The organism is Lacrimispora sphenoides, assembly GCF_900105215.1.
Taxonomy (GTDB): Bacteria; Bacillota; Clostridia; order Lachnospirales; family Lachnospiraceae; genus Lacrimispora; species Lacrimispora sphenoides_A.
Window position 1 is genome coordinate 2,180,011 of record NZ_FOIP01000001.1, and the last position, 115,343, is coordinate 2,295,353.

Annotated in this window: 100 protein-coding genes, 12 tRNA genes, 3 rRNA genes and 1 pseudogene (1 of these 116 running past the window's edge); 92 read left to right on the top strand and 24 right to left on the bottom strand. The window is 45.3% G+C overall.

All coding sequences use genetic code 11. The features are described from left to right. The first annotated feature begins 151 nt into the window (after positions 1-151). The 6 genes from BMW45_RS09870 to BMW45_RS09895 all read left to right on the top strand — a co-directional run bounded on the left by BMW45_RS09870 (position 152) and on the right by BMW45_RS09895 (position 5,055). Positions 152-433 carry a DUF2325 domain-containing protein gene (locus BMW45_RS09870; protein WP_025229989.1) on the top strand — a complete coding sequence of 94 codons (282 nt, stop codon included), beginning with the start codon at positions 152-154 and terminating at the stop codon, positions 431-433. A gap of 11 nt (positions 434-444) precedes the next feature. After that, a complete protein-coding gene (locus BMW45_RS09875) occupies positions 445-996 on the top strand; it encodes a DUF3793 family protein (RefSeq protein WP_025229988.1) in 552 nt (183 codons plus the stop codon). 37 nt (positions 997-1,033) lie between these two features. Next, entirely contained in the window at positions 1,034-1,459 is a 426-nt protein-coding gene (locus BMW45_RS09880) for a flavodoxin (RefSeq protein ID WP_092242879.1), read from the top strand. Between the two features lie 228 nt (positions 1,460-1,687). Further along, positions 1,688-3,121 (top strand): ATP-dependent Clp protease ATP-binding subunit ClpX, encoded by a 1,434-nt coding sequence (clpX, locus tag BMW45_RS09885; protein WP_092242882.1) that lies wholly within the window; start codon positions 1,688-1,690, stop codon positions 3,119-3,121. Positions 3,122-3,196: 75 nt separating this feature from the next. Beyond that, positions 3,197-3,664: a signal peptidase II gene (locus BMW45_RS09890; RefSeq protein WP_025229985.1), complete on the top strand. Its 468-nt coding sequence runs from the start codon at positions 3,197-3,199 to the stop codon at positions 3,662-3,664. A gap of 140 nt (positions 3,665-3,804) precedes the next feature. Beyond that, complete coding sequence (locus BMW45_RS09895) at positions 3,805-5,055, top strand: HlyC/CorC family transporter (RefSeq protein ID WP_092242885.1); 1,251 nt, start codon at positions 3,805-3,807, stop codon at positions 5,053-5,055. 110 nt (positions 5,056-5,165) lie between these two features. Here the strand turns inward: BMW45_RS09895 and BMW45_RS09900 are convergent, their stop codons facing one another. Next, a complete protein-coding gene (locus tag BMW45_RS09900) occupies positions 5,166-5,525 on the bottom strand; it encodes a TIGR04086 family membrane protein (protein WP_092242888.1) in 360 nt (119 codons plus the stop codon). A gap of 185 nt (positions 5,526-5,710) precedes the next feature. Between BMW45_RS09900 and scfA the strand changes: the two genes are divergently transcribed. The 11 genes and pseudogenes from scfA to BMW45_RS28945 all read left to right on the top strand — a co-directional run. Next, positions 5,711-5,857, top strand: a complete 147-nt coding sequence (gene scfA / locus BMW45_RS09905; RefSeq protein ID WP_002601553.1) for a six-cysteine ranthipeptide SCIFF — start codon at positions 5,711-5,713, stop codon at positions 5,855-5,857. A gap of 134 nt (positions 5,858-5,991) precedes the next feature. Further along, positions 5,992-7,386 carry a thioether cross-link-forming SCIFF peptide maturase gene (scfB, locus tag BMW45_RS09910; RefSeq protein ID WP_092242890.1) on the top strand — a complete coding sequence of 465 codons (1,395 nt, stop codon included), beginning with the start codon at positions 5,992-5,994 and terminating at the stop codon, positions 7,384-7,386. A 51-nt stretch (positions 7,387-7,437) separates the two neighbouring features. Then, positions 7,438-8,577, top strand: coding sequence for a tRNA guanosine(34) transglycosylase Tgt (gene tgt / locus BMW45_RS09915; RefSeq protein WP_092242893.1), 1,140 nt, complete (start codon positions 7,438-7,440; stop codon positions 8,575-8,577). Between the two features lie 48 nt (positions 8,578-8,625). Next, positions 8,626-8,922: a preprotein translocase subunit YajC gene (gene yajC, locus BMW45_RS09920; protein ID WP_085961456.1), complete on the top strand. Its 297-nt coding sequence runs from the start codon at positions 8,626-8,628 to the stop codon at positions 8,920-8,922. 452 nt (positions 8,923-9,374) lie between these two features. Continuing rightward, positions 9,375-10,721: an ABC transporter substrate-binding protein gene (locus BMW45_RS09925; protein WP_092242895.1), complete on the top strand. Its 1,347-nt coding sequence runs from the start codon at positions 9,375-9,377 to the stop codon at positions 10,719-10,721. Between the two features lie 54 nt (positions 10,722-10,775). Continuing rightward, a complete protein-coding gene (locus tag BMW45_RS09930; RefSeq protein ID WP_242882974.1) occupies positions 10,776-11,711 on the top strand; it encodes a carbohydrate ABC transporter permease in 936 nt (311 codons plus the stop codon). 2 nt (positions 11,712-11,713) lie between these two features. Further along, on the top strand, positions 11,714-12,550 hold the full coding sequence (locus BMW45_RS09935) for a carbohydrate ABC transporter permease (RefSeq protein WP_092242898.1): 837 nt from the start codon (positions 11,714-11,716) through the stop codon (positions 12,548-12,550). A 53-nt stretch (positions 12,551-12,603) separates the two neighbouring features. Continuing rightward, a complete protein-coding gene (locus BMW45_RS09940) occupies positions 12,604-13,461 on the top strand; it encodes a ketose-bisphosphate aldolase (RefSeq protein WP_092242901.1) in 858 nt (285 codons plus the stop codon). A 104-nt stretch (positions 13,462-13,565) separates the two neighbouring features. Continuing rightward, positions 13,566-14,882: an ADP-dependent glucokinase/phosphofructokinase gene (locus tag BMW45_RS09945; RefSeq protein WP_092246332.1), complete on the top strand. Its 1,317-nt coding sequence runs from the start codon at positions 13,566-13,568 to the stop codon at positions 14,880-14,882. A gap of 55 nt (positions 14,883-14,937) precedes the next feature. Then, positions 14,938-15,777: a MurR/RpiR family transcriptional regulator gene (locus tag BMW45_RS09950; RefSeq protein WP_330390726.1), complete on the top strand. Its 840-nt coding sequence runs from the start codon at positions 14,938-14,940 to the stop codon at positions 15,775-15,777. Between the two features lie 110 nt (positions 15,778-15,887). Then, positions 15,888-15,959: pseudogene (locus tag BMW45_RS28945) on the top strand (D-lyxose/D-mannose family sugar isomerase); the annotation flags it as partial. Between the two features lie 218 nt (positions 15,960-16,177). On the opposite strand, the gene ymfI reads toward BMW45_RS28945, so the two are convergent. Further along, complete coding sequence (gene ymfI / locus BMW45_RS09955) at positions 16,178-16,909, bottom strand: elongation factor P 5-aminopentanone reductase (protein WP_092242906.1); 732 nt, start codon at positions 16,907-16,909, stop codon at positions 16,178-16,180. Between the two features lie 190 nt (positions 16,910-17,099). On the opposite strand from ymfI, the gene trxB reads away from it, so the two are divergent. Further along, positions 17,100-18,017, top strand: coding sequence for a thioredoxin-disulfide reductase (gene trxB / locus BMW45_RS09960; protein ID WP_092242908.1), 918 nt, complete (start codon positions 17,100-17,102; stop codon positions 18,015-18,017). A gap of 90 nt (positions 18,018-18,107) precedes the next feature. Here trxB and hpf read toward each other — a convergent pair whose 3' ends face one another. Beyond that, positions 18,108-18,635, bottom strand: coding sequence for a ribosome hibernation-promoting factor, HPF/YfiA family (gene hpf / locus BMW45_RS09965; protein ID WP_092242911.1), 528 nt, complete (start codon positions 18,633-18,635; stop codon positions 18,108-18,110). Positions 18,636-19,250: 615 nt separating this feature from the next. On the opposite strand from hpf, the gene secA reads away from it, so the two are divergent. The 6 genes from secA to BMW45_RS09995 all read left to right on the top strand — a co-directional run bounded on the left by secA (position 19,251) and on the right by BMW45_RS09995 (position 26,566). Beyond that, positions 19,251-21,821 carry a preprotein translocase subunit SecA gene (gene secA, locus BMW45_RS09970; RefSeq protein WP_092242914.1) on the top strand — a complete coding sequence of 857 codons (2,571 nt, stop codon included), beginning with the start codon at positions 19,251-19,253 and terminating at the stop codon, positions 21,819-21,821. Positions 21,822-21,913: 92 nt separating this feature from the next. Next, positions 21,914-23,048, top strand: a protein-coding gene (gene prfB, locus BMW45_RS09975; protein ID WP_143057023.1) for a peptide chain release factor 2 whose coding sequence is annotated in 2 segments (ribosomal slippage) — positions 21,914-21,988 and positions 21,990-23,048 — 1,134 coding nt in all. Because the reading frame shifts where the segments join, the coding sequence is not laid out codon by codon here. Between the two features lie 140 nt (positions 23,049-23,188). After that, positions 23,189-23,632 (top strand): ACT domain-containing protein, encoded by a 444-nt coding sequence (locus BMW45_RS09980; protein ID WP_025229974.1) that lies wholly within the window; start codon positions 23,189-23,191, stop codon positions 23,630-23,632. A gap of 78 nt (positions 23,633-23,710) precedes the next feature. Then, positions 23,711-24,934 (top strand): homoserine dehydrogenase, encoded by a 1,224-nt coding sequence (locus BMW45_RS09985; RefSeq protein ID WP_092242919.1) that lies wholly within the window; start codon positions 23,711-23,713, stop codon positions 24,932-24,934. A 64-nt stretch (positions 24,935-24,998) separates the two neighbouring features. Further along, positions 24,999-26,207 carry an aspartate kinase gene (locus BMW45_RS09990; RefSeq protein ID WP_092242921.1) on the top strand — a complete coding sequence of 403 codons (1,209 nt, stop codon included), beginning with the start codon at positions 24,999-25,001 and terminating at the stop codon, positions 26,205-26,207. Positions 26,208-26,221: 14 nt separating this feature from the next. Next, positions 26,222-26,566 (top strand): DUF2752 domain-containing protein, encoded by a 345-nt coding sequence (locus tag BMW45_RS09995; protein ID WP_025229971.1) that lies wholly within the window; start codon positions 26,222-26,224, stop codon positions 26,564-26,566. Positions 26,567-26,569: 3 nt separating this feature from the next. Here the strand turns inward: BMW45_RS09995 and BMW45_RS10000 are convergent, their stop codons facing one another. Next, complete coding sequence (locus BMW45_RS10000) at positions 26,570-26,962, bottom strand: hypothetical protein (RefSeq protein WP_025229970.1); 393 nt, start codon at positions 26,960-26,962, stop codon at positions 26,570-26,572. 198 nt (positions 26,963-27,160) lie between these two features. On the opposite strand from BMW45_RS10000, the gene BMW45_RS10005 reads away from it, so the two are divergent. From BMW45_RS10005 to ispD, 9 genes are all read left to right on the top strand, one after another. Further along, positions 27,161-29,302, top strand: a complete 2,142-nt coding sequence (locus BMW45_RS10005; RefSeq protein WP_092242924.1) for a Tex family protein — start codon at positions 27,161-27,163, stop codon at positions 29,300-29,302. Positions 29,303-29,328: 26 nt separating this feature from the next. Further along, entirely contained in the window at positions 29,329-29,835 is a 507-nt protein-coding gene (locus BMW45_RS10010) for a YcxB family protein (RefSeq protein ID WP_092242928.1), read from the top strand. Between the two features lie 3 nt (positions 29,836-29,838). Then, a complete protein-coding gene (tsaE, locus tag BMW45_RS10015) occupies positions 29,839-30,264 on the top strand; it encodes a tRNA (adenosine(37)-N6)-threonylcarbamoyltransferase complex ATPase subunit type 1 TsaE (RefSeq protein ID WP_092242931.1) in 426 nt (141 codons plus the stop codon). Beyond that, positions 30,265-30,963, top strand: a complete 699-nt coding sequence (tsaB, locus tag BMW45_RS10020) for a tRNA (adenosine(37)-N6)-threonylcarbamoyltransferase complex dimerization subunit type 1 TsaB (protein ID WP_092242934.1) — start codon at positions 30,265-30,267, stop codon at positions 30,961-30,963. It begins immediately after the preceding gene. Between the two features lie 93 nt (positions 30,964-31,056). Continuing rightward, positions 31,057-31,491 (top strand): ribosomal protein S18-alanine N-acetyltransferase, encoded by a 435-nt coding sequence (rimI, locus tag BMW45_RS10025; RefSeq protein ID WP_092242937.1) that lies wholly within the window; start codon positions 31,057-31,059, stop codon positions 31,489-31,491. Positions 31,492-31,737: 246 nt separating this feature from the next. Next, positions 31,738-31,980 carry a hypothetical protein gene (locus BMW45_RS10030; protein ID WP_092246334.1) on the top strand — a complete coding sequence of 81 codons (243 nt, stop codon included), beginning with the start codon at positions 31,738-31,740 and terminating at the stop codon, positions 31,978-31,980. Between the two features lie 87 nt (positions 31,981-32,067). Next, the gene (locus BMW45_RS10035) at positions 32,068-32,979 is read left to right on the top strand and encodes a ribonuclease Z (protein ID WP_092242939.1); all 912 of its coding nucleotides are present in this window, start codon (positions 32,068-32,070) and stop codon (positions 32,977-32,979) included. Between the two features lie 10 nt (positions 32,980-32,989). Further along, positions 32,990-34,027 (top strand): tRNA (adenosine(37)-N6)-threonylcarbamoyltransferase complex transferase subunit TsaD, encoded by a 1,038-nt coding sequence (tsaD, locus tag BMW45_RS10040; protein ID WP_092246337.1) that lies wholly within the window; start codon positions 32,990-32,992, stop codon positions 34,025-34,027. Between the two features lie 7 nt (positions 34,028-34,034). After that, entirely contained in the window at positions 34,035-34,751 is a 717-nt protein-coding gene (gene ispD / locus BMW45_RS10045; protein WP_092242942.1) for a 2-C-methyl-D-erythritol 4-phosphate cytidylyltransferase, read from the top strand. A gap of 27 nt (positions 34,752-34,778) precedes the next feature. On the opposite strand, the gene BMW45_RS10050 is transcribed toward ispD, so the two are convergent. Then, complete coding sequence (locus tag BMW45_RS10050; protein ID WP_025229960.1) at positions 34,779-35,105, bottom strand: helix-turn-helix domain-containing protein; 327 nt, start codon at positions 35,103-35,105, stop codon at positions 34,779-34,781. 279 nt (positions 35,106-35,384) lie between these two features. Between BMW45_RS10050 and BMW45_RS10055 the strand changes: the two genes are divergently transcribed. The 31 genes from BMW45_RS10055 to BMW45_RS10205 all read left to right on the top strand — a co-directional run bounded on the left by BMW45_RS10055 (position 35,385) and on the right by BMW45_RS10205 (position 60,667). Continuing rightward, positions 35,385-35,651, top strand: a complete 267-nt coding sequence (locus tag BMW45_RS10055) for a hypothetical protein (protein WP_092242944.1) — start codon at positions 35,385-35,387, stop codon at positions 35,649-35,651. Positions 35,652-35,839: 188 nt separating this feature from the next. After that, positions 35,840-35,925 (top strand) — tRNA-Ser (locus tag BMW45_RS10060). Positions 35,926-35,970: 45 nt separating this feature from the next. Next, positions 35,971-36,059, top strand: a tRNA-Ser gene (locus BMW45_RS10065). A 225-nt stretch (positions 36,060-36,284) separates the two neighbouring features. Then, a 16S ribosomal RNA gene (locus BMW45_RS10070) occupies positions 36,285-37,816 on the top strand. Positions 37,817-37,912: 96 nt separating this feature from the next. Continuing rightward, positions 37,913-38,030, top strand: a 5S ribosomal RNA gene (rrf, locus tag BMW45_RS10075). Between the two features lie 8 nt (positions 38,031-38,038). Next, positions 38,039-38,111 (top strand) — tRNA-Ala (locus BMW45_RS10080). Between the two features lie 278 nt (positions 38,112-38,389). After that, positions 38,390-41,281: ribosomal RNA gene (locus tag BMW45_RS10085) — 23S ribosomal RNA — on the top strand. The 16S, 23S and 5S rRNA genes sit together here with 12 tRNA genes alongside, the layout of an rRNA operon. An 80-nt stretch (positions 41,282-41,361) precedes the next feature. Beyond that, positions 41,362-41,434, top strand: a tRNA-Asn gene (locus BMW45_RS10090). Between the two features lie 4 nt (positions 41,435-41,438). Then, positions 41,439-41,510: transfer RNA gene (locus BMW45_RS10095), tRNA-Glu, on the top strand. A gap of 6 nt (positions 41,511-41,516) precedes the next feature. Continuing rightward, positions 41,517-41,589: transfer RNA gene (locus BMW45_RS10100), tRNA-Thr, on the top strand. Between the two features lie 37 nt (positions 41,590-41,626). Beyond that, a tRNA-Ile gene (locus BMW45_RS10105) sits at positions 41,627-41,700 on the top strand. 29 nt (positions 41,701-41,729) lie between these two features. Then, positions 41,730-41,803, top strand: a tRNA-Asp gene (locus BMW45_RS10110). A 69-nt stretch (positions 41,804-41,872) separates the two neighbouring features. Further along, positions 41,873-41,945 (top strand) — tRNA-Val (locus tag BMW45_RS10115). Positions 41,946-42,061: 116 nt separating this feature from the next. Next, positions 42,062-42,147 (top strand) — tRNA-Leu (locus BMW45_RS10120). A 29-nt stretch (positions 42,148-42,176) separates the two neighbouring features. Continuing rightward, a tRNA-Arg gene (locus tag BMW45_RS10125) sits at positions 42,177-42,250 on the top strand. Positions 42,251-42,380: 130 nt separating this feature from the next. Beyond that, positions 42,381-42,454 (top strand) — tRNA-Arg (locus tag BMW45_RS10130). A gap of 245 nt (positions 42,455-42,699) precedes the next feature. Then, positions 42,700-43,479, top strand: coding sequence for a serine hydrolase (locus tag BMW45_RS10135; protein WP_092242947.1), 780 nt, complete (start codon positions 42,700-42,702; stop codon positions 43,477-43,479). 17 nt (positions 43,480-43,496) lie between these two features. Continuing rightward, complete coding sequence (locus BMW45_RS10140; RefSeq protein ID WP_092242949.1) at positions 43,497-44,582, top strand: dipeptide epimerase; 1,086 nt, start codon at positions 43,497-43,499, stop codon at positions 44,580-44,582. A 61-nt stretch (positions 44,583-44,643) separates the two neighbouring features. Next, positions 44,644-46,578: a peptide ABC transporter substrate-binding protein gene (locus BMW45_RS10145; protein ID WP_092242952.1), complete on the top strand. Its 1,935-nt coding sequence runs from the start codon at positions 44,644-44,646 to the stop codon at positions 46,576-46,578. Between the two features lie 139 nt (positions 46,579-46,717). Then, complete coding sequence (locus BMW45_RS10150) at positions 46,718-47,659, top strand: ABC transporter permease (RefSeq protein ID WP_025229955.1); 942 nt, start codon at positions 46,718-46,720, stop codon at positions 47,657-47,659. Beyond that, entirely contained in the window at positions 47,656-48,642 is a 987-nt protein-coding gene (locus BMW45_RS10155; RefSeq protein ID WP_207649065.1) for an ABC transporter permease, read from the top strand. Before BMW45_RS10150 ends, BMW45_RS10155 begins: the two co-directional genes overlap by 4 nt. A gap of 11 nt (positions 48,643-48,653) precedes the next feature. Beyond that, positions 48,654-49,706 carry an ABC transporter ATP-binding protein gene (locus BMW45_RS10160; RefSeq protein WP_092242955.1) on the top strand — a complete coding sequence of 351 codons (1,053 nt, stop codon included), beginning with the start codon at positions 48,654-48,656 and terminating at the stop codon, positions 49,704-49,706. Next, positions 49,706-50,638, top strand: coding sequence for an ATP-binding cassette domain-containing protein (locus tag BMW45_RS10165; protein WP_174715226.1), 933 nt, complete (start codon positions 49,706-49,708; stop codon positions 50,636-50,638). The genes BMW45_RS10160 and BMW45_RS10165 overlap by 1 nt, the downstream gene beginning before the upstream one ends. Before the next feature lie 284 nt (positions 50,639-50,922). Then, positions 50,923-51,831 carry a C40 family peptidase gene (locus tag BMW45_RS10170; RefSeq protein WP_242882976.1) on the top strand — a complete coding sequence of 303 codons (909 nt, stop codon included), beginning with the start codon at positions 50,923-50,925 and terminating at the stop codon, positions 51,829-51,831. A gap of 103 nt (positions 51,832-51,934) precedes the next feature. Next, on the top strand, positions 51,935-52,780 hold the full coding sequence (locus tag BMW45_RS10175; RefSeq protein WP_092242964.1) for a serine hydrolase: 846 nt from the start codon (positions 51,935-51,937) through the stop codon (positions 52,778-52,780). A 136-nt stretch (positions 52,781-52,916) separates the two neighbouring features. Continuing rightward, the gene (locus BMW45_RS10180; RefSeq protein ID WP_092246343.1) at positions 52,917-54,107 is read left to right on the top strand and encodes an ABC transporter substrate-binding protein; all 1,191 of its coding nucleotides are present in this window, start codon (positions 52,917-52,919) and stop codon (positions 54,105-54,107) included. Positions 54,108-54,240: 133 nt separating this feature from the next. Continuing rightward, positions 54,241-55,953, top strand: a complete 1,713-nt coding sequence (locus BMW45_RS10185) for an ABC transporter permease (RefSeq protein WP_092242966.1) — start codon at positions 54,241-54,243, stop codon at positions 55,951-55,953. Between the two features lie 73 nt (positions 55,954-56,026). Next, the gene (locus BMW45_RS10190) at positions 56,027-57,103 is read left to right on the top strand and encodes an ABC transporter ATP-binding protein (RefSeq protein WP_092242969.1); all 1,077 of its coding nucleotides are present in this window, start codon (positions 56,027-56,029) and stop codon (positions 57,101-57,103) included. 50 nt (positions 57,104-57,153) lie between these two features. Next, on the top strand, positions 57,154-58,182 hold the full coding sequence (locus BMW45_RS10195; protein ID WP_092242971.1) for an ABC transporter substrate-binding protein: 1,029 nt from the start codon (positions 57,154-57,156) through the stop codon (positions 58,180-58,182). Between the two features lie 14 nt (positions 58,183-58,196). Beyond that, positions 58,197-59,891 (top strand): sensor histidine kinase, encoded by a 1,695-nt coding sequence (locus tag BMW45_RS10200; protein ID WP_092242974.1) that lies wholly within the window; start codon positions 58,197-58,199, stop codon positions 59,889-59,891. Then, a complete protein-coding gene (locus BMW45_RS10205; protein ID WP_025229944.1) occupies positions 59,891-60,667 on the top strand; it encodes a response regulator transcription factor in 777 nt (258 codons plus the stop codon). Before BMW45_RS10200 ends, BMW45_RS10205 begins: the two co-directional genes overlap by 1 nt. 90 nt (positions 60,668-60,757) lie before the next feature. Here the strand turns inward: BMW45_RS10205 and BMW45_RS10210 are convergent, their stop codons facing one another. Then, a complete protein-coding gene (locus tag BMW45_RS10210) occupies positions 60,758-61,429 on the bottom strand; it encodes a YjjG family noncanonical pyrimidine nucleotidase (protein ID WP_092242977.1) in 672 nt (223 codons plus the stop codon). Further along, on the bottom strand, positions 61,407-62,072 hold the full coding sequence (locus tag BMW45_RS10215; RefSeq protein ID WP_092242980.1) for a YczE/YyaS/YitT family protein: 666 nt from the start codon (positions 62,070-62,072) through the stop codon (positions 61,407-61,409). The genes BMW45_RS10210 and BMW45_RS10215 overlap by 23 nt, the downstream gene beginning before the upstream one ends. A gap of 87 nt (positions 62,073-62,159) precedes the next feature. On the opposite strand from BMW45_RS10215, the gene BMW45_RS10220 reads away from it, so the two are divergent. From BMW45_RS10220 to BMW45_RS10250, 7 genes are all read left to right on the top strand, one after another. Further along, a complete protein-coding gene (locus BMW45_RS10220; protein ID WP_242882977.1) occupies positions 62,160-62,786 on the top strand; it encodes a cyclic nucleotide-binding domain-containing protein in 627 nt (208 codons plus the stop codon). Between the two features lie 167 nt (positions 62,787-62,953). Next, on the top strand, positions 62,954-63,739 hold the full coding sequence (locus BMW45_RS10225) for a M48 family metallopeptidase (RefSeq protein WP_242882979.1): 786 nt from the start codon (positions 62,954-62,956) through the stop codon (positions 63,737-63,739). Then, a complete protein-coding gene (locus BMW45_RS10230) occupies positions 63,711-64,781 on the top strand; it encodes an MCP four helix bundle domain-containing protein (protein WP_092242983.1) in 1,071 nt (356 codons plus the stop codon). Before BMW45_RS10225 ends, BMW45_RS10230 begins: the two co-directional genes overlap by 29 nt. Next, positions 64,741-66,459 (top strand): single-stranded-DNA-specific exonuclease RecJ, encoded by a 1,719-nt coding sequence (gene recJ, locus BMW45_RS10235; RefSeq protein ID WP_092242985.1) that lies wholly within the window; start codon positions 64,741-64,743, stop codon positions 66,457-66,459. Before BMW45_RS10230 ends, recJ begins: the two co-directional genes overlap by 41 nt. Positions 66,460-66,600: 141 nt before the next feature. Continuing rightward, on the top strand, positions 66,601-67,848 hold the full coding sequence (gene glyA / locus BMW45_RS10240; RefSeq protein ID WP_025229937.1) for a serine hydroxymethyltransferase: 1,248 nt from the start codon (positions 66,601-66,603) through the stop codon (positions 67,846-67,848). Positions 67,849-68,078: 230 nt separating this feature from the next. Continuing rightward, entirely contained in the window at positions 68,079-68,882 is an 804-nt protein-coding gene (gene motA / locus BMW45_RS10245; protein WP_025229936.1) for a flagellar motor stator protein MotA, read from the top strand. Positions 68,883-68,893: 11 nt separating this feature from the next. Further along, complete coding sequence (locus tag BMW45_RS10250) at positions 68,894-69,679, top strand: OmpA/MotB family protein (RefSeq protein ID WP_092242988.1); 786 nt, start codon at positions 68,894-68,896, stop codon at positions 69,677-69,679. An 85-nt stretch (positions 69,680-69,764) separates the two neighbouring features. Here BMW45_RS10250 and BMW45_RS10255 read toward each other — a convergent pair whose 3' ends face one another. Next, on the bottom strand, positions 69,765-69,935 hold the full coding sequence (locus tag BMW45_RS10255; protein ID WP_084719464.1) for a DUF1540 domain-containing protein: 171 nt from the start codon (positions 69,933-69,935) through the stop codon (positions 69,765-69,767). 204 nt (positions 69,936-70,139) lie between these two features. Between BMW45_RS10255 and BMW45_RS10260 the strand changes: the two genes are divergently transcribed. The 8 genes from BMW45_RS10260 to BMW45_RS10295 all read left to right on the top strand — a co-directional run bounded on the left by BMW45_RS10260 (position 70,140) and on the right by BMW45_RS10295 (position 80,879). Beyond that, positions 70,140-71,519 (top strand): uracil-xanthine permease family protein, encoded by a 1,380-nt coding sequence (locus BMW45_RS10260; protein WP_092242991.1) that lies wholly within the window; start codon positions 70,140-70,142, stop codon positions 71,517-71,519. 142 nt (positions 71,520-71,661) lie between these two features. Further along, the gene (locus tag BMW45_RS10265) at positions 71,662-72,564 is read left to right on the top strand and encodes an SDR family oxidoreductase (RefSeq protein WP_092242994.1); all 903 of its coding nucleotides are present in this window, start codon (positions 71,662-71,664) and stop codon (positions 72,562-72,564) included. A 192-nt stretch (positions 72,565-72,756) separates the two neighbouring features. Further along, on the top strand, positions 72,757-73,533 hold the full coding sequence (locus tag BMW45_RS10270) for an FAD binding domain-containing protein (RefSeq protein WP_092242997.1): 777 nt from the start codon (positions 72,757-72,759) through the stop codon (positions 73,531-73,533). Continuing rightward, on the top strand, positions 73,534-73,998 hold the full coding sequence (locus BMW45_RS10275; protein WP_092243000.1) for a (2Fe-2S)-binding protein: 465 nt from the start codon (positions 73,534-73,536) through the stop codon (positions 73,996-73,998). A 1-nt stretch (position 73,999) separates the two neighbouring features. Then, the gene (locus BMW45_RS10280) at positions 74,000-76,273 is read left to right on the top strand and encodes a xanthine dehydrogenase family protein molybdopterin-binding subunit (protein ID WP_092246353.1); all 2,274 of its coding nucleotides are present in this window, start codon (positions 74,000-74,002) and stop codon (positions 76,271-76,273) included. Positions 76,274-76,493: 220 nt separating this feature from the next. Next, a complete protein-coding gene (locus tag BMW45_RS10285; RefSeq protein WP_092243004.1) occupies positions 76,494-77,198 on the top strand; it encodes an ABC transporter ATP-binding protein in 705 nt (234 codons plus the stop codon). Beyond that, positions 77,198-79,543 carry an ABC transporter permease gene (locus BMW45_RS10290; protein ID WP_092243008.1) on the top strand — a complete coding sequence of 782 codons (2,346 nt, stop codon included), beginning with the start codon at positions 77,198-77,200 and terminating at the stop codon, positions 79,541-79,543. The genes BMW45_RS10285 and BMW45_RS10290 overlap by 1 nt, the downstream gene beginning before the upstream one ends. A gap of 4 nt (positions 79,544-79,547) precedes the next feature. Beyond that, positions 79,548-80,879: an efflux RND transporter periplasmic adaptor subunit gene (locus BMW45_RS10295; protein ID WP_092243010.1), complete on the top strand. Its 1,332-nt coding sequence runs from the start codon at positions 79,548-79,550 to the stop codon at positions 80,877-80,879. 63 nt (positions 80,880-80,942) lie between these two features. Here the strand turns inward: BMW45_RS10295 and BMW45_RS10300 are convergent, their stop codons facing one another. Further along, entirely contained in the window at positions 80,943-82,361 is a 1,419-nt protein-coding gene (locus BMW45_RS10300) for an N-acetylmuramoyl-L-alanine amidase family protein (RefSeq protein ID WP_092243013.1), read from the bottom strand. A 351-nt stretch (positions 82,362-82,712) separates the two neighbouring features. On the opposite strand from BMW45_RS10300, the gene BMW45_RS10305 reads away from it, so the two are divergent. Together BMW45_RS10305 and BMW45_RS10310 are read left to right on the top strand one after the other, a co-directional pair. Beyond that, the gene (locus BMW45_RS10305; RefSeq protein WP_092243016.1) at positions 82,713-83,171 is read left to right on the top strand and encodes a DUF6323 family protein; all 459 of its coding nucleotides are present in this window, start codon (positions 82,713-82,715) and stop codon (positions 83,169-83,171) included. Next, the gene (locus BMW45_RS10310) at positions 83,161-84,009 is read left to right on the top strand and encodes a DUF6179 domain-containing protein (protein WP_092243018.1); all 849 of its coding nucleotides are present in this window, start codon (positions 83,161-83,163) and stop codon (positions 84,007-84,009) included. Before BMW45_RS10305 ends, BMW45_RS10310 begins: the two co-directional genes overlap by 11 nt. A 155-nt stretch (positions 84,010-84,164) precedes the next feature. On the opposite strand, the gene BMW45_RS10315 is transcribed toward BMW45_RS10310, so the two are convergent. The 11 genes from BMW45_RS10315 to BMW45_RS10365 all read right to left on the bottom strand — a co-directional run bounded on the left by BMW45_RS10315 (position 84,165) and on the right by BMW45_RS10365 (position 96,382). Next, the gene (locus BMW45_RS10315; RefSeq protein WP_092243021.1) at positions 84,165-84,422 is read right to left on the bottom strand and encodes an HPr family phosphocarrier protein; all 258 of its coding nucleotides are present in this window, start codon (positions 84,420-84,422) and stop codon (positions 84,165-84,167) included. Between the two features lie 37 nt (positions 84,423-84,459). Then, a complete protein-coding gene (locus BMW45_RS10320) occupies positions 84,460-85,173 on the bottom strand; it encodes a KDGP aldolase (protein ID WP_092243023.1) in 714 nt (237 codons plus the stop codon). A 3-nt stretch (positions 85,174-85,176) separates the two neighbouring features. Continuing rightward, positions 85,177-86,277, bottom strand: a complete 1,101-nt coding sequence (locus tag BMW45_RS10325) for a DgaE family pyridoxal phosphate-dependent ammonia lyase (protein WP_092243026.1) — start codon at positions 86,275-86,277, stop codon at positions 85,177-85,179. Positions 86,278-86,297: 20 nt separating this feature from the next. Continuing rightward, entirely contained in the window at positions 86,298-86,984 is a 687-nt protein-coding gene (locus BMW45_RS10330; protein ID WP_092243031.1) for a DUF4310 family protein, read from the bottom strand. Positions 86,985-86,999: 15 nt separating this feature from the next. Further along, complete coding sequence (locus BMW45_RS10335; RefSeq protein WP_092243034.1) at positions 87,000-87,779, bottom strand: DUF4311 domain-containing protein; 780 nt, start codon at positions 87,777-87,779, stop codon at positions 87,000-87,002. 25 nt (positions 87,780-87,804) lie between these two features. Then, positions 87,805-88,122 carry a DUF4312 family protein gene (locus BMW45_RS10340; protein ID WP_092243037.1) on the bottom strand — a complete coding sequence of 106 codons (318 nt, stop codon included), beginning with the start codon at positions 88,120-88,122 and terminating at the stop codon, positions 87,805-87,807. 6 nt (positions 88,123-88,128) lie between these two features. Then, positions 88,129-88,488 carry a glycine-rich SFCGS family protein gene (locus BMW45_RS10345; RefSeq protein WP_092243041.1) on the bottom strand — a complete coding sequence of 120 codons (360 nt, stop codon included), beginning with the start codon at positions 88,486-88,488 and terminating at the stop codon, positions 88,129-88,131. Between the two features lie 22 nt (positions 88,489-88,510). After that, on the bottom strand, positions 88,511-88,855 hold the full coding sequence (locus tag BMW45_RS10350) for a hypothetical protein (RefSeq protein ID WP_092243044.1): 345 nt from the start codon (positions 88,853-88,855) through the stop codon (positions 88,511-88,513). Continuing rightward, on the bottom strand, positions 88,845-89,954 hold the full coding sequence (locus BMW45_RS10355; protein WP_092243048.1) for an amidohydrolase/deacetylase family metallohydrolase: 1,110 nt from the start codon (positions 89,952-89,954) through the stop codon (positions 88,845-88,847). Before BMW45_RS10355 ends, BMW45_RS10350 begins: the two co-directional genes overlap by 11 nt. Beyond that, positions 89,951-91,573: a BglG family transcription antiterminator gene (locus tag BMW45_RS10360; protein WP_166433313.1), complete on the bottom strand. Its 1,623-nt coding sequence runs from the start codon at positions 91,571-91,573 to the stop codon at positions 89,951-89,953. The genes BMW45_RS10355 and BMW45_RS10360 overlap by 4 nt, the downstream gene beginning before the upstream one ends. A 546-nt stretch (positions 91,574-92,119) precedes the next feature. After that, positions 92,120-96,382, bottom strand: coding sequence for a 2-hydroxyacyl-CoA dehydratase (locus tag BMW45_RS10365; protein ID WP_092243054.1), 4,263 nt, complete (start codon positions 96,380-96,382; stop codon positions 92,120-92,122). A gap of 253 nt (positions 96,383-96,635) precedes the next feature. Here BMW45_RS10365 and BMW45_RS10370 point away from each other — a divergent pair, with 253 nt between their 5' ends. The 5 genes from BMW45_RS10370 (at position 96,636) to BMW45_RS10390 (ending at position 102,409) form a co-directional block, all read left to right on the top strand. Next, positions 96,636-97,577 (top strand): magnesium transporter CorA family protein, encoded by a 942-nt coding sequence (locus BMW45_RS10370; protein ID WP_092243056.1) that lies wholly within the window; start codon positions 96,636-96,638, stop codon positions 97,575-97,577. A 74-nt stretch (positions 97,578-97,651) separates the two neighbouring features. Next, positions 97,652-98,497 carry a rhomboid family protein gene (locus BMW45_RS10375; protein WP_025229922.1) on the top strand — a complete coding sequence of 282 codons (846 nt, stop codon included), beginning with the start codon at positions 97,652-97,654 and terminating at the stop codon, positions 98,495-98,497. A gap of 15 nt (positions 98,498-98,512) precedes the next feature. After that, positions 98,513-99,949, top strand: a complete 1,437-nt coding sequence (gene pyk, locus BMW45_RS10380; protein ID WP_092243059.1) for a pyruvate kinase — start codon at positions 98,513-98,515, stop codon at positions 99,947-99,949. Positions 99,950-100,136: 187 nt separating this feature from the next. Next, complete coding sequence (locus BMW45_RS10385) at positions 100,137-101,408, top strand: diaminopimelate decarboxylase (RefSeq protein ID WP_092243062.1); 1,272 nt, start codon at positions 100,137-100,139, stop codon at positions 101,406-101,408. A 722-nt stretch (positions 101,409-102,130) separates the two neighbouring features. After that, positions 102,131-102,409: a hypothetical protein gene (locus tag BMW45_RS10390; RefSeq protein ID WP_025229919.1), complete on the top strand. Its 279-nt coding sequence runs from the start codon at positions 102,131-102,133 to the stop codon at positions 102,407-102,409. A gap of 164 nt (positions 102,410-102,573) precedes the next feature. On the opposite strand, the gene BMW45_RS10395 is transcribed toward BMW45_RS10390, so the two are convergent. Further along, positions 102,574-103,734 carry a M20 family metallopeptidase gene (locus BMW45_RS10395; RefSeq protein WP_092243066.1) on the bottom strand — a complete coding sequence of 387 codons (1,161 nt, stop codon included), beginning with the start codon at positions 103,732-103,734 and terminating at the stop codon, positions 102,574-102,576. A gap of 159 nt (positions 103,735-103,893) precedes the next feature. On the opposite strand from BMW45_RS10395, the gene BMW45_RS10400 reads away from it, so the two are divergent. After that, positions 103,894-104,784: a S8 family peptidase gene (locus BMW45_RS10400; RefSeq protein ID WP_025229917.1), complete on the top strand. Its 891-nt coding sequence runs from the start codon at positions 103,894-103,896 to the stop codon at positions 104,782-104,784. 222 nt (positions 104,785-105,006) lie between these two features. Here BMW45_RS10400 and BMW45_RS10405 read toward each other — a convergent pair whose 3' ends face one another. Beyond that, the gene (locus tag BMW45_RS10405) at positions 105,007-105,591 is read right to left on the bottom strand and encodes an LOG family protein (protein ID WP_092243069.1); all 585 of its coding nucleotides are present in this window, start codon (positions 105,589-105,591) and stop codon (positions 105,007-105,009) included. 225 nt (positions 105,592-105,816) lie between these two features. Between BMW45_RS10405 and BMW45_RS10410 the strand changes: the two genes are divergently transcribed. The 5 genes from BMW45_RS10410 (at position 105,817) to rny (ending at position 112,291) form a co-directional block, all read left to right on the top strand. Then, positions 105,817-106,740 carry a LysR family transcriptional regulator gene (locus BMW45_RS10410; protein ID WP_330390730.1) on the top strand — a complete coding sequence of 308 codons (924 nt, stop codon included), beginning with the start codon at positions 105,817-105,819 and terminating at the stop codon, positions 106,738-106,740. 134 nt (positions 106,741-106,874) lie between these two features. Continuing rightward, the gene (locus BMW45_RS10415; protein WP_242882981.1) at positions 106,875-108,260 is read left to right on the top strand and encodes an FAD-binding oxidoreductase; all 1,386 of its coding nucleotides are present in this window, start codon (positions 106,875-106,877) and stop codon (positions 108,258-108,260) included. Positions 108,261-108,837: 577 nt separating this feature from the next. Beyond that, positions 108,838-109,932 carry a recombinase RecA gene (recA, locus tag BMW45_RS10420; protein ID WP_025229912.1) on the top strand — a complete coding sequence of 365 codons (1,095 nt, stop codon included), beginning with the start codon at positions 108,838-108,840 and terminating at the stop codon, positions 109,930-109,932. A gap of 65 nt (positions 109,933-109,997) precedes the next feature. Further along, positions 109,998-110,606 (top strand): regulatory protein RecX, encoded by a 609-nt coding sequence (locus BMW45_RS10425; protein WP_092243078.1) that lies wholly within the window; start codon positions 109,998-110,000, stop codon positions 110,604-110,606. 143 nt (positions 110,607-110,749) lie between these two features. Further along, on the top strand, positions 110,750-112,291 hold the full coding sequence (rny, locus tag BMW45_RS10430; protein ID WP_207649089.1) for a ribonuclease Y: 1,542 nt from the start codon (positions 110,750-110,752) through the stop codon (positions 112,289-112,291). A gap of 106 nt (positions 112,292-112,397) precedes the next feature. Here rny and BMW45_RS10435 read toward each other — a convergent pair whose 3' ends face one another. Continuing rightward, positions 112,398-114,638 carry a glycosyl hydrolase family 95 catalytic domain-containing protein gene (locus BMW45_RS10435; RefSeq protein WP_092243084.1) on the bottom strand — a complete coding sequence of 747 codons (2,241 nt, stop codon included), beginning with the start codon at positions 114,636-114,638 and terminating at the stop codon, positions 112,398-112,400. A gap of 79 nt (positions 114,639-114,717) precedes the next feature. Next, positions 114,718-115,343: the 3' portion of a carbohydrate ABC transporter permease gene (locus BMW45_RS10440; protein ID WP_025229908.1), read on the bottom strand. Its footprint extends 265 nt past the window's final position; only the last 626 of its 891 coding nucleotides appear in the window; its start codon lies off the right edge, out of view; it ends in the stop codon at positions 114,718-114,720.

The following is a 115,343-nucleotide window of genomic DNA, read 5'->3' on the forward strand; positions in this document are numbered from 1 at the left end:
TCTTACCGGATATCATAAGAGAGGAAGGCTGTTTGCCCTTACAAGCGGGGGATATGGTGTTTGATTTCTTTTACTAATTCACAGCGTCTTCGGGCGCATATCTTTTCATACATAGTTAGCGTAGACTAACTAAGGGATTGGAGGTAATTGCATGAGCGTAGTTATCGTTGGAGGAAATGAGTGCATGGTACGCCAATATAAAGAACTATGCAAGGAATACAGCTGTTGCGCAAAGGTCTTTACAGAGTTAAAAGGCGGGATGAAAAATAAAATCGGCAAGCCTGATTTGCTGGTGCTTTTTACCAGTACCATGTCCCATAAAATGGTTCGCTGTGCATTAAGTGAGACAAAGGGACTGGATACCATAATCGCCCGTTCCCATTCCAGCTCCATGTCGGCGCTGAAAAATATTCTGGTAGAACACGTCGGATAGGAGGGAGCAATATGTCAGAAGAAATGCTGATCAGGCACTGTGCACCGACACTTGCCGGGATAAAAACGGGGAGTTTGTTTTCCTGCCCTTGCCGTTCCAAAGAAGAAATCCAAAATGAGGTGAGGCGGCTAAACCGTGTGCTTGCGCCAAAAGGGATCCGGGTTTTACCGCTGCGCTATTACAAACAGAGGGCTTTGATCTACCTCTATCGTCCCAGCCACTTAAAACGGGATCTGTCAGATGGGTATGCTTCTGCCTTGCTGAAGCAATATGGCTATTCCTTTGAAAACTCCCAGCGCTGTGTGGTTCAGCTTGTGAACAGGCTGCGCACCTGCTCTGGATTTCCTCATGAAATTGGCTTGTTTCTTGGCTATCCGCCGGAGGACGTTCAAGGCTTCATCGACAACAAGGCCTGTCACTGTAAATGCATCGGATGCTGGAAGGTATACGGCGACGAGGAAAAAGCGGTACAAACCTTTAATCGATATAAAAAATGTACGGAAACCTATTTTGCACAGTGGTCAAAAGGCACAGCTGTTGAACGGCTCGCAGTAGCCGTTTGATATAGAAGGATTAATTGAGAAAGGTTGGTTATACATCATGAGTAAAATTGCAGTAGTTTATTGGAGTGGAACCGGAAACACCGAAGCAATGGCAGATGCTGTATTGGAGGGAGTAAAAGAAAAGGGTGCAGACGGGGTCATACTCACCCCTTCCGAATTTGAAGCTTCCATGATTGATTCTCTGGATGCCATTGCATTTGGCTGCTCCGCCATGGGGGCGGAAGTTTTGGAGGAGAGTGAATTTGAACCTATGTTTTCTTCCTGCCTATCTAAGCTTCCAGGAAAAAAGATTGCCCTGTTCGGTTCCTATGGTTGGGGCGACGGCGAATGGATGCGCTCCTGGGAAAAGACCTGCGAAGACGCGGGTGTGGAGCTTGCTTACGATAGTGTGATCTGCAATGAAGCGCCTGACGGAGAGGCTGCAGCAGCTTGCAAAGCACTGGGGGCGGCTCTGGCGGAATAGGGAAATGTATTACATAGAACTGGCAATCATTCAATTAATTGCGCTGAGTACTTATTTTTAGAGTATTCAGCGCTATATTTTTGCATATTGGTTTGCTGTTTTACGATCATATGAATTTCAACTCATTAAAAAAATCTAAATTCCTGGCCCGCACTTGTAAGAGACTTTTAAATGCTTTATAATAATCTGGTATGCGGTGCATAATTACAGATAGAAGGAGATTACAATTTGGACGAGAAAGATTTTCCGGAAGAGAAAATGGAAGATACAGTTGCCCGCGGCACTGACAGCGGCAAAAAGAAAAAAGACGAAGATGAGTATGAAAAAGTCTGCTATGTCTGCCGCAGGCCAGAGAATGTGACAGGACCTATGGTTTCCATGCCCGGAGGCATGAATCTGTGTCATGATTGTATGCAGAAAGCATTTGATTCCGTAACACAGGGCGGATTTGATATAACTAAGATTCAGAATATGCCTTATATGAATTTGAATTTCAGCGATTTGGGAAGCTTAGACAAAAAAGATCTTGAGATACCTAATAAGCAGAGGGTGAAAAAGAGATCGGAAAAGGAGCCAGGGCAGGCACTTAATTTAAAAGATATTCCGGCACCTCATGTGATCCGGAGGAAGTTAGATGAATATGTCATCGGCCAGGAACAGGCCAAAAAGGTGATTTCCGTAGCAGTTTATAATCATTACAAAAGGGTTTATCTGGCGGATTCCAAAAAGGGGGATGAGGAAGGGAATGTTCAGATAGAAAAATCTAACATTTTAATGATCGGTCCTACCGGAAGCGGAAAAACCTACCTGGTTAAAACCCTGGCAAAGCTTCTTGACGTTCCCCTGGCCATTGCCGATGCCACTTCTCTTACAGAGGCCGGATACATAGGCGATGACATAGAGAGTGTGGTTTCCAAATTGCTTGCGGCGGCTGATAATGATGTGGAAAAGGCGGAGCGTGGCATTATTTTTATTGACGAAATTGATAAAATTGCAAAAAAGAAGAACACCAGCAGCAGGGATGTAAGCGGAGAGTCTGTTCAGCAGGAGCTATTAAAGCTGTTAGAGGGGAGCAGTGTGGAGGTCCCGGTGGGCTCAAACCAGAAAAATGCTCTCACTCCAATGACAGCGGTGAGCACCGAAAACATCTTGTTCATCTGTGGAGGAGCGTTCCCGGACTTAGAAGATATTATCAGAGAGCGGCTGAAGGAAAAGTCATCCATTGGTTTTTCCGCAGAATTAAAAGACCGGTTCGAGAAGGATCCCAATATCCTGTCTCACGTGACCAATGAGGATTTACGCAAGTTCGGTATGATTCCTGAATTTTTAGGCCGCCTGCCCATTTCGGTAACCCTGGAATCGTTAGATAAGGAGCTTCTGGTCCGTGTTTTAAAAGAACCGAAGAATGCTATTTTAAAACAGTATAAAAAGCTTTTAGAGCTTGATGAGGTGAATCTGGTATTTGAGGATGAGGCACTTGAATGGATCGCGGAAGAAGCTCTTAAGAAAAAGACAGGAGCAAGAGCCCTAAGAGCCATTATAGAAAATTTCATGCTTGATATCATGTATGAGGTTCCTAAGGATCCCAACATTGGATCAGTGGTCATAACGAGGGCTTACTTAGATAAGAATGGCGGTCCTCTCATTCAGATGAGATGTTAATGAAGCGGGAATTGCTGGGCAAGGGATAAAAAATACAAAAGAGTGGAGATAATAAGGACGGAAGGAGTGTGGGTTATGGTATTTATCGGTATCATTGCATTGCTGGCTGCCCTGGATCTTTTAATAAAAAGTGCCATTGAGGATCAGGAAGAAGCCGGCTTTCCTAAGGAACTGGAGGGAAGCGGCGGAAAAATTCTGCTGCATAAGAATCATAATGCCGGTTTTTCCTTCGGCTATTTTAAGGATCATCAGTCTATGGTGCAGATGATTCCCCTGGCAGTGGCATCTTTTATCGGAGGAATGCTGGCAAGCCTTCTTCAAAGAAAAGGAAACATTTTAGAAAAACTTGCTTTGTCCATTGCCCTGGGAGGTGCGGCCAGCAATCTGTACGACAGGCTGGTTCGTCATTATGTTGTGGACTATTTCAGCATTCAGTATGGAAAGCTAAAAAAAGTAGTGTTCAATCTGGGTGACCTGTTCATTTTTCTGGGAGCAGGAATTATCCTTATAGTAGAAATCATTAAGGCTTTTAAAGAACGATAAAGTGTATCACCTTGCGGAAATCCCTTCATGCTAAGATAACGTGGGCAGTAAATACGTAAAAAAGCGGCTGTCTTCTTGACATAGCCGCTTTTCTATTGTAGAATCAATGATAAAATATTACAAAACAGGAGTTGATCTTTTTGGATTCGAGTGACTATATACAGTTGCTTATGTTATTTATTTTAGTTGCATTATCAGCATTTTTCTCATCGGCTGAGACTGCACTTACTACGGTGAATAAAATCAGGGTACGGAATTTAGCCGAGGCAGGAGATAAGAATGCCATTACTCTGACTAAGATTTTAGAGAACCAGGGTAAGATGCTCAGTGCGATTCTTGTTGGTAACAATGTGGTAAACTTAACTGCCTCTTCCATGTCCACCACACTGGTTATGAACATTTGGGGCAATAAGGCAATAGGCATTGGGACCGGTATCCTTACGCTTGTCATTCTGGTGTTTGGTGAGATCTCACCGAAAACCATTTCTACCTTATATTCCGAACCAATATCTTTAAAATATGCAAAAGTAATCTATGCTTTTATGATTGTTATGACACCGGTCATTTATGTGATTCGAATTCTTTCATCAGGATTTTTGCGCTTTATCCATGTAAACCCGAACCGGAAGCAGGAGCCGATCACAGAGGATGAGCTGAGGACCATCGTAGATGTGAGCCATGAGGAAGGCGTGATAGAATCAGAAGAAAGAAAGATAATTAATAACGTGTTTGATTTTGGTGATTCTGTGGCGCGGGATATTATGATTCCCCGTATTGACATGACTCTGGTAGAGGTTAATGCCGCCTATGATGAATTGATCGATATTTTCCGGCAGGAGATGTACACCAGGATTCCGGTATACGAGGAAACCAGTGACAATGTGATTGGGATCATCAATATGAAGGATCTGCTTCTTGTTGACAGGACAGATGATTTCAATACCAGGAATTTTTTAAGAGAGCCGCTCTATACATACGAGTATAAAAAAACTGCGGAACTTATGTTGGAGATGCGCCAAACCTGCAATAACGTTGTCATCGTTTTGGATGAATACGGAGCGACGGCAGGGATGATAACCCTGGAAGACTTACTGGAAGAAATCGTCGGAGAGATCCGGGATGAGTATGACGAGGATGAAGAAAATGAACTGGTTGAGGTGGAGCCCTTTGAATATCTGGTAGAAGGCTCTATGAAGCTTGATGATTTAAATGACAGGCTGGACCTTGAACTGGAATCTGATGATTATGATTCCATCGGCGGCCTGATCATCGGACAACTCGACCGGCTCCCGGAACAGGGGGAAGAAGTTGTCTGCAGCGGAATCCGCCTTGTTGTAGATGAATTGGACAAAAACAGAATCGATAAGGTTCGGATGTATTTGCCTCATTAAGCTTTTGGTTGGTCGGCGGTTTCGCAGGCTTTACCGGAAGGATGGGAAAGAGGGGAGAGAGAAGCTTGCTGCTTCTGCTCTCCCTTTTACATTTCCCGGGAAATCTTCCGTCAACTAAGCATCCCCCCCGCGGTGCCGCTGACTGCACAGATGGCCATGGTTGTGAGGAGCTGGTTCATAGAGCCATTTAATCCCCTGTTTAAGAAAAAGGATACGGCCAAGAGCACCAGGAAATATAGAAGTCCCAACAAAAGGCCCCAGAAGAATCTTCGATGCCGTACGCTCTTTCCCATTAAGACTCCGCCAAAGAGACAGGCGATAATATAAACCGCATTGACTCCCAGGCGTATCTGTCCTTCCTTAAGACGGAATCTATAGAGTGCTAAGGCCAGGACTACCAGCAAGATTCCGGTCAGTATGTAGGTGATAAGAAGGTTTCTTAGTGTGACCTGAAGCTTTGATTTTTCCATTTGAATACTCCTTATATCTTGTCTTCTGGTTCAGTATATTCTAGGGGTATGGATGATATTCATGGATGTCCTAACAATAAAATTGATCCTCTCTTATCTGGCTCCCTGGGGCAATTCATCTTGCACTCGTCTAAAACATGTGGTATAATCTCAAAGAATTAGACAAATACAGGAGGTGTAAGTTTATGAAGCATGTAAAGACCTTAAATTCCAGTACATTAAAAGAGTCTATGAAGAAAGGCGGCTGCGGCGAATGCCAGACTTCCTGCCAGTCAGCCTGCAAGACATCCTGTACAGTAGGAAACCAGAGCTGCGAGAACAGCAACCGTTAATTATTTTAACTGTATAGAATAGCCATAAGGCAGATAAGCAGATGCCCCTACGGTCGTAATGACGGTAGGGGTTCCTTCGCTTGTCTGCCCAAAACCAATCATCGGTTAAATCTTTTCAATTAAGGAGAATACAAGTGATTCATCAATATATCAACAATGGCTTCCATATTATTATGGATGTCAACAGCGGCTCCGTTCACTCTGTGGATCCGGTCATGTATGAGGCCGTAGAGATCGCCGCAGGCATGGTGCCGGAGATGGAAGAGGCCCAGGCCCTGGACAAAGAGGTAGGAGAAGAAGTACGAATCCGTCTTTCTGAAAAATATGGAGAGACAGAAGTAGAAGAAGCGCTGGAGGAAATCCAGTATCTGATCGATAAGGGAGAGCTGTTTACAAAGGATTTATACCACGATTATGTGGTGGACTTTAAAAAGCGGCAGACAGTGGTAAAGGCTCTATGCTTACATATTGCCCATGATTGCAACCTTGCCTGCAAATACTGTTTTGCGGAAGAAGGGGAGTACCATGGCAGACGGGCGCTAATGTCCTTTGAAGTGGGAAAAAAGGCTCTGGACTTTCTTATCGCCAATTCCGGGAACCGAAGAAACTTAGAAGTAGACTTTTTTGGCGGAGAACCGCTCATGAATTGGGACGTAGTAAAGCAGCTTGTTGAATACGGACGTAAAAAAGAGAAAGAATATAATAAGAACTTCCGCTTTACCATGACTACCAACGGGGTACTGTTAAACGATGAGATCATGGAATTCTGCAATCGGGAAATGAGCAATGTGGTCTTAAGCCTTGACGGACGGAAAGAAGTCAATGACAATATGCGCCCATTCCGCAATGGAAAAGGAAGCTACGAGCTGATCGTTCCCAAATTCCAGAAGTTTGCAAAACTTAGAGGAACCAGGGATTATTACATCAGAGGAACCTTTACCCGCCATAATATGGATTTTGCAAAAGATGTTTTGGAATTTGCCGATCTCGGCTTTAAAAGTATGTCTATAGAGCCCGTGGTGGCACAGCCGGAAGAAGAATATGCCATCAGGGAGGAAGACCTTCCTCAAATCCTGAAAGAGTATGACGATCTTGCTGTGGAATACATTAAAAGGCAGAAAGAAGGAAAAGGGTTTAACTTTTTCCACTTTAATATTGATTTAAACCAGGGCCCCTGTGTGGCTAAGCGCCTGTCCGGCTGCGGTTCAGGAACCGAGTATCTGGCGGTGACTCCATGGGGAGACCTTTATCCATGCCACCAGTTTGTCGGTGAGGAAAAATTCCTTCTTGGCAACGTGGATACAGGCGTGACTAATTTAGAGATCCGCGATGAGTTTAAGCTTTGTAATGTTTATGCAAAGGACAAATGCCGGGACTGCTTTGCAAGGTTTTACTGCAGCGGAGGCTGTGCGGCTAACTCCCACAACTTCCACGGGAGCATTACGGATGCATATGATATCGGCTGCGAAATGCAGAAGAAACGGATCGAATCTGCCATCATGATCAAGGCGGCTTTAGCGGAAGATTGAGAACACAATACTCTTATGCCCAGTGAACCTGGGCAGGAATAGGGAAATCAGATGAATTATAAGATCGTTGCAAAGGATGGACGTGCAAAGCGTGCAGAAGTAACCACCGTTCATGGCACCATCCAAACTCCGGTATTCATGAACGTGGGTACGGTGGCAGCCATTAAAGGGGCTGTTTCCACGGATGATCTCCGTGAGATCAGAACCCAGGTGGAGCTGTCAAACACCTATCATCTTCATGTACGCACCGGCGATAAATTAATCAAAGAGTTTGGCGGCCTTCATAAGTTTATGAGCTGGGACCGTCCAATTCTCACGGATTCCGGCGGCTTTCAGGTATTCTCCCTGACCGGCTTAAGGAAAATAAAGGAGGAGGGCGTATACTTTCAATCCCATATAGACGGACGTAAGATTTTCATGGGTCCGGAAGAAAGTATGCAGATCCAGTCCAATCTGGCCTCTACCATAGCCATGGCCTTTGACGAATGCCCGCCACATCCGGCTACCAGGGAATACATGCAAAACAGCGTAGACCGCACCACCAGATGGCTGGAAAGGTGCCAGGCTGAGATGGCAAAGCTTAATTCCCAGCCAGATACCTTAAATAAGGAACAGCTGTTATTCGGCATCAACCAGGGCGGAACCTTTGAGGATATCCGCATCTCCCATGCAAAAACCATATCCGCCATGGATTTGGACGGCTATGCCCTGGGCGGATTGGCGGTAGGAGAAAGCCATGAGGAGATGTACCGGATCTTAGATGAGACGGTACCTTATCTGCCGGAGAACAAGCCAACCTATTTAATGGGCGTGGGAACTCCTGCTAACATTTTAGAGGCCGTAGACAGGGGCGTGGATTTTTTTGACTGTGTATATCCGTCAAGAAACGGCCGCCATGGACATGTATACACCAATCACGGAAAAATGAATTTATTTAATACCAAATATGAATTGGACCACAGGCCGATCGAAGAGGGCTGTGGGTGTCCGGCCTGCCGCTCCTACAGCAGAGCCTATATCAGGCATCTTTTTAAGGCAAAAGAAATGCTTGGCATGAGATTATGTGTATTGCATAATTTGTATTTTTATAATACAATGATGGAAGAGATCCGCGACGCAATCGAGAACCACCGTTATGGGGAATACAAGGAGCAGAAGCTTTCGGGTATGATGGCAGGTCAAACTACCTAAAAAGAGAGACAAGCAGGCGGCGGATCGTTATATAAGGAGGAAATGGTTATGTTATCAGCAACAGGCGGTACCATGGGCGTGGGCTTTTGGGTCATTTATATCGCAGTGATCTTTGGCTTCATGTATTTTATTGCAATCAGACCACAGAAGAAAGAGAAAAAGAAACAGCAGGAGATGTTTGCAAACATTGCAATCGGAGACAGCGTTTTGACCTCAAGTGGATTTTATGGTGTCATCATTGATATGACGGATGATACGGTTATCGTAGAGTTCGGCAACAATAAGAACTGTAGAATTCCTATGCAGAAGACTGCTATCGTTCAGGTGGAAAAAGCACAGGCTTAAGAAATCGGGGCACCCGGAAAGAGAAAATCTCTTTCCGGGTGTTTTTTTGATTCATAGAGTGTGTCCATTGAAACTGGACCATGCCAGATAAAAAGCCGGAAGCCTTAATTATTTAGCGGTATCATCAGTCTGGCAGCGGATAAGATAAAAAGTCTGCTCTCCATTGCTGGAGGCAGGCTTTTTCCGGCGTCCGCATTCATTTTCTAATGCCTTCATGAAAATATATTTCATAATGGCATAGCATATAAAAATAAAACAAACAAATATGTATAATTAGCATAAAATAATATGCGATAATATGGTTGGTTAGAGTAATAATTAGCAAAAATTCCGAAAAGAAATATTATTACACAAACATATTGACGTGAAATTAAAATTCATATACAATGCAATTGTAAACATAAAATGTATTCAGCAATGAATACGAATCATGTATTTGGAGGGCTACATAAATGAAAGTGAGCAAGTTTATGGAAAAAAGTCTGGCTGCCATGATGGCAGCAGGTATGGCGGTCAGCCTGATTGGATGCGAAAGCCAGCCAACAAAGACCGCACAGTCAGAAACGGCACAGCCGGCAGCTGCTGCACAAGAGACAACAGCAGAAAGTGTAACAAGCGGGGGAGATGTTACATTGGAATTTCAGCAATGGTGGGGCGTAGAATTGCCTGACGGTGTCCTTATGGAGATCTGTGATGGATTTACAGAACAATCAGGGATTAAAATCGAATTATTAAGCAATCCTTATGCAGATACCAAGACACAGATTGCGGCAGGCGCAGCGGCAGGAACTATGGCAGATGTTGTAGGTCTTGATGGAGCCTGGGTGTATGATTTTGCAAAACAGGGTTCCATAGCAAATATGACGGAGCTGATGTCATCAGACGGTTATGATGATGGACAATTATCTGATCAGATAAAAGTAGACGGAAATACATATATGATCCCGGTTGTTAACTTTGCATATCCCATGTACGTAAATAAAGATTTATTGGCATCAGCAGGTATTACGGAAGTTCCTAAGACATGGGGGGAATTTGCGGAGGCCTGTAAAAAGGTTGCAGCAGCAAATAAAGGTGTTGCCGGATGGGCAATCCCTTTATCAACAGAATCGCCAAGCGGTATTCAGAACAATTTCATGAGCTGGTTATGGGCTTCGGGCGGAACTATGCTGAAAGATGGAAAACCGGCTTTGACAGATAATCCACTCATGGCAGATACTGTAGATTTTGTAAAAAGTTTATTTGATGCTGGAGTCGTTGCACCAGGTGCTTATTCCATGAAAGAAGCAGATATGGTAGAAGAGTTTACAAATGGCCGTGTTGCATTTATGACAGATTCACTGGCACACTTAACAACAATTAAGAAAGAAGCACCTGGCTTGAACTTTGAATTTATGCCTATTCCGGTAAAAGAAGGCTATACAGGAAAGAGTGGTATGGATGTGGCTAACTGGGGAATCGGCGTTGCAGAAAACTGTGACCATAAAGCAGAGGCCATGAAGTTCGTGGAATATTTAATGAGTCCCGAGGTAAATGCCAAACTTGCAGTATATGCAAATGCCTTTCCTGGAAATGTAAATGCCAATCCTGATTATTCGAAAGCTGAAGAGCTATTTGTAGAAGCATATGAATTATATCAAAAGTGTTATGCAATCAATGAATTTACCGGACTTCCGACTTCAGAAGAATTAATGAGACAGTTTGATGAGCAATTACAGCTGTATATTGACGGCGATACGGCCGCGGCAGCAGATATGCTGTCTGCAACACAAGAGATCTGGGAGGGAGCATTCCAATAAAGACGAGACAGGCTGCATGATGGCATCGTGCAGCCTGATATTAAGAAGGAGGGGATGGGTGAGTTGGCTAAGGTAAGAGAAATGATAAAAAAGAAAAGCAGCGGTAAGATGTCACAGATCATGAAAAAGAAATGTGAACCTTACTTATATCTCCTGCCAACAATTGTGCTTATGCTTCTATTGTTGATTATACCGATCTGTATGGTGGTCCGATATTCTTTTTTTGACAATGTTATTATCAAAAATGATCCTGTGTTTGTTGGATTAAAGAATTACGTCATGATATTATCAGACAAAACATTTTTTGTCGCTGTCAAAAATACATTGTTTTTTGTTGGTGCCAGTGTAGTGATGCACATGCTTTTAGGAATGCTGTTTGCCATACTCCTCAATACGAATTATATAGGAATAAATATGAAAGCATTCTTCAGAGTGATTTATGTACTGCCCTGGATGTTTACAGCATCGGTTATCGCAATATTATGGAAAATGATGATGAATCCCAATGGGATTATCAACTACCTGTTACAAATTGCAAATCTTACGTCGTCACAGATCGAATGGCTGGGTTCCCGGAATTTCGCCCTGTTCTCAGTAACCTTGATCAACATATGGGCAGGCTATCCGTTTTATATGGTTAGTATCCTGGCAGGGCTTCAGGGGATACCCACAGATCTTTATGAAGCATCGGCAATTGACGGTGCAAATGCAGTACAACAATTTTTCAGCATTACAATCCCTCAATTAAAACCAATTATTATTAGTTTGCTAATGTTGGATTTTGTGTGGACGATACAGCAATTTGCCTTGATTTGGATGACCACAGGCGGGGGTCCGATTAATGCAACAGAGATGTTAAGTACTTTTATTTATAAAAGGGGATTTAGTAAATATCAATATTCCCAGGCTTCTGCATCGGCAGTGATCCTACTGGTTGTATGTTCTGTTATAGCTGTTTTTTATGTGTGGCATCAGAGAGAGAGGGACTGATTATGGTAGGTAAGAAAAAGTGGTACATAAAAATACTAATTATGATCCTTCTGATAACCGGAGCATTATTTTCGGGATTTCCTATATTGTGGATGATGCTGAGTTCATTTAAGTCTAATGCGGAAATCTTTGCCTGGCCGCCAACATGGATATCAGAGAGTTTTAGCTTGAACGCCTATATTTCAATCTTTCATAATCCTGAAAAAGTCAGATTTTTTATAAACAGCTATTGCATTGCAATGGTTGTAGTGATTTTTACATTGATCATCGGGATACTTGCATCTTACAGTTTCAGCCGTTTCGATTTTCCGGGAAAAGGTTTTATTAATACCGTCATTGTCAGTGTGCAGGCAGTGCCTCCGATCACCCTTTTGATTCCATATTTAAGCCTGATTGTCAGCCTGAAATTATACAATACATTTGGCGCATTGATACTGACGTATATGCTGTTCACCTTGCCCTATGCGATCTTGATGATTACCGGATATATGAATACTCTGCCGAAAGATTTGGATGAAGCGGTAATGATTGACGGCGGTTCAAGGTTTATGGCTCTTTGGACAGTACTGGTTCCTGTATCAATTCCTGGCCTGGTTTCGGTGGGAATGTATACATTCATGCAGGCCTGGAATGAATATTTGTTTGCATTGGCGTTGACTAAGACAAATGAAATGCGGACGGTACCGGTGGGCATTAGCCTGCTGATGGGGCAGCATGCATATGAGTGGAATCAAATGATGTCAATGAGTGTATTAGGCTCCTTACCTGTATTGGTCCTGTTTTTGTTTTTCCAGCGGTACTTTATTGCCGGCATGACGGCGGGAGCTGTAAAAAATTAATACGTATGATTATCCGGAAACGGAAATCTAATAAAAAGTTGGAGGAAAAAACTATGCTGTTAAACATGAAAGAACTGTTAGCTGTTGCAAATGAAAACAATTTTGCGGTACCTGCATTTAACATCAGCTCCTATGCGATGTTAAATGGAATTGTGGAGGCCTCAGAAGAAGAAAATGCACCGGTTATTATTTCAATCCATCCGGATGAGCTGAGCCATATTGGAGTAGATGTCATTTCTGCAATCAGGCAGAGGGCTTATAAATCAAATATACCGGTTTGCATTCATCTGGATCATGGTGCTTCTTTTGAGCAGGTCATGGTAGCGATTCAGTCAGGATATACATCTGTTATGATTGACGGTTCAAGTCTTCCCTTTGAAGAGAATATTGCTCTATGCAAAAAGATATGTGAAGCAGCTCATGCAGCCAATGTATCTGTAGAAGGCGAACTTGGCACAATTGGAACAACCGACTCTACAGAAACAGAAAATCAGATAATTATTTATACAAAGCCGGATGATGCTGTCACGTTTGTAAAGGAAACAGGTGTTGATACACTGGCAATTGCAATAGGAACTTGCCACGGATTATATCCTGCTGGCATGAAGCCGGAATTAAAATTGGATTTATTAAAAGAGATCAAGTCAAAAGTATCGATTCCGCTAGTACTTCACGGAGGATCTAATAATCCGGATAAAGAAATTGGGGAATCAGTAGCATTAGGTGTAAATAAGATCAATATCTCCAGCGATATTAAAGTGGCTTATTATAATAAAATGAGAGAAATTTTGTCAGATAACAGCCTAAGAGAACCAAATATGATTGAACCACCTTGCATGAAAGCCATGAAGGAAGTGGCATATCACAAGATCCGGCTTTTCAAGGCAAATGGAAAGGCTGCACTTTATTAACCAACACCGTATCATCGCCCTGTAAAATAGAAATATACAGTTTTTATTTTATGGGGCAAAGCTGATAAGAAAAATAGATAGCAGGAGAAAGTGGGGTGGATAGCATGAAGACCGAGGAAAAATATATAGAAACATACGAAAAAATGGAGCAGCTGATTGAATCCAGAATTAAAAGCAATGCTTTTACAGCACTGGGGTACACGAGTAATCTGGACATATTGTGTGATTTTCAAATAGAAACATTCAATCAACTGCTGAACAGATATCTTCCGAATGCAGATTTGGTCAAAATGAAAGCAGCAAAAGAGATAACAAGCATGGAGGAATTCTTGGAGACCATTGTATTTTATTGCAGGCATGGAATCGGCGGAGAAGTAGATATTTCGGATTTCCATATAATAAGGGATACTTTTGCAGCAAAAAAGGGCATGGGCGGTACTGCAACCCAGGGGGCCATGGCTTTGGCAGCAGTAGCATGTCCTTCCATTGTTCATTTAACGGATGACTCGAAAGAAGTATGTGATATTTTAAATTCCCCATATATTTATACGGTCTCCAGAGAAGGAGAAATGGTTCATACAGATCAGATCCAGCAGACAGCGGAGCAGGAAATACACTACATCATTCAATTTAAAAAGGGTGATATAATTTGCCTTGGCAGCCGGAAGATTACAATTCCAACATCAAATAGGCTGATCATAACCAAAATTACAGTAAATGAGATGCTTCCCTTCTCGGCTTCCTATTTTTCTTACGTAGAAGCTCATGCTGCAGATATTAAAAGCAATGTTCTGTCAAGCTTTAATGCAATTCAGGATAAAGATATTTTAGAACAAAGGCTGGCTTATGTAAAAGAACATATCAAAAAATACAAAGCAAATCATAAAGATGGGATTATCTATTTTGAAGATGCACATTACCATAATAAGGAGGTACGGCAGCTATGCCTGGAGACACTTTATCCATCTGTTGATATTTTGAGCTTAAATGAAGAAGAATTAGAATATACCCTTACTATGTATGATTTCCCCATAGTAACCGATGATATCTTTTCCTGTATCAGGGGAGCATCTTATATCAAGGAAAGATATTCTGTAAAAAAGGGGGTTATCATACATACTAAGAATTATTCCATGTATCTTGGTGAAACGTTGAATGCGGATATTGAAAAAGGCTTAATGCTTGGCAACATGCTGGCGACTGCAAAAGCGGCCAATGGCTGGTATGGAACAAAAGAGCAGATTGGAGAAGTCATAAAGCTTCCATTAAGTGAAAAAGGAATCAAATACAGGGAATTAATAATAAAAGAGCATTTTACCAGCGAGGTTATTTTAGTACCGTCTAAATACATTGACAAACCAAAGTATACCATTGGATTGGGAGATTCTTTTGTTGCAGGTGTCCAGATGTGTTTTGAATAAAAAGCTTGAAAAAGGGTGTATTTTACGGCAATATAGTAGATAAGAAGGGAGGGACATGATGCTAGATAAACCTGTACTAGATGTGATTAAGGATAATTATGGAAAGATCTTCTCGGCGGAGAAGAAAGTAGCAGATTATGTTCTGGAACACCCACAGGAAGCGGTAGATGCAAATGTTTCTGAATTGGCAAAGGCCAGCGGGGTGAGTGATGCAACGGTTGTGCGTATGTGTCATCATCTGGGGTATAAGGGATATTACCAGTTTCGTTTGATGCTGGCTAAAGATGTTGGAAGAGATGAAGGAGAAGAAATTGAAGAGCTGCAGAACACTCCCAATCCAGTAATGAAAATTTTTCAAAAGTATGTGAATTCATTAACAGCGGTAGCAGAGAGTATTAACGAAGAAGATATGAAGTCCTGCGTGAATTTGATAAAGTCATGTAAACAGGCTCATATTTTAGCGGTAGGAAATACAACCCCGCTTGCACTGTATATGGGCTTCCGGTTAGGAAGACTGGGTGTGAAATGTACCAATGATATCTCACCGGAATATTTTTTAAATCATGTGAATCTTGCTGATAAAGAAGATATTATTATAGCAATTTCTCAATCTGGAAGTTCCAGACAAGTGATTCAGGGGATGGAATTGGCCAAAGAGAAAGGCCTTAAGATGATGGCCATTACCGGATACCGGCAATCGCCGATATCGGAATTGGCTGATTATGTATTGATCTCAAACGGAAGAAAGGAATCCTTTGATTATTATAAAAATTATGCCCATCTGAAGGAGACGGCATTAATTGATGCTTTGTTGGAGTTGTTAACAAACTGGAAAAAGATTGAGGAAACGGAAGCGGATAAACCAGAGGTTATTTTGTCTGAATATAAGTATTAATCTAACGTTTCGCCAGAGAGGAGCAGACTGATGAAACGATCAGAAATCAATCAAGTAATTAAAGATATGGAACAACTTATCAAGGAGCATAAATTTATGCTGATACGGCAGTAGGAAGATTTCCGGAAATAGAAGAAGATGAATTGCCATACAGGCTGCTTTGCAATGAATATCCCATCTAGCCTGGAAGCGGGAAGATTATATCAGAAACAGTGAGCAATAACAATATCATGATTTTGCATAAGGAATCCTTATTAATGCTCGGGCACTAATGAGGATTCCTTCATAAATAATCCAATGGGTCAAATAAAGCCCGTTACGTCAGCGCATTCCAGTCTTCCCCATAGTTCCAGTATACACCAGGGGGTTTTCAACATATGATTTACTAAGGGATGTTATATTAAAGCCAGCCTCCGTCAAGGCCGATGACCTGTCCGGTCAGATAAGAATTTTTATAGCCCAGGTGGTATACCAGATCGGCTACCTCCTCTGCTTTTCCCAGCCGCCCTGACGGTATTCCATCGATGAGGTCGATTAATTCATCTTCCTCCAGGAATTGATTCATTTCCGTATCAATGGCACCGCAGGCAACAGCGTTGACCTGGATATTGCTTGGAGCCAGCTCCTTAGCCAGAGCCTTTGTAAATGCATTGATGCCGCCCTTTGTGGCGGAGTAAGCGACTTCGCAGGAGGCGCCTGATATTCCCCATACAGAAGAGATGTTAATGATCTTTCCTTGTTTTTTTTCAACCATTCCGGGAATGGCCAGCTTACAGCAGTTAAATACTGATGTTAAGTTGGTGCGGACAATCTGGTCCCAGGCATCAGTGCTCATATCCTGTAAAAGCCCGATATAGGAGATGCCTGCGTTATTAACGAGGACATCCAGTGTGCCAAACTGCTTGCGCACCTGTTCAAAGAGAGCCTGGCACTGGTCCATGTCTCCCATGTCCCCCATGAAGGAAAGACAAGTTACCTGATAAGCTTCCAGCTCCTTTTTAACCTGCGCAAGACGGTCTTCGCTGTGGAGGCAGTTGATGACCACGTTGTATCCTTTTTTTGCAAATTTAAAAGCAATAGCTTTTCCGATTCCCCGGGAAGCTCCGGTGATGAGTACTGTTTTTCTGGCCATAACATCATCCTTTCTGTCGATGTAAGATAATTTCATTTTATCAAATTATCAGGAAGAATGCAACGTGGCTGGAAAAAGGGCTTTTTGTGATTTTGTTACGGACCAGGCATTGCATACTTAAGGGCTGGTGAGATATAATGAAGATAGAAAACCTAATATCAGATAGAATAGAGAAAGCAGGTAGATAAATATGAATGAGATTTATGATGTGGTGATCATCGGGTCCGGGCCCGCAGGGCTTTCGGCTGCGGTTTATGGTAAAAGGGCTGAACTTAAGATGGTAGTGATTGAAAAAGAGATGGCAAGCGGCGGCCAGGTCCTTAATACTTATGAAGTAGATAATTACCCGGGGCTGCCTGGAATTAACGGCTTTGATCTTGGAATGAAGTTCCGGGAACACGCAGAGAAGCTGGGAGCAGAGTTTTCCACAGACGAGGTCCTTCGGATCGAAGCGTCTGATGGGAAATTTACCGTAGTGGGAGAAGAGAGGACCTATGCGACAAAGACAGTCATCATCTCTACCGGAGCCCAGCACCGGAAGTTAAGTGTGATCGGAGAAGAGGAGTTAACAGGCATGGGAGTTTCCTACTGTGCGACCTGTGACGGTGCATTTTTCCGTAACAAGGTGGCAGCAGTAGTGGGCGGCGGTGATGTTGCCATTGAAGATGCCATTTTCCTGGCCAGAATGTGTAAAAAGGTATACTTAATTCATAGGAGAAATAAGCTGAGGGGGGCAAAGACTTTGCAGACCCAGTTGTTTAACCAAAAAAATGTAGAAATCATCTGGGATACCGTGGTAGAGGAGATCGAAGGCGGAGATCAGGTGGAATCCCTGACCATAAAGAATGCCAAAACCGAGGAATCGAATAAGCTTGCGGTAGACGGAGTGTTTATCGCAGTAGGAATCAACCCGCAAAGCGAAGCGTTTAATAACCTGGTGGAGATGGATCATGGCTATATAAAGGCCGGTGAGGACTGTGAAACCAATGTTCCCGGAATCTTTGCAGCCGGTGATGTGCGCACCAAACAGCTTCGACAGGTTTCCACAGCTGTTTCAGACGGCGCAAACGCAATTACCAGTGTAGAGCGGTATCTGACACGAATCTAAGCATAAGAAAAAGCAGCCGGACAATTGTCCTGGCTGCTTTTTTCAGGTTGTCAATCGAATATTCGTAATCCGCTTCACTACTTGAATCGGTTAAAATTCTGGTTCAATCAGGCCGTAGGAGCCGCCTTTTCTTTTATAAACCACATTGACTTCCTCTGTATCCGAATTTAAGAATACGTAGAAGCTATGACCAAGAAGTTCCATCTGAACACAGGCTTCTTCCGGATCCATGGGCTTTATGGCAAATTTCTTTGACTTAACGATTTCTACATGATCATCTGGCTGGGTTTCATCTTCCAGAAAAGCTGTTGAAAAGGAAGGGGCATTCAGCTTTTTGTCGATTAATTTATTTTTATATTTTTTCAGCTGGCGTTCCAGGATCTCTTCCACAAGATCAATGGAAACGTACATGTCTGTACTGGATTCTTCTGCTCTGATTATATGTCCTTTCACTGGAATAGTTACTTCGATTTTCTGAATTTCTTTCTGCACGCTGAGTCTTACTGTTGCTTCTGTCGCAGGAGCGAAGAAACGGTCCAGCTTTCCAAGCTTGTCCTCGACTGCCTCGCGTAATCCCGGTGTTACCTCAATATTTCTCCCTGTAATTGTAAAACGCATAAGTCATCAGCTCCTTTTTCTTGAGATGGTTATAGTATAGCATATTTTTGAGAATAGTTCAATTGCATTGTAAAATTATTAGATAATTATTGGTAATTTTTTGTAAAATGTATCTACTTATTAGTTTGACTAATTATTGAAAAACTATAGATGGACTTAAAAAAAAGTCAAGGGAAAAAGAGAAATTTTCGTCGAAAAAGGAAACTTTATGACATATATACAAAAATCTGAAAGTCTGACAAAGGGATGGGAAAAATGGGAATCTGTGGAGAATAAATGTGGATAATGTGGATAACTTGGTGTATAACTATTTTTTCCCCTAATTATGGGATTTCATAGTGGGGATAAAACTGGGGGAAAAATACACAATGGAATGTGGATAATGTGGAAAAGCGGGGAATCGAACAGGTTTTTTGTGCAATGTGTCAGGTTAACCATAAAATTTTCCAGATTTGCCGTTGTTTGCTGTGGAAAAAGGAAGGACCTGGTAATATTAGGCCCTGTTTATTACCAGAATGTTAATTTTTTATGAATTCGTTGAATTAAGAAGGAGTTAGTGCTACAATATACGAGATTGTATCGTGTATATCGTTAAGAAGAGTAGGAGAATGAAATATGAACTTCGTTCAAAAAATATTTGGAACTCATAGTGAAAGAGAATTAAAATTAATAGAACCCATTGTGGATAAGATAGAAGCTCTGCGTCCGACCATGGTTGCACTTACGGATGAGGAGCTGAGAAACAACACAAGGCTCTTTAAGGAAAGGCTTTCATCAGGCGAGGCTCTGGATGATATTTTACCTGAAGCTTTTGCAACGGTGAGAGAGGCAGCACGAAGAGTTCTTAATATGGAACATTTCCGTGTACAGCTCATCGGCGGACTCGTTCTTCACCAGGGACGTATTTCTGAGATGAAGACCGGTGAAGGTAAGACCCTGGTATCTACCTGCCCTGCTTATTTAAACGCACTGGCAGGCAATGGAGTCCAGATTGTAACGGTCAATGATTACCTGGCAAAACGAGATGCAGAGTGGATGGGAAGAGTACATGAATTCCTGGGCCTGACCGTTGGGGTTGTGCTTAACTCCATGAATTCTGACGAAAGACGTGACGCATACAACTGCGACATTACCTATGTAACCAACAACGAGCTTGGTTTTGATTATCTGAGAGATAACATGGCCATCTATAAGGAACAGATGGTTTTAAGGAATTTAGATTTTTGTATCATTGATGAGGTAGACTCTGTATTAATTGATGAGGCAAGAACACCTCTTATTATTTCCGGGCAGAGCGGTAAGTCCACAAAGCTGTATGAGGTTTGTGATATTCTGGCCCGCCAGCTGGAACGAGGCGAGGCTTCCGCAGAATTCTCCAAGATGGCAGCCATCATGGGAGAGGAGATCACGGAAACCGGCGACTTCGTTGTGGATGAAAAGGACAAGGTTGTCAACTTGACAGAACAGGGTGTGGAAAAGGTAGAGCAGTTCTTTCACATCGAGAACTTATCTGATCCCCAGAACTTAGAGATCCAGCATAACATCATTCTGGCCCTTCGCGCCAATTATCTCATGTTCCGGGATAAGGATTATGTAGTAAAAGATGACGAGGTCCTGATTGTTGATGAGTTTACCGGACGTATTATGCCCGGCAGACGTTATTCTGATGGACTTCATCAAGCGATTGAAGCCAAGGAGCACGTAAATGTGCGCAGAGAGAGCAAGACTCTTGCCACAATCACCTTCCAGAACTTCTTTAATAAGTACAATAAAAAAGCAGGTATGACCGGTACCGCCCTTACAGAAGAGAAGGAATTCCGTAATACTTACGGCATGGATGCCATTTCCATCCCAACCAACCGCCCGATCTCACGTATTGATCAGGAGGATGCCGTTTATAAAACAAAGAAAGAGAAATTTGAAGCGGTATGCAATGAAGTGGAGATTGCTTACGAGAAGGGACAGCCTGTCCTGGTAGGTACCATTACCATTGATACCTCAGAAATGTTAAGCAACATGTTACGGCGCCGGGGAATTCCTCATAAGGTGCTGAATGCAAAATATCATGAGCTGGAAGCTGAGATCGTAGCGGATGCAGGTGTGCATAAGGCTGTAACCATAGCTACCAACATGGCAGGCCGTGGTACGGATATCAAGCTTGATGATGAGTCAAAGGCAGCAGGCGGTTTAAAGATCATCGGTACGGAGCGTCATGAATCCCGCCGAATCGATAACCAGCTGCGCGGCCGTTCCGGACGTCAGGGTGACCCGGGAGAATCCAGATTTTATATTTCCCTTGAAGATGACTTAATGCGTCTGTTTGGTTCCGAACGTCTGGTAGGCATGTTCAATGCTCTTGGCGTGCCGGAAGGAGAGCAGATCGAGCACAAGATGCTCTCTAATGCCATTGAAAAGGCCCAGATGAAGATTGAGACAAATAACTACGGCATCCGTGAGAACCTTTTAAAATATGACGAGGTCATGAACGAGCAGCGTGAAGTGATCTATGAAGAGAGAAGAAAGGTTCTGGATGGAGACAATATGCGTGATTTCGTCTTAAAGATGGTGACGGATATTGTGGAAAATGCGGTGGATCTTTCCGTCAGCGATGACCAGGCACCGGAAGATTGGGATTTGAACGAGCTTAACACCCTTCTTCTCCCTATCATTCCTCTACAGTCAGTTACTCTTCCGGAAGATAAGAAGATTAAGAAGAATGAACTGAAGCATATGCTGAAGGAAGAAGCTATTAAGCTTTATGAATCCAAGGAAGCGGAATTCCCAGAGGGAGAACAGATTCGTGAAATCGAGCGTGTGATTCTCTTAAAGGTGATCGATAATAAATGGATGTCCCATATTGATGATATGGATCAGCTGCGCCAGGGCATCGGCCTGCAGGCTTACGGACAGAGAGATCCGCTGGTGGAATACAAGATGAGCGGATATCAGATGTTTGATGAGATGGCTGCGGCCATCCGTGAGGATACCGTAAGAATCTTATTCCATATCCGCGTAGAGCAGAAGGTGGAGAGAGAACCGGCTGCTAAGGTGACAGGAACCAATAAGGATGAGAGCTCCCCGAAAGCACCGGTAAAGAAGGTGGAAGCTAAGGTTTATCCGAATGATCCATGTCCATGCGGTTCCGGTAAGAAATACAAGCAGTGCTGCGGACGTAAATTAGTATAGTATTTTTATAAAATTGGAGTTCGCATCCCTTTTAAGGACCGGACTCCAATTTTATTTAGATAAATAATTAAATTCAGAAAGTGGGTGACACAGTGGTAGAGTTAGACCAGTACAAATACGAATTATCAACGTTTGAAAAACCATTAGTGGAAGTGAGGGATTCACTTTGACTTAGATAATAAGTTAAAGAGAATCGATGAGCTGGACAAGTCCATGGAGGAGCTCGGCTTTTGGGAGGATCCTGAAAAGTCGGCCAAGATTGTACAGCTTGCAAAGAATTTAAAAGATACCGTCCAGAGCTATAAGGACTTAGAACAGCAGTATGAAGACATTGGCGTAATGATCGAAATGGGAAATGAGGAGAATGATCCCTCCCTGGTTCCGGAAGTGGAGGAGATGTTAAACCAGTTTAAAGAAAAACTGGAGAACATGCGCATCAATACACTGCTGTCCGGTGAGTACGACAGCGACAATGCCATTTTAAAGCTTAACGCAGGCGCAGGAGGAACCGAATCCTGTGACTGGTGCGGCATGCTGTACCGTATGTTCTGCCGGTGGGCGGAGAAAAAAGGCTTTTCCTTAGAAGTCCTGGATTACCTTGACGGGGAAGAAGCGGGCATTAAATCCGTTACGGTTCAGATCAACGGGCCCAATGCCTTTGGGTATTTGAAATCGGAAAAGGGAGTTCACCGCCTGGTGCGCATCTCGCCGTTTAATGCCGCAGGCAAACGCCAGACCTCCTTTGTATCCTGCGATGTCATGCCGGATATTGAAGAGGATTTGGATGTGGAGATCAACGATGAGGACCTTCGCATCGATACCTACCGCTCCAGCGGAGCAGGAGGACAGCATATCAACAAAACTTCTTCGGCCATCCGCATCACTCACCTTCCTACCGGAATTGTGGTACAGTGCCAGAATGAGCGCTCCCAGTTTCAGAACAAGGACAAGGCCATGCAGATGTTAAAGGCAAAGCTTTATATGCTGAAGCAGCAGGAAAATGCTGAGAAATTATCCGGAATCCGGGGCGATGTGACAGAGATCGGCTGGGGTAACCAGATCCGTTCCTATGTCCTTCAGCCTTATACAATGGTCAAGGATCACAGGACCAATGCGGAAACCGGCAATGTAGGAAGCGTTCTGGACGGCTCTTTGGATCAGTTCATGTACGCCTATTTACGCTGGCTGAGTACTGGGGCAAAGTCCGGTGAAAGCAGCGCTGAATAGAGTATTTTTCCTGTATTTTTTTAAAAACCGAAGAAAATAAATAGAAAAATAGTTGCATACCCTGCCTAAATATGATAATATCTTCCCTATGAGCACAGATGTATTTCCGATGCGGACACAGAAGGGAAGATATTTTTATTATGGAAGAAAAGAGTAAATATTTTGTGGTAAAGCAAAAGGCTGTACCTGAAGTATTGCTGAAAGTAGTTGAAGCAAAAAAGCTGTTGGAATCGGAGCGCGTTATTACCGTACAGGAGGCAACTGACCGGGTCGGGATCAGCCGCAGCTCTTTTTATAAGTATAAGGATGATATCTTTCCTTTTTATGATAATACGAAAGGGAAAACCATAACACTTGTGATGCAGATGGATGATGAACCAGGTTTACTGTCCGATCTGCTTCATGTGGTTGCAGTGTACCGCGCCAATATCCTAACCATACACCAGAGCATTCCGGTCAATGGAGTGGCCACCTTGACATTAAGCGTGGAAGTCCTTGAGACCACCGGCAATGTTTCAAAAATGGTGGAGGAAATAGAAGAAAAAAATGGAGTCCACTACGTTAAAATTTTAGCCAGGGAGTAGAGGCAGCCGTTCGATGAGCCGAATGACAAATTGAACTTCCTTGAAAAATAATACGAAAGCGAGTTGCCGGAGGATAATATGAGACATATTGCAGTTATGGGCTATGGCACCATTGGATCAGGTGTGGTAGAGGTTTTGGAAAGAAACAAAGAGATAATTGCCAAAAGGGTTGGCGATGAAGTGGATGTAAAGTATGTCCTGGATTTAAGGGAATTTCCCGGAGATCCTGCTGAAGATAAGATCGTTCATGACTTTTCTGTCATTGAAAAGGATCAGTCAGTGTCCATGGTAGTTGAGACCATGGGAGGACTAAATCCTGCTTATCCCTTTGTGAAGGCGTGTTTAAAGGCAGGCAAGCATGTGGCCACCTCCAATAAGGCTCTGGTGGCGGCATACGGCACGGAACTTTTGGAAATTGCAAAAGAGCATCATGTGAATTTTTTCTTCGAGGCAAGTGTAGGCGGCGGTATTCCTGTCATACGCCCTCTGTATACTTCCCTTGCAGGTGAGGTGGTTGAAGAGATCACCGGTATTTTAAATGGAACCACTAACTATATTCTGACAAAAATGGACAAAGCAGGTGAAACCTTTGAAACGGCCCTACGAGAGGCTCAGGACCTAGGCTACGCGGAGCGGAATCCGGAAGCCGATGTGGAAGGACACGATACCTGTCGAAAGATTGCTATCCTGACGGCAATGGCAACGGGACACGAGGTTAATTACGAGCATATTTATACAGAAGGGATAACAAAAATAACGGATGTGGATTTCCGCTATGCCGATGCTATGGGAACCTCTGTAAAGCTGTTTGGCTCCAGCAGGATCCAGGACGGAACCGTCCATGCATTTGTAGCCCCGGTTATGATTGGAAAAGATCATCCGTTATATTCCGTAAATGATGTTTATAACGGCATTCTGGTAAAAGGAAACATGTTGGGCACGTCCATGTTTTATGGATGCGGGGCCGGTAAGCTTCCAACAGCAAGCGCTGTGGTAGCGGATATTATTGAAGCCCTGAATAATCAAGGCCATCATGTGGAAATGGGCTGGGATAGGGAAAACCTCACCATTTCTTCCATGAGCAGCAGCTCCTTCCGCTATTTTGTGAGGATCAAAGGAATTGCTGATAAACGTGTGAAAGAAGTGGAGGCAGTATTCGGCAAGGTGGAAGTGGTGGAACTGGACCATATGGACGAATTTGCAGTCCTTACGGAAACTATGACCGAAGAAGAATACGAAATTAAAGCGAAAAAGCTGCCGGGAATCAGGCAGCGCATCCGCGCAGAATTAGTAACGGTGTAACAGGTTATGAGCATACAGCAAAGCGGATCAGAATATCTGCTTGACTTTTCGCCAGGAGGCATCAATGTTAGTAGTGAAAAAATTTGGCGGTAGCTCCGTCGCAGACAAAGAAAGAATTTTTAATGTGGCAAAGCGCTGCATTGAGGAATATGAAAAAGGCAATCAGGTGGTAGTGGTACTGTCCGCTATGGGAAAGACAACGGATGGTCTCATTGCAAAGGCCCTTGAGATAAATCCTAACCCTCCTAAGAGAGAACTGGATATGCTGTTAGCCACCGGGGAACAGGTCAGTGTGGCCCTTATGGCTATGGCAATGAATTCTTTGGGAGTCCCCGCCGTTTCTTTAAATGCGGCTCAGGTGGCCATGCACACCACCTCTGCCTACGGAACGGCCAAATTAAAGCGGATCGATACGGAACGCATACGGCATGAACTGGAGGCCAGGAAAATAGTGATCGTCACAGGCTTTCAGGGGGTTAATAAATACGAAGACTTAACAACGCTTGGCCGGGGAGGCTCTGATACAACGGCCGTAGCCCTTGCAGCCGCCCTTCATGCGGATGCATGTGAGATCTATACGGATGTGGATGGAGTATACACTGCAGATCCCCACATCGTTCCAAACGCTAGAAAGCTCCCTGAGGTTTCTTATGATGAAATGCTGGAATTCGCTTCCCTTGGAGCAAAAGTGCTCCATAACCGGTCTGTGGAGATGGCAAAGCGTTATGGAGTTCAGTTGGTTGTTCTGTCAAGTCTGACCAGGGCAGAAGGTACAGTCGTCAAGGAGGAAACAAAATTGGAAAGAATGCTGGTTAGCGGTGTTGCCGCGGATAAGAATGTAGCCCGTATTTCTGTAATCGGGGTTAAAAATACGCCGGGAATTGCTTTTAAAATCTTTAATCTCCTGGCAAGGAAAAATATCAATGTGGATATTATCATTCAGTCCATCGGACGGGAGGAAAGAAAGGACATTTCCTTTACGGTGGCAAAGACTGATTTAAAGGATACCATGAATCTTTTAATGGAAAATAAGGAATCCATCACCGCCCAGGATGTGACGAGCGAGGAAGACGTCGCTAAGATTTCCATTATCGGTGCAGGGATGACAGGCAATCCCGGAGTGGCTGCAAAGATGTTTGAAGCCCTTTCCAGTGCCAATGTGAATATCAAGATGATCGCCACCTCTGAGATACGGATAACGGTTTTAATCGATGAAGCGGATGTAAACCGTGCTATGAGGACCGTCCATGATGCCTTTGATCTGGCGGATTAAACTAAGGTGAAAAAATGAACTTGTTAAAAAGAATATTTGGCCTCGGGCTTCCCTGTCTGTTCCATTCCCTAACCGGACTTTATTGCCCGGGCTGTGGGGGAACCCGGGCCGTCCGGTCATTGCTGCGAGGGGACCTGCGAATGAGTTTTCAGTATCATCCGCTGGTCCTTTATGCTGTTCTCGTTCTGTTTATGGAAATGATCATATGGGCCGTTAAAGGGCGGAAAACTCCCTTTGAACATAAAAAAAGAGCCAGGATACTGATCCTGGCAGGAGCGGCTATTGTTGCAGCCAATTGGATTTTCAAGAATTATATGCTGGTTATAAAGGGTATAGATCTGCTGCCTGTTATGAGGTAGGCTCTATTCTCCGGAAGGGGAGGAGGTAAGGGCCTGAGAGGCAGTCTCAAAAACCTGTCTGAAATAATGGCCCAAAGGCGTATTGGTGTCCATAGTATCATATACAAAAATAATAAACAATGCCATCATAAGGCCGCAGACCGTGGAAATAATAGACAGGATCAGGCCAAGCTGGGCCTGTTGAGTAAATGGTTTTCCCTGTTTGGAGAGCACAGCGCATGCAATGCCGATCAGGCCGAGAAACAGGCCTGCAGGCAGACTCCAGATACTGAATAGGGGAAGACAGTCGCTGGCAAGTCCAATGCCGCCAAGAAGAACGGACCAGAAGGCCAGAAGGGAACCTGTCGGACGGATCTGGGGCAGCATCCCGTTGTTGCTGTTATGGTTTTCTTCCATTCGTAATTTACCTCGTTTGCATATTGTGAAAACAAAAAATGGTTATTAACCACACTATTTTATGATTGTAGCACGAAAAGGCCTGCATGTCCAGACGGGTCTTGCATAAGGAAGGCTGATGAATTATAATAGTAAATTGAATAAAGGCTGAACGAAAATTCATTACGATACAAATTATGAAAAAATAAGGGGATCACCATGGACATAATAAAGGCATTGCAAGAAGAACTTTCCATTAGCCGCGGACAGGTGGAAGCGGCAGTAAAGCTCATTGACGAAGGGAACACCATTCCGTTTATTGCAAGATACCGGAAGGAGGTCACCGGTTCCTTAGATGATGAGGTTCTGCGTAACCTGGATGAAAGGCTCCGCTATCTGCGGAATTTAGAAGAGCGGAAGGAACAGGTTCTTTCTTCCATCAGGGAACAGGAGAAGCTGACTCCGGAGCTGGAAAAAAAGATAATAGAAGCACAGACTCTGGTAGCTGTGGAAGATTTATACCGTCCCTATAAACCAAAGAGACGGACGAGAGCGACCATTGCAAAGGAGAAGGGGCTGGAACCCCTTGCGGATTTAATCATGCTTCAGATGATAAAGACTCCCTTAACAGAGGTAGGACTGGAGTATGTTTCTGAAGAAATGGGTGTTTCTTCCCCGGAGGAAGCCATAAATGGGGCAAAGGACATCCTGGCAGAGCGGATTTCCGACAACGCGGAATACCGCACCTATATCCGGAATGCCACTGTAAATCAGGGAAGCCTTCAGTCATCAGCAAAGGATGAAGAGGCAGAATCCGTATATGAAATGTATTACAATTATGAGGAAACCATTAAAAAATCCGCAGGTCACAGGATTCTGGCTTTAAACCGCGGGGAAAAAGAGAAGATCCTTACGGTAAAAATCCTTGTACCTATTGAGCAGATTATACGCTTTCTGGAAAAGCAGGTGATTGCAAAGGACAACCCATACACCACGACTGTCCTTAAAGAGGTAATCGCAGACAGCTATGACCGCCTTATTGCTCCGGCTATTGAGCGTGAGGTAAGAAGCTCATTGACAGAGCAGGCAGAGGCTGGAGCGATCCGGGTGTTCGGCAAAAACTTAGAGCAGCTTTTAATGCAGCCTCCCATTGCAGGACGGGTGGTCCTGGGCTGGGATCCGGCATTTCGAACCGGCTGCAAGCTGGCTGTTGTGGATGAGACAGGAAAAGTTCTCGATACCATAGTCATTTATCCCACAGCGCCCCAGAACAAGGTGGAGGAAGCAAAAGCTGTCTTAAAGAAGCTGATCAAAAAATACCATATATCCCTGATTTCCGTTGGAAACGGAACCGCATCCAGGGAATCGGAAGCGATTATCGTGGAATTGTTAAAGGAGATCCCAGAGCAGGTTCAGTACATTATTGTAAATGAGGCAGGGGCCTCTGTTTATTCTGCCAGCAAGCTTGCTACGGAAGAGTTTCCTGAATTTGACGTAGGTCAGAGAAGTGCCGCTTCCATTGCAAGAAGACTGCAGGATCCCTTGGCAGAACTTGTGAAGATCGACCCCAAATCCATTGGGGTGGGCCAGTACCAGCATGATATGAACCAGAAGCATTTAAGCGAGGCCCTTCAGGGAGTGGTAGAGGACTGTGTAAACAAAGTGGGAGTGGATCTTAATACAGCTTCTGCTTCCCTGCTGGAATATATATCCGGCATTTCAAAGCCCATTGCAAAGAATATCGTAATTTACCGTGAAGAAAATGGGGCCTTTGCCGGCAGAAACCAACTTTTAAAGGTTCCCAAGCTTGGACCAAAGGCATACGAGCAGTGCGCAGGCTTTATGAGGATCCAGGGAGGGAAGAATCCCTTGGACGGAACCAGCGTTCACCCTGAAACCTACGATGCAGCAAAAAAGCTTTTGACAAAGCTTGGCTATGACTTAACAGAGCTGGCTCATGGAGGATTAAATGGAATCGGTAAAAAGATTCTGGATTATAAAGCGCTGGCAGCCCAGTTGGAAATCGGAGAGATCACCCTGCGTGATATTGTAAAAGAGCTGGAAAAACCGGCAAGAGATCCCAGAGACCAGATGCCTGCTCCCATTCTCCGCACCGATGTTATGGACATGAAGGATTTGAAGCCAGGCATGGTATTAAAGGGAACTGTAAGAAATGTTATTGATTTCGGTGCCTTTGTAGATATTGGTGTTCACCAGGATGGCCTTGTTCACATCTCCCAGATGTCGGATAAATTCATAAAGCATCCCCTGGAAGCGGTGAGCGTGGGAGATATTGTTGAAGTCAAGGTCATTAGCGTGGACGTTCAGAAGAAGAGGATCGCCCTGACCATGAAATTATAAGCCAAGGCGTACAGAAAGGAGAAAACGTGGAAGAGAAAGATTCGATTGTAATAGAAGTAAAATTAACGGCAAAGGATTTATGGAAGTTTTCCATGTATCATTCCTATCAGGGACTGCAGGGGCTTTTTAATATTATTTTCAGTGCTGCTGCTGTTTTTCTCCTGATTACCACATGGAGTTCCAACTCCACCTCATACCGGGTGCTGCTAATCATTTGCGCCCTCATGTTTACAGTCTGGCAGCCTGGTATTCTTTATTTAAAGGCTCTTAAGCAGGCAAAGACTCCCGTGATTCAGAATGCCATGACTCTCACCTTTAATGAGAATGGAATCCAGGTTTCCCAGGGAGAGGAAAACCTGGAAATTGCCTGGGAAAACATGGTCAAAGTGGACCGTGTAAGAGATATGATGATCCTGTATATGGACCGGGTTCATGCCTATCTGCTGCCTGATTCCGTAACTGGAGAAAAAAAAGCAGCTATCCGTGGGCTCATCAAAGAAAAACTGCCTCCTGAAAGGCGAAAGAGGATATAAATTATGGTAATAGAAAGCTGGAAGCCAGAAGAAACCTATGAATTTGGGAAAAAACTGGGAGAGGAAGCAAAGCCTTCTGACGTATACTGTCTAAATGGTGATTTGGGAGTGGGAAAGACCGTATTTACCCAGGGGTTTGCATCAGGCCTTGGGATCCGGGAGCCGGTTAACAGTCCTACCTTTACCATTATTAATCAGTATGAGGATGGACGGCTACCTTTTTACCATTTCGATGTATACCGGATTGGTGATGTCAGTGAGATGGATGAGATCGGTTATGAAGATTGCTTTTACGGGGAGGGAGTAAGCCTTATTGAATGGTCGAATTTGATTAAAGAGCTTCTCCCTGACCATGTAATAACCATAACCATTGAAAAGGATTTGGAAAAAGGGTTTGATTACAGGAAAATAACCGTGGAGGGAATGTAAATGAGGATACTTGGAATTGAAAGCTCGTCTTTGGTGGCTTCCGTTGCCGTGGTGGAGGACGAGGTACTGACTGCGGAATATACGGTAAATTTTAAGAGGACCCATTCCCAGACTCTTCTTCCCATGCTGGATGAAATTGTAAAGATGGTGGAACTGGATTTAGAAACCATTGATGCCATTGCGGTTTCCGGTGGACCAGGTTCTTTTACCGGACTGCGGATCGGCTCCGCTACAGGAAAGGGCCTTGGCCTGGCTTTGAATAAACCCCTGGTTTCCGTTCCTACCGTGGATGCCATGGCCTATAACTTATACGGCAGCGCCTATCGTGTCTGCCCCATCATGGATGCCAGAAGAAATCAGGTATATACCGGCATTTACGATAACCAGAACGGTTTTTCCGTGATGAAAGAACAATGCGCTATGGACATTTTGGAATTGGTTGATGAATTAAATGCAGCCGGACAGAAGGTGATCTTTTTAGGAGACGGAGTTCCTGTATACAAAAAGCAGATACAAGAAAAGATAACGGTTCCTTTCCTCTTTGCTCCGGCTCATTTGAATCGGCAGCGGGCAGCAGCGGTTGCGGCTTTAGGAGGCCTTTATTATGAAGAGGGGAAAACCCTTACGGCGGCGGAGCATTCCCCTGATTATTTAAGAAAGCCCCAGGCAGAACGGGAACGGGAGGCTAATTTTTCTTAATGAAAGCAAGCGTAAGCGTGGCTTGAATTCAGAAAAATAGCCGTTCGATGAACCGTCAGGTGAATCGAGCTTCCATGAAAGGGGGAGAAGCCAATGGTTCATGAAATGAGTCAGTCAGATGTATCCGGTGTCGCTGAAATAGAACGGCTCTGCTTTTCGGATCCATGGTCCTTGGATACAGTCAAAGAAGGCTTAGAAAGCAGCCTTGATACCTGGCTGGTGCTGGAAGAAGAGGGAAACATATTAGGGTACTGCGTCTTCCGGGTCATAGCCGGGGAAGGAGAGCTGCTTCGGATTGCCGTTTTGTCAGAGTACAGGGGGAGGGGCCTATCAAAGAAACTTATGGACCGACTGGTGGAATCTTCCATTAAAAATGGAGTAAAATCCCTGTCTTTAGAGGTCCGGGAAAGCAATAAAAAAGCCAGAAACCTTTATAGATACTATGGTTTTCAAGAGGAAACTATCCGGAAAAATTATTACCTTAATCCCTGTGAAAATGCCATCATTATGTGGAACCGCCGGATATGAAACATTTACCACTAAAAATAAGGGGAATCACCGTTTATAATGTAGGGGTATCCAGTGAGGATGCCCTTTTTCCTGTTTTCGGATGACGCAAAACGGAAACAGGGACTGACTGGTAAGTGCGAAAAAGGAAATACCCTACGGGTATCCCTTTATGTCCCCAAAACAGGGCGACTAAGTGGAAACACCCTACAGGTATACCTATATGCCCGAAAAGCATGGGCAGGAAAATGGAAAGGTGAGAGGAAGATGAGAAAGTACAAAGACGGTGGTCAGCTTGAAACAGTTGTGTGCAACTGCTGTGGCAAAAAAATTATCGTGTCAGAAGGTGTTGCCAGGGAGGGGGTAATAAGCGTCAATCATTCCTGGGACTTTTTCTCCGAGAAGGATGGTGAGATCCATCATTTTGATCTGTGTGAGGACTGTTACGATACTATGATTCAGGAATTCAAGATTCCTGTGGAGGTAGAAGAACAGCTGGAATATTTATAGTTGCTAATTGCCTCTGCTTTGTGATATGATTTTATGAGGCGGTTTTTTACCGCTGTTCATTGATAGAAACCAAAGCGAGGAAATTTTATGTTGGATATATGTTTGCTGGGAACCGGAGGAATGATGCCTCTGCCATACCGGTGGCTGACGGCCATGATGGCCAGATGCGGTGGCAGTGATCTTCTCATTGACTGCGGGGAAGGAACCCAGATTGCGTTAAAAGAAAAGGGCTGGAGCCCGAAACCCATTGACATCATTTGTTTTACCCATTATCACGCCGACCATATCAGTGGTCTTCCGGGGCTTCTCCTGACCATGGGCAATGCGGAAAGGACAGAGCCCCTGACTCTTATTGGGCCAAAGGGCTTAGAACGAGTAGTGGGAGCGCTGAGGATCATTGCGCCGGAACTGCCCTTTGAACTGAAATTCATCGAACTTTCTGAGAACCGGGAGCAGGTAAAGATCGGGCCCTATGTAATCGATGCTTACCGGGTGAACCATAATGTTGTCTGCTATGGCTATTCCATTTCCATTCCAAGGACAGGCCGGTTTGATGTGGACCGGGCCAATGCCGCCGGAATACCCCAGAAGTTCTGGAGCCGCCTGCAAAAAGGGGAAACCATTGAAGACGGCGGAAGAACCCTCACTCCTGATATGGTCTTAGGTTCTGCAAGACGGGGGCTTAAGGTAACCTATTGTACGGATACAAGGCCGGTTCCTGTAATTGCGGAATACGCAAGGGAGGCGGATCTTTTTATCTGCGAAGGTATGTACGGAGAGGAAGGGAAGGAAGCAAAAGCCAGAGAGTATAAGCATATGACCTTTTATGAGGCTGCCAGACTGGCAAAGGAAGCCAGGCCCAAACAGATGTGGCTGACTCATTACAGTCCTTCTCTTACCAGACCAGAAGAATACTTAGAAAAAGTCCGGGAGATTTTCCCTCGTACCAAAGTGGCAAAGGATGCCTGGACCCTGGAACTGGAATTTGATGAAGAGTGAGGGAGCGGCGATGAAAAAGAATCATACAGAGGAAGATGTCTATATACTTGCGATTGAAAGTTCCTGTGACGAGACTGCGGCTGCCGTAGTAAAGAACGGAAGAGAGATTCTTTCCAATGTGATCTCCTCTCAGATCGCCCTGCATACATTATACGGGGGCGTTGTACCGGAAATCGCATCCAGAAAGCATATTGAAAAGATAAATCAGGTCGTAGAAGCAGCCCTTCTGGAGGCAGGACTGAGTCTGGCTGATATGGACGCCATTGGCGTAACGTATGGTCCAGGCCTGGTGGGAGCACTCCTTGTAGGCGTTGCAGAGGCTAAAGCCATTGCCTATGCAGCAGGTAAGCCGTTAGTGGGTGTCCATCATATAGAAGGACATGTATCAGCTAACTTTATTGAGCATCCGGATCTGGAGCCGCCTTTTTTATGTTTGATCGTATCCGGCGGCCACACCCATCTTGTTATTGTAAAGGATTACGGTGAATTTGAAATTCTTGGCCGTACCAGGGATGATGCGGCAGGAGAGGCATTTGATAAGGTAGCAAGAGCAGTGGGCCTTGGGTACCCGGGAGGCCCGAAGATTGATCATGCGGCAAAGGAAGGAAATCCCCATGCCATCAAGTTCCCTCGGGCAAAGGTGGAAGGAAACATTTACGATTTCAGCTTCAGCGGCCTAAAGTCAGCGGTATTAAACTATATCAATCATGCGTGCATGTTGGGAGAGGAAATTAATGTCGCTGATTTAGCAGCTTCCTTCCAAAATGCGGTTGTGGATGTGCTGGTGAGCCATACGGTGGATGCGGCAAAGGAATATGGATTTAAAAAGATTGCCATAGCCGGCGGAGTGGCTTCCAATTCTGCCCTGCGCAAAGAGATGGGCCATGCATGTGAAAAAGCCGGCATTGCCTTTTACTATCCGTCACCCATTTACTGCACGGATAACGCAGCCATGATCGGTACAGCGGCTTATTACGAGTATATTAATGGAGCGAGAGCCGGTTGGGATTTAAATGCAGTTCCCAATTTAAAACTGGGTGAAAGGTGATGGACGGATGGAGAGCAGGGGGAGAACGGCAGCAGTCATATTGGCGGCAGGAAAAGGAACACGCATGGGAAGCCAGGTGCATAAGCAGTACCTTGAGCTCTTTGGGAAACCTCTGCTGTATTATGCGCTTCATGCCTTTGAAAACAGTTCAGTAGATGAGATCGTCCTGGTGACCGGTCCTGGAGAGTCCGGTTATTGCCGGGAGGAGATCATAGAGAAATATGGTTTCAGCAAGGTGACTGCGGTTACTGAAGGAGGAAAGGAACGGTATCATTCCGTATACGAAGGGCTTAAGGCAGTTAACAACTGTGAATATGTCCTGATCCACGACGGGGCCAGGCCCTGCGTGACGGTCGAGATCATAGAGGCAGCTTCCGATGCAGCCAGAATGTACAGGGCTTGTGTGGTTGGTATGCCTGTAAAGGATACCATTAAAATTTCTGACGAAAGTGAATTTGCAGCCATGACTCCTGACCGGAACAGTCTTTGGCTGATTCAGACTCCTCAGGCCTTTGAATATGAACTGGTACTTCAGGCATATGAAAAGCTTATGTCATCAGAACAGTATCAGGCTGGAGTAACGGATGATGCCATGGTGGTGGAAACCATGACTCAGGAAAAAGTGAAACTAATTCGGGGCGATTACGCCAACATAAAGATTACAACACCGGAGGATATGGAAATTGCCGGTGTTCTGATGAAAAGAAGATACCTGGAAAAATAAAAGGATGCTGTAATTGCAGCTTCCTTTTTATTTTTTTCCTCCTGATTTTAAAAGATCCTTTACGATCAGATGAAGGTGGTCAAGCTGCTCACGGTTTAAATGCTGTGCATCCTCCATTAGTTCTTTTAGTTTTGCAGGGCTGCTGATGTTGTGAGAGAAAAATTCGGATGGCTCAATGTCCAGATACTCACATATATAGAAAAAACCCATCATGGACGGAAGAGCCAGTCCATTTTCTATTTTATGGATATATGTGGGATTCTGCCCGAGAGACAGGCTCATATCACGTGCAGACACGCCCTTTTGAGCTCTGAGCTCTGAAAGGCGTTTTGAAAAATTGAAATCTATATACATAGGTAGCTCCTCCTGATTCCATAGTATTGCATTTAATGAAATATATGTAGTAAATAATGCAATCCATCACTTGACATGTTGCATTCATTACAATATTATTAGTTATATAAAGTATTTAATGTATGATTATACAGAAAAGTCTGCCATACAGGTTGGCGGCTGCCAGATATTGTCCGCGGCCGCATCTGACGTAACACTCTTTGGGTGTACCTTTACACTCGATAAAGAAGGTGCTCTGCCCGGAAACCATGGCAGGAAAGATGAAAGAAGGTACGGTAGATGAAAACTGAAGATAACAGGATAGAGAGGGACAAAAATGCCAGGGCTGGGCTTTTGGACCGGATTGCGGCGAATTCGGGCTGCATGTACCTTTCAGATTTAAGAAACTGTATTTATAAAAGATGCTGCCGCTTCGTTATTGCAGAAATATCGGCAGATGATTACCCAGTAAAAGTATGGGAAGAAGCGATCAATTATATGACAGGCACAGAAGAAGATTTTAAGACAGCTGAAGAAGCAAAACAACGGCTTTTGGAGTATTTTTAAGACTAAATAATATAATTTGAAAAAAATGTAAAAATGTGTTGACAGAACAAACAAACAATGATAAACTATCCAAGTTGCAGCTGATAACTACAGCGAAACAAGCAACATTGGTCTCCAAGAGATTTGGAAAAATAGAAAAAAGTGCTTGACAAAAGTATGGACTTCTATTAAAATATAAAAGCACATTTGGAGAGGTATCGAAGTGGTCATAACGAGGCGGTCTTGAAAACCGTTTGTCCGCAAGGGCGCGTGGGTTCGAATCCCACCCTCTCCGTTGGCAGGTTTTTAGCCGCTAATAACATAAGAGAATCAGCTAATTGCAGAAGTACCCAAGCGGCTGAAGGGGCTCCCCTGGAAAGGGAGTAGGCCGTTAGTAGCGGCGCGAGGGTTCAAATCCCTCCTTCTGCGTCAGCATCAAGGAAGCGAACCTTCCGGCAGATGCACAGCACTTTGAAAACAGAAGATTGAACAGTATGTAAAACCCTGAAAATTCTAATAAAACAAGCCATGTTTGATGGCTTTGAATGAGAAAATTTCAGAACGAATACAAGCAATTGTATACGAACCAAACAACAAGTAAAACGGGAAATAAATTAGCTAGTTAGTTGATTTTGACCCCGGATTGAACACCTTTAATTTGAGAGTTCGATCCTGGCTCAGGATGAACGCTGGCGGCGTGCTTAACACATGCAAGTCGAGCGAAGCGATTTCAAGGAAGTTTTCGGATGGAATTGAAATTGACTTAGCGGCGGACGGGTGAGTAACGCGTGGGTAACCTGCCTCATACAGGGGGATAACAGTCGGAAACGACTGCTAATACCGCATAAGCACACAGTGCCGCATGGTACGGTGTGAAAAACTCCGGTGGTATGAGATGGACCCGCGTCTGATTAGGTAGTTGGTGAGGTAACGGCCCACCAAGCCGACGATCAGTAGCCGACCTGAGAGGGTGACCGGCCACATTGGGACTGAGACACGGCCCAAACTCCTACGGGAGGCAGCAGTGGGGAATATTGGACAATGGGGGAAACCCTGATCCAGCGACGCCGCGTGAGTGAAGAAGTATTTCGGTATGTAAAGCTCTATCAGCAGGGAAGAAAATGACGGTACCTGACTAAGAAGCCCCGGCTAACTACGTGCCAGCAGCCGCGGTAATACGTAGGGGGCAAGCGTTATCCGGATTTACTGGGTGTAAAGGGAGCGTAGACGGCACTGCAAGTCTGGAGTGAAAGCCCGGGGCTCAACCCCGGGACTGCTTTGGAAACTGTGGTGCTAGAGTGCAGGAGAGGTAAGTGGAATTCCTAGTGTAGCGGTGAAATGCGTAGATATTAGGAGGAACACCAGTGGCGAAGGCGGCTTACTGGACTGTAACTGACGTTGAGGCTCGAAAGCGTGGGGAGCAAACAGGATTAGATACCCTGGTAGTCCACGCCGTAAACGATGAATACTAGGTGTTGGGGAGCAAAGCTCTTCGGTGCCGTCGCTAACGCAATAAGTATTCCACCTGGGGAGTACGTTCGCAAGAATGAAACTCAAAGGAATTGACGGGGACCCGCACAAGCGGTGGAGCATGTGGTTTAATTCGAAGCAACGCGAAGAACCTTACCAAGTCTTGACATCGGAATGACCGGGATGTAACGATCCCTTCCCTACGGGGCATTCTAGACAGGTGGTGCATGGTTGTCGTCAGCTCGTGTCGTGAGATGTTGGGTTAAGTCCCGCAACGAGCGCAACCCTTATCCTTAGTAGCCAGCAAGTGAAGTTGGGCACTCTGGGGAGACTGCCAGGGATAACCTGGAGGAAGGTGGGGATGACGTCAAATCATCATGCCCCTTATGATTTGGGCTACACACGTGCTACAATGGCGTAAACAAAGGGAAGCAAAGGAGCGATCTGGAGCAAACCCCAAAAATAACGTCTCAGTTCGGATTGTAGTCTGCAACTCGACTACATGAAGCTGGAATCGCTAGTAATCGCGGATCAGAATGCCGCGGTGAATACGTTCCCGGGTCTTGTACACACCGCCCGTCACACCATGGGAGTTGGTAACGCCCGAAGTCAGTGACCCAACCGTAAGGAGGGAGCTGCCGAAGGCGGGACTGATAACTGGGGTGAAGTCGTAACAAGGTAGCCGTATCGGAAGGTGCGGCTGGATCACCTCCTTTCTAAGGAAGAAGAAGTAAGGGTTTTATATACTGTTGAGTCTTTGGTTTTCAAAGAAATAAAAATGAATATAGAAACACCAAGAAAGACAAAAGATTTCTGGTGCCGATGCGCTTAGGGGAGACACCCGTTCCCATCCCGAACACGATGGTTAAGACTTAAGCGGCCGATGGTACTATGCTGGAGACGGCATGGGAGAGCAGGTGGGTGCCAGATTATTTTATGGGGGTGTAGCTCAGTTGGGAGAGCACCTGCCTTGCAAGCAGGGGGTCAAGAGTTCGAATCTCTCCATCTCCATTTGGTGTAATTGTGAAGTTTATTATAATTAATAGGACTTTAAATTGCATCACGCATGTACCTTGAAAACCACATATTGAAATATATCTAGATAGAGTTTTTATATGTTAAAGTATAAAGACGACATCAAGACATCCGAGGTGTTACATCTAACGATGTAACCAAACAAAACTCGTTAAAGTAACCGTAACGTACGGTGAAATAACAAACCTAAGACCAGAGATACAACGCTATGTATCTTAGATAAGTAGCCCGCACCCGCAGGTGAACATCGAATTGGTTAAGCTAATAAGAGCGCAGGGTGGATGCCTTGGCACTAAGAGCCGATGAAAGACGTGATAAGCTGCGAAAAGCTTCGGGGAGGAGCAAATATCCTTTGATCCGGAGATATCTGAATGGGGAAACCCAGCTGAGCAAACCTCAGTTGTCGTATGGTGAATACATAGCCATACGTCGGGAACCCGGGGAACTGAAACATCTAAGTACCCGGAGGAAAAGAAAGAAAACTCGATTTCCAAAGTAGCGGCGAGCGAAATGGAAGGAGCCTAAACCAGTATGCGTGCATACTGGGGTTATGGACTGCAATAAGTGAGACGATTTGTTACCAGAACGGTCCTGGAAAGACCGGCCATAGAAAGTGAAAGCCTTGTATGGGAAAACAATAGTCAGCGAGCAGGATCCAAAGTACCACGAGACACGAGAAACCTTGTGGGAATTCGGGGGGACCACCCCCCAAGGCTAAATACTACTTAGTGACCGATAGCGCATAGTACTGTGAAGGAAAGGTGAAAAGGACCCCGGGAGGGGAGTGAAAGAGAACCTGAAACCCTGTGTTTACAAGCTGTGGAACCACGTTAAAGGTGGAACCGCGTACTTTTTGTAGAACGGTCCGGCGAGTTACCGTTACTGGCAAGGTTAAGCACTTAAGGTGTGGAGCCGAAGGGAAACCAAGTCTTAATAGGGCGTAGAGTCAGTAAAGGTAGACCCGAAACCGGGTGATCTACCCATGTCCAGGTTGAAGTTTCCGTAAAAGGAAATGGAGGACCGAACGCACATCCGTTGAAAAGGGTGGCGATGAGGTGTGGGTAGGGGAGAAATTCCAATCGAACCCGGAGATAGCTGGTTCTCCTCGAAATAGCTTTAGGGCTAGCCTCGTATTAGTCTGCCGGAGGTAGAGCACTGAATTTCCTAGGGGGCGTCAAAGCTTACCAAAGAATATCAAACTCCGAATGCCGGCCAGATGATGTACGGGAGTCAGACTGCACGAGATAAGTTGGGTAGTCAAAAGGGAAAGAGCCCAGACCACCAGCTAAGGTCCCAAAGTGCGTGTTAAGTGGAAAAGGATGTGGGATTTCACAGACAACTAGGATGTTGGCTTAGAAGCAGCCACACATTCAAAGAGTGCGTAATAGCTCACTAGTCGAGAGGTCCTGCGCCGAAAATGTCCGGGGCTAAAACACGACACCGAAGCTGTGGAATGTATATTTATATACATTGGTAGAGGAGCATTCTTAACGCACAGAAGCATTACCGTAAGGAGATGTGGAGTGTTAAGAAGAGAGAATGCCGGAATGAGTAGCGAGATGGAGGTGAGAATCCTCCAGGCCGAATATCTAAGGTTTCCAGAGTAAAGCTGATCTGCTCTGGGTAAGTCGGGGCCTAAGGCGAGGTCGAAAGACGTAGTCGATGGACAACAGGTTGAAATTCCTGTACCGCATATTATCAGAACTGTGGGGACACAGAACCGAAGAAGAACCCGGGAATGAAAAGACCGGGGCAAGCACTGGACTGGCTGGAATGGCAAATCCACCCAGCAACAGGAAGGTGTGACGCGTACCGAACACAAGTAGGGAAGTCTTCGTAGGGGCTGTCAAGAAAAGCCGCTATTGTGTAATATGTGCCCGTACCGTAAACCGACACAGGTGGATGAGGAGAGAATCCTAAGGCCGGCGGGAGAAGCATTGTTAAGGAACTCGGCAAAATGACCCCGTAACTTCGGGATAAGGGGTGCCTGGGAAACCAGGCCGCAGAGAATAGGCTCAAGCAACTGTTTAGCAAAAACACAGGTCTATGCAAAACCGAAAGGTGAGGTATATGGGCTGACGCCTGCCCGGTGCTGGAAGGTTACGAGGAGGGGTTAGCGGCAACGCGAAGCTCTGAATTTAAGCCCCAGTAAACGGCGGCCGTAACTATAACGGTCCTAAGGTAGCGAAATTCCTTGTCGGGTAAGTTCCGACCCGCACGAAAGGCGTAATGATTTGAGCGCTGTCTCAACAATGCACCCGGTGAAATTGAAGTACCAGTGAAGATGCTGGTTACCTGCGCCAGGACGGAAAGACCCCATGGAGCTTTACTCCAGCTTGATACTGGGATTCGGTACTGCATGTACAGGATAGGTGGGAGGCAGTGAAGATAGGACGCCAGTCTTATCAGAGCCGATGTTGGGATACCACCCTTGCGGTATTGGATTTCTAACCTGCAGCCATGACCTGGCTGGGGGACAATGTCAGGCGGGGAGTTTGACTGGGGCGGTCGCCTCCGAAAGGGTATCGGAGGCGCTCAAAGGTTCCCTCAGAATGGACGGAAACCATTCGAAGAGTGCAAAGGCATAAGGGAGCTTGACTGCGACACCGACGGGTGGAGCAGGTAGGAAACTAGGACTTAGTGATCCGGTGGTATAAAGTGGGATTGCCATCGCTCAACGGATAAAAGCTACCCTGGGGATAACAGGCTTATCACTCCCAAGAGTTCACATCGACGGAGTGGTTTGGCACCTCGATGTCGGCTCATCGCATCCTGGGGCTGTAGTAGGTCCCAAGGGTTGGGCTGTTCGCCCATTAAAGCGGTACGCGAGCTGGGTTCAGAACGTCGTGAGACAGTTCGGTCCCTATCCGGCGTGGGCGTAGGATATTTGAGAGGAGCTGTCCTTAGTACGAGAGGACCGGGATGGACTGACCTCTGGTGTATCTGTTGGCTATCAAAGCCATGGCAGAGTAGCCAAGTCGGGAAGGGATAAACGCTGAAGGCATCTAAGCGTGAAGCCCCCCTCAAGATGAGATATCCCATCGCAAGAGTAAGACCCCTTGAAGACGACGAGGTAGATAGGGCAGAGGTGGAAGCATGGCAACATGTGCAGCTGACTGTCACTAATAGGTCGAGGGCTTAACCAGGTTGGTTTAGGTAAGAGGAAAAGAACGGATGAAAATAGATATGTAACAATGTGTGGTTTTGAGGGTATATGCCTCAGTATTCCTCGATAGCTCAGTCGGTAGAGCAAACGGCTGTTAACCGTTGGGTCGTAGGTTCAAGTCCTACTCGGGGAGCTTTGGCCCCATGGTCAAGCGGTTAAGACATCGCCCTTTCACGGCGGTAACACGAGTTCGAATCTCGTTGGGGTCATTTAATGCCGATGTGGCTCAATTGGCAGAGCAGCTGATTTGTAATCAGCAGGTTATCGGTTCGAGTCCGATCATCGGCTTTTAGAAATTTAATACTTTTGCAGATTATAATGTTTAGGACCTTTAGCTCAGTTGGTTAGAGCAACCGGCTCATAACCGGTCGGTCCCGGGTTCGAGTCCCCGAAGGTCCACTGACACTGAACTAAATATTTGATAATCTGGCCTGGTGGCTCAGCTGGTTAGAGCGCCGCCCTGTCACGGCGGAGGTCGTGGGTTCGAATCCCATCCGGGTCGTTCTGTGCTGAAAAGTACAGGCTTTACAAACCAGCAGGTAAGTAGTATAATACTTATTGCATCGTATATGGGATCTTAGCTCAGCTGGGAGAGCATCTGCCTTACAAGCAGAGGGTCATAGGTTCGAGCCCTATAGGTCCCATTTCCATGATAACGATACGAAATACGCTTTGCGAATTTCGTTCATTGTCGCAGCAGTTGCCAACTGAACATGCTTGCATGTTCGCTTGGCTCGTTGCTCGCGCAAATCATGAGAATGCCGGCGTGGCGGAACAGGCAGACGCACAGGACTTAAAATCCTGCGGGACTAATCTCCCGTACCGGTTCGATTCCGGTCGCCGGCATTTGCCTGATAAGGCAATTAAGTGAATATGTGTGTGTAGCTCAGCTGGATAGAGCACTTGGCTACGGACCAAGGTGTCGGGAGTTCGAATCTTCTCACGCACGTACAGAAAACCTTTGTTTACAAGGGTTATAAAAAAGGCATCCTGAAAAGGGTGCCTTTTTGTGTATAAAAGACAATTCATCGCTTTACAAATTTAGCAAATTGGTGTATATTAACCATGTACCATGATGTGCGCTGGTAGCTCAGTTGGATAGAGCGTCTGGCTACGGACCAGAAGGCCGCGAGTTCGAATCTTGTCCGGCGCATGAGAAGAACAGTTTCATTATATTGCGAAAACTGTTCTTTTTTCATATTAGCTTTGGCGGATAGTGCGGAAGTCTGTTTTTATACAAATTATCGCTTGATTTTTTTCCGGAATTTATTATACTAAACTTAAGGCTTTGAGGCAGATAGAATCAGGTGCGATGAGGTAGCTGTAGACAATAGGTGCAGTGCCTCTTTTTTTATATCAGGCTGTCAAATTAGGCCGGCAGGGAGTTTATTTATAGTTATGAAAGATGAAATTATAAAGAAGCTGGAACGGATTCCTGGAAAAATCAGCTTTTTATATGAGGATTTGAAGACAGGAGAAGGATTTGCATATCACGAACAGGAGCCCATGATGGCGGCAAGCGTCATCAAGCTGTTTGTTATGGCGGCTGCCTTTGAAAAGAGTAAAAAGGGGACCTTCCAAATGGATAAACTGTTTCCTGTTAAAAGAGAGGATTGTGTTCCTTCCTGCGGTGCTCTTACTTACCTTCATGATGGAATTTTAGTAACAGGATTGGATCTGGTCACATTAATGATCATTTTCAGTGATAATACGGCAACCAATATACTGATCGATATTCTTGGAATAGAGGAAATCAACGATACGATCCAGGGGCTTGGATTCAGGCATACGCTACTTCAGAGAAAAATGTATGATATAAAAAGGTCGAGCCGTGGGATCCAGAATTACATAACTGCCTATGAAACAGGCAGGCTTCTAAAAATGATGTATGAGGGGACTCTTATAGACAGGCGGTCCAGCGAAGCAATGATTTCCATTCTTAAAAATCAGCAGCTTTGCAGTAAGATTCCTTTTTATCTGCAGGCCCTTGTGGAGAGTCCGGAGATTGCCCACAAGACAGGGGAAGATACGGGGATCACTCATGATGTGGGGATTATTTATGGAAAAGAACCGTTTTTGGTCTGCTTTTGCGGAAATGAGACGGATACCCCTGCTTTTGAAAGGGTCATGGCTGAGGTTTCCCTGGAATTATATAAGCAAGTCAATCATGACATTTAAGAAATTGGGGGAAAGCAATGAAGATTGTAAAGATAGAAACGGCAAAGGTCAATATTCCTCTTGTGACACCATTTAAAACAGCGTTACGAACGGTTGACAGCGTCAATGATATTGTGGTGAGGATCACAACGGATGACGGCCAGACTGGGTTCGGTGAGGCACCTCCTACGGCAGTGATTACCGGGGATACCCATGGCTCCATCCTTTCCGCCATTGAGGAATTCATTGCTCCGGCCATTATTGGAATGGAGATTGAAAACCTGGACGGGATCATGAAAAAACTTCATGGCTGTATACTGAAGAACAGTTCTGCAAAGGCTGCGGTGGATATGGCTGTTTATGACCTTTTTGCAAAGTCCTGCAGGAAACCTTTATATAAGATTCTGGGAGGCGGACGTAAGGAGATCGAGACGGATCTGACCATCAGTGTCAATCGCGTGGAAGAGATGGTGGCTGACAGCCTAAAGGCGGTTTCGCAGGGCTTTCGTATCCTGAAAATCAAAGTGGGAAAAGAGAGCAAAATGGATGTGGAGCGGATTCAGGCCATTCGTCAGGCGGTAGGGCCGGATATCAGGCTTCGCATTGATGCAAATCAGGGGTGGTCTGCCAAGGAAGCAGTAAAGATCATCCGGACGCTGGAAGATATGGGAATCGTCATGGATCTGGTGGAGCAGCCGGTAAATGCCCATGACTTTGAGGGGATGAAATTTGTCACCAGTCAGGTGTATACTCCCATCCTGGCGGATGAAAGCGTTTTTTCTCCTGAGGATGCCATAAGGATCATCAGGGAGCGGGCAGCGGATCTCATTAATATAAAGCTTATGAAGACCGGGGGGATCCATGAGGCTTTAAAAATCTGTGCCATTGCGGAAAGCTTTGGGATGGAGTGCATGATTGGGTGTATGCTGGAGAGTAAGATTGCAGTGAGCGCGGCAGCTCACCTAGCGGCCGGAAGGGGGATCATTACCAGGGCGGATTTAGATGGACCATCTCTTTGCAGGGAAGATCCATACATAGGAGGACCTGTTTTTGACGGACCTAAGATTGTTATGAATGAGGATCCTGGAATGGGAATCAGCAAAGTGGAAGCATTCTGGGACTAATGTAGTAAAAGGATACTAATCCCGTTTGGGTTAGAAATATTAGGAAAATGGAGGAGAATTTATGAAAAAAAGAAGACTGATGGCTGCGGCACTATGCGCAGTTCTGGCTGCTTCTACAGCATTAAGCGGCTGCGGCGGGAATAAGACGGCAGGAAAAGGTTCCCAGGCTGCAGGGAATGAAACAGGAGCAGCGGAGAGCGGAAATCCGGCTGTGTACACCAAGCTGTATGGTTCTGAAGCTACTACACTGAATTATCTCACGGCCTCATCGGAAAATGATAACAAAATAGGGGCCAACTGTGTGGATACCCTGATTGAATACGATAACAAAGGACAGATCAAGCCGGGACTTGCAACAGAATGGAGCTACGACGATGCCACGCTGACATGGACCTTTAAGCTGCGGGAGGCGAAATGGGTGGACAACACCGGAGCGGAAGTTGCGGATGTAACAGCCCAGGATTTTGTTGATGCCATGAAGTATGAGCTGACTCCTGAGTATGAAAGTGCAAACGTTCAGAACCTTTTTGGAGTTATAGCCAATGCGGAGAAATATTATAATGGTCTGGTATATAACAGCGGAGCCGATAAAGACGGAAAGGTCTGGGAGTCGATGGATTATTCAGAGGTAGGTGTAAAGGCGGTTGATGAACATACCCTTACTTATACTCTGGAAAAGGAAGTTCCTTATTTTCTTTCTTCCCTGGCCTACGTAGTATATATGCCGGCTTATGGCCCGCAGCTTGAGGAACTGGGAAAGGATTTCGGTACGGCTGCGGATAAGATGTACTATAATGGTGCGTTTTATCTGGAGGAGTTTTCTCCCCAGGAGAAGCATGTATTCAAAAAGAATGCTGCAAATTATGATGCAGATATAGTTTACATAAATGAAATTCAGGAGATCTATAATGCGGAATACAATACCATCGGGCCAGAAATGATAAAGCGCGGAGAAATTGATTACGCGGAGATTTCCTCTGACATTCTGGACAACTGGATGAGCAGCGAGGATACCAAGAATCTGGTCAGCCGTGAAAGGCCGAGAACCAGCTATTCCTATTTCTACAGCTTTAACTTTAATCCTCAGTTCGATGCTCAGTATGAACCGGATAACTGGAGAAAAGCGGTGAATAATGAGAATTTCCGCAAGGCATTATTTGCAGGCTTAAATAAGACAAAAGAAGTGGCAGTTCTGGAGCCGGCAGCTCCTGACGATTTTGTTATCAATTCCATTACACCGGCTAACTTTACCTTCAATGCGGACGGTACGGATTACACCACAGTGGGCGATATGGCATCCCTTGGGCAGTCCTTTAATGAGGCAAAGGCAAAGGAATACCGTGACCTGGCAAAGACAGAGCTTGCAGCTGAGGGTGTCACCTTCCCGGTAAAGGTGCTGATGCCCTATAATCCTTCCGAAGTCAACTGGGATAAGGAATGCCAGGTGGTGGAGCAGCAGATGGAAAGCCTGCTTGGCACGGATTTCATTGACATCATTGTAGAAGCAGGTCCTGCGGATGGATTCTTAACGGAAGTGCGCCGAAGCGGCAAGTTTGCACTGATGAAATGCAACTGGGGAGCTGATTACGCAGATCCGGAAACCTGGACCGATCCATTTTACCAGGCAAAGGGAGAAGATGGATATGACCTTGGATATAAGTACGGAAATATTGCAAAAGCCATAGAAGAGGGAACCCCTTCCGCCGATGCGGCAATGGAGTATTTTACTCTCATAGAGGCGGCTAAGGACATAAAGGTGGATATCAACGCCCGCTATGAGGCATTTGCCAAGGCGGAAGCAAGCCTGATTAACCATGCATTTGTATTGCCTTTCAGCATTTCTGTCAGCAAATATGTAGCCAACAAGCTGGATGTATTTGAAGGCCAGTATGCACCCTTTGGCGTATCAAATCTCAGGTATAAAGGCCAGCATCTTCTGGATCATTACGTTTCCATGGATGAGTTTAAGGCTAACAGGGAAGCAAACGCAAAATAAAACGGCAGGTATATACGCCGGACCATTGGCTGAGACGCTTATGGTCCGGCGGAAAAATACCGTCTGAAAAGGATGTGCCGGAGCTACATCTTCTTCCGAGGGTATTTTTAAAAGAAAACACAAAGGAGCCGAGAAACAGATGTTAAAGTATTTAGGTAAACGAATCGCACGTTCATTTCTTACACTGATCATCATTCTGACCGCGGTGTTCTGTCTGCTACGCCTGATGCCCATCGAGGGATATTTCCAGAACTTTGATAAAATGACGCCTCAGCAGATCCAGGTAGGTTTAAATGAGATGGGGCTTACGGATCCTCTGCCGATCCAGGTGGTCCGCTTTTTTAAAGACCTTCTTCACGGGGATCTGGGCGTATCCAGGATCTATCGTTCCAATGTCCCTGTGTCTGATATTTTAAAGGATAAGGTCCCTGTCTCTGTGAAACTTGGGATCTGGTCCATGGCGCTCTCTCTTCTTGTAGGACTTCCCATGGGGGCCTTGATGGCGCGGTATAAATACAGGTGGTTCGATAAGATCGGAACTCTTTTCATTGTCTGTATCCAGGCAGTTCCTGCTGCTGTTTATTTTCTGTATATCCAGCTCTACGGCACCAAGCTGATGGGGGTGGGATTGTTATTTCAGATCAATGATCCGAAATACTGGGTTCTTCCGGTTGTTTCCATGTCCCTTGGAAATATAGCCTTTTATGGCATGTGGCTGAGGCGGTATATGGTGGATGAAAGCAATAAGGATTATGTGAAGTTAGCTAAGGCAAAGGGAATGTCAGAGGGCGGAGTCATGTTTAAGCATATTTTCCGCAACGCCTTTGTTCCTTTGGCTCAGTATATTCCTACTGCATTTTTAAATACAGTGATTGGATCCATTTATATTGAATCCCTGTACAGTATTCCGGGAATGGGAGGGCTTCTTGTAACGGTGATTAAAAAGCATGATAATACCATGGTTCAGGGCATTGTCCTGCTCTATGCCTGCGTAGGTGTTTTGGGACTTTTACTGGGCGACCTTCTTATGGTATTGCTGGATCCCAGAATTAGTCTGGGAAAGAAAGAAGGTGACAGATGATGAAGCAGTTTTCTTATCGTCATACAAAAGAAGCGGAATTTATGGAAACGATGGAGGAAGGGGCGTTGTTTTCCTTTGCAGGCTTTAACGAAAGGGAAGCGGAGAAAACAGGATACAGTAATTATTCTTACTGGTACAGCACCTTCCGTGCTTTTTTAAAGAACCGGGGAGCCTTTGTCCTTCTGGTGCTTTTGATTCTTCTCCTGGCGTTTACATTTATTCAGCCCTATTTGCCGGGGCAGTATGATCCCAATATGATCATCAATGATGCAAAGGGGATGCAGTTTCGTAACATTCCTCCGGGAAAAGACTTTATTTTGGGAACCAATTCCATTGGACAGGATTTATGGGCAAGGATCTGGGCGGGAACCAGGACTTCTTTGATCATCGGTTTGTCCGTGGCCCTGGCGGAAGCGGTCATCGGCATAACCGTGGGAGTGATCTGGGGCTATGTGAGAAAGGCGGATTTCATTCTTACGGAAATCTACAATATCATAGACAACATACCTAATACCATTGTTCTGATCCTGATCTCTTATATTTTGAAACCCAGTGTTAAGACTCTGGTGTTTGCCATGTGCCTGACCGGCTGGATTCAGATGGCCAGATTTATCAGGAATCAGATCCTTATTATCCGGGACAGGGATTATAATGTTGCCAGCCGCTGCCTGGGAACACCTGTCAGCAGGATTATTTTAAAAAACCTGCTTCCTTATCTGGTGTCTGTGATCATGCTGCGCATGGCCCTGACCATTCCGGCTGCTATCGGAAACGAAGTGTTTATTACATACATTGGCTTGGGACTTCCGGTGAATATTCCAAGTCTTGGCAATCTGATCAACGAAGGACGGGCTTTGATCACCACCTCTGCATTGCGCTATCAGCTGGTTTACCCGACAATCATCCTTTCCTTTGTTACCATATCGTTTTATATCATCGGCAATGCCTTTTCGGATGCCGCTGATCCCAAGAATCACATGTAAGGAGAGACAGCATGAACCAGGAAAAGATTTTAGAGGTAAACGATCTGGACATCAAATTTGAATTAAGGGGAAAAACCCTCCATGCCATTCGGGGGATTTCTCTGGATTTATATAAGGGGGAGATTCTGGCTATTGTAGGGGAATCGGGAAGCGGAAAGTCTGTTTTTACCAAATCCTTTATGGGTCTTTTGGAGAGAAATGGGTATGTGGATGGCGGAAGTGCTGTTTATTCCGGGGCAGATGACCGGGAGAATGTTGAATTAACAGCCGTTAAGAGGGAGAAGGACTGGCTTAAGATACGGGGGCATGAGATTGCGATGATCATGCAGGATCCCATGACCAGCTTAAACCCTTTAAAAACCATTGGGGTTCAGATCATGGAAGCAGTGCTGCTTCATCAGAAGGTGGGGCATTCTGAAGCAAAGAAACGGACGCTTAAATATTTAATGGATGTGGGAATTCAGGACCCGGAAAAAAGGTTTGACCAGTATCCTCACGAGTTTTCCGGGGGGATGCGCCAACGGGTGGTGATCGCCATAGCCATTGCCTGTAATCCACAGATCCTTATTTGTGATGAGCCGACTACGGCTCTTGATGTGACCATACAGGCCCAGATTCTGGACCTAATTAAGGAACTGCGGCATAAATACAGGCTTTCAGTAATTCTGATCACCCATGACTTAGGAGTGGTGGCCAACATCGCAGACAGGGTGGCGGTTATGTATGCCGGGGATATTGTGGAGATCGGCACCTGTGAAGATATTTTTTATGATGCAAGACATCCTTATACCTGGGCTTTGCTTTCTTCCCTGCCTCAGGTGGGGGTAAAGGGGACGGATCTGTTTTCCATTCCAGGCACACCTCCCAACCTTTATGCGGAGATAAAGGGGGATGCCTTTGCTCCCCGCAATCCTCAGGCTCTTAAAATTGATTTTGTAAAAAGGCCTCCTTATTTTGAGGTATCGCCTACCCATAAGGCGAAGACCTGGCTGTTAGATCCCAGGGCACCAAAGGTGGATCCGCCGCCTGTGGTCAGCAAAATCAGGAATGGAGGTCTGCTTTGATGGAACGTGAAGTACTGTTAGATGTAAGGGATTTGGATGTGACCTTTGGAGAGCGCAGAAAGAAATATGAAGCGGTAAAGAAGGTAAACTTTAAAATATATAAAGGAGAAACCTTTGGGCTGGTGGGGGAGTCCGGGTCAGGGAAAACCACCATTGGCCGTGCGATCATGAGGATCGTTCCAAGCTGCGGAGGAGATATCCTTTATAAAGGTGATAAGATCAATGGGAGAATCCCTGCAGAGCTGGACCGGAAGGTTATTAAGGAAATACAGATGATCTTTCAGGATCCCCAGGCTTCCTTAAATGAAAGGGCCAAGGTGGATTATATCATCAGCGAAGGCCTGATGAATATGGAAAAAGGACTAGGGGAAAAGGAACGGAAAAAACGGGTGGACCAGGCCCTTCTTGACGTGGGGCTTCTTCCGGAATTTGCAAGCCGTTTCCCTCATGAGTTTTCCGGAGGTCAGAGACAGAGAATCGGGATTGCCAGATCCCTTATTATGAACCCGGATTTTATCATCGCCGATGAACCGATTTCTGCTCTTGATGTATCAGTCCGGGCCCAGGTCCTAAACCTTCTTGGAGATATGAAGAAAAAACGGCAGATCACTTATCTTTTTATTGCCCACGACTTATCTGTTATGAGATTTATTACGGACCGGATCGCAGTGATCCGTAAAGGTGAGATTGTGGAAATGGCGGAAACGGAGGAGCTGATCACCCATGCCCTTCATCCCTATACAAGGGCGCTGCTCTCCGCAATACCCATGCCGGATCCGAAGCATGAAAAGGAGAAAAAGCTTCTGGTTTATGATCCTTCGGTTCATGATTACTCATGGGAAAAGGCTTCCTGGAGGGAGATAAGGCCTGAGCATTTTGTGCTGGCAAACCGGAAGGAAGCGGAAGAATATAAAAGACTGTATAAGGATTGAGTGAGTATAAGAATGAGTTTTTAATATATCGGATCATATATGGAATCTTAGGAAAATATAATATACTCCTCCTGTGACAGACAGCTTGAGTTTCAAAAGCTTCCTGTTACGGAAGGAGTTTTTTAACTTTTGGGTTTCATTGACATTCCGCATATCTGACCATATAATAATGAAAAATACAGTACCTTGCGGTTTACCAAAAACGGGAAAACCATTTGTACTGTCATGAAGTGGTATAAAAAGTGCCGGAAGGAATATAGCAGAAAGAACAGGAGGAGATGACAATGGAATCTTATGGGATTATAAAGATACCGGTTGCTACTATTTGGGAAGGCCGGTCGGAGATAAAAGAGAACAGCCTTGGAGAGACAGTGTCGGCCATTTCGGATGAAGGGCTGTATGGAATGGGGCTTACGATAACCGGGGAGGAAGAGCTGGGATTTTACCCGGTACGGACATTTTACGGCTATTCCGGCTTTATCAGGAAAGAGGAAATAGAACTGGTGAGTCTTGATGAGCTGAAATGCTGGGAAGAGTGCGGGCTTATGATTATAGATGGAATCTACGTGGACATTCTATCTCTCCCAAAGGTTCAGGGAGTGCGCCTTTTAAGCCTGTTCCGTGGTTCTCTTATTAGGGTACTTTCCTTTGACTCAGAAACCGAAGGCTGGGCCAAGGTGGAGCTTTTTAATGGGCGAGTGGGCTATATGAGAAATCAGTTTTTAAGGAAAAAGGAATTTTCCCAGTCAGGTCTGTGGACGGGGGAGCTTCCGCAAAAGAAGATTGTGGATGAAGCATCATTCCGTAAGTCGGTGGTAGAGACGGCAAAGCAGTATTTGGGGACCCAGTATCGCTGGGGTGGAAGATCTACCGCAGGGATCGACTGTTCCGGACTCACGTCGGAAAGCTATCTTTTAAACGGAATCCTTATCTACCGGGATGCCAGGATAAAACCAGGATTTCCGGTACATGAGATTCCAAAGGATGAGATGCTTCCCGGGGACCTTATGTATTTTCCAGGACATATCGCCATGTATATGGGAAATGGTTCATATATCCATTCTACGGGAAAAATCGGCAGCGGCGGTGTGGTGATCAACAGCCTAAATCCTCAGGCAGAGGACTATCGGGCGGATCTTGCAGAAAGCTGGTATGCGTCAGGGAGTATTTTTGGCACAGCCCCATTGATGTAAACTCCGTGCTGAGGAAGTATGGCTGCAAAAGCAGCTGCACGAAACGCGGGAATCTGTCCTGCAGATTCATTTTTTAAATAAGTTAAGAGAAAGGTCGGATAAAATGGATTCCAGACTGACATTAGAAAAAAGAATTGAAGCGGAGATCATGAGCTATGACGGGAAAATGGGGATTTATCTGGATGACTTCCATGGTAATGTAATTGCCATTCACGCTGATGAGGCATTTGAGACAGCAAGCACCATAAAGACCTATATACTGGCATGTCTGTTTGATGAGGTGGAAAAGGGAAACAAAAGCCTTGAGGATATGATCGAGTATAAGGAAGAACATGTGGTGGACGGAAGCGGTGTACTTCCGGATCTGGAGCCGGGAGCAATGCTCAGGGTAAAGGATGCAGCGACCCTTATGATCATTGTAAGTGATAATATTGCAACCAATATGATGATAGACTATCTGGGGCTGGAAAGAATTAACCAATGCATCAAAGCCCTTGGCTGTAAGGATACGGTGCTGCACAATCCCATTCACTTTGAGCAGTACGACAGGCTTGGGACCAGTACACCGGAAGATTATGCAAGCATTTTTATCCGTCTGGCAAAGGGGGAGCTTATTAGTCCAGGGGCAGATGAAAAGATGCTGGATATCTTAAAAAAGCAGCATTATAACAGCATGATCACTAAGGACTTTCCTCCATTTTACATGGACAGTGACAATACGGATGATATCCTGATTTCCGTTGCTTCTAAAAGCGGAAGCATGGATGCCTGCAGAAATGACGGCGGCCTGGTGTTTACTCCCTATGGGCCTTATGCTATCATCATGTTCCACAAGGAATTTTCTGATGCCATGTATTATCCGGCCCACCCGGCCACCGTGTTCGGGGCCAGGGTCAGCCGTATGATCCTGGATCAGTTTTTAGCATTGGAGGGAAGATTTTTAAAATAAAGAATCAGTGTGTATTTTTACTAAAAAAGGTTGGGATAAGTTCAAGAATCACGACATTATTACTGATTTTTCGGTATCTGCTTTTGGGTTTTTTTGTTATTATAAGGTAACAGAAAAAAACGGAGGGATATCTATTATGAAAAAAAGAACGGCATTTTTGCTGGCGCTAACAGCGGCTCTCAGTCTGACCGCATGCGGTTCCAAACAGGAGGCAGCAGCTACAAAGGCAGAGACAGCAGCGGAGACGCAGTCGACAGCTGAAGGAACAACGGCTGCTGCAGGGGAAGAGAAAAAAGATTCAGGGGAAGATGGAGATTTAACAGAACTGATCAAGGCAGCCCAGGCTGAAGGGGAATTAACTGTGTATGGATCCTGCGAAGAAGAGCATTTGGCTGCGGTATGCCAGTATTTTGAAAAGACCTATGGCATTAAGACAAAGTTCCAGAGACTTTCAACCTCAGAGGTTTATACCAAGGTTTCTGAGGAGGGAGGAAAGCCTTCTGCTGATGTATGGTTCGGCGGAACGACTGACCCCTATAATGAAGCGGTTGCAGCTGGGATTTTAATGCCTTATGATGCGATGAATGCCAAGAATCTTATAGGAGACCAGTATAAGGATCCTACGAATAGCTGGTATGGTATTTATAAGGGGATTCTGGGCTTCATGGTGAACACGGAAGAATTAAACAGACTTGGGTTAGAGGCTCCCAAAACCTGGGATGATCTGACAAAAGAAGAGTATAAGGGACTTATCATGCTTTCCAATCCAAATACAGCAGGTACGGCTAAGCTGGTGATCAATACCATGGTACAGATGAAGGGCCATGATGCTGCTATGGAGTATTTTAAAAAGCTGGACAAGAACATTGCACAGTATACAAAATCTGGTTCCGGCCCATCTAAGATGGTTGGACCTGGGGAATGTGTCATTGGAGTCGGTTTCCTTCATGACGGAATTTATCAGATTCTTCAGGGATATGATAACATTCAGCTGATTGTTCCTGAGGACGGAACCTCCTTTGAGGTAGGAGCAACTGCGATCTTTGAGGGCGCTGCTCATCCAAATGCAGCGAAGCTGTGGATCGAATATGCTCTGTCACCAGAGTGCGTGGATCTTGCAAAGGAAAACGGTGCTTATCAGTTCCTGGTTTTAAAGAACGCAACACAGCCGGAAGAGGCTGTACGCTTTGGCCTGGATATGAATAATACAATTAATTATGATTTTGAAGATGCAAAAGAAAACAGTGCGAAATATGTGGAAGATTTCTTTGAAGCCTTGGGAAGCTCTTCGGACAAGGCAGATGCTGACCGTTTCCTGACACAGTAAGGAGACTGAGGCAGGAAATAAACGTCCGGCTGTAGGAAGGAACATGCTGCGTAATGCGTAAAAGGCCATTACGCAGCATTTTTACATCATTGGAGTCAGGACTCCTGCCTGGAATGACGAAAGGGGGACTATTATGGCCAGCTTGCAGAGTAACCGGCTGGAGCGCAAAAAATTCTTTTCTGACCCGATTTTGGTCAGCATGATTACAGTTTTGCTTATTTTTCTTGCGCTGTTTATTCTTTATCCTCTGTTTATGCTGTTGATAGACAGCTTTTATGCGGAGGGCTCTGTTACACTTCAAGTGTTTCGGAGGGTTTTAAATCTGGAACGGTTCCAGAATGCATTTAAAAATACCCTTGTTCTTGGATTTATCACGGGGACCGCTTCTACAGCCATCGGATTGCTGTTTGCTTATGTAGAGGTGTATGTGAAGCTGAAAACTAAGGTTTTGGGAAAGCTCTTTGGGCTTGTTTCCATGCTTCCGGTGGTATCCCCGCCATTTGTTCTGTCTTTGTCCATGATCATGCTTTTTGGAAGGAGCGGCCTGATCAGTAGGTCCCTGCTTCACATATATGATTCTAATGTCTATGGGCTTAAGGGAATTGCCATTGTCCAGACTCTGACCTTTTTTCCGGTATGCTACTTAATGCTAAAGGGGCTTTTAAAAAATATCGATCCTTCTCTGGAGGAGGCCACCAGGGATATGGGGGCCACCAGGTGGAAGGTGTTTTCCAGTGTTACGTTTCCCCTTTTGCTTCCGGGACTTGGCAATGCGTTTCTGGTGACCTTTATCGAGTCTGTGGCGGATTTTGCAAATCCCATGCTGATCGGCGGGTCTTATGATACTTTGGCTACCACCATTTACTTACAGGTGACAGGAGCTTATGACTCCACGGGTGCGGCAGCCATGTCAGTTGTTCTGTTGTCCCTGACAGTTGTGCTGTTCCTGATACAGAAGTATTATCTGGAAAAGAAAACAGCAGCTACTTTAACGGGAAAGGCTTCCCGCATGAGAATGCTTATTGAGGATAAGAGTGTGACTGTTCCGCTTACCTGTTTCTGCGGCATTGTTGCGGCTTTTGTCCTGCTGATGTACATTATGGTTCCCTTTGGCGCCCTGTTTACTCTCTGGGGAAGGGACTACAGCCTAAGCCTTAAGTGGTTTCAATATATGTTTAAAACCAGCGGAATCAAGGCATTTAAGGACTCCTTTGTGCTGTCCTTAATCGCTGCACCTCTCACGGCATTTCTTTCCATGGTCATTTCTTATCTTGTGGTTAAGAAGAGGTTTAAGGCAAAGGGCTTTATTGAGTTTGTTTCCATGCTGGCCATGGCTGTTCCGGGAACGGTCCTTGGTATTGGATATATCAGGGGCTATGCAAACGGATTGTTCCGCTCCGGAATTATGAGCGGCCTTTATGGGACAGGGCTTATTCTGATCATTGTATTTATCGTCCGGAGCCTTCCCACCGGTACCAGAAGCGGGATATCTGCCCTGCGCCAGATTGATAAATCCATAGAAGAATCTGCTTATGACATGGGAGCCAATTCTGCCAGGGTATTTATGTCCGTGACTCTCCCTCTTATTAAGGATTCTTTTTTCAGCGGTCTGGTAACGGCTTTTGTTCGCAGCATTACCGCCATTTCCGCCATTATCCTGCTGGTGACGCCAGATTTTCTGTTAATCACCTGCCAGATCAATGAGCAGGCGGAAAAGGGAAATTACGGTGTGGCCTGTGCTTATGCAACCGTATTGATTCTCATTACTTATGGTGCGGTTCTCATTATGAATGCTATGATGAAGTTCTTCGGTGTCAGCAGAGCCGTGAAAGAAGTACAGGATTAAGTTTTAACACCCTGAGGGTATATCTTTATGCCAAAAAACGTGGGCAGGAAAGAAGAAACAGGAGGAATATAACATGGAAAAACAGAAAAAAGGCGTTCGGTTAGAACGCATTTCAAAAATATACATAGATCCAAAGACAGGTAAGGAGTTTTATGCAGTAAAGGATACCTCTCTGGATATTGAGCCGGGATCCTTTGTTACCCTGTTGGGACCGTCAGGCTGCGGCAAGACGACTACACTTCGTATGATCGCGGGCTTTGAAAGCCCGGATGAAGGGGAAATTTATCTGGGAGGAGAGGCAATCAACCATTTGACTCCCAATAAAAGGGATACGGCCATGGTGTTTCAGAGCTATGCCCTTCTGCCTCATTACAACGTGTTTGACAACGTGGCATACGGTCTTAAGATCCGGAAGGTTCCAAAGGAAGAGATCAGGGAACGGGTCATGAATATACTAAAGCTGGTGGAAATGGAAGGGATGGAGACCCGCATGACAAACCAGCTCTCCGGCGGGCAGCAGCAGCGTGTGGCATTAGCCAGAGCCCTGGTCATAGAACCGGGAGTCCTGCTCTTTGATGAGCCTTTAAGCAACTTAGATGCAAAGCTGAGGGTGACCATGAGGACTGAGATCCGAAAGATACAGCAGAAGGTCGGGATTACGGCAATCTATGTGACCCACGACCAGTCCGAGGCCATGAGTATTTCTGATAAGATCATCATCATGAGCAAAGGCAAGGTGGAACAGATTGGAACCCCAAGGGAGATCTATTATCATCCCGCTTCCAGATTTGTGGCTGATTTTATCGGAGAAGCCAACTTCTTAAAGGCAAAGGTTTTATCGGAAGAAGGAGAAAAAGCCATGATTTCTGTGGCAGGGAAAGAATTCCAGGTAAACAATTTTGCAGGGGCCCATTCCGGAGATGAGGCGACTTTGGTGATACGGCCGGAGGGAGCGATCCTGTCGGAGCAAGGTATCTTAGAGGGACTGGTCACCTTATCCACCTTCATGGGGTCTTATCAGTACTATCAGATCATGGTGGGGGATATGGAAATCCAGATTACGGATTATAACCCGGTCAACCGTAGAATCTATGAAGTGGGTGAAAAAGCTTATCTGGATTTTGATCCAAAGGGTGTTTACATCCTGTAGCACTGTGTTAGAATAATAATAATAAGTTTGAAGGGCAGGAAACAGGGACGATGAGAGGCTGGACCTTATGTGCTGCGGCCCTTCTGTGCATTGGCTGTCTGGCAGGCTGCGACCGCAGTACCCGGATGGTGCCCGCAGAGTTTCATAAGGATGAGGAACTGGTGGTGTACTGTCCTCATCCGCTGGAATTTATTAATCCCATTGTATCGGAATTTGAGGAACAGACAGGGATTAAGGTGGAGGTATGCACGGGAGGGACGGGAGAACTGTTAAACATGGTGGAGGACAGGAAGGAACCCAGATGTGATATCTTCTGGGGGGGCTCCCTGTCTACCACCATGGCTAAAAGTGAGCTGTTTGAGCCTTATATCAGCAAAAATGAATCCATGATCCAGGAAGATTACGGAAATAAGGAAGGAAACATGACCCGGTTTACTGATGTTCCAAGCCTTCTCATGGTGAATACCAATCTTGCTGGAGATATTGCCATAGAAGGGTATGGGGACCTTCTTAAGCCTGAGCTTTTCGGAAAGATTGCCATGTGCGATCCTTCTACCTCATCCTCGGCGTTTGAGCATCTGATCAATATGCTTTATGCCATGGGAGGAGGAGAACCGGAGGCTGGCTGGGATTATGTGGAAGCATTTTGTAAAAACCTGGATGGAAAGCTTCTTCAAAGCTCCTCTGAAGTATATCAGGGAGTGGCCGAGGGGCGCTATACGGTAGGACTTACCTTTGAAGAGGGGGCAGCTCACTACATTGCTTCCGGATATCCGGTCAGTGTGGTGTATATGAAGGAGGGTGTTATATCCAAACCGGATGTAGTATGCATCATCAAGGGTTCCGATCACATGGAGTCAGCAAAGCAGTTTGTGGATTTTGTAACGGGTAAGGATGCCCAGACGGTTATTTCTGAAAGTCTTGGAAGGCGTTCCGTAAGGACGGATGTAAATGAACCGGAGTATCTGCTGGATAAACAGGCGATCCACATCATTTATGACGAGGAAAGCGTGGTAAAGGAGAACAAAATGGAATGGCTGAGACGCTTTTCAGAGGTTTTTCAAAGCACCCTGGATTAGAATAGGGAGGGAGGATGAAAAAGGGACGATATTTCAAAGATGAGCTGCGCCGCCTGATCATGGGATATGCCATCATTCCGGCAGTAGGCTTTACCCTGATCTGTACCCTGGTTTTTCTTGCGGTCCTGCTCTATGGGAAAAAAAGTGGGAATGAGTCCCACAATGCTTTCGTGGCGGAGGAACTGGAAAAGGTTCTTACAGGGTATGAGGAGAAGCTTGATGTGCTTTCGGATTCTGACCTGCTTTTTGACAGGGATTCCGGTGCAGCCGGACGGATGGCCGTGTTTGAGCAATTTTACGGGATGTCCGACCAGTTGGGATATAAGGCTGATCTATATGTCTTTGACGGTGAGAAGCGGGTGCTGTTATCCACAAGAAAGGATATCCCGGATTACTTATCAGACAGGGAGGATATCCGCTGGGGATTGTTCGGAGCCATGGATGAGAATCCGGGGGAAACCAGAGTACGCTTAATGGAAGCCTGGAAAGGCCAGGACCGGGATATTGCCATGGGCATGGCAGTAATGCGGGGAGATAAAAAGGCGGGATACTTAATCTTCACCATTAACAGCAGCCAGTTTAAGCCGGCGCTTGACCGGTCAGAAAGCCAAACCATCATTGCAGACCGGTTTGGCTGGGTTTATTTAAGCAGCAATTATTATCTTGTGAGCAGCAGCAGCCAGGTGTTAAAGGTGCTTGAGACGGCAGGCAGGTATCTGCCTTATGAAAAGAAGATGTTTCTCGTATCCGTTCATCCGGCATACCATAACATGTTTTTAGTCTATTCTGTAACAGATATCCAGAATATCGTGTTTTCCCTGGGGCTTAGCAGTGCTCTTATTATTACGGCTCTTGTGCTGATGACCATATGGGTACTGATCAGCACGAAGAAGGTGACGGAACGGAAGACCAGGGATTTTTACCTCCTCCTTCATGTCATGGAAAAAGCCAGAGATGGGAATTTAGACGCTTCCATAGAGATAGAAAGTGAAAATGAATTTCGGATCATAGCAGATGCTTACCGGGAAACCATTGCCAGCTTAAAGCTGCAGATGGAGAATAACAGAAAGATGACGGAGCTGGTGGCAGCTTCTCAGAATAAGCAGCTGGAATCCCAGTTTAATCCGCATTTTCTGTTTAATACTCTGGAAAATATCCGGTATATGTGCATTATCCAGCCGGAGACAGCCGGGAAGATGGTGTTCAGCCTGTCTAACCTGCTGCGTTACAGCCTGGATGGCAGCAGGACGGAGGTCACCCTGGAAGAGGATTTAGAGCACCTGGAGAATTATCTGACGATCTTAAAATACCGGTTTAACCGCCGGTTTTCCTATGTGATTGACGTGGAAGAAGAGGTACTATCCTGCCGGATTCCCAGGCTGGTGCTGCAGCCCATGATCGAAAATTCAGTCAAATACGGTTTTGGCAACCAGGAAAATTTAAGGGTGGAGCTTAAGGCCTATATTCACGAAGACCGGCTGATCATGATCTGCAGGGATGACGGGATTGGAATGACTCCAGGGGTTTTAAGTGACATTCAGGCCTTATTGGAGCAGGAAGAAAATAACAAACGGCATTCCGGGCTTTATAATATTCACAGACGGTGCAGGATCCTTTACGGAAGGCCTTATGGAGTGGAGATACGCAGTGCAGAAGGGCTTGGCACAACACTGGTGGTGACCCTTCCGGCACAAAGGGAGGAAGTATAATGTTACGGGTGATGATAGCGGAAGATGAGGATATTATCCGCAAGGGACTGATCTATACCACGGATTGGATGGGCATGGACTGCGTGGTGGTGGCAGAGGCGGCAAATGGACAGGAGGGGCTTTTAAAGATCCTTGAGCATAAGCCTGATGTAGTCGTTGCAGATATCTGCATGCCGTTTATGGATGGGATCGAGATGATAAAGGAAGCCTCTAAGAGCGTGAAGTTTAAAAGCATCCTTCTGACAAGCTATGCGGAATTTGAATATGCAAGAAGGGCCATATCCGCCGGGGTCAGTGAATACCTGTTAAAGCCGGTGGATGAAGAAAAGCTTGCGGTCCTTATGAAAAGGCTGGGAGAGGAAATCGCAAACAGCCGCCAGGTGGAGTATGTGATGGAGCAGGCGGAATCAGACGCGGGGATCATGAACCTGGAATACTATATACAGCTGGACCTTTCAGAAAACAAATATGTCTCAAAGGCAATCCAGGAGATCAAGTCAGGATATGGAGACAAGCTGAGCGTGGAATCCATATCAGATAAGCTGGGAGTCAGCGCCAGCTATTTAAGCCGGAAGTTTAAAGAGGTGACCGGACAGACCTTCCTGGACTTTTTAAACAAGTACCGGATTTCCCAGGCCATTGTTCTGTTAAATACCGGGCAATACCGGATCGGCGAGGTATCCGATGCAACGGGATTTACGGATTATAAGCATTTTTGTGCGGTATTTAAGAAGTACACCTTGAAATCGCCGTCAAAGTTCATGAAAGGGATTTAACCCCATCAAGCGGGGGCTCGGATTGGGAATACCTGATTGACCAGAAAGCCCGGCAGCGGGAGCTGCCGGGCAATGATGGAATAGTAGAAGTTAAAAGTTTAACAATTCGGTTATATGGTGAATGGTATGAGTTGCGGTTGGTGACAGGGGCTCTGGGGAGCTGCTAAAAAGACAGGAATCAATATTTGCATTCACTGCACCCTGAATGTCAGAGGATATGCTGTCTCCTACCATGATGGTTTTGTCTTTTTCAAAGTTCGGAATATTTTTAAAACAGTGCTGGAAAAAATGAAGGGATGGTTTTTCATAACCCACTTTTTCTGATATGAACATTCCTTCGAAAAGATGAAAGATGCCGGCATTTTTAAGACGCTGGATCTGGGTGGAATAAACACCGTTTGATGCGGTGTATAAATGTTTCCCCCTCTCGTTTAACTCGATCAGGGTTTCCTTGGCGCCAGGGATTAAATCGGAGTTGTTTCCAAGATGCCCACGGTAACGCCCTTCCGCCTCTTCTCCGTTAATTTCCATGTCATAAAGGCGGAAGAATTCATGAAAGCGGGTATTAAGAAGTTCTTCTCTTCCTATCTTTCCCTGCTCTAATAAGTCCCATAAATGACGGTTCATCTTTTTATATTGGGACAGCATTTCATCCTTAAATTCCAAATCATAGGATTGGATCATCTTTATAAAGCCCTGCTCTTCAGCAGCGTCAAAATCCAGCAGGGTATTGTCAATATCAAGTAAATAAATCTGATACATGTATTTTTTCCTCCATAGTTAAATGTTTCTTAAAAAAGTCAAAACAGATCCCCAGCAGCGGTGCCAGGAGAAGAATGCTGATAACGGTTCCTTCCCTTATTTGCATAGGGGTATGTGAAAATAAGGTCAGGCATAAAGTGAGAATTAAGAATATCACATCAAAGCTCATACGGACAGCGGTGAACTTCTTTTTATATGCTTCACTAATGATAAGGCACATACTTTCCAGAGGGAATTTTACGATTCCGATTGCAAGAACGGCCCCCAGGCTGATGGAAGCAATTATAATGCCGATTAAATAAAGGATCACTCTGTTAAAATAGCTTTCCACGGTAAAATTAGAAAGTAAGTGATACAGAAACAGGTTGATGATGTATCCGTTTGCAATGGTTGCAATAATCTGTATCCCATCCTTATAGTTTAAACGGGAACGTCTTAAAAGTAAATAGGATAGGAAGAACAGCGTATTGATCCCATTGAGTATGGTTCCAACCTTCATTTGAATGGAGTAAGATAATGTTACTGCCAATGCGTTTAAGACGCTTTGCCCGATAGCTGCCTTTAGCTGCAGCGATATCCCGAAGCCAAAAAACAAAAAGGATATAATGGTTATGGCCAGGTCGTTTATTTTTTTTCTGCTCATTGTTTTCACCTCGGGAATATGATACCATAAATACAGACTGATGACTATGAGAATTATCATATTGGGAATAAAGGTTGATGGAGATATATGGAAAAAAACAATATGTATGAAATACCAGACAGCCTTGCGGCGGCCGGGGAGGAAAAGCATTTTCCGGCGGGGAGGAATATCTTTCATGTGGATGAGAGGATCACCCATTGCTATCTGATTCTTTCGGGAATGGTGAAAATCTATATTGACCATGAGAACGGACGCCGTTCCATTCTTGATTTTGCAGGAAAGGGCGACTGGCTGGGGGAACTTTCCATATTCCGCCAGGAAGATTATATCAAAGAAAATAAAGTAATAGAGGATGTGATCTGTCTGGAATTTGAACTGGATCGGTTAAGGCAGATCTGCAAAGAGAAAGCAGAAGTATCCTTTTATTTTGCGTCCTCTATTTCCAATAAGCTGATGGTTAGGAGTTACCGGCTGAGTGAATACTTAAATTATTCATTGGAAAAGAGACTTGCTTCCTTTATACTTAAATATCAGCAGAACGGGAAATACACCATATCTCATACGGAGGTTTCGGAGTATATGAATATCAGCTACCGTCACGTACTCTTTGTCATGAAAAAATTTTGTGATGACGGAATACTAAAAAAGGATAAGGGGTACCGGATTGTGGATCAGGAAAGACTGGAAGAAATCTCTGACGGTTTTTTAACATAAGGAATAAGAATGATATGTAGGAAGACAGTTATAAGGGAACCTGCCTGCCGGGTTCCCTTGTTTTGCATTTCAGACCTTTCAGTTATGTATTGTTTCTTTTCCATTTATTCGCTATAATTGGGAATACGAGTTTAAGCAGAGGAAAGAGAAAAGAGGAAGAAAAAGGGTTGGGAATCAGATATATGGAAGCAAAAAATCCTGACAGCAGAGGGGAAACAGGTGTGATTTCCTTTGTTGATGGAAGCGAATGTTCTTACAGGATCATAAAATCAGACAGGCGTACCATGGCCCTGCAGGTCACGAAAGCGGGAGAGGTTTTCGTCAGGCTTCCCAGGCGCCTTCCCTTTAAGGCAGGGCATGAGCTGGCACAGAAGAACAGTGAATGGGTCTTTGCACAGGTGGAAAAGATCCGAATAGCGTCAGAGAAAAGGACGGATTTTCATTGGACGGAAGGGGCATCTGTGCTTCTTTACGGAAAGTGCCGGCTCCTTCATATTAAGTCAGATCATAAGAAAAAAGCTTTTTGTGTACAGGATACAAAGGAGGAGCTGGTGGTTTCCGGTCCGGTTGCGTCCTATGAGGAGAAAGAGCAGGAAGCAGCGGTTAAAGAGGCGGTGAAGCTTTGGTACAGGCGGGAAGCCAGAGGATATTTAGAGGCAAAAGCAGCCACCTGGTCTGCAATCATGAATGTGGACTATGGGAAAATTGCAATACGGGATCAGGCGACCCGGTGGGGAAGCTGCAGCGCCAGGGGGAATTTAAATTTTAACTGGAGGCTTGTGCTTCTTCCGGAAGAACTGGCCGATTATGTGGTGGTGCATGAACTGGCACACCGCATTCAAATGAACCATTCCAATGCATTTTGGGAGATTGTGGAAAGAGAGTTACCGGATTACCGGTTAAGGAGGAGAGAACTAAGGCGTTATGAAGGTGAAATTTATCAAAAATATTAAAATTAAAACAAAGCTCCTGCTTTTAGGCGGAATCAGTATAGCAGGACTTATTTTTATGGGATCGGATTCTATAATAACAGCCAGGCAGATCAACGAAGCAAGTACTGAAATTTCCCAGTCCTGGGTACCGGCCATCATCATTGCCGAGGAACTGAATACCAGAACATCAGACTACCGCATTAAGGAATATAACCACGTTATCACCGGCGACAGCAGGGATATGGACCGGCTGGAGGGAGAAATGGCTCAGATCCGGGAAGATATCGCCCGTGGTTTCACGGATTATGAGCTTTATATCACCAATGAATCGGACCGGAAGCTCATAGAAAAGGCGGAAGAGGAATGGAATAAGTACCTGGAGTACAGCGGCCGTCTGCTTGTCATAAGCCGCCAGAACCACACACAGGAAGCATTTGATATGATCATAGGGGATTCCAGACAGTTATTTGATGATGCCAGTAACGGACTTTTAAAGGTGGCGGATTTTAACCGCAAAGGGTCTGAGGCGGCCAGTATTCAAGGCGATAATCTATATAATCAGCTTACAAAAATAAAAATCATAACCATCTGCCTGGTCAGCGGGATTATTTCTCTCCTGATCATTTATATAATAATTGCCATTGATAAACCAGTGAAAGCCCTTGTAGAAGGGACCGGAAGAGTTGCCAACGGAGATCTGGAGGTATATCTTCCATACCGTTCCAAAGACGAAATCGGAGTTTTGACCAATTCCGTCAACCAGCTGATTAAGCGGCTTAAGCACATTATCGATGATGAGAAATATCTGTTCCAGGAGATTGGAAGTGAGAATTTTGAAGTAAAATCCACCTGTGAGCATGCTTACCGCGGTGATTTTGCGCCCATCCTCTATTCTATTACCAGCTTAATGAGCCGGCTTGATGCGGCGAAAAAGCGAAAGGAAGGGGTAACAGGAGACTTACCAGCAGAAAACGAAAAGGAAGAACTGGCCAAAAGAGCCGTTTGCAGGGAGATAACGAAAAATGGCAGAAGAGAAATGGATGCTTCAGACAAAAAGGGCTGATTTTGAAGAAATGGCAAGATGCTACCGCATCACCCCGGTGACTGCGAGAATCATAAGAAACCGGAATGTGATGGGGCATGAAGCGGTGGAGAAATACTTGTACGGCGGGTTAAAGGATCTATATAGCCCTCATCTTCTTAAGGATATGGACCGGACCGTGGCGATCCTTAAGGAAAAGACTGAGCAGTTAAGGCCTATAAGGATCGTAGGGGATTATGATATTGACGGAGTTTGCTCCACTTATCTTTTGTACCAGGCTCTGTCTCAGGTGGGAGCTGTGGTGGATTATGAGATCCCGGACCGGTTAAAGGATGGCTATGGAATCAATGAATCCATTATCCGGGCAGCGGCAGCAGATGGCATTGATACCATACTCACCTGTGACAACGGAATCGCCGCAGTGGGGCAGATCAGGCTTGCAAAGGAGCTGGGACTTACGGTTCTTATCACGGACCACCATGATATTATGAAGGAGGACGGCAAGGAGATTCTGCCTCCCGCAGATGCGGTGGTAAACCCAAAACAGGAGGAGTGCCAGTATCCTTTTCCTGATATTTGCGGAGGATTGGTGGCCTATAAGCTGGTTCAGGCTCTTTATGAGGAATTTCATGTGCCTCTGGAGAAGTGGCTTGAGTTGGTGGAGTTCGCTGCCATCGCAACCGTGGGCGATGTGATGAAGCTTCAGGATGAGAACCGGATCATTGTTAAGGAAGGGCTTAAACGGATCGGACAGACAAAGAGCCTGGGACTTTTAAAGCTTATTGAGAGGAACGATCTGGACAAGGATCAGATCACTGCCTATCAGATCGGGTTTGTAATCGGACCCTGCCTAAATGCGGGAGGCCGCCTCCAGACGGCCAAGCTGGCCTTATCCCTGCTTCTTTGCCGGGAGGAAGAAGAGGCAGATCGAATGGCTCTGGAATTAAAAGCGTTAAATGACCAGCGAAAGACCATGACAAAACAAGGGACCATCGAAGCAGTGGAACAGGTGGAAGCTCTTTATGGAGAGGATAAAGTTCTGGTGGTGTATTTACCGGAGTGTCATGAATCCCTGGCAGGGATCATTGCCGGACGGCTGCGGGAGTATTTCCAGAAACCTGCTTTTGTCCTGACGGATGGGGAGGAGTCTGTCAAAGGCTCCGGCCGTTCCATTGAGACTTACCATATGTTTGATGCCCTGGTTGAGGTGAAGGATCTGCTATTAAAATTCGGCGGTCATCCGATGGCAGCCGGCCTATCCCTTCCCAAAGAGCATGTGGATGAATTCAGGAAATGCCTAAATGAACAGGCAAGGCTGACGGAAGAGGATTTCATACGAAAGGTATGGATCGATGTTCCCATGCCTCTGGAGTACATAGATGAGCCTTTAATCGAAGAACTGGAGCTCTTAGAACCATTTGGTCAGGGTAATGAGAAGCCTTTGTTTGCCCAAAAGGGTCTTTATATCCGAAGTGTCCGTGTTTTGGGGAAAAACAGAAATGTGGTGAAGTTTTCTCTTGCCACGGACCAGGGGACGCCAATGGATGCCATGCTGTTTGCTGACGGAGATTCTTTTTTAGAAGAGCTGGGAGACAGCCGGGTCTTAGATGTAATCTATTATCCTGCTGTAAATGAATATAACGGGAATAAGAATCTGCAGATTGTAATAAGGAATTATAAGATTCCAAAGAGTCTATAGTAGAGAAAGTATGGATGAAATACCTTGCAAAAAGATTCACTATGAATTAAACTTGTGACAGGAAGTGTAATATTCAGCCTCAGTTTTCTAATATGAAACTGTGGTGATTATATAAACATAAGGAAAGGCGAGGGAATGGACATGGTAAATGAGGTTATGAAATTTATCACCGGCTATGACAAAGAAGTGGGAGAAGCCATTGAAAAGGAGTGCGCAAGACAGAGAAGAAATCTGGAATTGATTGCATCGGAAAATATTGTTTCAGAACCGGTTATGATGGCAATGGGAACAGTGCTTACTAATAAGTATGCAGAAGGTTATCCGGGAAAGCGTTATTATGGCGGCTGCGAGGATGTGGATATTGTTGAGACCATTGCCATAGAGCGTGCAAAAAAGATATTTGGCTGTGATTACGCCAACGTCCAGCCTCATTCCGGGGCTCAGGCCAACATGGCAGTTTTTCTTGCCATGCTGCAGCCAGGGGATACGGTCATGGGCATGAATTTAAACCATGGCGGTCACTTAACCCATGGGAGCCCTGTTAATTTTTCCGGTATGTATTTTAATATTATCCCTTACGGCGTAGATGATGAGGGCTTTCTTGATTATGATGAGATGGAAAGGCTTGCCATTTTACACAAACCGAAATTAATTGTTGCAGGTGCCAGTGCCTACGGAAGAGCCATTGATTTTAAGAGATTCCGGGAGGCTGCTGACAAGGCGGGCGCTTATCTTATGGTAGATATGGCACATATTGCAGGTCTTGTTGCGGCAGGAGTTCATGAGAGTCCGATCCCTTATGCAGACGTAGTGACAACGACCACTCATAAGACTCTCCGTGGACCGAGAGGCGGAATGATTTTAGCAAACCAGGAAGCTGCGGATAAATTTAACTTCAATAAGGCTATTTTCCCCGGAACACAGGGAGGTCCTTTGGAGCATGTAATCGCCGGTAAGGCCGTCTGCTTTGGGGAAGCCTTAAAGCCTGAGTTTAAGACCTATCAGGAGCAGGTGGTAAAAAACGCAAAGGCTCTGGCTGCTGCCCTGATCAAGCAGGGATTCAACATCCTGACAGGCGGTACAGATAATCATCTGATGCTGATCGACTTAAGAGGAATGGAAGTAACCGGAAAGGAACTGCAGAACCGCTGTGATGAGGTTTATATTACTCTGAACAAAAATGCAGTGCCAAATGATCCAAGAAGCCCATTTGTGACTTCCGGTGTCCGCGTGGGAACTCCGGCTGTTACCTCAAGAGGTTTAAAGGAAGAGGATATGGAAAAAATCGCAGAGTGCATCTGGTTGGCAGCTACGGATTTTGATAGTAAAGCTGATTACATTAGAGGTGAAGTAACAAAGATCTGTGATAAATATCCGCTGTATGAATAAAGAAATATAAAAAAGAGGCTGTCATGTGAGAATTTATATCGGATTTTGTGCAAGAAATTTAGCTCAGTATCTGATAAGAACTCTATCATGGCAGCCTTTTCGTATTCTTAACAATTATTTAATACTCCATCAGTAACAAATATATTATACTATAACGGGTTGAGCGTATTGGTCCTGCTCTGCCTAATAAATAGAATTACTACTAATTCGGATTACACAAAGGAGAAACTATGGAAATAACCACCATCCTGGGAGTTATAGTAGGCGTTGTCGCCGTTGTCGGCGCTATGATTTTTAAGCACATTGAATTTTCAGTCCTTATGAACCCAGCAGCTTTTTTTGTTATTATTGTCGGAACTGTCGCCACAATTTTGAATTCATTTCCAGGGCAGAATATTAAATCCATCGGATCGCTGTTCAGAGTTCTTTTTACAAAACAAAAAGGATCCTCTGAATCCGAAATGATTGAATTAATGTATAACCTATCAAAACAAGCCCGCTCAGAGGGGCTTTTGTCCCTGGAAGCCAAGGCAGAAGAGCTTCAAGACCCTTTTTTAAAAAAGGGAATTCGTTTGCTTGTTGACGGTGCAGGGGAAGAACTGATCGAAGAGATTTTGGAAACGGAAATTGCTGCAATGGAAAAGAGACATGAAATTAATGCCAGTATTTTTTCATCGGCAGGTACATATGCTCCTACTCTTGGTGTTTTGGGTGCAGTATTTGGTTTGATCGCTGCGATGTCATCAATTAACGATACAGAGCGAATGGCCGAAGCAATTGCTGCGGCGTTTATTGCTACGATTCTTGGTATTTTCACCGGCTACGTGTTATGGAACCCATTTGCAAAAAAGCTTAAAGTAAAAAGCCAGCAGGAAGTAATGGCGAAAGAAATTATTATAAAAGGTGTACTCTCCATGCAGCATGGTGATTCCCCCTTTATACTCAGGGAAAAGTTACTTGCCGCTCTTCCAAAATCCAAGCAGAAAAAATTATCTGAGCAGGACCTGGCATCTGATCAGGGCAAAAAGGGGTAAGGTGATTACGTATGTCAAAAGAGAGAGAGCATGTACACCAGGAAGAAGAAGCAGGCGAAGCATGGCTTCTGCCATATTCGGATTTAATGACTCTGCTGCTGGCAGTTTTTATTGTACTTTTTGCTGTCAGTAAGATCGATTCGGAAAAAGCACAGCAGATTTCCGAACAGTTTGCGGGATCTATGATGGATAAGAACTATGCTGCCGGAGTGGCATCGGGAACTGGTTCCGGTGGAACCGGAGCACCGGCAGGCGGTCCGTTAAATATTGAAACTCAAAGCGAGCTGGAGAGCTTTTTGGGAGAGTATGAGCTCAAAAAGCTGGAAAATATAAAGACCGAGCTCGACACAAAACTGCATAATCATGGTATGGATCAATCGGTATCAACCATGATTGATATGCGCGGTCTTGTAATCAGACTGAATAATGCCATATTCTTTGACTCTGGGAGTGCGGAAATTAAGAAGCAAAGTGAGGATACTTTGGTTGAAGTAGCAGGCATTTTGAATACGATTGATAATTATATACGTGTTGAGGGCCATACCGATAACGTTCCTATCAAACACAGCAACTATCCTTCTAACTGGGAATTATCTACGGCAAGAGCTGTCAATGTTGTAAAAATTTTCATAAATAAATGTAATTTTTCGCCAGACAAGCTGATTGCTGTAGGTTATGGAGAGTTTAAACCTGTGGCAGACAATAGTACACCGGAAGGAAGAGCCCAAAACAGACGTATTGATGTCATTGTCTTAAGTTCAAAATACGATAATCTGGAAGAACAGCTGGTGAAATAAGGATGTAAATTTATTACTCATATTATGAAAAACTGCGCGGCAAAAAAGCCGCGCAGTTTTTTTAGGAGGAAATTAAATTTTGCTGTTATGCCTGGTTCTTGAAAGATTCGCAGTCAGTACATTCCTTCTTTGTAGGATTCTGTTCATGAGTTCCTACCTTAATTTTCTCCAGCGTGCAATAATCTTCGCTTTTTGCATGATAAGCGCAATTATCGATGGAGCATTGGATACATTCGTTCTTTCCGTTTACTAACATGGGTAAACCTCCTTGATTGATTATTACATCTATATTGTGGTCAGAATCAGCTGAATTATTATGGCAATTTTTTCTTAGGAAGGCCTGTGTTATATTTCCGTTAAACAAAAAGTTTTTTTGTTGACCAAAAAAATTTTTTGTGTTATTCTCTTTTTCGTCAAAACAGCACAAAATTCGCTGTCAACTATATATGGAGGTGTAGTAATGGATAATTCAAAGCAATATGATCTTATTTACCAACTAGATGGCAGACCGCCGTTAAAAGTTGCGGTTCCTCTTGGTCTTCAGCATGTTATGGCAATGTTTGTTGGTAATCTGGCTCCAATCTTTATCCTGACCGGCGCTATGAGCACACAGGATGCACCATTTCCTCCGGAATTACGGATTATGATGATTCAGTGCGCCATGTTTGTATCCGGACTTGCTACCCTTCTTCAGCTTTATCCGCTGAAATTGGGAATCATTCAGGTAGGAGCACGCCTTCCCATCGTTATGGGAACAGCATTTGCATTCGTACCAACCATGCAGGGGCTTGGGGCAAAGCTGCTGGCAGAACAGGTCGCTCCGGTTGAAGCTATGGGTTACGTATTGGGTGGTGTAATCGCAGGAAGCTTGATCGAGCTGATCATGGGTATTTTCTTAAAGCCGCTGAAAAGATTTTTCCCGCCGCTGGTAGTTGGTGCAGTTCTTATTACCATTGGTATTAAGCTGCTTACGACGGGGGCTACTTACTTTGTAGGCGGTGCAGGCGCAAAGGATATCGGTGCAGGAAAGTACTGGCTGGTTGGCGGCATCGTGCTGCTGGTCATTGTTCTCCTTAACCGTTTTGCAACCGGTATGTTAAAGGCAACTGCTATTTTAATTGGTATCATCGTCGGCTATATCGTGGCTGCTTTTTCAGGAATGGTGAATTTTGATACTGTTACCAATGCAGCATGGTTCAGCGTTCCGATGCCATTTATGATCAAGCCGCTGTTCCGTTCCGACATCATTTTCCCGTTCTTTGCGGTATACGTGGTTGCAGGTCTTGAGACCATGGGAAATGCAAATGGTATCACCATTTCCGCTTTTGGACGCGAAGCTACTGCAGAAGAGATTTCCGGCGGAATTATATCTGATGCTGTAAGCTGTGCATTTGCAGGTGTCTTCAATGTTCTTCCAAACACAGCATTCGGCCAGAACGTGGGTATCATTGCAATGACTAAGGTTATTAACCGGTTCTGTATTGCGATCGGCGCCATAGTTCTGATCATTGCAGGCCTGTTCCCTAAAATCGGCGCGATTTTCAATGCAATGCCTAACTGCGTTATGGGCGGTGCGGTAATCACTGTTTTCGCCATGATTTTCTTAAATGGTGTTAAGATGGTATTAAAAGAAGGCTTAGATGACATAAACAGCCTGATCCTTGCCATTACGCTCGGTCTTGGCTTTGGCGTGGGTAATTTAGCCGATTCTGTGAAGGAAAACTTCCCTGCTGCTCTCCGTTTTATCTTTGCGGAGCCAGTGGCTGCAGTCTGTATCGTAAGTGTTCTTGCCTGCATCTTTTTAAGACCACAGGAATCCAAAAAAACTACAGAGAAATAAGCTGCATTCCAGCAATTGTTATATATAGAAAAAGTCCTGTCCGGCTGATAAGCCGGCCGGGGCTTTTTCTGTTTATAGATCATACAGGCTGTTGGAGCCGGGAGGTAGATGTGATATACTGTTAAAAAAGGGAGGGATAAGGATGAAGAAAAAAATCATGATCACAGGATCCGGGGGCTTCCTTGGAGGAAGAATTGCTGCATATTATGAAAGAAATTATGATGTGATCCGTGTGGGTCACAGGAACTTAGATATTACGGATGAAGAGGCGGTAGGGGAATATATAAAGGATCATAATCCTGATGTAGTGATCCATTGCGCTGCAATATCAAACACCAGGGTATGTGAGGAGAACCGGTTGCTTTCTGAGGCGGTGAACTTAAGGGGGTCCGTTAACATGGCCAAAGCATGCAGGGAAAATGGCAGCAGGCTACTCTTTATGAGCTCGGATCAGATTTATGGGGGCAGCAGACAAAAAGGACCGAATAAAGAGACGGATGAGGTTCCTCTTATCAATGTTTACGGAGCCCATAAAAAGCAGGCGGAGGATGAGATTCTGGAGATTTTGCCTGAGGGAATCTGTCTTCGACTTTCATGGATGTATGATTTCCCTGTCCGAGGCCTTAAAAGCAACTCAAACCTACTTACCAATCTGTTAAGTTCCATGGTGCAGAACCGCCCCATAAGGCTTTCAGTTTCCGATTATCGCGGCATTACCTGGGTACAGGAAGTTGTGAAATATATAGAGCCGGCCATGGACCTGCCTGGCGGAATTTATAATTTTGGCAGTGAAAGTACTCTTTCCGCTTATGAAATAGGAAGCGGAGTCTTTCAGATGCTTGATAAAAACGGGAATAGGGAGAATTTTGTGATCCCGGATGAAACAGTGGCCGGGGACAATCCCAGAAACTTAACTATGGATATGGGAAAACTTAAGGCTCATGGAATCAGTTTTTCTGAAACGGTGGAAGGATTTTCCAAGTGCCTTGAAGCCAGTCCTGAATATGTTTATGCCTTGATAGGAGAATCTATTGTCGAATTTTGACGAAATTAATAAAAAACCCTGAAAGCCATTGTCAAAACCGGAAGGAGTATGATATACTCTTTTCGGTTTTTCTAATATATAATACAATATTTATAAGCAAAATTAATAAATAGAATGATGTTTTACTGATAGGTAAGGGAAAAACGGCCAGCAGACAACGATGAAAGCTTGGGAGCCAGGAGGACAGTTCGAATGATTCGATTTAAAAATTATGTTAAAGCAGAAAACCTGGAGGAGGCCTTTGCGCTGAATCAGAAGAAGAGCAGTGTCATAGGAGGAGGCATGATGTGGCTGAAGGTACAAAGCCGGGTGCGGATGACTCTGGTGGACTTATCCGGACTGGGGCTTGATGGGATTGAGGAAAGGGAAGACGAGTTTACTATCGGTGCCATGTGTACCCTGCGCCAGCTGGAAACCCATGAAGGACTGAACGCATGCTTTAACGGTGTTTTTAAAGAGTGCACCCGTTCGATTGTCGGAGTCCAGTTCCGCAACGGAGCGACCATAGGAGGAAGCGTGTTCGGCCGGTTTGGATTTTCTGATATCATTACCTGCCTTCTGGCCCTTGATACTTATGTGGAGCTATACAAGGGAGGCCTGGTTCCTTTGGAAGAATTTTGCCGGGTGAAGAGCGACAGGGATATCCTGGTCCGTATCCATATAAAAAAGGATGGAAGAAAAGCAGCCTATGCTTCCCAGCGCATATCAAAGACAGATTTTCCTGTGATTGCCTGCTGTGCGGCCAGAAAGGCTGGAAAGCTCTATGTCTCGGTCGGAGCAAGGCCGGCAAAGGCGGAGCTGGTTGTGCTTGATGAAAACCAGGATTGTCTTAAGGAAGAACTTGCAAAAATAGCATCAGAAGGCTTTACCTACGGTACCAACATGAGGGGAAGCGGGGCTTATCGGAAGCATTTGGCTGAAATATATATAAAAAGGCTTATAGAAGCGCTGGATCAGGAGGAACGGTAAATGGAGATCGAATTTACACTGAATGGAAAAATGTCGTATGAGGAAATCGCAGATGATACCACCTTATTCCAGCTTCTTAGAAGGAAGGGCTGCTACAGCGTAAAATGTGGATGTGAAACAGAAAACTGCGGGCTTTGTACGGTGCTGGTCAATGGAAAATCAAGGCTGTCCTGCTCATTATTAGCTGCCAGGGCAAATGGCTGTGAGGTAGTGACCTTAGAAGGCGTGGAAAAGGAAGCGAAGGCGTTTGGAGCATATCTGGCGGAAGAGGGAGCAGAGCAGTGCGGTTTCTGCAGCCCTGGGCTTATAATGAACGTGCTGGCAATGGAGATGGAAGAGGTCCTTGATGAAGAGGGGATAAAAGAGTATCTTGCCGGGAACTTATGCCGGTGCAGCGGCTATATGGGACAGCTTCGGGCTATAAAGAAATATTTAAGCAGAGGAGAAAAAAGGGATGAATTATAAAATGCGTACGGTAAATACTTCTGTGAAAAAGAAGGATGCCATGGCCCTTGTGACCGGAAAGCCTGTGTATACCGATGACCTGGCTCCCGGAGACTGTCTCATCGTTAAAGTCTTAAGAAGCCCTCATGCCCATGCTCTGATCAAGGAGATCCATAAGGAAAAGGCGGAAAAGGTGGCTGGAATTGCCTGTATTCTGACCTATAAGGATGTTCCCCAGAAGAGATTCACCATGGCGGGTCAGTCCTATCCGGAGCCAAGTCCCTATGACAGGCTGATTCTGGACCAGAGAATGCGCTTTGTGGGGGATGCGGCGGCCATTGTAGCCGGTGAGACGGAAGCTGCGGTGGACCATGCCCTGCGCCTTTTAAAAGTGGAATATGAGGTCTTGGAACCGGTACTGGATTTTAAGAAGGCAAAGGATCATCCGGTGCTAGTCCATCCGGAGGAGGACTGGCTGAGCCTCTGTCCGGTAGGTGCGGATAATAAAAGAAATTTATGTGCTACCGGAGGGGAAGAGCATGGTAACGTCGATGAGGTATTAAAGCAGTGTGATTATGTGGTGGAACAGGTCTACCATACAAAGGCGAATCAGCAGGCAATGATGGAGACCTTCCGGGCCTATTCTTATCTGGACGCTTATGGACGCCTCAATATGGTGGCATCCACACAGGTTACTTTTCATGTGAGGAGAATCCTGGCTCATGCCCTGGATATTCCAAAATCCCAGATCCGCGTGATCAAGCCCAGGATCGGCGGCGGCTTCGGCGCAAAGCAGACGGTGGTGGCTGAGGTATATCCGGCAATCGTGACAATGAAGACCGGCAGGCCGGCCAAGATGATCTACAGCCGGTATGAGTCTCAAATCGCCTCTTCTCCCCGCCATGAGATGGAAGTCCATGTGCGTGTGGGAGCGGATAAGAATGGAATCCTTCAGGCAATCGATGTATATACTCTGTCAAATACAGGAGCTTTTGGGGAACACGGCCCTACTACAGTAGGTTTATCCGGACATAAATCCATACCCTTATACCGGACGCCGAAAGCCTTCCGTTTTACATATGATGTTGTTTATACTAACTACATGTCATCAGGAGCTTACAGGGGATACGGAGCAACCCAGGGAATATTTGCGGTAGAATCTGCGGTAAATGAGCTGGCGGAAAAGCTGGGAATGGATTCTGTAAAATTAAGGGAATTAAACATGGTAAAGGAAGGCGATATCATGCCTGCCTATTATGGGGAAACCTTAAACAGCTGTGCTCTGGACCGGTGTATGGCCCGCGCCAAGGAGATGATCCGCTGGGATGAGAAGTACCCCAGGATCGACATGGGAAATGGAAAGGTGCGGGGCGTAGGCGTAGCCATGGCCATGCAGGGATCCAGCATTTCCGGCGTTGATGTGGCTTCTGTGGAGCTGCGCCTGAATGATGACGGTTTTTACACCCTTATGATCGGCGCTTCCGATATGGGAACGGGCTGTGATACCACCTTGGCCCAGGTGGCGGCTGATTGCCTGGAATGTGATCTTGATGAGATCGTGGTCCATGGAACAGATACGGATGTTTCTCCTTATGATTCCGGTTCTTATGCGTCCAGCACCATGTATTTAACCGGAATGGCTGTGGTAAAGGCCTGCAAAGAAATGCGGGAAAAGATCTTAAGAAAAGGTGCTGAGTATCTAAACTGCCCGGAGGATTCTCTGGAATTTGACGGAATGAGGGTCTACCAGCCATCGGGAGAGCTGGAAATATCCTTAAAAGATATAGGAAACAAAGTCATGTGCTTTAATGAAGATATGCTCATTGCCGGTGCCTGTCATACCTCTCCTGTATCGCCGCCTCCTTTTATGGTGGGAATGGCTGAAGTCGAAGTGGATCAGGAGACCGGAGAGGTAGAGCTTTTGGACTATGTGGCGGTTGTGGACTGCGGAACAACCATTAATCCCAATCTGGCCAGAATCCAGACCGAGGGCGGAATCGCCCAGGGCATTGGCATGGCAATGTATGAAGATATTACCTATTCTTCCAAGGGACAGATGCTGCAGAACTCCCTCATGCAGTACAAGCTTCCTACCAGGCAGGATGTAGGCGATATCCGGGTGGAATTTGAAAGCAGCTATGAGCCTACAGGGCCTTTTGGAGCTAAGTCCATTGGGGAGATCGTGATCAATACCCCTTCTCCTGCCATTGCAGATGCAGTAGCCAATGCAGTCGGAGTAAGAGTAAGGGAATTGCCTGTTACGGCCGAAAAGGTGTACTGGGGCATGAAGCGGTAATAGTTCATGATCAGTGTCTGGTCTTTGCTATGGCTATAAAGAAGAGGAATAAAAGAAAGAACGCCGGAATTTAGAATTCCGGCGTCTTTTTTGATCTTTTTTCTTCTGAACATATAAATAATAATTGTTGATAAAAACAATCATGTTGTGATATAAACAGATGATTGCATTGATAATAACAAGGGTGTATGATTGGGAAAGAGAAAGGAGGGAGGGACTTATGGAAGCTTTGATAAGGGCGGAAAAGATCTGCAAGGATTACGATGCAGGTGAGGTCAAGGTCCAAGCTTTAAAGCATGTGTCGTTTGAGATTCAACGAGGGGAATTTATCGTAATTCTGGGACCAAGCGGGTCTGGGAAAAGCACCCTTTTAAATATATTAGGAGGGATTGAAACGGTTACCAGCGGAGCTGTTTATTACGATGGTGCGCCTCTTTCCTGGGGAGATTTAAAGAGCCTTACGGCCTATCGACGGGCTCATGCCGGGTTTATCTTTCAGTTCTATAATTTAATGCCGGGACTGACTGCGCTGGAGAATGTGCAACTGGCGGCAGAGCTTTCCGAGGATCCCCTGGATCCGGAAACGCTGCTTGGGCAGGTGGGGCTTTTAGACAGGGCAAGCCATTTTCCCAGCAGGCTGTCAGGAGGGCAGCAGCAGAGGGTTGCCATTGCCAGGGCCTTGTGTAAGAATCCTGATATCCTGCTCTGCGACGAACCCACTGGGGCATTGGACAGCAGCACAGGAAGCCAGATATTAAGGCTGTTGTCGGATTTTAACAGACAGTATGAAAAGACGGTGCTTCTGATCACCCATAATGAGAACATTGCGGGGATCGCGGACCGGGTTTTTTATTTTAAGGATGGATGTCTGGAAAAGATCCGTGTCAATGAAAGACCCTTAAAGCCGGAGGAGGTGGTCTGGTAGTGAAAAGCTTCCGCAAGAACGTAGTCCGGTGCGCCAGGCAAAATCCAGGGTCTTTTCTGGGGGCGGTTTTCATCATCGCCATCGGCATATTTGTCTATGTGGCCATGATGGACACCTTGAGAAACTTAGGGGATCAGGTGCAGCGTTACTATGACAGCAGTGCCATGGCTGACGTATTTGCCCAGGTTTCAGGAATCTCTGAGGTGGATCTGGAACGGTTAAAGGAGATTCCAGGGATTGAAGAGGTATCCGGGAAAATGGCCGTTGATGTAAGGCTGTTTGCTCCTTTCCAGACGGAAATCGTAACGGTGCATCTGCTGTCTTACGATCCCTCGGATTCTTTAAACAGGCTGATGTTAAAAGGGACGGGAACGGGAAAAGACAGCATTTATCTGGGAAACCGGATGGCCGGAATATATGGATACGGAAACGGAACACCTCTCACCCTCATGATTGATGGGAAAAGCGTGAAATGTGAACTGGCCGGAACCTGTTATGGGCCGGAATACATATATGCCATTCCTCCCGGAGGAGCCATGATTCCCGATGGAGAGATTTACGACATTGCCTGCATAGAAAAAAACAGGATGGAAGAATTAACGGGAAAAAAGGATTCCATGAATGAACTGGGATTCCGGTTGGCGAAAGGTTATACCTATGAAGACGTGCGCTATCAGCTAATGGACCGTCTTTCCGGGTATGGCCTGATTTCTCTCACTTCGAAGGAAAACCAGGCCAGTTATAATATGGTACAGGGAGAGATTCATGAGCTGTATTCCATGGGAACGGTGCTTCCCGTCCTGTTTATGTCAATTTCAGTGTTCATGCTTTATGTAGTATTAAAAAAGATGATAGACAGGGACCAAAGCCTTATAGGCACTATGAAATCCTTTGGAATGAGAGACGGGGAACTGATGCTGGCATACCTTTATCAGGGAGCTGAAGTAGGGGTTTTAGGCGCTCTGGCCGGAAGTGTTCTGGCGGTTCCCTTTGGCCGTTATATGTTTTTGATGTATGTGGACTTTTTTAATCTGCCGGACACGGTTTATCACAGCTACATGAACACAAGGATAAGCGGTATGGGAATCGCGGTGGGAACCGGGCTCCTTGCAGTTTACTTAGGGGTCAGGGGAATCTTAAAGATCACTCCGGCCCAGGCCATGAGGGCAAAGGCTCCTGCTTCCGCCGGGAATTTAAAGCTGCCCGGTTTTTTTGCCTCCAGGCTTGGCGCAATGGAAAAAATGGGCCTGCGCTCCGTGGTGAGGAATCCTTTTCGCGGATTTTTAATCATTTTGGCCATTGCATTTCCTTTTTCCATGTCTTCTGTGCTTTTTTCCTTTCGAGGAGTGGCGGATCAGATGTATTTTGATCAGTTCAGCAAGGTGCAGACCTATGACATACAAATATCCCTGGACCGCTATGTGTCCCCCATCCGCGGGGAATCGGCAGGGGAAGGAATCAGGGGAGTGGAGAAAAGCGAAGCGGTCATCCAGAAGGCAGTGGAATTAAAACACGAAAATTTGTCGGAATTTGCCATGATTTACGGACTGAACCGGGGATCCGGCATGTGGAGGATCATGGATCTCTACGGCCGGTTTTATGATCCGCCGGAGGATGGGATTATCATAAACAGCCGGATCGCAGAAAAACTTCATCTGGTGGAAGGGGATATTATGGAAGTATCCGTCCCCGGCCTGACCGCGGAAGCGGTAAAGGTTCCGGTTAAAGCTGTCATAAAGGAGAGCCTGGGAGGCGGATGTTACATATCGGCAAAGGGTTTTTCCCGTTTTTTTGATTCTGTTCCAATGGCTGGAACCGTACTTTTAAAGGTGGAAAAGGGCAGGCTTAAGATCGTCCGGGAAGAGCTTTTAAAAACCAGCCGTGTGACTTGGATGGTGGATACCGGACGCATCACCCAGAGCTACCAGGACATCATGGGCAGCATGATGGCAATGGTCCAGATGTTTTCCTTTATGGCTGTGGCGGCTGGAGGGATTCTCATTTATAATATTTCCATGATTAATATCAGGGAACGGATCGCAGAGCTTGGTACGTTTATCATCATGGGAGGAACGGATAAAGAGATCGGAAGGATTCTCATGTTTGAACAGGTGGTCTATTTCATTCTGGGAATTGCTTTAGGAGTATTTGGGAGTCTTGGGGTGAAATACCTTGTGGAGCATCTGGTCATATCGGATTCCTATACCATTGAACTGGCTATACGGCCATCCTGTTATGGGATTGCATTTCTTACCTGTCTTGCAATGGCAGGGGCTTCTTTGCTGGCCCAGACGCGGTTTGTAAGAAGGATAAGACTCACGGATATTTTAAAGGAAAGGGAGTAAGCTTATGAAGATCCGAATGGATGGCAGGAAAAAGAAATTATGCTTTCTGGCTGCAGGGATTGCCCTTGCTCTTATCATAGGGAATACTGCAGTGAAAAGTTTTAGGGGGACCCCGGTGCAAACTGCGGTGGCTTCTTATGAAGCGGTAGAAGACCGTTATACGGAGGAAGGGACCATTACGGCAGGAGGGGAGTACCGCCTGGTTTCAGAGGCATCAGGACCGGTTAAAGAAGTTAAGGTCAGGGAAAATGATGGTGTGAAGGCAGGAGATATCCTGTTTACCGTTGATGACAGGGATTTATTGCAAGAAAAATCACTTTGTGAAAGTGCTCTGGCAGGGTATCAGGCTAAACTGGAGCAGAGCCGGATCGGTCAGGTGATGACGTCATCGCCTCAGGAATATCTGGATTCCATAAGAGCGGAAGTGTCGGCAAAGGAGGCGGATTACCAGGCTGCAAAAACTCTAATTGATGCTTCCCAGTCACTGTATTCGGCCGGCAGTATCTCCAGAGTCGAGTGGGAGAAAGACAGGGCTTCTTATGAATATGCCTCTCTGGCATGGGAGCAGGCAAAGAGCCGGTATGAGGAGAGCCGCCGGTTTTTAGAGAGCTTAAAGGCGGGAGGCATTGATGAGACAACCATAAATGGAAGATTTTATGATAGCGTGGAAGAACAGCTAAGGGCCCAGATCAAATCCCAGGAAACGACAATGGAACAATTGGATGACAAGTTAAAAAAGTGTGTGGTGACTGCAGACAGAGATGGGATCATCACATCTCTTCCAGTCAAGGATATGTCCTACATACAGGCAGGGGAAACTGCCGTGAGCATTAGCGGGCGGGGTAAGATCCAGGCAGAGTCTGACGTGCTTACCAGCATTGCGCCCTACCTTACTCCAGGAGATAAGGTGACGGTGATCCTGCAGCTTAGGAATCAGGATCAGATGTACGGCGGAACCATAAGCCAGGTCTATGACTATGCGGCCAAAGGGACCTCTGCCCTGGGAATGGATGAATACAGGGTACATGTGAAGATCGACATGGATGAGAACACAGAACTGGAAGGAAAGGAAGGGTATGGGGCCAACATTCGTTTTACCCTGTATCAGGGAGAACATAAGCTGGTGATTCCATCCAGCGCTGTTTTCCAACTTGATGACCAAAATTATGTGTTTGTAATCAAAAACGGAAAAGCAGAAAAGCTTCCGGTGGTAGTCGAATACAAAACCTCAGCCCAGGCGGTTATAAAGGAAGGCCTGGCTGAGGGGCAGAAAGTCATTGATCATGTGGATTCAGAAGAAATCTATGAAGGGGCAAAGGTATATGCCGGTTCATAGATTCTAAAGAATAAAGGGGCGGCAGCATGGAGTATCCCATGCTGCCGCCCTTTTTATATGGATTTATTTAATCTTATCGTAGCTGGATTCTTTGATGGATCCGTCGCTGTTGGTCTTGTAGTATTTACCGTCGCCATCCTGAATGTTTGTCTTGCTCTTTGCAAGCTTTCCGCTTGTTCCGACTAAGTACTCTTTCTCATTGTATTCCACTACTTTATATTTTTCATCTTTGTCAGCTTTGATCAGTCTTCCCTGTACGTAGATGCTGTCATCAGTGATGGAATTGTAGCCGGCACCCTTGTTGCTTCCAGCCTTGCGGAAGTTGTAGGTGTATTTCTCGCCGTCAATATCAATGGTTGTCTTGCCGGTTGACATAGCGCCTTCCTTAGGAGATGTTCCGAAGTAGTAAACCTCTGCGGCATCATCTGCTGCTGGGAAATCGCTTTCTGTTTCGATCTCATCGTAGGTTGCAATGGTCTTACCTGATTCAAAGGTCAGCTTATAAAGACCCTGAAGCATTTCGCCCTTTTCGTTGAACGCATAGCTTAAACCGTTAATGGACTTGATCTGGCTTGTTGTCAGCTGTCCGCTTGTGGAAGCGTAGAACCAGTATTCTGTATCGTCATCATAAGCTTCCTGATCAAGCTCTGGTCCTGGAACAGTCTTGAACCAGCCTTTTGCAAGCCAGCACTGTTCTGGGAGATTGTAATATTGGTTTGCATTGCTTGCTGTTGAAGCGGATGCCATTTCATACCACTCGGATTCAGCAGCACCGTTTTCATTGAAGCGGTATTTTTGGCCGTTGATGGTTTTGGTGGTATCTTTAACCTTCTTGCCGTTGGTACCGAAATAGAACCAGTAAGCTCCGTCAAAGTTGTCTTTTTCATTCTCTGAATCTTCTACTTCGACTGATTTCCAGCCATTTGCCTGAGCACCGTCAGAGGAATCGCCTAAGTAATAGGTTCCGTCCTTCCAAGCGTCGTCTCCGGTCTGGCGTGTGGAGTCATCATTGACCCAGCCAAACAGCATTCTGCCTTCTGAATCAAAGGAATAGTTATGGGACTCTCCGTTAGCAACCTTTATGGATTTAAAGGAAGTCTTGCCGGAAGTAGGAGCTTTAAAAGCTTTTCCGTTGCTTCCAAAGTAGTACCAATAAGTATCAGGAGCATCTTCTTCATCCTGGTCGGCGGTAACTTCACGCCATTCATTTGTAACCATGGCTCCTGATGAATTTACATAATAGTAATTGTCATCGGATTCGATTAAGCTGCTGGTTGTCATCTCGCCGTCTTCGTTAAGATAGAACCAGTTGTCTCCGGATTTGCGCCAGGACTCGGTAGATAAGTCTCCGTTGGAGTCGTAGTATACCCAGGTGTCATTTTCCTGTGCCCAACCCTGTGCGGCGAAGGAGGTCATGGATGCACCTATGGTAAAAATCGCTGCAGCGCAGGGAATAAGCCATCTAAGTTTCTGTTTTCTCATGTTTGTTCTCCTTTCATAAGAACCCTTTTTGTTAACTTTGTCAGCAGGTCTTGCTGATGGAATGACTTTAAACCATGGAGTAGGTCTAAGGTCAAGTGATGTAAAAAAGGCGTAAGAATGCGTAAGAAAAGTCGGAGAATTTAAGAAAACCGTAATCTCACCATATTCTGGAAGCTATTCCTGAGGCTGGAAATAGAGGGCGAAAAAGTGCAGAAAAATAAAAAAAAGAGAGACAGGAATTCCTATCTCTCATGCAATAATCATACCACAAAATTGACTTTTTTTCAAGTCTTGTAATTCTGTTCTGTCTGGAGTAAACTTTGTATTTATCAGAAGATTGGAGGGTTTATTATGGATGATGGGAAGTGGCTACAGACTGCAAACGATGGTTTTCAGATTGCCAGGGTAAAAGCGGCCAATGATTATACAAAAAAGTTTGGCCTGGTTTTAACGGATGAGGAGGCTTCTCTGCTGATCGGGGAGAGGAAAGATGCATTAAAGGAACAGGAACGGGTGGAGTTCGGGGAGGGCATCCTTCCGAAACTGATTTTTGCATTTTGTGATTCCCCGTATATTTATCAGGATAATTATATGGATTCCCTGGGAAGACTTCAGGATATGTTCTACCTTTATAAAAATGAATCATTGGATGAAATTACTGATGATGAACTGATTGAATTCATGAAGAACCAATTTGACGGACCGTGCCAGGGTTCTCTTGATCATCTGGAGGATACTGGATTGGAGGCTTTTGCCAGACGCATCCGCTCTGGATCAGATCTGTATGAGGAAGAAGACGATGAGTTTTGAGACGGAAGAGTTAATGCCAATCGTAGCAGAATTGGCAGATAAGTATACGGGAAAGGAAAGTACCTCCATTACCTATGAAAAAGCAAGGCAGCTCATGGAAGCGGTTCTGTACTGTATCCATGAGTACGAAGAAGATGCCAAAAAAGGGCAGGAACTTCTTTCTATGGATGGGAAGCCGGTGGCAAAAAGGGTCTATAGCCTGGGATATGAGACGGTGCTAAGGAATGTGAAGGAAACCCAGATTCTGTATAACAAAGTAATACCGGATTTTAAGTATTATGAAAACCGGTGTTATTACGATACGTTTGTCAAAGGAATCCCCTCTTTCTTTTTGTATTATGATCCCCGTTTCCAGCCTCAGAATCACCTTCTCACGCTGGATTATCCGGTTTTGTATCCAGTGTATCCTTTGCAGGGAATTGATGCCATAAGCGCTTTTGTGAAATGTGTCAGCCTGGAACAGGTTTTCCTTGGAAAATTACCGGATGAATACGTTCTCCATGTACTGAGAGCCTATTCCCCGGACCATGGGGATCTGATCATCAACCTTGCAGGCATTGTACTGCGGAATATTCTGGGCTGCCGAATGGCTGGTAAGAGGGTCAATACAGAGGGATATATCCCAGGGGAACTGGAACGGTTGATAGATTATGTAAATCTATACAATGCGGATTCCTTGGAGCAGGAGATGAAAGGACTGGTTGATGAACTGGTACAGTCCGGGTATGATGGTCTGGAGGAATTGGGTGATTATCTAAAGGCCGATCTGCATGATTATTGCTTTGAACTGAAAAATGCTGTGAAGAACCAGTGCGTGGATTCCATTCTCGCCATATAATGTAAAGCAAGGGGAAAACTTTTGAATTTCCGGATACCTTAGAAGTATATTCACGCATTTTTTCGGCAAAAGGGCAGGCTCGTAATTTTGTTACTAGCCTGTCCTTATCATTTACAATCATCGATTCATGGGAGGCAATCCTTCACACCTCTATTTTAAAGATTATCCGACAAAAACTTTTCCATGGTGGCTGCAGCTTCCGCCTCGTCCTCCCCCTCAAATGTGACGGTGATTTCTTCCCCCTGTCTGATAGCCAGGCTCATAATGCCGATAATGTTTGAAGCCTCTATCATTTTTTCGGGTTTTCCAATCATGGCTTTGCTATTAAAATTCTTTGCCAGCTTTGTCAGTAACCCTGCCGGTCGGGCATGTATGCCTAATTCATCCTTGATCGTGTATACGATGGTTTTCATATTGACTTGACCTCCTCGGTTTTTTTCGCGGTACTGCTCACCAGCTCATTTTCGCCAGCCGTTCCAGACAATCGGGACTTGTTCTTCCGGTTTCCGGATTAACCAGTGATGTATAGAGGTGGGGAATAATGGTTGTAGCGCCGCCATCGATGCAGGCACGTACAATTTCGTGCACATTTTCCATATCGATTCCGCCCGTTGGCTCGAATATGGTTATGCCCTCGTTTACCGCGGCACGAACCATGGCTTTCAGCTCATCAAGACATTTTAAACCGCCGATGGGATAGAATTTAACCGATGGCAAGCCGATATCAGCCATAAGCTTAGCGGCAAGCTCAGCGCTTACAGGCTCTTTTTTCCGGGAGCTTATGGCTCCGGTAGCCATGTAAACGATTCCAGGCTCACCGGCAGGTTCAATCAATGAGTTTACAATGAACTCACTTTTATGAATCTCCTGCAGGCGTCCCATTGTGTAGCCTGCGGCAGGGTAAACCTGATTGATATGGAACGGACATGTGCGGACCGAAACATCTGCCACACGCTTCCACATAGCGGGATCGCCCCCGCCTAGGCCAACCGAAGCACGCACGCCGTTTGCCTTAAATTCTTCTACTCTGGCAACGGCTTCGTCGTCAGTGGCAAAGTTTTTAACCATCACTCCAACCAACGTGCGTTCCGGAGCAAAACGGCTGATTTCAACGGCGTTCTCCAAATCCTTTGCTAAAACGTTAAAATAAATATTTATTGACATACGTTACCCCTCCAAAAGACAGCTCTTTATGCGGTCAATAATAATTTCCTCCTGTCCGTCAAACAGCGGACGGGGATCAATGGACAGAATGCCCTGATTTACATAGTAGTCGCGCACATAAATCGCAGGGTCTCCTTGTTTTAACAGTTCATTGAGCTTTGCGGCATTCATGCCTGTTTCGGAACCTACATGGATTTCAGCGCGGTAAATTTCCCGTCCAGCTTCATCCTGCGCTACCCGGCACTTAAGTCCTCTTACCTGTGCAAGCTCATCGCACATACGCTGCATGCGCTTTTTCTGGCCCTCCGGATTACCCTGGGCAGGGTCATACATTTCAAGTGCTGTAACGAGGCCCATCATAGCTTCTTTTGAAACCTTCATTGCACGGCCAACACCTTTGTACTGCATTTTACATGCCGCAATATAAGAGGATTTGCCGGCAATCAGACCGGACGTAGGTCCGGACAAAGCCTTTCCTCCGCTGTATAATACCAAATCTGCGCCCATGGAAACATATTTGCAAAAATCTTCTTCCGCAGCAGCATCGATGATAAGCGGCAGGTGATAATTTTTTGCAAGCTCCAGCATAGATTCGATGCTCTGCATGCCCTTTTGCACCGCATGGTGGCTTTTTACATAGAGTAAAGCTGCGGTTTTTTCATTGATTGCTGATTCTATGTTGTAAAGTTCCACCTTATTTGAACAGCCGGCTTCCACCGGAACTCCACCGCCCAAACGCAGCATCTGTGTTATGCTGCCTCCAAAGTTAATGGACTGGCCCTTTTGGAGTATAATCTCATTTTTAAGGCCCCTGGTGTCAGGAATACGCTCGATAAGCCCCAGATTGCAGCCTGCAATGCAGGCTGCTGTGGCAATTACCAGGCCGCTGGCTGCCCCGCAGGTGGGACAGCCGTCCTCAGCCCCGGTTTTCTGAGCGATAACCCTACCGGCGTGGTCCATTAGTTCTTCAATAACAACAAAATTCCGGAGCGCGCTCCCCACGCTCTTTACAACGGACTCGCTCACTGCACTGGCGCCGAGTATGGTCATCTTACCGTTGGCATTTATGACCTCCCGAAGCCCAGACTTGGCGTATATGTTCATATCATCGCTCCTTTTCTTCTTTAAGCCGGTGGCAGCGGGAAGAAGATACCCATAATCATAGCACCGATAATCGCGCCGCCGGCGATAGGTTTTTTAAGAGCGTAAAGAACTCCGGCGCCTATGATGGAACCGATGCCGATGGGGACTGAAGCACTGCATGCAGAGATAACAAGCAAAGGTCCAAGGAAACGCCCTGATGCATTACCGGCGCCCATCATTACATCTGCGCCAAAGGTAGAATTTGCCCGGCCAACCGTAAGTTTTTTAATAAGTACGACTACTGTACCCACAATAACCCCCAAAATCCCGCCGATGATCAGTGAGAGCGGGAAGCTGTCTAACGGAGCAGTTTTGCCCGATGCAAGCATAATGGCTGGAACCCCGATTCCAATACCGGTCTGCAAAGCTCCGCCGATATCAAGGATGCCAACCAGCGAACCTTCCAGCACCCGTGCGAATAAAAAGCTTGCTCCAAAAGCCGCAGCCGCGCCCAGGGCAGTGCTGTCCTCCAGTCCTGCTTTCAGCATAGCAACAACTGATACATCGTTAAATGCGCCTACGCCATAGGTCACGTACATATGTGTTCCGGCAAAGATAGCTGCTGCAAGAAGACCTACAAAGATCGGAAATGACCAGTCAGCATACCAGAAGTTTTCAAATCCAAAAAGTCCTTTTTTACCATCTGCTTTCTTGTTTGTTTCAGACATTTAAATACTCCCTCCTTATTTCGTCATTCCAAATACGCCGTGTAAGTTTGTCAGCCAGCCCGGAACTTCAAGATTCATCTGTGTAATGAGCTTCAAATCCACGCCACGGAAGAATGCGCTAAGTGCAAACAGAATAAAGACTGCTGCAAGCAAAGCCTTTGTCACCTTGTTCCATCCGCTGTCATCAACTCCCTTGCCGATAAGAATACCAAGTACTACACCCGGAACTGCATTACCCATGATGACCTGTGCAAGTCCGCCAAGGACAGTACCCCAGATACCGGAACGTCTGCCCGCATCCAAAGCAGCCAGCCAGAAAATTACCGGCATGACAGGGTTTATAAGCAGGTTGGCAGCAGGTACTAAAACCGCAACTGCGATGGTCTGAACTGAGGACGGAACTGCAACGGCTGTGGTATTTAAAAATGCAACGATCACCGCGCCGATGACTCCGCCTGCCAGTGCCATCTTACGAGGATCGTGAAGGGTTTCCTCCACATTTTTGTTTTTAATCATCAGGGCTGCAGCTGCCCAGTTCGGTATAATGCGGTGATCAATGTCCTGGGTAAGAGCACCTGCGCCCACGACGGATGCCCATGAATTGAAGAAAAATCCCAAACCAAACGAAAAGTGGGAGATAGGGTCGCCTTCGCAGGCATTTAGTTCTCCCAGAGTACGGAACGCGCCCATACCCTGCACGGACGGCGCATGGAACATACGCGCGGCACCGGCACCTATACCGATTCCAGCCAAACCACCGATGATAAGTGATTTGAAAAGTATTATCATTAACATAACATTCCTCCTGACTTTAAAGATCTTACCGGAAAATTGATTTGTTTGTTTTTTGCTTAAAGGGTATGCTATCCATTTTTATACATACCACCCGTACCCGTACACGCAGCCGCAGAAAGTATTCAAAGCGGGTTCTCCTAAAAAACAGGAATAGAAAACGCTCTGTATACTGTATTTCGTCGGCCTCTAAAACCTCTGCATCAAGCGGTTCTATGCGCAGCGGAGTGCCGCTAACCTCGTTTTTTAAATTAGAAAACGCTGCGTTTAAGGCTTGCTCCTTTGTCTGGCCTCTGCCTTCGATTTGCAGAGTCATTTCCCTTTCTTCGGTTATTGGCTTTGTCACAATGATCTACCCCTTTATTTTTGTCATTTCTTCTGTCAACCGTCGTCCCAGTTCTTCGATGTCCATGAACCCAAAGCCTAAAACACGCTTTCCGTTCCGAAGGGCCGTTATACCCTCGTCAACCGAACGCATTCCGTGCTCCGCCGGATATCCGTACTTGGATTGCGCTGTGATCGCTCCGGCGCCTCCGCTTCCGCAGAAGGATATGCCGATATCCGCGTTTTCCTTTCTCATTACATCGCCTAGCCTCATGTCAGCGCCCACACCGGGAATAACCACTGCGCGGCCACCCGCCGTTTCAACTCCCTTTGCCACGTTCTGACCCTTGCCCAAGCGGTCTCCGATAACTACTACAATTTGTTCCATAATCCTTTACCTCCTTTTTATGCTATATGCTTTCTTTGACTCCTTCAAAATGGATGGACAGCAGGTATTTTTCCTCGTCCGCAATTCCACCGACAACATCCACAATATTCTTTGACAGCATGATGGAATCGGCAGATACATCCCGAAACAACTCGGGGTCGATGTCGAGAATCTCGCCCGTTAAGCTGCGGTCAATCATTGCACATACATGGTTTACCAATGACTTCCATCTGTAATCTTCAAATGGAATACCGTCTGACCGGCATCTTTCTGCCAGCCATTCAATGACCGCCTGAGCTTTTTCAGGTTCTTTGCAAGCCTGTATGATTTGACGGATGTCATCACCCATTTTAAAATCAGAACTCATTGCCCCACACCTTCTTTCCCTTCATAATTGCGGCAACCGGCTTAAAATACCGGGTTACGCTTATTGCCTTTCCTTCGGAGTCCACGAGTTCCTTAGCCCCCTGATTTATTCTGAAAATTGTTAGGTCTGCAGGTTCTCCCAACTTGATGGCGGCGGGAGAGAGCCCTAAGAATTTGCGGGGCAAATCTGTTACCCGGCGTACCAGATCCTCTACGGTAAAGCCATAGGGCAGGAATTTTGTCATTGTGTCCATAAGGCTGCCAACCGGGCTTTCAAAATTTCTGCTGTATAAATCTGTGGATATTGTAAAATCAACCGGATAAATGCCCATGACCCGTGGAACCGTATCGGAAGAGAAGCTTGACGAGCCGTGGCCTACGTCAAACCTTACTCCCCTGCTTGCGGCTGAAACAAATTCTCTGGGGTAATCCGCTACGCCGCCTGCCTTACCATGGAAGCAGTGGGTTACGATGTCTCCCTGGCGGAGCAAATCAAGAACTTCATGAAGCTTTGGCGGCTGGTTTCCTATATGTATCATAAGCGGCAGACCCGATTTGTCGGAAAGCTCACGGGCATAGACGAGGGGATGGATTCCATTTTCCTTTACCACGGAACCGCTCATACGGACCTTAAGACCTACAATGTGACTTCCATGCTGTTTCTGAAAGCGCGAAAGCTCCTCCGGTGTCATTAAATCATCCATGTCAGCAAGCTCACTTAGTCCGGCGCAAAGACCGCTGCGGGCGATGTTTAAAAAGAATCGGACATCAGTGCTGTTTCTGTTTATGATTTCCTTTTCAAAAAAGTCGAAATCCTTTACGCCGGTGCTTCCTGCGTCAACGACCGTGAGCACGCCTTGACGTATGCCGATTTGATCCGCAGAAATGGAAATAGGGGCATGGTTTTCAAAAACATGGACGTGGCTGTCTACAAAACCTGGCGCAGCATAGCAGCCGGCGGCATCAAATACCGGAATATCCCCGATCCTGTCCGGCATCCCGGCAAAGCGTCCGTCTAAGATGCATAAATCCCTTTTTTGGGTTTTGCCAGCTGAAGGATCGATTACCTCTGCATGTTTGATAATCATGGTGTTTGTCATATGATCTCTCCTTGTTCCTTAAAGTAATAAGTGAGCGCCTGAATTTCATCAAGGGTTAAGAAAATTCCAACTTCAGACATTCTGTTTTTTAAGAGGCAGTCCAAAGGCCGTTCCTCTTTGGATTTGGCGGTAAACTGCTTGTCGAATACATAGCGGTTGGCAAGCAGCATGACATGTGCAAGAAAAGCGAGTTCCAGACCTTGCTTTACTGCGTAAACGGGATGTTCCTGAAGTACAGCATATATTTTTAAGCCTGCCAGAATGACTTCCTGGGAAACCTCCTCCTGCTTGTTGCTGTCCATGCTCAGGGTAACGGGCTGGCTGCTGTTGAGAATCTCGTTATCTTCCGTCCGGTCGTCAATAAGCTTACGGATGGACTCAATATCCGCCTTTGTGGGAAGGGGTTCTACAACTACCACAGGCACCGTTGCTTCTATGGGAAATATGCTTATGATAAAGTCAGGCTTCGAGTGCTCCACCACTTCGGTTACCTCTGAAAGAGAGCAGTGCTTTACGACTTCCAGGCGCCGGATCTCGGCTTCCAGCATTCTTTCTATAAGCTTTGCAGCTCCCCGTCCCGTAGCACATACGAATACGACCCTCATTTTCCGCCCGACACCCAAATTCTTCTGTGCCACCAGAAAATGCAGCGCAAGATAGGATATAAAAGATTCATTGGGAAACAGATACGCATCATCAATGTGATGCCTGCATACGGTCCTTATGCTCTTATAGAGATGGTAGTGGTTTTTGATAATCAGGTCATGGAAGGGGTTTCGGTCAGTATCATTTTTTTCGGTTGAAAACATATGGGAAAGGTCATGGCGCAGATGGTTTAAAAGTCTTGAATACAGCGTATTGTCTTCATAATACGGAAAGTTCTCCATGATGCTGACCTTCTGTATCAGGTCTACGCTTAACCCCGCAACATCTACCTGCATTTGTGTCTTCTGGTAACGTCCCTGTACATAATCGAATTCATCCTGCAATGTGGGAAGATTGTTTTTTTCATAAACCTCGCACCAATAAAGTGAAAGTCCACTTTCATCCTTTAACGCCTCCTGCATGGAATCCCCAATGTATTTCTTTATGCGAACTCTGGCCAGGCTGACCAGCAGGCGGGTTACCATGATCACGATATTTTCCTCCAGAAGCACCGAACCATGGTCGCGGTATGCACGGATCATCATTTCCTCAACCACTTTATAATCTCCGGCAGAGACTCCGCTTAACTGTAAGGGCGGCGTTTCCTTTGAGATACCGTCCTTTATTCTGTCAATCATTTTGTAGATATCATAAACTGACATACTGTCGCGCAAAAGCTTCTCAGCCAGAGAACGCAGAGCGATTTCCGAGCCGTCTAAGCGATAGCCGAGACGCACCTGCCTTTTAAAAAACAGTCCGCTGCCTTCAAGAAAAACATTCACATAGTCCATGTCGCTTAAGATTGTGCCGCGGCTTACATTAAGCTCTTCTGCAAGCACGCCTGCGGTAATATAACCTTCGCGGAACAGAAGCTGCAGCAAAATATGCCTGACCCGGGTTTCCTGGCTAAGATGGATGTTTATTTTCTGCTGCTGTGAAAGCTCGGCAAGGGCATGTTCTCTCTGTTGTTTCATACAATTCACCCAAATGCCTTTGCCGGGACTTGAACAATACTCAATGCCTTGTTTCTTAAAAAAGAACTTTATATTTTCCAAATCGTATTGTACGGTCCGGGAGCTTACCTGGAACTCGTCAGCTAAATCCTTGATTCGAATGCTGCCCTTGGCGGACAGTATTTTGCCTGCAACTTGAATTTCCCTGCCTGTAAACACCTGCATCCCCCTTTTCCCATCTTGTTTCCTTCCTCCAAGTACCATGCAAAACGACCGATTAATCTGGATAATTTCATAAATTAACCGTAAATATTACCATATACTACTTATGTCATGTAGTATAGCAACATTATCGGGCAAAATAAAGAACAATTTGCTTCACTCTACTTAGTGCAGAGATTTGACAATTAGTATAAAATGTATATTTTATACGAAAGTTTTTTGTATATGTTGCCATGTATTATCGTGGAAGTCTACTCTGGATATTTTCCTGTGCCAGACCGTTTCCAGGATTTTTACAATAAAAAAGATACCGGGAAGATCGTTCGATTCTTCCCGGTATCTTTTTTATATCGTCTCTGATGGATTTTCCCCTCTGCGCATATTTTTCTGGGCAGTAGAGAGCATCAGCTTGATTCGGTTTAACTGGTTTACCTCGCTTGCGCCGGGATCATAATCCACGGCAATGATATTAGAGTCAGGATAAGCTTTCCGCAACTCCTTAATGACGCCCTTTCCAACGATGTGGTTGGGGAGGCAGCCAAAGGGCTGGGTGCACACGATATTATTGGTGCCGCTGTGGATCAGCTCCAGCATTTCTCCAGTCAAGAACCAACCTTCGCCGGTCTGGTTTCCGATGGATACAAATTCCTTTGCCATATCCGCCAGATTTCCGATGTGGGCCGGGGCTGTGAAGTGTTTGCTCTTTAACAGCTCCTTCTTTGAAGTCCTGCGGAAATATTCAAGCAGGGAGATCCCCATATTGGATAAGGCTGCGGTGGTTTTTTTGCCGCCTAATTTCTGGGCCTTAAAGTTATTGTTGTAGAAGCAGTATAAAAGGAAGTCCATCAGGTCCGGCATAACAGCTTCTGCACCTTCTGATTCCAGCAGCTCTACAATGTGATTGTTAGCCAGAGGTGAAAACTTAACAAGGATTTCTCCTACGATTCCTACCTTGGGCTTCTGAACGGCAGTTCTTGGAAGATTGTCAAAATCCCTGATAATTCCCTTTATGTTACGGGAGAAGGTCATCATGTCCGGAGATTTCCTGGACAGGGATTCGATGCACACCTCTTTCCATTTGTCATGAAGGGAGTTGGCTGAGCCTGGTACCTTCTCATAGGGGCGTGTTGCATATAACACTCTCATAAAGACGTCGCCGTATACCACTGCCTGCATGGCCTTTGTCAGCATGGGCAGAGTGATGGTGAATCCAGGGTTCGACTCCATGTTGTTTGCATTGACGGAAATGACCGGGATATGCCCCATATCTGCTTTCTCCAGGGCGCGCCTGATGAAGCCGATATAATTGGAAGCCCGGCATCCGCCTCCGGTCTGGCTCATGAACACCGCAGTGCGGTCTAAATCGTATTTACCGGAAAGAAGTGCATCCATGATTTGGCCTACCACGATTAGGGACGGGTAGCAGGCATCGTTGTTTACGTATTTTAACCCGGTATCAATGGCAGAGCGGTTGTCGTTTTGAAGGACCTCCACCCGGTAGCCAAAGGAACGGATGGCTGGTTCAATTAAATCAAAATGAAGGGGAGACATCTGAGGACACAGGATGGTGTAATCCTTCTTCATCTCTTTGGTAAACATAATCCTATGATAAGCGCTGGAAACTACCTTTTGCTCGTAGTGGCGTTTGTCACGCACCCGCAGCGCCGCAATCAGGGAACGAATGCGGATCCTGGCAGCTCCCAGGTTATTGACCTCATCGATCTTTAAAACCGTATAGATCTTGCCGGAGCCGGTTAAGATGTCATTAACCTGGTCTGTGGTAACGGCATCCAGACCGCAGCCAAAGGAATTCAGCTGGATCAAGTCCAGGCGGCTCTCTTTTTTTACAAGAGCGGCGGCCTGGTAAAGCCTGGTGTGGTACATCCACTGGTCAGTAACCACCAGAGGGCGTTCAATTTCAGCCAGATGGGAAATGGAATCCTCCGTAAGCACTGCAAATCCATAGGAAGTGATAAGTTCCGGGATGCCGTGGTTGATTTCCGGATCCACGTGATAGGGGCGGCCCGCCAGCACGATACCATGCCGGTCATTGTCTTCCAGCCACTTTAAAGTTTCCTCGCCCTTTTTCTCCATATCGGACCTGGAAGCCATGAGCTCCGCCCAGCCCTTCCCGGCGGCAGCAGCAACTTCAGACGCTGGAATCTGGAATTCCTTAACAAATACCTCTGTTAAGCGTCCGGTAAGTATTTCTTCATTGGTAAAGGCCATGAACGGGTTCAAAAAGCGGATATTTTCCGATTTAATACCTTCCACGTTGTTTTTAATGTTCTCTGCGTAGGAGGTGACAATGGGACAGTTAAAATGGTTTCCTGCACCAGGGGTTTCATTCCGTTCATAGGGAATGCAGGGATAAAATATGGTTTTAATTCCCTGTTTGATCAGCCATTCAATGTGTCCGTGGGCGATCTTTGCCGGATAGCATTCCGATTCGCTTGGTATGGATTCAATGCCCAGTTCATAAATCTTTTTGGTGGACTGAGGGGAAAGCACGGTACGGAATTTCAGTTCCTTAAAGAAAACAGCCCAGAAGGGGTAGTTTTCATACATGTTTAGGACCCTGGGAATGCCGATGGTACCCCGCTCTGCAAGATCCGGGCTAAGGGGCTCGTAATCAAACATACGGCGGTTTTTGTAATCAAAGAGGTTTGGTATTTCCCTCTTTGCTTTTTCCTTGCCAAGGCCTCGTTCACAGCGGTTTCCCGTTATAAACTGACGCCCTCCGTCAAAACGGTTAACGGTAAGCACACAGTTGTTGGTACAGCCCTTGCACCGGGCCATGGAGGTTTCGTAATGCAGTCCCAGAATTTTATCCAGGCTCAGCATGGTGGTTGTTTTGGATTCCTCATAGCGTTCTCTTGCGATAAGAGCAGCACCAAAGGCTCCCATGATGCCTGCAATATCAGGCCTGATGGCTTCGCAGCCTGCGATCTTTTCAAAGCTTCTTAAAACGGCGTTGTTGTAGAAGGTACCGCCCTGGACCACCACATGCTGGCCTAAATCAGAAGCATTTGTAATTTTTATTACTTTAAACAGGGCGTTTTTAATGACTGAATAAGCAAGCCCTGCAGAGATATCGGATACCTCGGCCCCTTCCTTTTGGGCCTGCTTTACGTTGGAATTCATGAATACCGTGCATCTGGTCCCTAAGTCGGTGGGGTTCTTGGCAAACACGGCTTCCTGTGCAAAATTCTCTACCTGGTAGTTTAGAGAGTTGGCAAAGGTTTCGATAAAGGAGCCGCAGCCCGAGGAGCATGCTTCGTTTAACTGAACGCTGTCCACGGTGCCGTTTTTAATGCGGATGCATTTCATATCCTGACCGCCGATATCCAAGATGCAGTCTACCTTTGGTTCAAAGAAGGCGGCCGCATAGTAGTGGGAGATGGTCTCCACCTCTCCTTCATCAAGCAGGAATGCTGATTTTAAGAGGGCTTCACCGTATCCAGTCGAACAGGACCATACGATCTGGCTGTCCTTTGGCAATTGCTCCTTGATTTCACCCATGGCCCGGATCGCTGTTGCAAGCGGACTTCCATTGTTGCTGCTGTAAAATTTATATAACAGGGTGCCGTCTTCGCCTACAAGAGCCACCTTTGTGGTGGTGGAGCCTGCATCGATGCCTAAAAAGCATTTTCCATGGTAGGAGGATAAATCACTGGTTTTAACGCAGTGGCTGTTGTGACGGTCTATGAATGCGTCAAAATCAGCCTGATCCGCAAACAGGGGTTCCATGCGCTTTACTTCAAATTCCATTCGGATGCCGGAAGATAAGCGGCCGATCAGTTCCTTAAGGGAGATCTCCCCTCCTTGTGTTTCCTCTGCATTCATGGCCGCACCTGTGGCAGCAAATAAGTGGGAATGCTCCGGAGCGATGATCTCATCTCCAGATAAATGGAGGGTGCGGACAAATGCCTTCTGAAGCTCCGGTAGGAAATGGAGCGGGCCGCCTAAGAAGGCCACATGGCCCCTGATGGGCTTTCCGCATGCCAGACCGCTGATGGTCTGATTCACCACTGCCTGAAAAATGGAAGCAGCAAGATCTTCTCTGGTAGCCCCTTCATTGATGAGCGGCTGGATGTCCGTTTTAGCAAATACGCCGCAGCGCGCGGCAATGGGGTAAATGGCCTTATAATTGGCCGCATAATCATTTAAACCGGAGGCATCGGTCTGTAAAAGCGCTGCCATCTGATCGATAAAGGACCCGGTGCCGCCGGCACAGATCCCGTTCATACGCTGGTCAATGCCGCCGGTGAAGTAAATAATTTTTGCATCTTCTCCGCCGAGTTCGATTGCCACGTCGGTCTGTGGGGCATAATCCTTAAGAGAGGTTGCGACCGATACTACCTCCTGGACAAAGGGAACCTTTAAATGCTTGGACAGAGTTAATCCACCAGAGCCTGTGATGGCAGGGCGTATTTCTATAGGGCCCAACTTATCAAAGGCCTTCTTTAAAAGGCCTGCCAGTGTTTCCTGTATGTTTGCAAAATGCCGCTCATAATCAGCGAACAAGATCTCATGGTCTTCGTTTAATACAGCTATTTTAACCGTTGTTGAACCGATATCGATTCCTAGTGTGTGATATGTAATCATATGTGCGGGGTATCCCCTGCCTCCTTTTGTGTAAAAGTAAGTTGCTGACTCACCGAACATCAGTTTAACATAAAATAAGAAATAATACAATTGCCATAACATGCTAAAAAAATGTTAATTCTAGTAAAATTTGTTTAAGTTAACGAAAAGAGGTTCCTTTTCATTTGACAAAAATGGCCTGGGAAATTATAATGTATAAGTCAAAGTCTGCCAACGTTTCTATTTAGATTTTTCAGTGAAAGAGAGAAATGCTATGATTCAGATTTATAAAACAGAAGACGGCCTGATTCAGCAAAAGGATGAGCTTTCTCCCGGTTCCTGGATCGCCCTTACAAATCCTACTGCCACAGAGATCCTGGAAATCGCCAACACCTGTAAAATCGATCCCGATGACTTAAGGGCTCCTCTTGATGAGGAAGAACGTTCCCGTATCCAGACGGAGGATCATTACACGCTTATCCTGGTGGACGTTCCCACCGTAGAGGAACGCGGCGGCAAGGACTGGTATGTTACCATACCAATGGGTATCATAACGACAGAAGATGCAATCATTACAGTCTGTCTGGAAGAGACTACAGTTCTTAATGCATTTATGGATGGCAGGGTGAGGGATTTCCACACCTATATGAAAACCCGGTTTATCCTGCAGATTCTTTATAAGAATGCATCTTTGTATCTGCAATATTTAAGGATTATTGATAAAAAGAGTGGGGAGGTGGAAGAGAAGCTTCATAAATCCACTAAAAACCGGGAACTTATCGAGCTGTTGCAGCTGGAAAAGAGCCTTGTATACTTTACCACATCTTTACGCTCCAATGAGATGGTGCTTGAAAAACTGATGAGAAACGAAAAAATCAAGAAGTACCCCGAGGATACGGAGCTTCTGGAGGATGTCATCGTAGAAAACAAGCAGGCGATCGAGATGGCAAACATCTACAGCGGGATTTTAAGCGGGACCATGGACGCATTTGCTTCCGTTATATCCAATAACCTAAATATTGTAATGAAGTTTCTGGCAACCATCACCATTGTTATGTCCATACCAACTATGGTGGCAAGCTTTTACGGAATGAATGTTAATTCCCTTGGCATGCCTTTTGCGGATAATCCTCATGGCTTTATCATCGTTTTAGGTCTGACTCTGGCCCTGACGCTGATTGTAGCGTGGATTTTTTCTAAAAAGGATCTGTTTTAGCTTTAGCAGAGAAGAGGAGACACCCTGGGGGTATACCTTTATGCCCAAAAAGCGTGGGCAGAAATGAGGAAAGCATGAAGTTTTTTTATAATTTTGAACACAGATTCAGAAAGTATGCGATTCCGAATCTGATGTACTATATCATCGGTATGTATGGTGTGGGACTCTTAATGGAGATGCTCGCACCGGGATTTTACTGGCAGTACCTGTCCCTTGACGCTGGGAAGATACTTAGCGGCCAGGTGTGGAGAATAGCCACTTTTATGATTTATCCGCCGGGAGGCGGCACGTTCTTAAGCCTGATCAGCATGTATTTGTATTACATGCTGGGAGTAAACTTAGAGAGGATCTGGGGAGCATTCCGTTTTAATGTCTATTTCTTCATGGGAGTCATCGGTCATGTGGCGGCGGCGCTGATCGTGTATGTTTTCATGGGAAAGACGGTATATCTGACAACGGAATTTCTCAATTATTCCCTGTTCTTTGCCTTTGCCGCCACATTTCCGGATTTGGAATTCCTTTTGTTTTTCGTGATTCCTATAAAAGCCAAATGGCTGGCCATCTTTAACGGAATCTATTTCCTGTATGGCTTTATCACTGGCAATATAGCGACCAGAGTCACGATATTCATGTCCTTATTGAACTTTATCATCTTTTTCGTTTTGACACGGAATTTAAGCCGGTTCAATCCAAAAGAGATCAAAAGAAAGCAAAATTTTAATAAGCAGATGAAGATAAAGCCCCAGGGCTGGACACACCACCGGTGTGCCGTTTGCGGGCGGACCGAAAAGGATTCCCCAAACCTGGAATTCCGTTATTGTTCAAAATGCGAAGGCAGTTTTGAATACTGTTCTGAGCATTTGTATACACATAAACATGTAACACCGTCCAACCCCACAACCGGTGATACGACCAACTAGCTACGGAGGATAACGATGAAGAGAACCAAGATTATTTGCACCATGGGACCTAATACCAACGATTACGCAATGATGAAGGCACTTGCCGAGCACGGCATGGATGTTGCCAGATTCAACTTTTCACACGGTGATTACGAGGAGCAGAAGATGCGCCTTAATTTACTGAAGAGCATCCGTGAGGAACTTGACCTTCCGATTGCAGCACTTCTTGACACAAAAGGACCGGAGATCCGTACCGGACTTTTGAAGGACGGCAAAAAGGTGAATCTGAAAGAGGGAGAAATCTATATCCTGACAACAGAGGAAATCGTTGGAGATGAAACAAAAGGACATATTAACTATGATGGCCTGAATGAAGATGTAGTCCCAGGAAACCGTATCCTCATTGATGATGGCCTGATTGAACTGGAAGTCATCGAGGTAAAGGGCAAAGAGATTACATGCAAAATCATTAACGGCGGCGAGCTGGGAGAGAGAAAAGGCGTCAATGTTCCTAATGTTAAGGTAAAGCTTCCGGCGCTTACTGACAAGGATAAAATGGACATAAAATTTGGTATCGAGCAGGGCTTTGATTTCATTGCAGCTTCCTTTGTACGTACCGCTGATGCCATTTGCGAAATTAAGAAAATCCTGGATGAGCATGGTTCCAACATGGCCGTTATTGCCAAGATCGAAAATGCGGAAGGCATTGAAAATCTGGATGATATCATCGAAGCCAGCGACGGCATCATGGTTGCCCGCGGCGACATGGGAGTTGAGATCCCGGCCCAGGAGGTTCCATTCATTCAGAAGAGTATCATCGAAAAATGCAATGAAGCCTGCAAACCTGTTATTACGGCAACCCAGATGTTAGATTCCATGATCCGCAATCCTCGCCCAACCAGAGCAGAGGTAACGGACGTGGCAAATGCAGTTTATGACGGAACAGATGCAGTAATGCTTTCCGGCGAGACTGCTATGGGTAAATATCCGGTTGAGGCTCTTTCCATGATGGCTTCCATCGTAGAGGAGACAGAAAAGCATCTGGATTACAGCGCATACAGAGAACGTAAGGTTTCTGCTGTTAATGTGCATAATGTATCCAATGCAGTATGTTATTCTTCCGTTTCCACAGCTCATGATCTGGGTGCCAGTGTGATCGTTGCGCCAAGCATCACTGGCTTCACTACAAGGATGTTATCCAAATGGAGACCGGAAAGCCTGATCATCGGCCTGTCCCCAAGTGCTTCCGCCCTTCGCCAGATGCAGTTATACTGGGGCGTAAAGCCATTCCACGGAAAGCGTGCAGAATCCACTGACGTTTTGATTTATTCCTCCATGGAGCTGTTAAAGTCAAAAGGCATTGTTAAGGAAAATGAAACGGTAGTAGTAACTGCCGGTGTGGTGAATCCGGTAAGAAAAAATGAACCGGCAGCACATACCAACATCATGAGGGTCGTAACCGTAGATTAAGGGATGCCCGTGAGCGAGTAAAACCGCAGGTTTTAAAAGCGCACACCGCAGATTACATCTGCTATGAATAATTATACAAGAAAAGTGTAGACAAAGGAGTCTATCCCCGGTACAATGTAGCTTACAGCAGATGTGCCGGAGACAGGCTCTTTTTGCATATGGTAAGCTACGAGAGGAGAGGAAAGCTATGGACAAGAGACCATTTGTTACAAAGGAAAAGTTAGAAGAGATCGCGAGAGAGTATCCAACGCCTTTTCATTTATACGATGAAAAGGGAATCAGGGAGAATGCCCAGAAGTTAAAGGAGGCGTTTTCCTGGAATAAAGGGTACCGGGAGTATTTTGCGGTTAAGGCCACGCCCAATCCATTTATCCTGAATATTTTAAAGGATTATGGGTGCGGAGCGGACTGTTCATCCATGACAGAGCTTATGATGTCTGATTGTCTTGGCTTTACCGGCTCTGATATCATGTTTTCATCCAATGACACGCCTGCCGAGGAATTCCAGTATGCGGACAAAATCGGCGGTATCATCAATCTGGACGACATCACTCATATAGAATTTCTTAAAAAAGCCATCGGGCATATTCCGGAGACCATCAGCTGCCGATATAATCCGGGCGGTATATTTAAGATCAGCAATGACATTATGGATAATCCGGGAGATTCCAAATATGGGATGACGACCGAGCAGATGTTTGAGGCCTTCCGTATATTGAAAAGCAATGGAGCCAAAAACTTCGGAATTCATGCATTTTTAGCGAGCAACACGGTTACCAATGAATATTATCCTCTTCTTGCAAAGGTGCTTTTCGAGCTTGCGGTAGAGCTTAAAAAGGAGACGGGCGCCCATATCTCTTTCATTAACCTGTCAGGAGGAATCGGAATTCCTTACCGTCCGGGGGAGGAGTCTAATGACATCAAGGCCATCGGTGAAGGGGTCAGAGCGGTTTATGAAGAAATTCTGGTGCCGGAAGGAATGGGAGATGTGGCAATTTACACAGAGCTTGGACGCTTCATGCTTGGGCCTTACGGCGGACTCGTAACAAGGGCTATTCATGAGAAGCATACCCACAAGGAATACATCGGCGTTGATGCCTGTACGGTAAATCTGATGAGACCGGCTATGTATGGCGCTTACCATCATATCACTGTTATGGGAAAAGAGGGAGATGTGTGCGGCCATAAATATGATGTGGTGGGATCTCTCTGTGAAAATAATGACAAATTCGCCATTGACCGGAACCTGCCTGAGATATCCGTAGGCGATCTGCTTTTCATTCACGATACGGGAGCTCATGGCTTTGCCATGGGATATAATTATAATGGGAAATTAAAGTCTGCGGAGCTGCTCTTAAAAGAAGATGGATCCGTTCAGATGATCCGCAGGGCGGAGACTCCCAGGGATTATTTTGCCACCTTTGATTTTTGTGACGTGCTGAAGGATATGAAATATTAATACTTTCGTAAGAAATTATAAAAGAAGGAGAGATGGTTTCCGGAGATTCAGGAAACTTCTCTCCTGTTTTTTACCCGCAAACCGTGTATTATCTTAATTTGGGCAGAAAAATCCCTGTGCCACATGACACAGGGGAGATTTTTCTTAGGATTTTCGGATTTCAAAAAGGGTGAAAGGATAATTGATACATTGTGCATTTCTTATGGTATTAGTATAACACACCGCCTCGAGAAAAGTTTGTATATTGTTTGAATAGATTATGAAGATTTTCTTAATTCAATCTTCACGAGGAAAAATCAGATGTTGATAAAATTGCAAAAAAATCTGGACTCTCCCTCATGAACTATTTGAAAAATAACAGGTATTACGCAACTAGTAACATAAATATGACCAATTAGTGGCATTATTCGGAAAGGTCCATGCCATTAATTTGAAAAGAGTTTGTCTGCATTGTGGGTTCCGTATTTTTCATCGTTTATACGTTCTTTTACAGGAATCCATGATTCCAGATCAATGTCATACAGGTTAGCGAGCGCAAGAGTATAGTACAGGACATCATAGAGTTCTTCTTCAATACTGCTCTTAAAAGAAGTCTCATTGGAAGGAGTTGTATTCTCGCGTATCGCACTTTAGCATAAGAAAATTATCGAAATTTGTAGGTGATATTTACTTTCTTTCGGCAAACCTTGGTATATAATATTAATATGGAGGTGAAAGATATAATGGGTAGAACTTGGCATTTATTTCCTGGTACTTACAGAAATAAAAGTATAAGGAATTGTTTAAGGGGACTAGAAAGCAATGAAGATTATACAATATTTTATGATGATGGAATCTTCCAGTTTGAACGGAAAAGAGGAAGTAAAAAAATTGTTTGTGAGATTAGTGTAGGTGCGTTTTATGACATTTGCAATGGCTTATATGATAAAACAGAAATTAATAATCGAATAAATGATTTTATTCTGCAGCAATTATATCTAAAAGGTGTTGAATTAGAGTAGGTGGAATCCAACAGTCCCCATTTACTTTTGGAAACATCTGTCGAAATTAAGTCGATGGGTGTTTATTTCCCGTTCTTCTTCTTTTACATAAAAAAGGAGCCCTCCATGTTAGCGTTTTAACCAACATTTTGGGTTCACTTCAATTCCGGACCCGGAAGAAAATACTAAAAGATAATGGAGCGTGCCAGTCTGGTGAGCACTTCCTCGCATCTTAAGATATCTTCACAGGGGACAAATTCATCTGGCTTATGGGCCAGTTCCAGGTCTCCGGGACCATAGGACATGCAGTTGGGATTGTGAAGCTTACCAGCGATGACGGCGGTGTCGGTGTACCCGGGGAAATAGGAAACAGGGACCGTTTTTCCTGTAGTTTCCTCTGCTGCGGCTTTCAGGGCTTTTAATAAATAGGAGTTTTCATCCTTTTCGATGAATGGCCTGTCTCCTGTGATCTCATAAGAAGAGGTGATCCCTGGAACAGCGATCGCAGCTTCCCGGATAGCCTGTTCCACAATGGAGATGGCAGCAGCTGTATCTGTAGGAGGCACCAGGCGCATGTCGATCCATACTTTGCATTGGTCAGGAACCACATATGGGCGGTATCCTCCTTCGATCTGGCCGAATGTGACGGTAGATATGCCCAGATCCTCATGAGTGGGGCATTCTCCGATCCGGCGGCGTATGGAAGATATGATCTCGGCCATAGCGGCAATGGCGTCGGCCCCCTTCCAGGGAGTGCTCGCATGGGCGGTCACTCCTGTAACGGTGACTTCAAACCAGGTACGCCCTTTATGAGCAACCTGGATCTGTCCGTTTGTTGGCTCTGTATCCAGAACAAAGCTTTTTTTAGTCACCCAGCCTTCTTTTATCACATCCTCAACTCCCCGCATGAAATCTTCTTCATCAACAGTGCCGATGAAAACAAAGGAATGCCTGGGGATTTTTCCGGAAGCCGCCGCCTCTGCCATGGCGGAAAAGGCGGAGAGAGCGCAGGCCAGTCCGGATTTCATGTCACAGGCTCCCCGGCCATAAATCCTTCCATTAATAACCTCCGCTCCAAGAGGGGCGGTTGTCCAGCCGTCTCCAATGGTTACCGTATCCATGTGGCAGATATAAACAAGAGCAGGGTCGTCGATTTCTCCTTTAATTTTTGCCATAATATTATAACGGCCCGGCAGGACCTCTTTTTTTATGACAGGGACAGACAGGGAAGATAGCCGGTTAAAAATATATTCGGCAATATTTTTTTCGTATGCACCGGGATCCGTACTGTCGATGCGGATCAGGTTCTGTGTCAGCAAAGTGGCATCGGATCGATGATTTTCCATAATAATAATCTCCTTACTTGTTATTCTATATCCATTATAGGAACGGACAAGCAGAATGTAAATGGTATTTGACTAAAATCTCCTTCGTATTTTTGAGGAAAAGAAACCACATGAGCCAAACCGGAATATCTTAATAAAAAAGGAATCAGGTAATGGACTGTGAATCATGTGAGAGAAGCAATACACTGTGATGCTGCCCATCATATGGGCTATACAGGGCGTGGGATTGGAGTTGCAGTTCTCGATACGGGGATTTATCTTCATGAGGACTTTGAACATAGAATGGCGGCTTTTGTAGATATTGTACACCGCAGAAGGGATACCTATGACGATAACGGTCACGGGACTCATATATCAGGAATCATTGGAGGCAGCGGCATCGCTTCCGGAGGAATGTATATGGGCATTGCACCAGAGTGTCATATCATTATGCTTAAGGTATTGGATAAAAAAGGGAATGGCTATGCTTCCGATGTGCTGGCCGGACTTAAATGGATTCGTGATAACAGAGAAAGGTATGGGATCAGGATTGTAAATATTTCTGTTGGTTCCTTTTCGAAAAAGGGGATGACAGAGAATTCTGTTCTCGTGCGAGGAGTAAATGCGGCATGGGATGACGGGCTGGTGGTCTGTGTGGCTGCAGGAAACATGGGACCAGGCATGAATACGATCACAACTCCTGGAATCAGCCGGAAGGTGATTACTGTGGGGTGCTCAGATGACTATAAAGAAGTTAATGTAATGGGAAACCGGATGATTGATTATTCCGGAAGAGGTCCCACCGGTGCCTGCATCTGCAAACCGGAAATCATCGCTCCGGGGGCAGGGATTATCAGCTGCGCCAACGAATCAGGGCAATACCTTGCCAAAAGCGGAACCTCAATGTCGACACCCCTGGTTTCAGGGGCAATTGCGCTTCTTCTTCAGAAATATCCCTATATGACCAACCGGGATGTGAAACTGATGTTAAGAGAGCGGGCAGTGGATCTGGGTCTTCCCATAAATCAGCAGGGCTGGGGGATGCTTGATTTGGAGAGGCTTTTGATGTAATAGAAGAATGATATGAATATTATCAGGGCTTCTGCGAGAAAATTTGACCCGTGGAGGCCCTGATATTTTAGTCGATAATTTTTGGAACTTTGAGTTATAACAGCCAATACACGGCTCTTACCCCTATAAAAAGGCCCTCAATTGCTTCACTGCCCTTGGAAGGCCCTTAATGGCAGGAATAAAAATGTATTCCTCAGACGGCTATGTTTGAGTTAATGTATGCTATTTTGCTTGTAAATCACGCCATTTTATACCCAGCTCTGGTGGAGAATATGTCTTCATTTTGTCCAACAGATGGTTGGGATCGCTGTCTGCCAGAAGGAGCTTTTTGTTAGAGTGGTCCATAAACCCTTCTTGTATCGCTCGATCAATCATGTCAATAAGGGGGTCAAAGAAATGGGCCACATTCAAAATCCCCACTGGTTTACTATGAATCTTTAGCTGTGCCCAACTAAGTGTTTCCAATAACTCTTCATATGTTCCAACACCCCCGGGCAGCGCAATAAAACCATTAGACAAATCTGCCATTTTTTTCTTTCTCTCATGCATATCTGCAACTTCAATAAATTGAGTAAGATTCACATTTGCAATTTCTTTGGGGAAAAGTCCTTTCGGCATCACACCTATAACCTTGCCATTATTTTTAAGTACCTGATTGGACAATTCCCCCATTAAACCTACATTAGAGCCGCCATAAACCAAATCGATTTTGTTTTGTGCCAGTATTTCTCCAAGCTGCAATGCAGCCTTTTTATATTCAGGGCTATTGCCGAAATTAGAACCTGAATAAACGCATATTCTATTCAATGCTTATCCTCCTCTTACTTATCTGAAATTTTTGTATCATAGCTACCCCTGCTATAAGTAAATTTGAACGGGGCTGCCCATTAAATCCCACTTGCAATGTCAAATCCATCCCAGATACCAACGAAAGAAAATAGTACAGGAATACCACCTTTACGCATCCTTTGTGACATTCTATTGACGCTACTGTATGCTCATATTATAATAAAAAAGAAGGTATAAGTAAAATTGCAAGTTAGTATAGGAGGTATATTAAAATATTATATGTTAATAAATTTAGAACTTTATAGAATTTTCTACACAACTGCAAAACTTGGGAGCATCTCCAAAGCGGCAAAAGAATTATATACGTCACAACCCGCATTAAGCCAGGCGATTAAGCAGCTTGAGCAAAAGCTGGGCGGAGAACTGTTTTATAGAAATGCCAGGGGTGTTTCCCTGACCCTTGAGGGTGAAGTCTTATATCGATATATTGAACAAGGTTATAGCTTAATACAGGCTGGGGAACACAAGTTTTCCGAACTTAAACAAATGACGTCAGGACAGTTGAGATTAGCAGTTTGCAGCGCAGTTTGCAAATATGATTTACTGCAATATGTCAGTCAATATAATCTTAACTATCCTGACGTATATATATATATTAAAGACGAACCAAGCTATGAAATAGCCCGCTTATTGGACATGGGAAAAATTGATATAGGTATCATTAACCCTCACAATCTTGACAGTGGTAAATTCGATACAATTAAAACTTTAGAAATGCATGACTGCTTTGTTGTCGGTGAAAAGTATAAAGCTTTATATGACGAATCGATTTCTATTCATATGCTATCTCAAAAATACCCGTTTATCATGCTTCAAAAGGGAGGCAGCACAAGAGCATATATTGATGAATATTTTTTATCTCATGGAATTAATTTAGCTCCACAAATTGAATTAAGTAACTTGGATTTGATAATTGAATTCACGATCAAAGGGTTGGGTGTAGCTTGTGTCATAGAAGAACATGTACAAAAGGAATTAAAAAGCAATTCCCTGTTTAAGCTTAATATTCAGGAAAAGCTGCCTCCCCGAAGTTTAAGGGTTATCGTTAAAAAGGATATGCCGCTTTCCACGGCGGCCAGTAAATTTATAGACTTGATGGGTGTATAAAAATTCTAAGCATTCTATTACTCCTGTTTTGATTGACAGAATTTCATCGCATACAGAGTGCCATGGCTTCTTGACAGCGGTTACGTTCGGGAAATAAAGCATTGTACGAGCCATATATTATAAGAGGACCATGCATGTTATGCGTCCAAATATTAAGGAGAATAACAATGAAATATAGAAAAGAGCCCGAACTGACTGGACGGATTGTTTTACCAAATGATCCGCAGTACAACTCCGCCCGTCAGGAATTCAATACGTTTTTTAATAAATTTCCACTGGTTATTGTATTCGCAAAGGAAACACAGGATGTCATCAATGCCATACGCTGGGCGCGTTATACCGGAGTACCGCTCCGAATGCGCTCTGGACGCCACAACTATGAGGGTTTGTCTGCGCTGAATGGCGGGCTTATCATCGATGTCAGCGAAATGAAACAACTGGAGATAAATCGCAAAAAAGGCACAGTCACACTCCAGACAGGGCTTCGGAATGTTGAAATTATAGAAGAACTTGGTTCACAGGGTTTAGTCGTTCCGCCGGGGTTATGCCCCACCCCTGGTATTGCTGGCGTTACCTTGGGCGGTGGGCATAGCAGCCTTTCCAGACCTTGGGGGCTTGTTATTGACAATCTTCTGGAGGCAGAATTGGTAGACGCAGATGGCTGTGTGCTGCATGCAAGCGCCGACCGCAACCCAGACCTGTTTTGGGCCCTGCGGGGTGGTGGCGGAGGTAACTTTGGGGTTTGCACTTCCTTCCGTTTTCGTACACACGAAATCGATACGGTGGCTTATGCTGCAATCAACTGGGAACTAGAAGACTTAAAGCCGGTGCTAAAGACCTGGCAGGAATACACGCTTCCCGACGCAGACAACAGGTTTACACCGCTGTTATCGATTATATCAGGAGAGCAATCCTTTTTGCTTGCACAAGGGGTGTTTCTCGGCTCAGCCAAAGTATTGCGCGAATTGCTTCGTCCCTTGCTCCGGTCCGGTTCACCTACTAGCGTATTTATTGAGGATATACCATGGGTAGAAGCCGCAGCCCGTATTGGAAAGACCCAGCCCGTTAGCCCGGAGCCATTTAAAAGCGTTGGGCCTTATGTCGATGAATTGCTGCCGGATGAGGCAATTGACATCATACAGCGTTTTATTACAAATCCACCAACCGGTTCTGTGTCTCTCCTGTTCCATGGTTTGGGTGGGGCGGTAGCTGATATTCCCAGCAAAGCCACAGCGTACTTCCAGCGTAATGCGCTGTCAAATATGTCTATTTATGCCACATGGAACGAGCCCGAGGGTGCAGGCCCCGGTATTCATTGGGTGGATCAATTTCGAAGGGAAATGCTGCCATATACCAATGGTGTTTATATCAACACCCAGGATTTATCCATCGAAAATTGGCCAAAGGTTTACTATGGTGGTAACTTTGAGCGCTTGACAAGAATTAAGGCAACGTACGATCCGGAGAACTTTTTCCGCTTTCCGCAAAGTATACCGCCGGCTTCCAGATGCAGGGAATAACTGATAGAGAGTGCGGAAGGCTGTAGTGGGAGAGGAATACTGTTATCTTATCTGCCTTTCCACGTTGCTGACATTTGGGATTGGACAGCTGATGGAGCTGATGGGGGATTACTCTGGTGGGTATTGCTTGATAATAAAAACCGTGTTTACCTGGATTATTTTAGGAATAGCACGGTTTTTTCCTTAATTTTTCTTATTGCAGGATAGTTGATAAAGTGGTTTAAGACTTCGATTCACTCATATGTATGAAGCAAAGGCACAACTGTATTTGAGTGGCCAGGGAGCATTCGATATACCGCATGATGTGGCCTGATTCAGATAATATTATTACAAAATAGTAGTTGCACCTCCAATCCTCCTATGCTATAGTAAGTTAGAGTTCAGTTTATCTTTTCTTCAACTTTCAGGCATTTCGCCAAAACGTCCCTATTGAATTTATTAAAATGATTTATTGCTGTACAGGTCAGGAGTGTGATGCGTATTGAGCTCAGAAGTATAAAATTCTGGTTGACATTTGCCCGGAAATATACTATGATTATAAACAGAAAAAGAACATTTGTTCGCATCGGAGGATAATATGAATAAAGATGATAAGCTAAAGGCGCTTGATGCCGCCCTTACTCAGATAGAAAAGGCATATGGGAAAGGCTCTGTTATGAAGCTGGGCGACTCAGGCACGAATATGAACGTTGAGACCATACCTACGGGTGCATTGAGCCTTGATATTGCCCTTGGCCTGGGCGGAATACCAAGGGGAAGGGTTGTGGAGGTCTACGGACCGGAATCCAGTGGTAAAACGACGGTTGCCCTACATATGATCGCAGAGGTTCAGAAGAGAGGCGGCATCGCAGGATTTATTGACGCGGAGCATGCCCTTGATCCTGTTTACGCCAAGAATATTGGAGTGGATATTGATAACCTTTACATTTCCCAGCCGGATAACGGGGAGCAGGCATTGGAAATTACAGAAACCATGGTTCGGTCCGGTGCCGTTGATATTGTAATCGTGGACTCGGTCGCAGCGCTTGTGCCAAAGGCCGAAATCGAAGGTGATATGGGCGATTCCCATGTGGGTCTTCAGGCGCGTCTGATGTCCCAGGCTCTTAGAAAGCTGACGGCCGTCATCAGCAAATCCAACTGTATTGTTCTCTTTATCAACCAGCTTCGTGAGAAGGTGGGAGTTATGTTTGGAAGCCCTGAGACTACCACGGGAGGACGTGCCCTTAAGTTCTATGCGTCTGTCCGCCTGGATATTCGTAAGATCGAGACCTTAAAGCAGGGCGGAGATATGGTAGGTAACCGGGCCCGTGTAAAGGTAGTAAAGAATAAGATTGCACCGCCATTTAAGGAGGCGGAATTCGACATCATGTTCGGCAAAGGTATTTCCAAGGAAGGAGATATCCTGGATCTGGCGGTGAAAGAGAATATCGTAGAAAAGAGCGGAGCATGGTTTGCTTATAATAATGTCAAGATCGGCCAGGGACGAGAGAATGCCAAGATTTATTTTCAGGACAATCCGGCAGTTTGCCTGGAGGTAGAGAACAAGGTCCGTATAAAGTATGGGCTTCATGAAGAAGGCAGTATAGCACCGGAGAGTGCTGGTTCATCTGCCACTAAGGAAAGCAAGAGAATCAAGGCAGAAGAAAGCAAGGGCGAAACTCCCAAGGAGTAATCTCAGCAAGGTTTTGGCCGGCGAACTCATGAACGCCGGGAAAATAGTTAAAATAAGGGGCCTATATGACAGTTGTGGAAATTGTGCCCGTTGATAAACGCAGGAGTAAAGTCATTCTGGATGAAGACTTTACTCTTGTCCTTTATCGAGGGGAAATCAGAAAATTTGGGATAGAGGAAGGAAAGCCGCTTTCCGAAGAGACTTATCAGGAGATCCTTAATGAGGTTTTGTTTAAAAGGGCCAGGGAAAGGGTCCTTTTTCTTCTGAAATCCTCAGATAAGACGGAACAGGAACTGAGACGGAAGTTAAAGGATGGAGGGTATCCGAAAGAAGCTGCCGATTACGCCATAGAATTTTTAAAAGAACATAACTTTATAAACGATGAGAACTATGGCCGCAGATACGTGGAATTCAATTCAGAGCGGAAAAGCGGGCGGCAGATTCAGTACGAACTGCAGAAAAAGGGTCTGGACAAAGAGATGATCCAGGAGATCCTTACAGAACAGCCTGTGGATGAAGAGGCACAGATACGGGCCTATGTGAATAAGAAGCGCATAAAAGCGGAGGAAATGGACTTTAAGGAACGAGGAAAAATGATGGCTGCCTTGGGTAGACGTGGTTTTTCTTACGATGCAATAAGCCGCGTTTTAGGCGGAATTTATAGTGAATACTGACAACAAGGAAAATGTGTATAAGTATACCTGAAACAGGGGCGAAATACTTGACATAATGTATAAAACAGTTTAAAATTGTAGTGTTGTATTGTTGTACAATGAAAATCTAATAAGGAGGTGCTCCTGTGTCAGTATCAGTATTCATGGCTATATTGATTGCAATTGTAGTATCAGTAGTAGTTGCTTTTATTGCCTGGTCTGCTGCCATCACGTATCGTAAAAATGCTTACGAAAGCAAGATTGGCACTGCAGAAGAAAAATCCCGGGAAATAATAGATGAAGCATTAAAGACCGCTGAGACAAAGAAGCGCGAAGCTCTCCTTGAGGCAAAAGAAGAGTCTTTAAAGACTAAGAATGAACTGGAGAAGGAAACCAGGGAAAGAAGAGCTGAGCTTCAACGTTATGAAAGAAGAGTACTAAGCAAGGAAGAAAACCTGGACAAGAAGTCCGAGGTTATGGAAAAACGAGAAGCAGGTCTGGCTGCTCGCGAGGACGCCCTGAATAAGAGAAATGCCGAAGTGGAATCTCTCTATGAAAAAGGCATTCAGGAACTGGAAAAAATTTCTGGACTTACCTCCGAACAGGCAAAAGAATATCTTTTAAAATCTGTTGAAGATGACGTTAAACATGACACTGCGAAATTAATTAAGGAACTTGACAACAAAGCAAAAGAAGAAGCCGAAAAAAAGGCGAGGGAATACGTGGTTACAGCCATTCAAAGATGCGCTGCAGACCATGTGGCAGAAACTACGGTTTCAGTCGTGCAGCTTCCAAACGATGAGATGAAAGGAAGAATCATCGGAAGGGAAGGCCGTAACATCCGTACGTTAGAGACCCTTACGGGCGTGGAACTCATTATTGATGACACCCCTGAGGCTGTTGTATTATCCGGATTCGATCCGGTTCGTAGAGAAGTAGCCAGAATCGCGTTGGAACGCCTTATTGTGGATGGACGTATTCATCCTGCAAGAATTGAAGAGATGGTGGAAAAGGCACAAAAAGAGGTAGAAACCAATATGCGTGAAGAAGGAGAAGCCGCTGCCCTTGAAGTGGGTATTCACGGACTTCATCCGGAACTCATCAGATTGCTTGGCAAGCTGAGATACAGAACAAGCTACGGTCAGAATGCCTTAAAGCATTCCATTGAGGTGGCCCAATTGTCTGGGCTGTTGGCCGGAGAGATTGGCCTTGATATCCGCATGGCCAAGCGTGCCGGTTTACTACATGACATCGGAAAAGCCGTTGACCATGAGATGGAAGGTTCTCATATTCAGCTGGGTGTGGAGTTATGTAAGAAATATAAGGAATCTGCAATCGTGCTGAACACTGTGGAATCACATCATGGCGATGTTGAACCACAGAGCCTTATCGCTTGCATTGTCCAGGCAGCAGACACAATATCTGCCGCAAGACCTGGAGCAAGAAGAGAGACTCTGGAGACATATACAAACAGATTAAAACAGTTAGAAGATATTACCAACTCCTTTAAGGGAGTGGACAAGTCCTTTGCCATTCAGGCAGGACGCGAAGTTCGGATTATGGTAGTACCGGATCAAATTAACGATGACGATATGATACTTTTAGCCCGTGATATTTCCAAGAAGATTGAAGAATCTCTGGAATACCCGGGACAGATCAAGGTCAATGTGATCCGGGAGTCCAGAGTTACAGATTACGCGAAGTAAATGTTCAGATTGAGATGATAAATGCCCTAAACCGTAGAAGTTTTTACTCTTACGGGATTAGGGCATTTTTTAATGCAGATAAACATTGGTCAGGTGAAACTCAAAATCATCTGAAATTCTTTACCAGCAGCATATCTTCGCCTGCATTCAATTCAAATTTATAGCAGCCGTTTTCCAGGGTCTCATATTTCATTTCTTGATCTGATTCGATTGCAAACCCTGTTTTGAAATTAGGCTTTATGATAAGCGGTTCTCCGGCTCTGCTTTTTATATATACAAATTCTGTTTCGTCATCTGTATACCTGGCTGATATTTCAAAACCGCCCTCAGCCAACAGTCCATAAAATTCAGCATTTTTCCATACATCTGGCATTGCCGGGAAAATCTTTACGCTACCTCCGTGGCACTGCATTAACATATAGTGAATGGATTCGTTTGCTGAAAGGGGCGTTTCGATCACAGGCCCCCCGCCTTCCGTATAAAGAGTATTTGGATTTAAGAAATCTTTCAGACCTCTTAAACGCTTATATGCATAATTGCCATCACCTAATGCTGCCAGCATAGCAGCGCTTCCGGTAAAGGAATATCCTTGCAGATATTCCGGCATACTCATCCACGTTTTTATTGACTGTTCAATAACCTTTCGTTCTGCTTCATTATCTTCGCTAACTATGTGAAGCGGGAAAAACTGCAATAGGTGAGAATAATGGCGATGGGATACGGTAAGAGGTAAATCCTTTCCGATCGTATAGCCTGTTTCATCCATGGAGTAATCTGTCAGGTTTTCAAGGTGCTCGATCCAGGTATCCATAAGCGGTTCATCATCAAAACCCAGTGTTTTCGCCGATTCAATCAAAGTAATAAGCGCCCACCGGAATAAAGAAAGGTCATAATTGGCATCTTTGACAGGATTGGATGTAGAATTAATGGGTCCGGGATATTCAGGTGAGCTGGTCATAGGCAGATGCCACTTGCCATCCTCCTTCTTATAGGCGATCCTTAAGTAACTGTTTGCAGCCTTCTTAAGCATAGGATAAAATCTTTTTAAAATGTTCTGGTCCATGGTACTTTTATAATATCGATAGACACAATGGAGTGCCCAGGTAAGATTGCCAAGCTCGAATATTATGACCCGTTCTGGTTTTTCAGCCATGATATCCTCATAAGAAGGCGGATAAGATTTCATATTGCGCCCGGCTGAACGCCCGATAAACCATCCGTCATCAATTTCCAAAGGCTTTGCATTTTCCGTGAGCGTTTTGTCATAGTGCTCCAAAGTATCTATGAGAGATTCTATTAGTTCTAAATGATTCGCTTTCTGCATTGAGGAATAAATAAGCTGGACATTTAAATTCCACCATGCAGCCGGCCATGCGCTTAACGTTGGCCATACACCCATATTATCAATGACATGAAGGTTGCCAGGCCTGGTACAGCAGCCCAGCTTATATAACTGCATGAGATAAAACTTTTCCCAATACTCTTCTGGTAATTTAACGATGCTTTTTCTGTAAAAATCTTCCCAATGTTTCTGGTGGCTTCTGTATATTTCTTTTAAATCAATTGCCATGACCTGCTTGATTTCTTCTTCTGCTTCTTGTTCTGACGCAGATCCATGCCGGCTGAATCCTATTGATATATACCATATTTTGTGGTTATGACCTGCTTCTTTTGACGCAAGGCCGATAGAGAACTGCCCTTTTGGAGATAAGGACTCATCAAGAATTTTCTGATTATGTATTTCAATGTTATCTGCCATTTTTCGTTCTGTTGCTGGTGGAAAACACTTTTCCGGTACTTCATGAGCTTCTGCGGCATGGTGTTTTAATGTCATGCCATGGCTTGGGACATAGGATAAATTAAACGCAACGTCATCTTCCCATTCAGCATCAATGATGATGCAGTCTTTTTTTGCATATGCAATACTGGAGTATTTTAGGGTGCCTTTATCTGTTTCAATCACTCCAAGAACCTCTGCTTTGCGCAAGGAGACGGATAAGCTTTCTTTTTTGATAGGATTTTTTACTTCAAGAATGATATCGCCAAGGGAAAGCCGTTGTTGTAAACAGCCTAACTCCGGGCAGTTGGTTGGCCCATCGATGTCCCCTCGGCCGATTCCCCACTTCATGGAACTGATACTGTTTTTATAAATATTTGCACCGATTAAACCGTTACCGATGAGTCCCCCATTTCCCCAATCCTTTGGGATATGAGCGATTCTGTCATTGATGATTTCCCGTATAGGTCCTTCGTGATATCTTAGATTTTCCCAGACAAAATCATAGCTGTCTAAAAATGCTTTTAAATCCAATGTGTTTCTAAATTCACGTACCTGCTCTCTGAACATGCGTTCTTCCTTCTTTCCTTCCTGCTTTTTCTATGCAGCTATTGCTTATATTTTTTATTACAGTACATCATTCCAAATCCTATTCTTTTACAGCACCTACCATGACGCCTTGTACAAAATATTTTTGCAGGAATGGATATATAGCAATAATTGGGATGACAGAAACTACCAGAGTAGCCATTTTCATGGTTTCATTATTAACCGCACCTGCGGCAGCTGCACCGACATCCTGAATCTGGCCTTGAATCAATATGTTCCGTAATACCATTTGCAATACGTACTTACTTTGGTCTGGAATGTATAGCATACAATCAAACCAGCTGTTCCAGTGATATACCAGACTCCACAGGGAGGTTGTTGCCAAAACCGGTTTTGAAAGGGGCAGTACGATGGACATAAGGATTTTCATTTCTGATGCACCGTCAATTCTTGCGGATTCCTCAAGGGAAGCAGGGATCCCTTCGAAAAAGTTACGGACAATAATCAGTGTATAAGCATTTACTGCTCCCGGCAGCACCATGGACCAAATGGTGTTCTTTAATTTCAGATATTTAACAACCAGTAAATAATCCGGAACGATACCGCCGCTAAAATACATAGTGAAGATAATGAGTATGGTCCACAATTTTCGATTAGGCAGATAGGGCTTTGCAAGCGGATATGCTCCGAGAACTAATAACACCTGAGTAATGAATGTACCTAAAA

Coding starts and splice junctions, on each gene's coding strand:
- BMW45_RS09870 (WP_025229989.1), top strand. CDS start 152: ATGAGCGTAGTTATCGTTGGAGGAAATGAGTGCATGGTACGCCAATAT.
- BMW45_RS09875 (WP_025229988.1), top strand. CDS start 445: ATGTCAGAAGAAATGCTGATCAGGCACTGTGCACCGACACTTGCCGGG.
- BMW45_RS09880 (WP_092242879.1), top strand. CDS start 1,034: ATGAGTAAAATTGCAGTAGTTTATTGGAGTGGAACCGGAAACACCGAA.
- BMW45_RS09890 (WP_025229985.1), top strand. CDS start 3,197: ATGGTATTTATCGGTATCATTGCATTGCTGGCTGCCCTGGATCTTTTA.
- BMW45_RS09900 (WP_092242888.1), bottom strand. CDS start 5,525: ATGGAAAAATCAAAGCTTCAGGTCACACTAAGAAACCTTCTTATCACC.
- scfA (WP_002601553.1), top strand. CDS start 5,711: ATGAAGCATGTAAAGACCTTAAATTCCAGTACATTAAAAGAGTCTATG.
- tgt (WP_092242893.1), top strand. CDS start 7,438: ATGAATTATAAGATCGTTGCAAAGGATGGACGTGCAAAGCGTGCAGAA.
- yajC (WP_085961456.1), top strand. CDS start 8,626: ATGTTATCAGCAACAGGCGGTACCATGGGCGTGGGCTTTTGGGTCATT.
- BMW45_RS09925 (WP_092242895.1), top strand. CDS start 9,375: ATGAAAGTGAGCAAGTTTATGGAAAAAAGTCTGGCTGCCATGATGGCA.
- BMW45_RS09930 (WP_242882974.1), top strand. CDS start 10,776: ATGGGTGAGTTGGCTAAGGTAAGAGAAATGATAAAAAAGAAAAGCAGC.
- BMW45_RS09935 (WP_092242898.1), top strand. CDS start 11,714: ATGGTAGGTAAGAAAAAGTGGTACATAAAAATACTAATTATGATCCTT.
- BMW45_RS09940 (WP_092242901.1), top strand. CDS start 12,604: ATGCTGTTAAACATGAAAGAACTGTTAGCTGTTGCAAATGAAAACAAT.
- BMW45_RS09945 (WP_092246332.1), top strand. CDS start 13,566: ATGAAGACCGAGGAAAAATATATAGAAACATACGAAAAAATGGAGCAG.
- BMW45_RS09950 (WP_330390726.1), top strand. CDS start 14,938: ATGATGCTAGATAAACCTGTACTAGATGTGATTAAGGATAATTATGGA.
- ymfI (WP_092242906.1), bottom strand. CDS start 16,909: ATGGCCAGAAAAACAGTACTCATCACCGGAGCTTCCCGGGGAATCGGA.
- trxB (WP_092242908.1), top strand. CDS start 17,100: ATGAATGAGATTTATGATGTGGTGATCATCGGGTCCGGGCCCGCAGGG.
- hpf (WP_092242911.1), bottom strand. CDS start 18,635: ATGCGTTTTACAATTACAGGGAGAAATATTGAGGTAACACCGGGATTA.
- secA (WP_092242914.1), top strand. CDS start 19,251: ATGAACTTCGTTCAAAAAATATTTGGAACTCATAGTGAAAGAGAATTA.
- BMW45_RS09980 (WP_025229974.1), top strand. CDS start 23,189: ATGGAAGAAAAGAGTAAATATTTTGTGGTAAAGCAAAAGGCTGTACCT.
- BMW45_RS09985 (WP_092242919.1), top strand. CDS start 23,711: ATGAGACATATTGCAGTTATGGGCTATGGCACCATTGGATCAGGTGTG.
- BMW45_RS09990 (WP_092242921.1), top strand. CDS start 24,999: ATGTTAGTAGTGAAAAAATTTGGCGGTAGCTCCGTCGCAGACAAAGAA.
- BMW45_RS09995 (WP_025229971.1), top strand. CDS start 26,222: ATGAACTTGTTAAAAAGAATATTTGGCCTCGGGCTTCCCTGTCTGTTC.
- BMW45_RS10000 (WP_025229970.1), bottom strand. CDS start 26,962: ATGGAAGAAAACCATAACAGCAACAACGGGATGCTGCCCCAGATCCGT.
- BMW45_RS10005 (WP_092242924.1), top strand. CDS start 27,161: ATGGACATAATAAAGGCATTGCAAGAAGAACTTTCCATTAGCCGCGGA.
- tsaE (WP_092242931.1), top strand. CDS start 29,839: ATGGTAATAGAAAGCTGGAAGCCAGAAGAAACCTATGAATTTGGGAAA.
- tsaB (WP_092242934.1), top strand. CDS start 30,265: ATGAGGATACTTGGAATTGAAAGCTCGTCTTTGGTGGCTTCCGTTGCC.
- rimI (WP_092242937.1), top strand. CDS start 31,057: ATGGTTCATGAAATGAGTCAGTCAGATGTATCCGGTGTCGCTGAAATA.
- BMW45_RS10030 (WP_092246334.1), top strand. CDS start 31,738: ATGAGAAAGTACAAAGACGGTGGTCAGCTTGAAACAGTTGTGTGCAAC.
- BMW45_RS10035 (WP_092242939.1), top strand. CDS start 32,068: ATGTTGGATATATGTTTGCTGGGAACCGGAGGAATGATGCCTCTGCCA.
- tsaD (WP_092246337.1), top strand. CDS start 32,990: ATGAAAAAGAATCATACAGAGGAAGATGTCTATATACTTGCGATTGAA.
- ispD (WP_092242942.1), top strand. CDS start 34,035: ATGGAGAGCAGGGGGAGAACGGCAGCAGTCATATTGGCGGCAGGAAAA.
- BMW45_RS10050 (WP_025229960.1), bottom strand. CDS start 35,105: ATGTATATAGATTTCAATTTTTCAAAACGCCTTTCAGAGCTCAGAGCT.
- BMW45_RS10055 (WP_092242944.1), top strand. CDS start 35,385: ATGAAAACTGAAGATAACAGGATAGAGAGGGACAAAAATGCCAGGGCT.
- BMW45_RS10135 (WP_092242947.1), top strand. CDS start 42,700: ATGAAAGATGAAATTATAAAGAAGCTGGAACGGATTCCTGGAAAAATC.
- BMW45_RS10140 (WP_092242949.1), top strand. CDS start 43,497: ATGAAGATTGTAAAGATAGAAACGGCAAAGGTCAATATTCCTCTTGTG.
- BMW45_RS10145 (WP_092242952.1), top strand. CDS start 44,644: ATGAAAAAAAGAAGACTGATGGCTGCGGCACTATGCGCAGTTCTGGCT.
- BMW45_RS10150 (WP_025229955.1), top strand. CDS start 46,718: ATGTTAAAGTATTTAGGTAAACGAATCGCACGTTCATTTCTTACACTG.
- BMW45_RS10155 (WP_207649065.1), top strand. CDS start 47,656: ATGATGAAGCAGTTTTCTTATCGTCATACAAAAGAAGCGGAATTTATG.
- BMW45_RS10160 (WP_092242955.1), top strand. CDS start 48,654: ATGAACCAGGAAAAGATTTTAGAGGTAAACGATCTGGACATCAAATTT.
- BMW45_RS10165 (WP_174715226.1), top strand. CDS start 49,706: ATGGAACGTGAAGTACTGTTAGATGTAAGGGATTTGGATGTGACCTTT.
- BMW45_RS10170 (WP_242882976.1), top strand. CDS start 50,923: ATGGAATCTTATGGGATTATAAAGATACCGGTTGCTACTATTTGGGAA.
- BMW45_RS10175 (WP_092242964.1), top strand. CDS start 51,935: ATGGATTCCAGACTGACATTAGAAAAAAGAATTGAAGCGGAGATCATG.
- BMW45_RS10180 (WP_092246343.1), top strand. CDS start 52,917: ATGAAAAAAAGAACGGCATTTTTGCTGGCGCTAACAGCGGCTCTCAGT.
- BMW45_RS10185 (WP_092242966.1), top strand. CDS start 54,241: ATGGCCAGCTTGCAGAGTAACCGGCTGGAGCGCAAAAAATTCTTTTCT.
- BMW45_RS10190 (WP_092242969.1), top strand. CDS start 56,027: ATGGAAAAACAGAAAAAAGGCGTTCGGTTAGAACGCATTTCAAAAATA.
- BMW45_RS10195 (WP_092242971.1), top strand. CDS start 57,154: ATGAGAGGCTGGACCTTATGTGCTGCGGCCCTTCTGTGCATTGGCTGT.
- BMW45_RS10200 (WP_092242974.1), top strand. CDS start 58,197: ATGAAAAAGGGACGATATTTCAAAGATGAGCTGCGCCGCCTGATCATG.
- BMW45_RS10205 (WP_025229944.1), top strand. CDS start 59,891: ATGTTACGGGTGATGATAGCGGAAGATGAGGATATTATCCGCAAGGGA.
- BMW45_RS10210 (WP_092242977.1), bottom strand. CDS start 61,429: ATGTATCAGATTTATTTACTTGATATTGACAATACCCTGCTGGATTTT.
- BMW45_RS10215 (WP_092242980.1), bottom strand. CDS start 62,072: ATGAGCAGAAAAAAAATAAACGACCTGGCCATAACCATTATATCCTTT.
- BMW45_RS10220 (WP_242882977.1), top strand. CDS start 62,160: ATGGAAAAAAACAATATGTATGAAATACCAGACAGCCTTGCGGCGGCC.
- BMW45_RS10230 (WP_092242983.1), top strand. CDS start 63,711: ATGAAGGTGAAATTTATCAAAAATATTAAAATTAAAACAAAGCTCCTG.
- recJ (WP_092242985.1), top strand. CDS start 64,741: ATGGCAGAAGAGAAATGGATGCTTCAGACAAAAAGGGCTGATTTTGAA.
- glyA (WP_025229937.1), top strand. CDS start 66,601: ATGGTAAATGAGGTTATGAAATTTATCACCGGCTATGACAAAGAAGTG.
- motA (WP_025229936.1), top strand. CDS start 68,079: ATGGAAATAACCACCATCCTGGGAGTTATAGTAGGCGTTGTCGCCGTT.
- BMW45_RS10250 (WP_092242988.1), top strand. CDS start 68,894: ATGTCAAAAGAGAGAGAGCATGTACACCAGGAAGAAGAAGCAGGCGAA.
- BMW45_RS10255 (WP_084719464.1), bottom strand. CDS start 69,935: ATGTTAGTAAACGGAAAGAACGAATGTATCCAATGCTCCATCGATAAT.
- BMW45_RS10260 (WP_092242991.1), top strand. CDS start 70,140: ATGGATAATTCAAAGCAATATGATCTTATTTACCAACTAGATGGCAGA.
- BMW45_RS10265 (WP_092242994.1), top strand. CDS start 71,662: ATGAAGAAAAAAATCATGATCACAGGATCCGGGGGCTTCCTTGGAGGA.
- BMW45_RS10270 (WP_092242997.1), top strand. CDS start 72,757: ATGATTCGATTTAAAAATTATGTTAAAGCAGAAAACCTGGAGGAGGCC.
- BMW45_RS10275 (WP_092243000.1), top strand. CDS start 73,534: ATGGAGATCGAATTTACACTGAATGGAAAAATGTCGTATGAGGAAATC.
- BMW45_RS10280 (WP_092246353.1), top strand. CDS start 74,000: ATGCGTACGGTAAATACTTCTGTGAAAAAGAAGGATGCCATGGCCCTT.
- BMW45_RS10285 (WP_092243004.1), top strand. CDS start 76,494: ATGGAAGCTTTGATAAGGGCGGAAAAGATCTGCAAGGATTACGATGCA.
- BMW45_RS10295 (WP_092243010.1), top strand. CDS start 79,548: ATGAAGATCCGAATGGATGGCAGGAAAAAGAAATTATGCTTTCTGGCT.
- BMW45_RS10300 (WP_092243013.1), bottom strand. CDS start 82,361: ATGAGAAAACAGAAACTTAGATGGCTTATTCCCTGCGCTGCAGCGATT.
- BMW45_RS10305 (WP_092243016.1), top strand. CDS start 82,713: ATGGATGATGGGAAGTGGCTACAGACTGCAAACGATGGTTTTCAGATT.
- BMW45_RS10310 (WP_092243018.1), top strand. CDS start 83,161: ATGAGTTTTGAGACGGAAGAGTTAATGCCAATCGTAGCAGAATTGGCA.
- BMW45_RS10315 (WP_092243021.1), bottom strand. CDS start 84,422: ATGAAAACCATCGTATACACGATCAAGGATGAATTAGGCATACATGCC.
- BMW45_RS10320 (WP_092243023.1), bottom strand. CDS start 85,173: ATGTCAATAAATATTTATTTTAACGTTTTAGCAAAGGATTTGGAGAAC.
- BMW45_RS10325 (WP_092243026.1), bottom strand. CDS start 86,277: ATGAACATATACGCCAAGTCTGGGCTTCGGGAGGTCATAAATGCCAAC.
- BMW45_RS10330 (WP_092243031.1), bottom strand. CDS start 86,984: ATGTCTGAAACAAACAAGAAAGCAGATGGTAAAAAAGGACTTTTTGGA.
- BMW45_RS10335 (WP_092243034.1), bottom strand. CDS start 87,779: ATGTTAATGATAATACTTTTCAAATCACTTATCATCGGTGGTTTGGCT.
- BMW45_RS10345 (WP_092243041.1), bottom strand. CDS start 88,488: ATGGAACAAATTGTAGTAGTTATCGGAGACCGCTTGGGCAAGGGTCAG.
- BMW45_RS10350 (WP_092243044.1), bottom strand. CDS start 88,855: ATGAGTTCTGATTTTAAAATGGGTGATGACATCCGTCAAATCATACAG.
- BMW45_RS10355 (WP_092243048.1), bottom strand. CDS start 89,954: ATGACAAACACCATGATTATCAAACATGCAGAGGTAATCGATCCTTCA.
- BMW45_RS10360 (WP_166433313.1), bottom strand. CDS start 91,573: ATGAAACAACAGAGAGAACATGCCCTTGCCGAGCTTTCACAGCAGCAG.
- BMW45_RS10365 (WP_092243054.1), bottom strand. CDS start 96,382: ATGATTACATATCACACACTAGGAATCGATATCGGTTCAACAACGGTT.
- BMW45_RS10370 (WP_092243056.1), top strand. CDS start 96,636: ATGATTCAGATTTATAAAACAGAAGACGGCCTGATTCAGCAAAAGGAT.
- BMW45_RS10375 (WP_025229922.1), top strand. CDS start 97,652: ATGAAGTTTTTTTATAATTTTGAACACAGATTCAGAAAGTATGCGATT.
- pyk (WP_092243059.1), top strand. CDS start 98,513: ATGAAGAGAACCAAGATTATTTGCACCATGGGACCTAATACCAACGAT.
- BMW45_RS10385 (WP_092243062.1), top strand. CDS start 100,137: ATGGACAAGAGACCATTTGTTACAAAGGAAAAGTTAGAAGAGATCGCG.
- BMW45_RS10390 (WP_025229919.1), top strand. CDS start 102,131: ATGGGTAGAACTTGGCATTTATTTCCTGGTACTTACAGAAATAAAAGT.
- BMW45_RS10395 (WP_092243066.1), bottom strand. CDS start 103,734: ATGGAAAATCATCGATCCGATGCCACTTTGCTGACACAGAACCTGATC.
- BMW45_RS10415 (WP_242882981.1), top strand. CDS start 106,875: ATGTTATGCGTCCAAATATTAAGGAGAATAACAATGAAATATAGAAAA.
- recA (WP_025229912.1), top strand. CDS start 108,838: ATGAATAAAGATGATAAGCTAAAGGCGCTTGATGCCGCCCTTACTCAG.
- BMW45_RS10425 (WP_092243078.1), top strand. CDS start 109,998: ATGACAGTTGTGGAAATTGTGCCCGTTGATAAACGCAGGAGTAAAGTC.
- rny (WP_207649089.1), top strand. CDS start 110,750: ATGGCTATATTGATTGCAATTGTAGTATCAGTAGTAGTTGCTTTTATT.
- BMW45_RS10435 (WP_092243084.1), bottom strand. CDS start 114,638: ATGTTCAGAGAGCAGGTACGTGAATTTAGAAACACATTGGATTTAAAA.